This window comes from Lentibacter algarum (assembly GCF_018860975.1).
GTDB lineage: Bacteria > Pseudomonadota > Alphaproteobacteria > Rhodobacterales > Rhodobacteraceae > Lentibacter > Lentibacter algarum_A.
On record NZ_JAHKQI010000010.1, the window covers coordinates 284,415 to 397,944 of the forward strand.

The following is a 113,530-nucleotide window of genomic DNA, read 5'->3' on the forward strand; positions in this document are numbered from 1 at the left end:
AAGGACGTGTTGGAGCTGTTCAAATAAACGGGACAAACGGCACTCCGCAGCCAGTGAGAACCGTCAAAACTGTCAGCAAAGCCATAATGCGCATCGGTTAACCTCATGTGTTTTTTGCCAAACTAGGTCAGCGCTTGTCTGTCTTGCAATCCGGCCAAACCCGAAAGCCGCAGGGTGAGTCTCTGTCACAACAGTTCCCCTCCCCGATCCGCGTTAACCAATCCTTCACCCTTCGTAATCATGGTGAACACGGAATTAACGATAATGATGTTTCGCGCACTCCTCCTCTTTCTGGCAATTGCCAGCACAGCCCACGCCGGCGCTTGGCCGCGCGGCAAAGGCAACGGTTTTGCTATGGTCAGCTTTCAAGTCACTGCATCGGGGCTTGGAGGCCCTGTCAGCTACTATACAGGCAGCTTTGTTGAATATGGGTTAACCGACAAGCTGACCCTCGGAAGCGATGTCGGCCACGGTGTGTCAGGAAGCTCTAAAGCGCTGATATTTATCAGTTATCCCATCGGGGTGATCAACGACAAGCACAGGTTTGCCGCCGAGATCGGCGTTGGCCGCATCGCCGGAAACACGGTGGTTCGACCTGGGTTTAACTACGGTCGCGGGATCAAAAACCGCTTTGGCGAGGGTTGGGTTACGCTGGACACGCTGTTTGAGCATCATCTTGGCGAGGGCCACACCGACGTAAAACTCGACTTCACGTTTGGCCTTAACCACGGCCGCGGTTTTAAGTCGATGTTGCAGTTGCAAGCCGGTAAACAGCGCGGCGATCCGGGATTTTTGCGCCTCGCTCCGTCATTTGCCATGCCCATCGGCCAAAAGATGCACTTTGAGCTCGGTTTTTCCTCATCCCTGCGCGGCCCGAGTGAATACGGCATCAAAGCTGGCGTCTGGCGAAAGTTCTAAAGCAAGGAGCGCCCGCACTCGCAGGCGCTCCCAAGGCTCTACACCGGATTATCAACCCGCATGGTCACCACAACAGTGCCCCGCACCGCCTGCGCCCATTTGACATGCGCCTCGTCGTTGTTTGCCCCCTGCGCTAGCTCGACATATGGCATTTCATAGCGCTTCACGTTTGCCGAATTGCGGATGGCACCCTCAGCAACCACGGCCTCAACCTTGCGCACCCAGCCGCCAAACGGCAACTGAGGCGCCCCCTCGACAACCCAGGTGTCGCTGTTGCTCACCTGCTCATGGGTCTTTACCAGCGGGTTAACCGTCGCCACACCTACCGAGTTATACATATTGTCGCGCCAGTTTACATTTCGCATCCGGCTCAAATCAAACCCCGCAAAGCTGGTATCAACCCTCTCGACACGGTCAATCGAGCCGCCAATCGTGCGAAAAAAGTTGCCCTGAACGTTCATCCCGTTGATGAAATGCCCGCTCCCGTGTGGCTTCACCACAATAAAGCTGAACCACGGGGCAACACTTGAACACAGGAAAATATTGTCTGACAGGTTTAGCTGGCTAAACGAAAACTCCGAGGCAAAATCCGGATCATTGTCATGCTCGTTCGTCCACTCGATGAAGCAGTTGTCGATATAGTTGCCATCAATCGTCGCGCGGCAGTTCGTCCCCGTCAACACAATGCCAGCCAGCCGCAAACCGTTGCTTTCCCCGTCTCCCTGAAAAAAGTGATTGCCCTCAATCATCGAGCCCGACCCGCCCAAAACCGCAAAGTGCCGGAACTTGACCACACGGTTGTTGCGCAGCTTCACGTCATTGCCGTTCGCGTTCAGCGCAATCGAAACCCTGTCCTGACTTGGCGTCTGCCCTTCGTCCGACAAAAACTGGCAGCGGTCAATCTGCATGCCCTGACACCCCTCCCCGGGGCTGGTGATAGCGCGGTCTTTCGGCCCCGTGAAAAAGCAGTTCTCTACCGAGAAAATAAGCCCCGCAGTCGCCAGACAAATACCGCTCGCCTCGCCCTGCAAACGAAACTCGATATCCTTCACAGAAAACCGGTCAAGGTCTTCCATCCCGCTGAAATCCAGAACATACTTGAACCGCCTGAAGGTAAAGTTCTGGGTGCCGTCGGCATCATACAATTTCTTGGAAATGGTGAGCTCCTGTGCCGCAACATTCTTGCCGCGCACATAAACCTCGCGTCCAACACCATTGCCCTCAAGCAGCGCCCCAACAGGTATGTTCGCAACGTTCGTAACCCCCGTCAGCTTGAAGCCATCACTCGGGCTATACGTCGCTTGTGAAGTGAACACATCTGTGTCCCAAGCAGCACCGGTTTTTACGTCAAACTGGCCGTTATGAATGTGCCGCCGCGTCGCATAAGCGCTGCGCCCTGACACCGCCCGCATATCAATCGGCTCGGTGATCGTAATGCGCCGCCCGTCCATATCAAGGCTCTCGTGATCGACATTGTCAAACAGCGCCTGCACCGCTTTCTTGAACGCCAGCTCTTCGTTTCCAAAGGCGTCAATATACATCGGCAGGTTGTAGTCTTTGGTCAGCGCAAAAATGTGGCTGTCCGCCATCTCGACAGTGCCCTCAAAGCGCACACGGCTCTCGAATGTCATACTGTCGCCAAGGAAATATGTGCCCTTTGACACCAGAACAACGCGCCCGTTTGCCGCTGCGTCTGCGGCTTCAAAGGCCGCCAAATCGTCTGTCATACCGTCGCCAACAGCGCCGTAATCGCGCACATCAACCATTGCCAGCATGTCGCGCACAAAAGCACTGGTAATGTCTTCAACCACGATGTCATCAATGCGCACAACACCTCCTGTGGTGCCCGTCATATCAAGGCCGATATGGGCATAAAGCGCGTCAGCCCCCCAGACCATATCAACGCCGCCGCGCCCGCCTGCGCCGATAATCGCTGTAATTTCAACAACCTCTCCGTAGGCCGTCAGGGTTGTCGCTGGCCCTTGCTCCACAAGGCCGCCAACATGGTTGTCACCCGCGCCGCCAGCCCAAGCTGCAATGCGCAGGCTCGGAAGCGGCCCGCTCACGGCCTTCACACGCGCGCGCACTTGAATGTAGCAGCCGGGCAAAAGCGGCGTCTCGCCCATGTAACGCAGCCTTTGTGTGGCATCGGTTTTCACCAGTTCAAGGCAGCCGCCAAAGTCCGCATCGGCGGGCACAAAGGCCGCGTTCGCTTCGTTCTCGTATGTGTCCTGACCGGGTCGGCCGTCTTGGCTTGACCAAACATCAAGCCCGCCCGCAAAGGCTGGCGGCATCAAGAGAACTCCATCGGTGATTGCCTTGTTCATAAGTATCCTTTCCGCGTCGCATTCCGTGCTTGAATGCGATGCTGTTAAAACTCTCGGGGTCTGCGCCCGTACAAGTGAAAGGAAGTATCAACAGGGTGTTAACGCGATCTATGCGCAGCGCGCGTTGCGCGCTTCATTGTTTTGGCGTTCGCTGCCTTTACCACTTTGGGCCAGAGCGTGGTTTTGAAACTGTCTGCACGCATTATGCACTGTGGTATGCACTGCTATATGCACGCAGTGTGCAGGCATATTTGCAGGCCCGGCCGCGTTAACACGACTGAACGGTGGCTTTTTGAAATGTTATGTAAGATTACTGAGTGTTAACAACTCAGCCGCCAGTCAGCGCAGCCTTAACCATTGGGCCGACAGCACCGAAGTCGATCTGGCCGGTGTATTTCGCTTTCAGCGCGCCCATGACTTTGCCCATGTCGCGGATGCTGTCAGCACCCGTCTCGGCGATCGCCTCAGCAACAACTTTTTGCACTTCGGCCTCGCCAAGCTGGCGTGGCAAATACTCTTCGATGATCAAGATCTCGGCACGCTCGCGCTCGGCCAGATCAAGGCGGTTGCCTTCTTCATAGGCGCGCGCGCTTTCCTGCCGTTGCTTGACCATCTTGCCCAGAATTGCGAGCACCTCGTCTTCGCTCACGCTTTCCTCGCGGCCTTCGCCACGCGCGGCAATCTCACGGTCTTTGATCGCAGCATTGATCAGCCGCAAAGTTGAAAGCCGGCTTGCATCTTTGTCTCGCATTGCTTGCTTCAAAGCGCTGTTGATCGTGTCTCGCATGGGTGCTGCCTATTCCATAAAACTTGCGTTAAGTGGCCCTTACTAACGAAACTTGACGCCCCTGACAACAGCGCAGAACCGCCCCTTGACCCGAACTGCACAGGGGCATACTTATCGACAAATTTATCAGCCGGAGCGACTCGTTATGACGCAGGAGACCCCTACGCACCCGACAGCATGTCTAGCCCTCGCAGATGGCTCGGTGTTCTACGGAATAGGCTTCGGTGCCACGGGTCAGCGCGTGGCCGAGCTTTGTTTCAACACCGCGATGACCGGCTATCAGGAGATCATGACCGACCCCTCCTATGCCGGGCAGATCGTGACCTTCACCTTCCCTCATATTGGCAATACCGGCGTCAATGCCGAAGACGATGAAACCGCTGATCCGGTTGCCGATGGTATGGTTGTGAAGTGGGATCCAACCGAGCCAAGCAACTGGCGCGCAACAGAAAAACTCGGATCATGGCTGGCGGCACGGGGTCGTGTTGCGATTGGCGGAATAGACACCCGCCGGCTGACTCGCCTCATTCGTCAGCAAGGCTCGCCGCATGTCGCTTTGGCGCATGATCCCGAGGGCAAGTTTGATATCGAAGCGCTGGTTGCAAAGGCACGGGCATTTGCCGGGCTTGAGGGTATGGATCTCGCCAAAGAGGTGACCTGTGCGCAGTCCTATCGCTGGAACGAAATGCGTTGGGCATGGCCGGAGGGCTACAGCACTCAGGACGCGCCCAAGCACAAGGTCGTCGCGGTCGATTTTGGCGCCAAGCGGAATATTCTGCGCTGTCTGGCCTCAGCGGGTTGCGACGTTACGGTGCTTCCGGCGACGGCCACAGCCGAGGAAATCCTGGCGCATGAACCGGATGGTGTGTTTCTCTCTAACGGCCCCGGAGATCCGGCTGCAACAGGTGAATACGCTGTGCCGATGATCCGCGAAATTCTCGACACCACGGCTTTGCCGGTGTTCGGAATTTGCCTTGGTCACCAAATGCTCGCGCTGGCACTCGGCGGCAAAACCGTCAAGATGAACCACGGTCACCATGGCGCCAACCATCCGGTTAAAGACAAGCAGACCGGCAAGGTTGAGATCACCTCGATGAACCACGGGTTTGCTGTCGATGGGCAGACCTTGCCTGACGGTGTTGTCGAGACGCATGTATCGCTGTTTGACGGGTCCAATTGCGGCATCGCGATGCAAGACCGTCCGGTCTTTTCTGTGCAGCACCACCCCGAAGCAAGCCCCGGCCCGCAAGACAGTTTTTACCTGTTTCAAAAGTTCGCGGCCGACATGGCCGCGCGTTAAGGTTTCCTTTCGGCTCCTTAACACACTGTTAAGGTTCGCTTAACAGCACGTTAACCAAACTTGTCTAACCTCCAAATGGCTCTGGAGTTTGACAACCAATGGTTAGCACTGCCCTAAAAGACACAACCCGCCCCAACAATTTCCCCCGCCACCTCCTCCGCGCGGGCTGTATTTCGGCGAGCCAATTGCTTTATGCACAAGCACAATCTTCCCAGCTTGATTGCCGTTTGAGCGATGTTTTATTAGCTGAAGGCATACTTACCGAAGCACAATTGACCGAGGCATTTGCGCGCTATCTTGAGTTGCCTCTTGTCGACATAGTCCAAGACCCTCCTGAACTGGACTTGGGACAAAACTACGATCCTGCATTGATGCTCCGGCACAGAGTAATCCCTTGGCGAATCGTCAACGGTAGAACCGTGCTGCTTGCCAGTAACTCAGACGACTTTGCTGCATTTGTCACGAGCCTACACTTGCCTCCGGTGCAATTCGAATTGGCACTTGCACTACCAACGCAGATCGAAACTCACATCATACAAAACCACAGGCAATATCTGACTGAACGCGCATCGTCTCGTGTTCCCGAAGATGAAAGCTGCCGAACTTGGGAAAAGCACACCAGTATGCGCCGGCTTGGCATTACTATCGTTGGCTTAGCCGGTCTGCTTACGATGATCGTTCTATTTCCAAAGGAAGTGTTTGCGATCTTTGCACTCTGGGCTACGGCCACGCTTGTTGTCTCCGCGGTCATGCGATTGCTTGCTTTTGCGGCAGAAAAATCAACGGTGCCCGATCAACTTCCGCCCGAATGCCCACCCGATGCTTTGCCGAGAATATCCGTGCTCGTTCCGCTCTTCAAAGAACGAGAAATTGCGAGCGTGTTGCTAAAACGATTATCGCGACTAACTTACCCGAAAGCAAAACTCGAAGTCGTTCTTGCCGTTGAAGAAACTGACAGTATGACGCGTGACGCATTGCGGAAAAGTGAGTTGCCAAACTGGATGAAAATCGTCGTCGTCCCCGAAGGTTCTCCAAAAACCAAACCCCGCGCTATGAACTACGCACTCGATTTTTGCGCCGGAGACATCATCGGAATCTGGGATGCAGAAGATGCCCCGGCGCCCGATCAGCTTGAAACTGTTGCCCGACATTTTGCCAGCGCCCCTGAAAATCTTGTATGTCTGCAAGGAATTCTAGATTACTACAACAGTAGGCAGAACTGGCTAGCTCGTTGTTTTACAATAGAATACGCCGCTTGGTTTCGACTCATTCTTCCCGGTATGTCGCGGCTGGGTTTAGCAATACCACTTGGCGGCACAACGTTGTTTTTCAAACGAAGAGCATTAGAAGAATTGGGCGGATGGGATGCACATAACGTCACCGAAGACGCTGACTTGGGCTTTCGCCTTGCGCGCCACGGGTATCGCACCGACGTCATATCAACCAGAACCGGCGAGGAAGCAAATTGCCGGATTTGGCCTTGGATCCGGCAGCGTTCGAGGTGGTTGAAGGGTTATCTCGTGACGTATTTTGTCCACATGCGACACCCGTTACTTCTCTGGAAGCAGTTGGGAACATGGAAATTTCTCGGCTTTCAAGCACACTTCGTTTCTGCTCTGTCGCAGTTTATCCTTGCTCCTGTGCTCTGGAGTTTTTGGTTGGTCATTTTTGGCCTACCACACCCGCTGGAGCAATTTGTCAGCCATGATATTCTTCTGTTTTTAGGGCTGTCATTTCTGGCGATTGAAGTGTTGAACGCGTTGATCAACGCAACGGCCGTTGCACGACCAGACCTCAAGCATTTGCTGATGTGGGTGCCAACCATGCATTTTTACTATCCCCTAGGCGCAATTGCCGCCTACAAAGCACTGTATGAGCTCGTTCTAAAACCATTCTACTGGGACAAAACCCAGCACGGGATATCTTTGAAGCAAGCTGTCGAGATCAGCGACACCGCACCAACGAAACTAGATAGACGGGTTCCCGGCGTCGAGCTTTAGACGGGTCATAAACGCCTTGGAGATATGCTCTTTCAACGACTCTCTAGCGGCCTCTTCATCACGCTGTTCGATCGCAATGACGATCTGCTCATGTTCTCGAAGAGCCTTACTGCTTCGCCCTTCAGCCGCAAGTGATGTTGTCGCCATCAGCGCCATTGACTGGTGCACAAGGTTAAGTTGTTGCACCAGAAAACGATTGTGGGAGGCAAGGTGAAGCTGCCGGTGAAACCGTCGGTTGGCTTGTGCAAGCAACGTCGGATTATCAACCAAGGCCCTGTCTTCCTCGACCATATCTCGCAGCACACGCATCTCTTCGTCTGTCGCATGGCGCGCCGCTAATTGCGCGGCCAAGCCCTCGAGTTCTGTGCGCACGGCGTAGAGTTCGGCCATCTGATTGTGGTCTAGTGATGCGACAATGAGGCTTCGCCCGTCGCGAGCCAATAGAGACTGCGTTTCGAGACGTTGCAACGCCTCACGGATTGGTGTTCGTGACACGCCAAAGCGCTCGGCAAGCTCGTTTTCAACCAGCCTGTGCCCCGGCTTGTATACGCCTTGATCTATCGCTTCCAGGATCAGTTTATAGGCATCTTTGTTCTGGGTTTTCTGGTCGTTCATCGGGCCCTGCTATATTTATCAACTCAGACTACCCGCATGCCTCGCCAAAGCAAACCACCATCTGTTGCATGGTCACACAAACAATCGTAGCTTCGCCAAATGTTGAAAACTGCTTTCAAATCTGTCGACACTTGGATCTTTGATCTCGACAACACCCTCTATCCACCGCACATGCGGCTTTTCGATCAGATCGAAGTGAAGATGATCGAGTTTGTGATGCGTGAAATCGGCGTTTCCCGCGAAGATGCGAACCATATGCGTCATAACTATTGGGCCCAATACGGCACAACACTCGCCGGGCTGATGCACCACCACGACATTGACCCTGAGCCCTATCTTGCTGAGGTGCATGACATTTCTTTTGAACCACTCAAAAGTGATCCAGAGCTTTCCACGGCGATCAAGAACTTACCTGGACGGAAGATCATATACACCAACGGTTCGGCCCCATATGCCGAAAAAGTTGTTGAATCGCGTGGGCTTGCGGGCCTTTTTGATGACATTTACGGTGTCGAACATGCGAGCTTTCACCCAAAGCCGCAACAATCTGCCTTTGAGCAAGTATTCACCAAAGCCGCGGTATTTCCTGAGACGTCAGCAATGTTTGAAGATGACCCGCGCAACTTATCTGTTCCGCATTCTATGGGCCTAAGGACAGTGCTTGTAGCTCCAAAGCCCATGCTCGCAGAGCACATACATTTCCACACCGATGATTTAACAGGCTTTCTCCGAAACTTGCGTTGATAGGGCATTGACCCAATCGATGCGATGATTTCTCGCAGTATCAGGCTACGATCGCGCCTTGGCTTCCCCTTAAAGGCACCCTATTTTGCCGACAAAGGAGGCCACGAATGCCAACAGAAACAGCCGACATTTTCATCTCCGGTGGCGGTATCGCTGGGATGCTGGCTGCAATCTCGTTTGGCAAACTCGGGTTTTCTGTCATTTGTGCCGACCCCACTGTTCCTGTCACTGATCAAGGCGCAAAGGGAGCTGACACCCGCTCGACAGCGTTCTTGCAACCCGCCCGGGCCCTGCTCATGGAAGCCGGGCTGTGGGAATCGCTCGCACCTTTTGCAGCGCCATTGCAAACCATGCGGATTATTGACGCGGGTGGCGCCGATGCGCAGCCAAGAGTTCAGACAGAGTTTAACGCCGCCGATATCTCTGAAGAACCTTTTGGCTGGAACTTTCCGAACTGGCTTTTGCGTCGCGAATGCCTCGCCGAGATCGGCGCGCGGCCGAACATTGATCTGCGATTGGGCGTTGGCGTGCACGCCGTTCTGACACGCACAGACCACGCGCATATCACCTTGAGCGATGGTTCCCAAATAATGGCCAAGCTGCTTATTGGCGCTGACGGACGCTCTTCAACTGTGCGATCACAACTTGGAATTGGAGTGAAAACAAAGCGTTACGGGCAAAAGGCTTTGGCGTTCACAGTTACGCATCCAACACCTCATCAGAATGTCTCAACCGAAATTCACCGCACCGGCGGACCTTTCACGCTGGTTCCGCTTCCAGATGCCAACGGCTTACCCGCCTCTGCTGTCGTCTGGATGGAGCGTAGCGCTGAGGCCGAGCGCCTAACCGCGTTAAGGCCCGATGCCTTCACTGAAGCCATGAATGCGCGGTCCTGCCTGCTATTTGGCCCTCTCACGCTGACCAGCCCTCGCACACTTTGGCCGATCATCACACAGTATGCTGAACAGATATTTGGCGAGCGCACAGCGCTTATTGCGGAGGCCGCGCATGTTGTTCCGCCCATCGGCGCGCAGGGGTTAAACATGTCGCTCGGAGATCTGAGTTGTCTGCTAGAACTTTCAAAAGCAGCGCCCGATGCGCTTGGAAGTCGTCAGATGCTTGAAAGATATCACCGCGCGCGTCACGGAGAAATTCGTGCACGCCTCGCCGGTATAGACATGCTCAACCGCGCATCAATGGCGCAGGCGCAACCGCTGCGAGACCTGCGCGCATTGGGGCTTAACGCCATTCACGGGCTCACACCTCTGCGCAAATCGCTGATGCAGCTTGGACTCGGCATGAAACGCTAAAGGACTTGATCAAGCACCGTCTTGAGCCGTGTCATCGTTGCGTCAACGTCATACAGCTTGTCGAGGCCAAATAGGCCCAACCGGAAGGTCATGAAACCTTCGGGCTCGTCGCAAGCCAGAGGCACACCCGCAGCGATCTGCATGCCGAGCGCGGCGAACTTTTTGCCGTTCTGCACTTCTGGGTCAGATGTATAGCTAACCACCACGCCGGGGGCACCAAAGCCCTCGGCTGCGACCGAGCTAACGCCTTTTTCTGCCAACATCGCCCGCACGCCGTCCCCCAAGGCCCATTGCGCATCGCGCAGTTTGTCAAACCCGTAGTCGCGAGTTTCGAGCATTGTGTCACGAAAGGCGCGCAAAGCATCAGTTGGCATGGTTGCGTGATAGGCATGCCCGCCGTTTTCATAGGCTTTCATCATGTCGTGCCACTTTTTAAGGTCTATAGCGAAACTGTCCGAGGAGGTTTTCTCAAGCCGCTCAAGCGCGCGCTCTGACATCATCACCAAACCGGCCGAGGGCGAGGCCGACCAGCCTTTTTGGGGTGCCGAAATCAGAACATCAACACCGGTTGCCTTCATATCAACCCAAGCACAGCCCGAAGCGATGCAGTCGAGCACCATGAGCGCACCGACTTCATGCGCTGCTTTCGCCAAGGCTGTTACATAGCCCTCAGGCAAAATGAGTCCAGCCGAGGTTTCTACATGGGGCGCAAAAACAACGTCGGGTTTGGCTTCTCGGATTGCGGTTGTCACCTCTTCAATAGGTGCTGGAGCAAAGGGGGTCTGTAAACCGTTGCCAGTTTGTCGGGCTTTGAAAACATCCACTTTGTCGGCGAAGTTTCCGGCGTCAAAAATCTGGCTCCAGCGGTAGGAGAACCAGCCATTGCGCACGACAAGCGCGTGCGCACCGGCGCCAAACTGGCGAGCAACCGCCTCCATCGCGTAGGTGCCGCCACCTGGCACAAGCGCCACGGCATCGGCTTTGTATACGTCTTTGAGCATACCCGAAATGTCTTTCATCACCGTTTGAAAGGCTGCGCTCATGTGGTTGAGCGAGCGATCGGTGAAGACAACCGAGAATTCGTCAAGTCCGGTTGGATCTATCGTATCAAGCAAAGCCATTTTTCTCTCCCACTAGGTTTGTACCGAGTTAGCCTGACTTGTAGCAAGGATGCAAACCCCTAAAGCGGCCCGGTCAAACGCTCTTCGCTAAGCAAAACATTTGCTTCAACTTCGCCAGCGCCCGGCAATGTCATGATCCGGCGGCGCAATACTCTCTCAAAATCAGAAATGTCTCGGGCGACGACTTTAAGCCGGTAGTCGTAAAGACCTAGAATATGCTCGATGGTTTGAACCTCCGGGATCGCGGAAACTGCTCGCTCGAAGTCTTCAAGACTAACACGCCCTTTCATCGCCAGTTTTACACCCAGGAAAACTGTAACCCCAAAGCCAAGCTTTTCTTTGTCGAGCACAAGCCGGTTTGCACGCAGAACTCCGGCCTGCTTGAGGCGATTGATGCGCCGCCATGTCGCAGGTTGCGACAGTCCGAGTCCCTGCCCGATAACTGTGGCACTCTGCGTAGCATCGCGCATCAATGCACGGATGATATCCCGATCCATGTCGTCCAGATCAATCATACAGGGAGCACCTCATCTTGCTTAATGCGGGCAACATGCATCAGCGCCTCAATATCGGCGATATGCGGCAAGGTCAGGATCTTACTGCGGTAAATTTGCTGATAATGCGCCATGTCGCGTGCAATGATCGAAAGACGCACATCGACCCGCCCCAAGAACGTCTGAATTTCAAGAACCTCGGATACTTCACGCGCCGCGATGATGAAACCGTCAAAGGCATTGTTTTGTGTCTTGTCCAACGTAACCCGTAGGCTCACTTCGACACTATAGCCCAGTTTTGCCCAGTCGATCTGCGCTTCCTGAGCTTTGATAACGCCGCTTGCTTGCATTTTCTCGATCCGACGCCAGCAAACTGCGGCACTGACATTGCTGCGACTCGCAAGCTCTGCAACAGCAACCTCTGGCGCTGCCTGCATCTGGCGAAGAATACGCCTATCCGTGTCATCAAGCATAAATTTTTCCCAATAATCATTATTGACGAATAAATATTGCGGTTGAACCGCATAATCAAGGGGATTTGAAAAGCAAACACCGCCAATCATAGTATTCTCACGACAAGACAAATTGAACACATCAAAAGGAGCGCCAAGATGCGTGTTTACTACGATCGCGATTGCGACATTAACCTGATCAAAGACAAAAAGGTCGCGATTCTCGGCTATGGCTCACAAGGCCACGCCCACGCGCTTAACTTGCGCGATTCTGGCGCAAAGAACCTTGTTGTTGCCCTACGCGAAGGTTCGGCCTCGGCAAAGAAAGCCGAAGGTGAAGGCCTTACAGTTATGGGCATCGCAGAAGCTGCGGCTTGGTGTGATGTGATCATGTTCACCATGCCGGATGAGCTTCAGGCAGAGACATACAAGAAGTATGTTCACGATAACATCAAACCCGGTGCCGCGATCGCATTCGCCCACGGCCTGAACGTGCACTTCGGCCTCATCGAGCCGAAAGAAGGCATAGACGTGATCATGATGGCCCCTAAAGGCCCTGGCCACACCGTGCGCGGTGAATACCAAAAAGGTGGCGGCGTGCCTTGCCTTGTTGCGGTCGACCATGACGCTACAGGCAAAGCGCTCGAAATCGGCTTGAGCTACTGCTCTGCCATCGGCGGCGGCCGCTCAGGCATTATCGAAACAAATTTCCGCGAAGAATGCGAAACCGATCTCTTTGGTGAACAAGCGGTTCTCTGTGGTGGTCTGGTTGAGCTCATCCGCTGTGGTTTCGAAACGCTGGTTGAAGGCGGGTATGCGCCCGAGATGGCTTACTTTGAATGCTTGCACGAAGTGAAGTTGATCGTTGATCTGATCTATGAAGGCGGCATCGCCAATATGGATTACTCGATCTCGAACACGGCTGAATACGGCCAGTATGTCACTGGCCCGCGCATCATCAAGTATGACGAAACCAAAGCGCGCATGAAAGACGTTCTGACCGACATCCAGCAAGGTAAGTTCGTGCGTGACTTTATGCTTGAAAACGCTGTTGGCCAACCAACGCTGAAAGCTTCACGCCGGGCAAACGATGAGCACATGATCGAAGAGACAGGAGCCAAGCTTCGCGGCATGATGCCTTGGATTTCTGCCGGTAAAATGGTCGACAAAGAAAAGAACTGATCGCTCCGAAGCGAAATGTTCCTGAATTGACCCCGGCCTTGCGTCGGGGTCTTTTTGTTCAAAAGACCGAAACAGGAAGCAATCCAATGCCAGAAATCACCCGAACAAGTTGGCTCGCAATCGTTATATTGGGGTTCGTTTGGGGCGGCACATTCCTGATCATGAAACTCGCGCTGGTTGGCATAACTCCCTTCTGGCTTGCGGCAGGTCGGATCAGCTTTGCCGCAATTCTCACGACAGCAATTTGGCTGATACTCGGTCGCAAAATTTGGCTTGATGACGCGCGTTCATGGGGTGGGCTTGCTACCGTTGGCGCTCTCAGCACTGCGGTTCCCTTTATGTTTCTCAGTTGGGGCCAACAGCATGTCACATCTGGATTTGCGGGCGTATCAATGGCGGCTGTCGCACTCATTGTCTTGCCCCTCGCGCACTTCTATGTGCCCAGCGAACAGATGACATTGCGCAAGACACTCGGCTTTCTCGTCGGTTTTGCCGGCATTGTTCTCTTGATTGGCGCGCAGGCCTTTGAGAGCTCGGGAAGTGAGCTTGAAAGCTTGGGGCGCTTCGCCTGCCTTTGTGCCGCGAGCTGCTATGCCCTTAGTTCAGTTGTCATGCGCCGTCTGCCACCAATCGATACCATAGGTCTCGCTGCCGTGCCGCTTGTCTTCGGAACAATCTTTGTCATACCAATCGCGCTCATTGTTGAAGGGCCTCCTCAGATGCCTGACACCCGAACGCTCATGATTGTAGCCTTTCTCGGCCTCGTCCCGACAGCTGCGGCAACTTACCTGAGAGTCTACGTTATCCGCTCGGCGGGGCCAGTTTTCATGAGTTTGACAAACTACCAAGTCCCGATCTGGTCTGTGGTGCTTGGCGCGTTCTTTCTCAGCGAGCCCCTGCCTGCAAGCCTATTGCTTGCGCTCGTTTTGATACTATCGGGCGTGGCACTAAGCCAATATGGCGCACTTCGCAGATTGTTTGGGAACTCCTAAAGCGCGGCCGTCACAGCGTTAACAATCCCATCAACCGACAGGTTCAAAAGCGCCTCATCTTCGCATTCTGCCATCACACGCACCAAAGGCTCGGTTCCGGATTTGCGGATCAATAGCCGTCCTTTGCCGACAAGATCAGCTTCAACCCGAGCGATCTCGGCCAGCACCGCGGCGTCCTCTAACGGGGTTTGCCCGACTTCATAGCGCACGTTCTTAAGCAACTGCGGAACGGGTTCAAATACATGTGCCAACTCGGAAGCGCGCTTACCTGATCTCACCATCTCAGCCAAAAACTGCAGCCCTGCCATAAGCCCATCGCCGGTTGTGGCGTGGTCTGTCATCACAATATGCCCCGATTGCTCGCCGCCAAGGTTAAAACCACCGCCTCGCATCCGTTCGACAACGTAGCGGTCACCGACGCCAGTCCGCTCTAATCCGATACCCCTGCCCTGTAGGAAGCGTTCAAGCCCCAAGTTTGACATCACCGTCGCCACAAGTGCATTGCCCGCCAGCCGCTCTTCCTCGGCCCAACGAGATGCCAAGAGCCCCATGATCTGATCGCCATCAGCGACTGTTCCAGTCTCGTCAATCAAGATAATACGGTCTGCATCTCCGTCGAGGCAGATACCCACATCAGCTCCATGTGCGACAACAGCTTCCGCGGCAACCTGCGGCTTGGTAGACCCACAGTCAGCGTTAATATTATGCCCGTTAGGTGCCACACCAATCGGAACCACTTCAGCTCCAAGCTCCCACAGAACTTCAGGCGCAGCCTTATATGCCGCCCCATTTGCGCAATCGACCACGACCTTGACGCCCTCAAGCCTCATGCCCTGCGGAAAAGTAGACTTCACACGTTCGATATAGCGAAACCGGCCGTCATCAATACGCTTGGCGCGGCCTATGTTTCTCGCCTGCGCAGGTTCTACTCCGCTTGCAACCAAGGCTTCGATTTCCATTTCGGCCTCATCGGAGAGCTTAAAACCGTCAGGCCCGAAGAACTTAATACCGTTGTCGGCGGCGTGGTTGTGGCTCGCAGAAATCATCACACCAAGATCCGCTCGCATTGATGTTGTCAGCAAACCAACTGCAGGCGTCGGAACAGGGCCGAGCAGTAAGACATTCATGCCGGTGCTCGTTAGGCCCGCTGTGAGGGCACTTTCGAACATATAGCCCGATAACCGCGTGTCTTTACCGATGACAACACGGTGCGCCGCCGAGTGATCTTTACGAAAGTACCGCCCTACTGCCGCTCCAATCTTGAGCGCCATTTCAGCGGTCATCGGGTGCGTGTTAGCCGTACCGCGCACACCGTCGGTGCCAAACAGTTTTCTTGTCATTCTACTCTCCTCGTGCAACGGCCTGCCAAAGCCGTATCGCCTGTTTAGTTTCGGCAACATCGTGAACACGCAAGATTTGCACACCTTGTGCAAGCCCCGCAAGGCCGACTGCGACTGAGCCGGAAACCCTGTCTCTTGCCAACGGGGTTTGGCCAATCTTGCCAATAAACCCCTTGCGCGACACACCCAACAGGAGCGCACACCCCAACCCATGAAAGACACTCATGCCGTTCAGGAGCGCCAGGTTGTGCGCTTGCGTTTTGCCAAACCCGATACCAGGATCAAGCACGACGCGAGATCGATCAATGCCGAGGCTTTCCAGCATCGCTAGTTGTGTTTCCAAAAAGTCATAAACGTCGAGAAGGACATCGCGGTAAACAGGGTTTCTCTGCATCGTCATCGGATCGCCTTGCGCATGCATTGCAAACACCGGCACATCATTCTCCGCACAAAGCTGCGCTAGATCAGCGTCAAAAGTGAACCCAGACACATCATTAACCATGTCAGCGCCGTGCTGGATTGCAGCCTTCGCGACCGTGCATTTGCGAGTATCTATCGAAATCGGCGTGGAAAGTTTGCTACGGATTGCTTCGATCACCGGTGCCGTGCGCGCAATTTCGGCTTCGTGGGGCACTTCTGTTGCGCCCGGACGTGTGCTCTCGCCACCAATATCGATGATGTCCGCTCCATCAGCGACCATCCTTTCAGCATAGGCCAAGGCCTGTGCAGCCCCTGAAAAGCGGCCGCCATCGGAGAAGCTGTCAGGCGTTACATTCAATATGCCCATAATGCGGGCTTCATCTAGGCTGAGGGCACCAAGTGGTTGGCGCAGGCTTGTCAGGTTTTGCAAAACATCCGCAGGCAAGCGCTCAACAGGAATATAACTCCCGCGCTTGGTTCGGCTTACCACCTCAGCATGTGTAAACCAACAAGGTCCACCCGCCAATTGCGCGGCGTTATCTGGGCGGAAAGATCCGGTATGAACTAGTGGACGATAATAATAACGGCTCATAAGCATTCTTGACGCATTTCAACCTGCTAACGCAAGTGTCAGATACGATCAGTCTCAACGTCGATGCTGCGAACCGGAAATCCGACCGCGTCTGCCCCGACTTCTGCACCAATCGCAAGAAAGCCAAAGGCGTCCATTTCAGTTGCAAACCAAAGAGCAAGCGCAAGCGCGTCAGTCTCTTCAACGGTCGGGCCTTCAACAGAATCCAACACAATTTTTGAAGGTGCCCAAACGCTGATCTGGTTGTTTTTCATCGCCCAATCAAGTTCGGTTCGTGTTTGGACAACCACGCATCGCTTGTCACGCCCGGCAAGAACCCAAGCATTTTGTTCGAGTGAAAGCAGATCAATCCGGCGCTGCGCTTGTCCAACTGCCGAGTTTGGTGCACTAACATCCGGCGCTCCGACGCAAAGCAACAAAGGAGCTTCTTGCGCGCTCAGTTGATCAAGCCAACCTGTTACAAACTCCGAAGTAATCGCTGCATTTGAAAGATAAACCATCTGCGGATGCACGCGCTCTTCGGTGCCTGCTGACTCAACCACATCCGGCAATGCACGAACAATCTCCACGCCGAGCGCACCTGGGCCCCTATCAAGTTTTTCGATGCGCACAAAAACCCGCTCAGCCTGCGGCTCCCACAGGATACGCTCGGCAATCCGCTCGGCCAGGGTTTCCAAAAGGTTCAATCGCTCTTCCGCAAGCGCATCCGCAATTGCCTCCGTCACCTTGTCATACGACAGTATCCGGTCAACATCATCGTCGACTTGTCCGGCAAGAGGCCGCACTTCTACAACGACATTGAAGCAAATCCGCTGGGTGGTGCCGCGCTCCGCCTGAAATGCACCAATTTCGACATCTACAGTATGATCACGCAAGGAAATGCGGTCGAGAGGCCCATCATGGGATGTTGCGCGAGAGCGCTCGTCAGGGTGCTCGAATGCCTGTCTAATTTCGCTCATCAGCCCACTTTCCTTCGGTTCGCACGTTTGTGCTATACAAGCTCGCGCACAAGCTCACATCTCTTCCTCCGCCACTTTGCAGTTCAAAGGCGGCAAGGAGATGTCTTACAGGCGTGTAGGCTGTTTGTAAAAGTGGTGAAACCCGATCGTCGCTGTGCGCGGGAACTTTCGCGCCCATCTCGGGTTTACAGCCTTCGTGTGGTAGTGTGTTGCACCTTTTGTCAAAGGTCTCTTGGCGCCACTCACCATGATTTTGGCAATCTTTCCCACGCTTTCAAATGACTTCGGCTCAGCGATAACTTCAGCTCTTCCATCACAAGTGTAGCTAAACTGACATGCATGTTTCCGCCCGGTGCCCTGGTTGATGACACCACACACGCTATTGGGGTAGCGTTTGCTCGACACGCGGTTCATGATAACCTCGGCTACCGCAAACTGGCCTTTTACGCTTTCACCACGAGCTTCAAAATAGAGAGCCTCTGCAAGGCAACGCCACTCTTTGCCGCCGCGCGGTTTTGGCTGCTTAGCCAACCAAGCATTTGAGTAAGTTACACCGGAGGCCGATTTACGTGCCTCTTTCGATTTGTTCATCAGACTCGCAAGATGGCTCTGCGGAATCGCCTCAAGTGCGCGATGCTCCTTGTCAAAGAGCTTACGAATACTGGCGTCTGCGGCTGCAGAGTTGCTGATCGACACCCCCAAAAGCAGCGCAACAAGTAACCGTATCATATATCCAGACTCTCCAAGGCTGCCACGAACGATGTGGCCTTCAGTCGGCTGTATTTATGGCGTTAGAGGCTTTTGAGCAAGTTACGCAAACGGCTGCGGGGCCAAACATGTGGCGAATTTACGCCGTTCTATCTGGAAAGATCAGTATCTTGCGGCTGCGTAACAATGCACTACCCTATCTTGTCGAGCAAAGCGAGCTGCGCCGCAGCCAAACGCGCAACAGGAACCCGAAATGGGGAGCAGGAAACATAGTTAAAACCTACATTGCGGCAAAACGCGATCGACTCAGGGTTGCCTCCGTGCTCCCCGCAAATTGACAATGTCAGTTCAGGTTTAGCTTTTCGCCCACGTGAGGCGCCAATTTCTAGAAACTCGCCAACCCCCTCAGTGTCTAGCGTATGAAACGGATCTTCAGGGAAAACACCAAGCCTGACGTATTCCGACATGAAGCGCCCCGCGTCGTCGCGTGAAAGACCGTAGGTCATTTGCGTCAAATCATTGGTGCCGAAACTGAGAAAGGACACATGCGGCGCAATATCAGCCGCCCGCAGCGCGGCGCGCGGGGTCTCAACCATAACGCCAAGGCGGTACTCAAACGCAACTCCGGTTTCTGTGCGAACAGCAGCCGCGACAGCATCTACGCGCGATTGAACCAGCTCGACTTCGCGTTTGGCCGAAACCAGTGGTATCATTATTTCGGGAACAATCGGCTCGCCCTCACGGCTGGCTTCAATTGTCGCTTCAAATATCGCCCGCGCCTGCATGTCATAGATCTCAGGGACAGTCACGCCCAGACGCACGCCGCGCATACCCAGCATCGGGTTGTACTCGCCGAGAGCCTCGACTCGCCGTGTCACGTCAGAAAGCGGCAGATCAAGCGCTTCTGCAAGTTCACGATGGCCAGCTTTGTCGTGCGGCAAGAACTCGTGCAAGGGCGGATCAAGCAAGCGAATGCAGACCGACTTCCCTTGCATGATCTGAAATAGCTCTGTGAAATCGGCGCGCTGCATTGGCAACAGCCTTTCGAGCGCTTCACGGCGATCTTCAGCTCGATCAGCAAAGATCATTTCGCGCATCGGTGTCAGCCTATCAGCCTCAAAGAACATATGTTCAGTGCGGCACAGCCCAATGCCCTCGGCACCAAAATTACGCGCGGTCGCGGCGTCTTTGGGGGTGTCTGCATTGGCTCGTATGTCGATGTCACGCACGTCATCGGCCCAGTCCATCAATTCCCGAAACGAGTCGTCATGAGCGGCTTCCAGCATCTTGGGTTCACCGGCAAGCACTTCACCGGATGTGCCATCAATCGTGATCGTGTCACCCGCGCGAAACACACGTCCGTCAGGTGCGGTAATGCTCTTTTTTCGCATGTTGAACGACAATCCCGACGCGCCAACGACACAAGGCAGGCCAAGCCCCCGCCCGATCACCGCAGCGTGGCTAGTCATACCGCCACGCTCTGTCAACACTGCGGCAGCAGCATGCATACCGCGAACATCCTCTGAGGATGTTTCCCGACGCACCAATACGCAGGCCTCTCCTCGCGCGGCACTGGCTTGCGCTTCGTTGGAGGAAAAGACGATCCTCCCTGTCGCGGCTCCGGGGCTGGCTGCAACAGCGGCAGTCAGACTATCACGCTCAGCTTCCGGATCAACTTGCCGGTGCAGCATTTCATTCAAAGCGCGCGGTTCAATCCGCATCAAAGCTTCTTCGCGAGAAATAATTTTGTCTTTGGCAAGCGAAACAGCAATTCGCACCGCTGCCTGAGCGTTTCGTGTAATTCGCATTCCATCAAGCAAATGCACCTTGCCGTTTTCTAACGCGAATTCGGCCTGCATCTCTTCACGCAACTTTCTACGCATCAAAGCCGTATGGGTTTTCAGCTCGGAAAACGCCTGTGGCGCAAGTTCTTCCAGCGAAGGGCCGCGTTCGTCGGCTTCAAGATAGAGCGACTGTGCGCCTTCTTGCAAAGCGTCGCGCCCCTGGCTTTGAGACAAGTAACGCCCGGTGATTTGTGGTGCACCTGTAAGCGAACTCGCCAGCTGAATCACGCCAGAGCCGCTTTGCCCCTCGCCGTTGCCGACTCCGAACACCATCGCTTGAACAACGAGGCCCAAACCTGCATCGGCTGGTGCGCCCTTGGCCTGCCTTAACAAGCGGGCTGTCGTACCTTCCCAAGCGCGAGCCATCGAGCGTAAAACACCTGTTAGCTGCACTTCAGGATCTTGCGGGAACGGCTCTTCCGCCTCGTCTTCATAGACTCGCAGTGCTTCGGACAAGCCTTCTTGGCCGCTGGCTTCAATGTCCTCGAAAAGGTCAGGATCAAGCCGTGCAACATGCATCGCATAGGCCTGAACAAACCGCAGATACACCTGAGCGGCCGCCCCTTTACCGAGCTTCTCGCTGAGTTCTATATATCGGGCATCGTTCATACCAATGTTCAGAACAGCCCCTGGCCCGCCCCAATCCGGGTCTTCCGAAGACGGGCGCACACACAACAGCGGGGCCTCCCCGAACGGTTCAAGAATTGCCCGCATATCCGGCATTTGACCGGCTGCGATTTCGTGAACAGCATCAAACGAAAGTGCTACGGTTTTGGGCACTGGCAGTTCAAGCCGCAGCAACCGCTGCAAGCATTTTGCCCGACCACCATGTGTATTGGTGGCCAGGTTGCCTGATGCGGTGATCAGCATGATATCTGTTACTTTTTTCTGCACTGCGGCAGATTAAGCTCAACTTTCCGGCGATGGCAAGCTTTCCGTTGATTGCGGCCTGTTCTACTCAGCCTTCGATGTGTGAAAGATCTGCCACAGTTGCACAAACACTCCGAATGCGGCTCAACAAGTTGAGACGGTTGCGCCTCACGATCTCGTTCTCAGCATTTACCTGAACCGCTTCAAAGAAGGCGTCTACAGGCGCACGAAGCCCAGCCATCGCGGCCATCGCGGCACCAAAATCGCTTTGTTCAAGCGCCGGAGCAATCGCTGTGTCAGCGGTGTCGAGCGCCTCGAACAACGTCCGCTCTTCATCGGTTTCGGCAAGCTTGATATCAGCACCAAAACTGTATTCGACACCGTCTTTCTCTTCAGCTTGTGACAAGATGTTATTTGCCCGCTTAAAGCCTTGAATGAGGTTTTCCCCATCATCCGTTGCCAGAAACTCCCCCAAGGCCTCAGCCCGTGCAACAACCTTTGCAAGATCGTCGCTTCCCTCTTTGGCGAGGCAGGCATCAATCACATCGTGGCGAATACCCTCGTCACGCAGGTGCACTTTAAGGCGGTCATGGAAGAACTTCAGCAGATCAACAGAGTTGTCAGGAAGCTCCTCGCCGATCAACTCAGTTACTTTGCCGCCCGCCCGTGTATCAAGCACTGCTCGGTAAGCCGCCTTGAACACACCGTGTTTGGCAATTTCCTGCAATATTTCTTCAAGGGTGTCGATTTCGTCGTCTGCGGCATCACTTTGGTTGAGCGCGATTTTGTGACGCATCAGTTGCGCATCAAGAAAGCGATCAAGCTTGAGCGAAAGCCCGTTTGCCAGCACCAGCCTGATCACGCCCAGCGCCGCGCGACGAAGCGCAAACGGGTCTTTCGAGCCTGTCGGCTTTTCATCTATTGCCCAGAAACCGGTTAGAGTGTCGATCTTGTCGGCCAGAGCAACTGCCACTGACACAGGGTTGCTTGGCACGTCATCAGAAGGCCCGAGCGGAGAATAGTGCTCTTCACACGCAACCGCGACATCGTCAGGCAAGCCGGCGGCCGCAGCATAATAGCGGCCCATAAGGCCTTGGAGTTCCGGAAACTCATAGACCATTTCAGAACTCAAATCCGCCTTGGCGACTTGAGCTGCCTGCTCGGCCAAAGCAGCATCGGCTCCAACCAGCGGTGCGATATCACGCGCCAGCGCAGCAATACGTGCGATACGCGCCGCCTGACTGCCGAGCTTGTTGTGAAATGTTACGCTTTCTAGTTTGTCCGTCCACTCGGACATACCTGCTTTTGCAATCCGCAGATCGTTCTCCCAGAAAAACTTTGCGTCCGACAACCGCGCAAAAAGCACCTTTTGGTTGCCGGCAAGGATCGTAGCGCCCTGATCGGCAGTTTCACGGTTGGCAACTGTCACGAACCGCTCGATACGGCCCGATTTCGCGTTCTTCACCGAGAAAAACTTCTGATGCTCTTTCATCGAGGTTTGCAACACCTCCGGTGGCAATTCCAAGAAGGCTTCGTCGATCTTACCCATCAATACGACTGGCCACTCAACAAGCCCTGCGACCTCGGACAAAAGCCCGCGATCTTCGACCAGTTCAAGCCCGGCGGCGAAAGCCTGATTGCTCGCGTCCTCCCAGATATGGTCAGCCCGTTCGTCAGACGACAACACAACTGAGGCGCGCTTGAGTTTTGCCTCATAATCCTCAAACGAACTGACTGAGAAGCGGCCCGAACTCATGAAACGGTGCCCCTCGGTGTTGTCCGAAACCATGATGCCGTCGATATCCAACGGGACAACAACTGTGCCAGATTCATCTTCCAGTATGCACAAGATCGAGTGCAATGGCCGCACCCAGCGCAGGCTTCCGCTGCCCCAACGCATCGCTTTAGGCCAAGGGAAGTTGCGGATAACGTCCTCAAGCACCTGTGCAACGATCTCGGCGGCTGGGCGTCCGGCTTTTTCTATCAGCGCGAAATAGACAGGGCCCTTTGGTGTTTCACGTTCCTCCAGCGCATCTCGTGATAGACCCGCTCCACGCAAGAATCCTTCAATCGCTTGCTCTGGGGCACCGACTTTAGGCCCTTTTCGTTCTTCCCGCACGGTCGGGCTTTCAGCCAGCAGACCATCAACAGCCAAAGCCAAACGCCGCGGGGTCGAGAAGGCCTTAGCGCCTGCATAGGTCAGGCCCGCTTCGACAAGGCCGTCCGTCATGCGCTTTTGCAAATCTTGTGCCGCACGCGATTGCATCCGCGCGGGAATTTCTTCTGAAAACAGTTCAATCAGTAGATTGGGCATGAGATATTTTCCTTAGTCGGCACAGGCCTAATTGTTACGCTGCGCCATCGTTATTTTGCGGCCTTGGCACCTGCATAGGTCGGGCCCGCATCAACCAAGCCATTGGTGACAAGGCTTTGCAAATCCCTGGCAGCATGCGCTTGTATGCGCGCCGGAATTTCTTCTGAAAAGAGTTCGATTAGCAGATTGGGCATCTTCGAGAGCTTTCTTAAGTCAAGTTTGTGCGGTCAGGGTTTGGGTGGGCAGCCTTCCGGCACCGGGAGGCCGTCAAAGACGACTTTCCCACATTCATTAATCTGGTGCCATGCGAAACCGCGACCATCAGGCATGATAGCCACAACACGGTCAATGCCATACTCGATGTTTCGCTGACCGAGAAAGGCAAACGCTGTGCCGTCATCTATGGCTTCACCAATTTCCACGGCATCGAAACAATCAAACCAGCGTGGAGCAACGAGCGGTTCGGCGCCTTCGTAAGTTTCGTAGGTTTCGGTGATGAGCGCGATACTCTGTTCTGTCTTGAAACAGGCGCGATACCGTATCGGCGAACTGGTTGCATCAATGGCTTCAAAACCGTCATACAGGATCGGCTCGGGCTCACCACTTGCAAGTGAAACGAGTTCAACGTCTGTCTCGCCATTTGCGATCACGTCCTCGTAATAGGCGTACACCTGCAAATAGTAGATCGCGAAGCCCGTGAGCAAAGAAACCATCACTATCCCCAATACAAGTATGCGAGAAACCATCAGCGCCAGTCCCAGTTGATTTCAGGTGCTATCGAGCCCCGCGTTTGCTGCTTAAGCGCGCGGGTCCGGGCCGCCAGTTGCGGGAGAACCCGCTCATGTGTCTCGACGAACATCTTCTGGACGAGCGCGCCAGCAGGTGATGCCAGCAGCGTTTCGATAAGAGCAACTTCTGCGCCCTCGATGTCAACTTTCAGCAGTGCTACAGGGCGAGATGTCTCCAGCAGGAAGGCCGGAAAATCAACGACCTCAACTTCTACAGTCATAGCCTCGCTGGTGCGCGCCTTGCCTGCAACAAGGCTTGATCCGGTGCTATGCCTTTCAGGCGCATCTGCGAAGTTTACGTGCCTGTAGAGCTTCATCACACCACTGGTTTCGGCCGCAGCGGCATTAATAAGTCTGACGTTCTTCAACCCGCCCACCCGTTTTGAGAGCGTTTCAAACGCATGCGGGTCGGGCTCGAAGGCGATGACATCAGCTCCGGTGGCGGCCATCTTTTCGGTAAAGATACCCGCATTTGCACCAAGATCGATTGCAAGGTCACCGGCCTTGAGTGTAGCCAGCGCCGCCTCGAATCCGGCATCGGCCCGAGCGCGCGCACGGGCTTTTTCTCCAGTCAGTTTCCGGATCATAGCGCGGGCCTCAACGCGTAATTTGGCAAGTGCGTGGCTCATGCCACTTGGCCTCCGGCTTCAGTTTGCACGAATGCATCGGCACACATTTTTGACAATGCGCGCACACGGCCAATATAGGCCTGCCGTTCGGTCACCGAGATAACGCCGCGGGCGTCTAGCAAGTTAAACAAGTGCGATGCCTTGATACATTGATCATAAGCCGGATGCACCATGATGATACGTTTGCCGGTTTTGGGGTCATCTGCTTCCTGTGCCAGAATGTTCTGACACTCGGCTTCGGCCTCTTCAAAGTGCCGTAGCAAAACCGATGTATCTGCAACATCAAAGTTCCAACGGCTGTATTCCTGTTCTGTCTGGCGGAAAACATCACCGTATGTCAGTGCAATCGGTGTTTGCGGGTCATTGTATGGCATGTCCATCACATGATCGACGCCCAGAACATACATCGCCAGACGCTCGAGCCCATAGGTGAGTTCGCCGGAAACAGGGTGACAATCATGACCGCCAACTTGCTGAAAGTACGTGAACTGACTGACTTCCATGCCGTCACACCAAACTTCCCAACCAAGGCCCCAGGCGCCAAGCGTCGGGCTTTCCCAATCATCCTCGACAAACCGGATGTCGTGCATGTCCATATCAATGCCGATGGCCTCAAGCGAACCAAGGTAAAGCGCCTGTAAGTCAGGTGGGCTTGGTTTGATCAAGACTTGAAACTGATAGTAATGCTGCAGCCGGTTTGGGTTCTCGCCATAGCGCCCGTCAGTGGGGCGGCGCGAGGGCTGCACATAGGCCGCGGCCCAGGGCACCGAGCCCAACGAGCGCAAAGTCGTCGCCGGGTGAAAGGTGCCCGCCCCGACTTCCATGTCATAGGGTTGCAACACCGCACAGCCTTTCACTGCCCAGTAGGCCTGAAGCCTCAGAATGATCTCCTGAAAGCTTCTCGGTTTGGTTGGTTTATCGGCCATCTCGTCGCCCTATCTGTCGCTCACACCACGTTCGCGCCCTACCTATGCCTCCCAAACGTGCAGGTCAATCAAACCACGGATCAGAGGACGCAATCTCGTGCAAAAAACGAGCATTTCTAGCTGATCACGCGTTATTTGGGTGACCTCAGAATATAATTTGATAAAACGGCTCAAAATGCGCCGATGGTGGTGCTTGAGGCAAGGATGCATATTTAGATGAAACGGCTGGCTTATTCGATTTTCTTGATCGCGGTCTTAACGACCCGCGCGGCTTTTGCTCAAAGCACAACCCAAGACCCTGTATGGATACAGATCGAAGCGCAACCAAGCTTGAGCCGCGCTCAAGAGCGCGCGCGCGCTTTTTCAGCGACCCTGCCAGATGTGAACGGATTTGCGCTCGGAGGCGGTTGGTATGGCGTAGCGCTCGGGCCTTATCTGCCTGACGATGCGCGTGAAGTTCTACGTGTTTATCGCAGCGAGGGACAAATCCCGCGTGACAGCTATATTGCATATTCTTCCAGCTTTCGTCAGCAGTTTTGGCCACTCGGCGCCAACTTGCTGAGCCTTCCAAGTGCCGTGACGCCACAGACAACCGAAGGGCCCGATCAGGAAGCAACCGCGCCAGCCGAGGAAACACAGCAAGCTGCGCAAGAAACCGTTGTGACCACACCCGAACCACAAATCGCCGAACCGGACGAATCCCCGAGCGAGGCGCGTGCATCCGAACGTGAGCTGACCCGCGAAGAGCGCATGAAGTTACAAACTGCCCTGGCATGGGCCGGCTTCTACAATGCCGCTATTGACGGCGCTTATGGCCGAGGTACCCGCAATTCTATGGCGCAATGGCAAGACGCTAACAACCACGTCAAAACCGGCATTTTGACAACCAAGCAACGTGCCGAGCTGCTCAGTCAGTATAACGCTATTCTCGCTGATCTTGGTATGAAACTGGTGCGTAACGACACCGCCGGCATTGAAATGATGATGCCAACTGCTGTGGTCGACTTCAGCAAATACAGCCCACCCTTCGTGCATTTTGACAGCTCTGGTGACATTGACGCACGCGTTTTGATGATCAGCCAGGCAGGTGATCAAGACACGCTATATGGGCTCTACGACATCATGCAAACCCTTGAGATCGTTCCTGATACCGGACCACGAGAGCGCCGTAAAAACAGCTTCACTTTGGTCGGAGAAGGCGCTGACTTCATCTCCTATAGCGAGGCCAGTCTTGAAGACGGCGAGATCAAAGGCTTCACGCTGATCTGGCCTGCAGGTGATGAAGAACGCCGCCGCCGCTTACTGAACGAGATGCGTGCATCCTTCAACCGCACCATCGGCGCCATGAGCCCTGCAGCTGGCAGCGATGAGCAAGACATCGACCTCGTCTCAGGCCTGGAAATCCGCCGACCTAAGCTGGCGCGTTCAGGGTTCTTCATCGACGCCTCGGGGCACATCGCGACAACATCGCAAGCCGTTGCCGCCTGTGGCCGCATCACGGTTGATGACGAATATGAAGCAGAAGTTCTGGCCGAGAAAGACGGCGTGGCAATTCTGCGCCCCAAAGAAGCATTGAGCCCTGCTCTGGTTGCGACACTGCGTGCCTCCGCACCGCGCTTGCAATCAGAAATCGCCGTCTCCGGGTTCTCGTATGAGGGTATCCTTGGTGGGCCAACGCTGACATTCGGGCGCCTCACCGACATCAAAGGCCTAGCAGGCGAACCGGTGCTCAAACGTCTCGCGTTGAACGCCCTTCCTGGCGATGCTGGCGGGCCGGTATTTGATGACGCTGGTGCTGTTTTAGGCATGCTATTGCCCGCACCTGAGGGCGACAAAAAGTTGCCTGAACAGGTTAGCTTCGCAATCGACACCGATACAATCATTTCGGCCGCCGCGGCAGCAGGCCTGACAGCCACATCACAAGACCGAAACACACCAATCGCCGCTGAAGACCTGACCGACGAAGCAATGGCTGTGACTGTTCTGGTTAGCTGCTGGGAGTGAAAAGTGGCCGGCCCGCTCCGCGCGGGCCTTCCTGTATCAACCGCGCCAGAACACCGGCATAAACAGCGCGTAGACCACAAGAAGCTCAAGGCGTCCAATGAGCATCGACGCTATCAAGATCCACTTGGCCGCATCATTCAGCCCCGCATAGTTACCTGACGGACCGATAATCTCGCCCAGTCCCGGGCCAATGTTTGCCAGTGTAGCGGCTGCCCCAGAGACGGACGTCATGAAGTCTAGGCCGGTAAACGACAGCAGTATGGAAATGACCCCGAGTGTAACGATAAAGAACACGAAAAACGCCATAACCGAGCTAAGAACATCCTCCCCGATCGGTCGCCCTCCATATTTCGGGGTGAACACACCGTGCGGCGACTTGATTTTGTTAATTTGCGTGCGCACTGACGCAAACAAAAGCTGAAATCGGAAAATCTTGATCGAGCAGGCTGTCGAACCCGCACAACCGCCGACCAAACCGGTGAAAAAGAACAACGTGATCAAAAACGGCCCCCAGTGCATGTAGTCAACGCTGGAGTATCCTGTGCCGCTGATGATTGACGTGATGTTGAACAAAGCTTCGCGGAATGCTTGCTCCCAATGGTGCGGGAATATCTGCGTCAGCACGATGCTTGTAAGAAGCACTAGAACGGTCAATGTATAGAAAAAGCCGCGGACCTGAACATCAAGAAAAGGGGCGCTCAGGTTTCCGTTGAGCACTTGAACATACCTTACAAACGGCAACGCCGACAAAACCATGAACACACTGGCAGCGTATTCATGGGGCCCCGAAAAGGTTCCGAAACTCGCATCGTAATTTGCCATCCCCCCTGTCGACACCGTTGTGAAAGCATGGGTGATCGCATCAAACCCGTTCATACCCAACACATAGTAAGTCACTACACACGCGATCGTAACCGTAGCGTAGATACCCGAAATCTGAGAAGCAATTTGCGTCGCCCTTGGAAGAATTTTCCCGAAGGTATCAAAGGCCTCGGCCTTGAATATCTGCATGCCACCGACACGAAGCTCTGGCAAAAAAACCATAGCCACAACGATGATACCGATACCGCCGAGCCACTGGAGTATCGCGCGCCACAGCAGTATTCCCTTGGGCAGTTCATCAAGCCCGGTAAGCACCGTCGCGCCGGTCGTTGTCATGCCTGACATCGCCTCAAAGAAGGCGTCAACATAGCTTAGTTGCGAGGCGCCAAACACGAATGGAAAGGCCGCAAACAATGGCAAAGCCAGCCAGACGCTTGTGGTTAGGAGGAAGGTTTGCTGAATGCTTAACCCCTCGCGCACACCGTTCTGACACGAAAGGGCAACAAGGCCGCCCACCAGTATGGTAATCACCGAACTCTCGGCGAATACGGTCCAATGGCCGTTGCCTTCGACAAAATCGAGCACAAGCGGCGCAAGCATCGTTAGCCCGAGTATGGCAACTAGCAGACCGATTACATATCCAACAGGACGCAAATCAAACATTGCGAAGGCTTGGCCTTTGGGGCTTAGCCTGTCAAGGCAGCATGCAGCAAAAAAGGCGCGAACCGAACTGGTCGCGCCTTTTTTTTGTAGATAATTGAAACGCTTATACGAATGAACGGCGCTGAACGACGTGAACTTCGATCTGGTCACGTTTGATGCCAAGAGCTGCAAGTTCGTTGTCTGACTTCGCGTGGAGCATTTCGATTTCGTTGCGCAATGGTTGCGCTTGGGCTTCTGCCACTTTTGTGAGCCATGTCACAATAGACGCGAAAATACCGGGGTGGTTGTTTGCTACGGTTGCTGATGAGAGAACAATTGCCATTGTGCTTTCTTCCTTTGTGTATCTTGTTACGTCCCTTTGAACTCAAGATAGGTCAGCAATGGTGACTTTACCAATGTTAATGCTGCATAGCGGCATTCCTTGAAACGCAGGTCTCTTAATACATGATTTCCATTCAACCAACGTGAAACAACGAAGAAAACAGTTTGGGATCAAGGCTTTCGCTCTCAAACAATGACCCTTCGGTCAGCACGCTGACGGCGTCATGGCTGTGCAGGCTTTCTTGGTGGCTGGCGATGATTCGGAAGTCTCCGACACGGCTATCGCGTTCTAATTGTTGGGCAAAAAGCCTCGCGGCGTCTTCCACAAAGATCGGATTGGCCGCGTTGAGTTCGGCGAAGGCCTGTTCGTCTTCACGCTTCACCATCACTTGCGTTTCTGTCGGAACCGCGACCCGGCACATTTCGATAAGGTCTTCAAACCAAAGACAATTTTCTCCGTCCTTCACCTCTGCTGATATCCGCACAACCGAGCGCTGCGAGTGTGGCGTGGCCAATTGACCGCGGGTTTGGCGGGCGTGTTCGGAGAGTTCGAGCGAGCATGGGCAGGTCGAAGAGTAGACATAGTCGAGATGAATGATTTTGCGGCGTTTTCCGGCTGTTTCGACCAGTTCCAGAGCAATATCATAGTATTGATAGCCCGCCAAACCCGAGCGTAAGCTACTGACTTTCATAGGAAAAGAGAATCGCATCTGGATGCGTGCATCAAAGCTTTCGAGATCGGCTTTGTAGTCGTCCAGAGCCGCCTCAATGACCTCAAAAGAGAAGATTTCCTCGGAATGCCCGTAAAAACTGCGCATGATGCGCGACATGTTAATACCTTTTTTGCCCGCTTCCAGACTCACCGAGCCCGTCACAGATGTCTCAAGGGTGAGGTCGGCGGCGTCACGGGTGCGAAAGCGCACAGGTAAGCGAAAGTTGGATATCCCGACATGTTGAATAACCCTCGGTGCGCCTTTGATCAGGCTGGAAGGGCCGTTCTGCAAGTCGGGCAACGTGGCTTTGTAAGCGTCGTCAATCTCGAACTCATCCGGATAAGCCCTTGCAAGAGCAGGATAATTTGACACTTCTCCGGCAGGCAACAGCCGTGCCACCAGTGGGTCAAGGTCGGCAACCTCCTCAGGCGTGGCTGCAACAGCCCACGCACGCAGCCGCGCAAGCGAAGCCTCGGCTTCGGCACGATCAGGCGCTGGCTGGATGTCATCAATCGGCTTGTTCATGGGCTTGGCCCCTCTTGCTAACTTAGATCAGAATGTAGGCGCAACGCGCTGAAATTGCCAACAAAGAGCGTGAAATATTAACCAAGCGCACGGTATGGTTAACAGCCGTCAGTTGCGAGCCCCTCGCATGTGACTTGCGTGCATACTGCAGTGCATACCACAGTGCATAATGCGTGCTGACAGTTTTGAGACGCATTCCTCAGCTTGATTAGGTTAACAGCAGCGCGCGTTCATGACACAAATTCGCGAGTGTGGTCAGGAAACATCGCCCGCCACCACCCTGACAATTTGTTTCTGCGGTTCGGCCGTTTTCGTGTTAACATCGTTGCAATAAAAGTCACGGGCGCAAAGCCCGGGCGCGACAGAGGCAGTAGTGATGTTTAGTAAGAGCGGTTTTTTCCGACCAGCAAAGTTATGTTTTACACGGTTTGGCAGTGATGCGCAGGCCACAATCCGCTTCGGGCCAAGACCTGTTGCACCCACAGACGCCCCCAGCATGACCCCAATGATCACAATGATCCCTGTGCAGCGCCACAGTTCTCTGACTGTGGGGAGGACGTAAGGTATGGCGCAATACACCTATACGGCCTTTAACTGGTCGCAATATGGCTACAACGCCACCTATAACACCTCTGTTAGCTTGGTGATCGACGATGACGACGCCAACCTTGATGGTGGCACTGACTCCAACGAAACAGCGAGCATTAACGGCGGGGCCTTTGGCGCGACCTCTGGCTCGCCCTATGACATTGACGTGGCGTTCACGGACACCAATGGTGATCCTCATGTTGAGACATTCTACTTTATCAACACAGGCGGGAGCTGGTATTTCATCCCTGGCCCCGGCTCGGCATTTACGGTTGGCGCGACCTTGGGAAGCTACCAGAGCCACACCACAACGCCGACGCCCTATACCACCATCTCCTGTTTTGTGCGCGGAACCCTGATCGAAACAGACCAAGGCCCTACCCCCGTTGAAAACCTGCGCGCAGGAAGTCGCGTTTTGACTGCCAACGGCACATTCAAATCCCTGCGCATTCCGATGAGCCGTAAGGTGTCTGGAGATGAAGTCAGCAGTAATCCGAAACTCGCCCCTGTGAGAATTGTGGCTGGTGCTTTGGGCAATGGCATGCCCAAGCGCGATCTGCTGGTGTCTCGGCAACATCGCATGCTGGTGTCGTCACCGGTGTGCAAACGTATGTTTGGCCAATCTGATGCCCTTGTAGCGGCTGTTAAGCTAACGGCGCTGCACGGTGTGTTTGTTGAACCCGAAGCATGCGCAGTTGAGTATTTTCACCTGCTGTTTGATTGTCATGAAGTCATCATCGCCGAAGGCGCACCAACCGAGAGTTTCTTTATCGGGCCAGAAGCCCTTAAAACAATGAGCCCCGAGGCGCGCTCGGAGATATCGACCATCTTTCCCGAGATTAAGCAGGCCGGATTTATACCCGAGCCTGCCTGCTACATCCCGTCAGGGAAGCTGCAAAAAGCTCTGATCGCGCGTCATCTCTCAAACAAGAAGCCGCTCGTCTCTGCTCATTGAGCAGACATGGGCTTAGCCACTGCGAGCTGTTTGCTCATGGCAAAACGGCGCAGTTTTTCGTTATCGCGGGCAACGCTTTCAGCGTGATCGACTTGCCAGCCTTGGCGCTCAAAAAAACTGCGCGCCATGAGGCTGGCGTGAGTTGTCAGCCTAGGAAAGCCCATGGCGAGAGCGCGGCTTTCTAGCACAGCATAGAGCGCTGACGACACGCCCTTGCCTTGCGCTTCTGGCATCACGAAGGCGAGGTCAAGGTAGCCCTCGGGTGTAAGCCCCATGAAGCCGAGCACCTTTCCGGCGCTTTCGGCGAGCACCACATCCAAGCCCTCAAGGCGCTTGGCGTAAGTTGTGGCATCGGGCTGCTCGGGCGCCCATGCGGCGCGCTCGGCCTCGCCATAGCGCAGGGCGGCCTCACGAACGGAGGTAAAGAACACCGTGGCCAAGGCACCCGTGTCGGCGGGGCCTGCATCTCTGATCCAGAAATCCATCTGTCTATACTGCGTCGAGGGCTTGTTTGATGTCGGCGATGATGTCGTCCACGCTTTCCAGCCCGACCGAGAAACGCACGAGGCCGTCTGTTATACCGAGCATGTCCTTTTGCTCTTGCGGCAGGCGCTGGTGGGTTGTCGTCGCCGGATGTGTGGCGATGGTTTTGGCATCGGCGAAGTTGTTGGAGATTGTCGCAACTTCGAGCGCGTTGAGGAACTTGAAACAAGCCGCCTGCCCGCCTTTGACCTCGATCGTCAGCACCGTGCCGCCAGCTTCGGACTGGGACTTGGCCACAGAATATTGCGGGTGCGCTTTATGCGTCGGGTACACTGCGGCGGTGAGTTTTGCGTGGCCTTGCAGCGTTTCACATATTTTATGTGCGGCAGCCGCCTGAGCGCGCACACGCAGCTCCATCGTCTCTAGCGCTTTAAGGTGAGTCCAAGCGGTGAACGGGCTCATCGCACCGCCTGTGTGTTTGATATAGGTTTCGATGGGGCCACGGATGAGCTCCTTTGAGCCGCAGATAAGCCCGCCGAGCATCCGGCCTTGGCCGTCAACATGTTTGGTGGTTGAAATGATCGCCAGATCGGCACCGCAGGCATGGGCATAGCTGAACACAGGCGTTGCCATTGCGTCATCAACCAGCACCAATGCACCGTGTTTGTGCGCGGTGTCGCAGACATGGCGCAAGTCGATCACCTCAAGTGTCGGGTTTGAGATGCTCTCAAGGAAGACCAGCGTTGTGTCGTCACTTATGGCTGCATCCCATGCCGCGTTGTCGGTGCCGTCAACCAAGGTGATGCCAACGCCAAAGCGGCCGAGGATGTCTTCCAGCACGTAGAGGCAGGAGCCGAAAAGCGCGCGCGAGGCGACCACCTTGTCACCGGCTTTGAGCAGGGCTGTGAGCGCGCCGTTGACTGCCGCCATGCCAGAAGCGCAGGCAAAACCGTCTTCATATCCGAGGTATTGCGAGAGGCGATCTTCAAACATCCGCACTGTCGGGTTGCCGTAGCGCGCATAGATGAACTCGTCATCGCCTGATTTGATAAACCGCTGCTCGGCCTCTTCTGCGGTTGCGTAGACAAAGCCCTGCGTGAGAAACATCGCTTCGCTGACTTCGCCATACTGAGAGCGGCGCGTGCCGCCGTGGACGAGCTGTGTCGCTTTGGTGAACTTCTTTGGCATGGTATCCTCCGCCAATAAAAAAGCCCCGTCGGCCAAGCCGAAGGAGCCCCTTCACCCGACCTTTTAGCAGATTATTTTAAGTGGCCCGCAATCCGGTAACAAATCGCCACTAACGGCTGGATACGACTCTCGCGACGATACGTCAAGCAGCAGATCACCGCAGGGCGAGCCACATGGCTGCGCCTCACAAAAAGAGCCAGCCCCTTGTTGTCAACATCTGGTGGCTATGGTCTTGATGCCCAAGCCAAACACCGCAGGAGTTTTATGTTACACGCGATCCTTTCAAGCAAGGCGGGGCGTCTGCACTCAAGCGAGGATTCAGTGCGCTGGCGCGATATCTTCAAAGGCAGCGAAGATCTGATCACCGCAACGCTCTTTGAGCGGTTGGCCTATCTCTCCGGCCCGACGGCTTGGGCGCTCCTGAGGGCTGCGATGGGCGGGCATGGTGACACGTTTCGCATGGCCGAGCTTGCTGAACTTGAGTTTTGGCCAATGTGGCCACACAAGGCCCGCACAATGGGCGTTGAACCGGACGTTTTTCTGCAGTTTGACCTTGGCGACCCGGCGCAACGCTTTCATGTGATCGTTGAGTCAAAGTTTGCCGGCAACGGACAAAGTAGCGAGCAATGGGCAGTGCAGCTTTCGGCCTATGCTCAGCTTCTGTCTGAAGACCTGACCGCTGCAGATCACGTTGTCTACCTTGCGATTGATGGCATCAGCAAAGGCGAGCAATGGCAAAAAGACATGCTTGAGGCCGTCAAAGCGCACCCGCTTGTCCAGGAAGCCAATGTCGAGAACGTGTCGTTTGAAATGTGCGATTGGAAGGATCTTGCCAAGGCCTGCGCCACAACCAAGCCCGCCACCCCGCAAGAGCGGCGAATTCTTGGCGACATGACTAAGGCCCTTGGGCTATTTGGCTATCACCACGTCATTAGGCCGAAACAACTCGAAGATATGAAACCGCTTGCCACGGTTGAACAGAGCCTTGCAATGCTGTCAAAAAGGAGAGCCTGATGACAAATGATCACAACTGGAAAACCACATTGGCAGACGTGCGGCGCGCTTACCGCCTTATTGCGGCCTACCACACACAAACCCATCACTTACTGCGCGAGATAGAAACGCTGTTTCCCGAACTGGCCTTCGCAAATTGGGAGCCATACGCGACAGCGCGCCCGCCCTCTGCGCGCAAACGCCCTTGGGACGACAAGTGGACATGGGACGGCCTGCCCTATCACAACACGCTGACCTACTTTCTGCCAAACGGCACCAGCCAGAGCCAGCCGCTCAAGGCGGGTGACTGGTTTATTTTGGCTCGGCTTGACAGTGATAGCGCCGTTTTCCACGAAGACAATGTAGCGACCGATGACACCGGCGGCCCTGACCCCTCAAAGCTGATGCGCGTTGAAGAGGCTGTCTCTGACCTGACGCTACATGCCGTCATTGTTAAGGAACAATCGTCAGAGCGCACGGCACAAGATATCTGGCAATGGGAGCAGACCAAAGAAGTAGATGTTTGGGAGACCTGCGAAGAAACAGAAGCGCAAGTATTTTCCAGCACGCGGTTGCTTGAGGATGTCTTTCCCGAAGGTGGAATTGAGGACTTTGTTAAGTCGATACGGGCGGAACTGCGCGAGAAAGGCGTGGCTCTTGAAGAAGATGCACGGCAAGACGACACCCAGCCCGCCTGAAGTGTCGGTAAGCAAAGAGCTTACGTCACAGTCGCGCCTTCAAATCACTAGCTTTTGTCGGTTTCGCCTTCGGTAGAGTATTTAGCAAACAGCTTAGTTTGGCTCATGAAGAAGGCAAACAGGGCGGCTGTGAGGCCGAATGTTTTGAAATTGACCCAGGCTTGCTCGGACAGTGTCCGCCAGATGAGTTCATTGGTGAGCGCCAGGGCAAAGAAAAACACCATCAAGCGGCGGGTGAGGATCATCCAGCCTTCGTCTTGCAGAGGCATCATGCCTTCCATGACATGGCGCAAGTATGACTGCCCACGCAAAAGCCCGACGCCGAGTGCTCCGCCAAAGAAGAGGTAGAGGATGGTTGGTTTCATCTTGATGAACTTGGGATCATTGAGCCACACGGTGAGGCCTCCGAAGACCACCACTAGCAAAAGTGTCATGATCTGCATTTTGGAGAGGTGGCCGGTGAGCTTCCAGAGGATCAATGTGGTGATGATCATCAGCGGCACGAACATCGCGGTGACAAGGATAAAGCCGGAATACTCGGTGCCCGCGATGGTAAACACTTCGCTTTTGAGTTTCACATAGGCGATAAAAAACAGGATGACAGGCCCGATTTCGAGGCCGAACTTCAGCATCGGGTTGATCTCTCGTTTGTCGGCCATGTTTGCTCCTATCCACCCATCTCGACGATCACCGCCCCTGCGGCGATCAGTGTCATCAGGGCTATTCTGCGCGGTCCTACCGTTTCTTTGAGGGCAAGCCAACCGATTAGGGCGGCAAAGACCACGGATGTTTCTCTCAAGATGGCGGCTTCACCGACTTTATCAAGCCGTGTCGCAAGCATAACCGAGCCGAAGCTGGCAAAAGCGATGAACGCCCCGATGACGCCGCGCTGCATGAGCGGGCCGACGGCGGGCTTGTCGCTCATGCGCTGGTAGCGGGCGTAGGCGATGCAGGGAAAGAGCAGGCCGTCGATGAGAAAGAACCACGCGAGAAAGGTGAAAGGGTTTTGCGTGGCGCGGATGCCGTAAGCGTCCCACGTTGTGTAGAGCGCCACGGTGAGGCCTGTGGCAACGGCCAGCCAGAGCGCTATGCTGAGCGTGTCGCGCTCGGAGGTGATGGTGCGCAGATTGTAGGCGGCGAGGCCGTAGATACCAACGAGAAGCGTGGCAACACCGGCCCATTGCGTGGCATTGAAGCGTTCGCCAAAGATGAAGTAGGCGCCGATGACGGTGAACAACGGCCCCGTGCCGCGCACAACGGGGTAAACCACGGTATAGGCGCCTTTGGTGTAGGCCCAGCTTTGCAGCAGTTTATAGCCTGCATGAATAAAGAAGGCGCCTGCAAGGATCGGCCAGAGGTGTGGCTCGGGCCAAGGGACGACGAACAGGGCTACGGGGGCGATGATGATTGCATAGGAGCCGTCAATCGCGCCGCGGGTGAGCCACGGGTCGTAGCGGCCCTTCTGGAGCGCGCCGAAGACCGCGTGCAGGAACGCTGCTGTGAGCGCAAGGAAGAGCGCGAGGGTGTGGCCAGCTTCAGTGCCCTCTAAGGAGATCAGCCAGTCACTCATGTTTCAGAGTGGGGGCCAGCCCCCACACCCCCGGGATATTTTGACCAAGAAAAAGCAATAACATAGGCCTAGGTTTGCTCTATACCGATGAGCGCGTTGGCAAAGTCGTCAGGGTCAAATGCGTCGAGGTCGTCGATTTGCTCGCCAACGCCTATGGCGTGGATGGGCAGGCCGAATTTGTCAGCCAGGGCCACGAGGACGCCACCTTTTGCGGTGCCGTCGAGTTTTGTCATTACGAGGCCCGAGACATCGGCCAGCTCTTGAAAGGTTTTGACTTGTGAGAGCGCGTTTTGGCCAGTCGTGGCGTCGAGCACCAAGAGGGTGTTGTGCGGTGCTGTCGGGTCTTTTTTGCGGATGACGCGGACGATTTTGGAGAGTTCTTCCATCAAGTCGGCGCGGTTTTGCAGGCGGCCTGCGGTGTCGATCATCAGAAGGTCGGCACCGTCGGCCTCGGCTTTTGTCATGGCGTCGAATGCGAGGCTGGCCGGGTCGGAGCCTTCGGGGGCTGTGAGCACGGGCACGCCGGCGCGAGTGCCCCAGACTTGCAACTGCTCGACCGCAGCAGCGCGGAAGGTGTCACCCGCGGCGATAACCACGTTTTTACCTGCAGCTTTGAACTGACTGGCGAGTTTGCCGATGGTTGTGGTTTTACCGGATCCGTTGACGCCGACGACCAGCACCACTTGCGGCTTTTTCGGGTAGAGCGGCATCGGGCGGGCGACTTCGGACATGATGCGGCTGACTTCCTGAGCAAGTATTTGCTTGATCTCGTCAGTCGAGAGCTTGCTGCCCATGCGGCCTTCAGCCATGTTCGAGGTGACGCGCAGCGCCGTGTCCACACCCATGTCAGAGGCGATGAGTAGCTCTTCGAGTTGTTCGAGCATGTCGTCATCAAGCACACGGCGGACAGCCTTGGCTTTGGCTTTGGGCTTTGGTCCAGGCTTTACGTGAGCATCAGGTTCCGTCGTTGGCTTGGCTTCGCGGCGACCAAGCAGGCGGCCCATAAAGCCCGGCTTTGCGGCTTCGGGCTCTGCCTCTCTCGGCGCATCATCCTGATGCACCTGCCGGTCTGCGCTCTTGTCTTCGACGAAGGCTGGCTCTGGCTCTTTTGGGGGCTCGGGGGGGGATTGGGCGCTGGATTCAGGGGCTGGTTCGAGATCAGGCTCGATCTCGGGTTCCGGTTCCGGTTCCGGCTGTTGTTCCGGTTCTGGTTCTGCTTCGGGTTCTGGTTCTGGTTCTGGCTGGGGTTCAACAACAGGTTCGGGTTCCGGCTCTGGTTCCGGTGTGGGCTCGGGCGCTATTTCCGGTGGGGTAAGCTCCACCTCAAGCTCTTCTTCGACACCGCCATCTTCAACGATCGCGTCGAGCCCTTCTTCTAGCTTGGAAGAAGATTTGAACATTTTGTTCTTAAGCTTTTTGAAGAATGACATGCTGGTTCCTGAAAGTTTCACCTTCCAGTTAATACGCGTGGCGCGAATAGAAAAGGCATCAGTTGACATATTGCTGCGCCTCAGGCCATTTCGGCGCATGCGATTGCTGCTTTTCATCTTGTTTGTCTTTGCCGGCTTTCCGGCTTTGGCCGAGCCCCCCGACCGGGCTTGCACCACGACAAAATGGGGGCATCAGGAGTGCATTCGTTGGGAGCATTTTGTCCACGACACTTGCCAGCTGATCGAAGTTGTCACCGAGCGGCACGGGCTTGATCGCGGGTTTTTCACGCGGTTGATCTGGCAGGAAAGCCGGTTTGACCCCTTCGCCAAGAGCCATGCAAACGCGATGGGGATCGCGCAGTTTATCCGCTCGACCGCGACAAAGCGCGGCCTCAAGAACCCTTACAACCCCGCAGATGCTTTGGAACACTCGGCGCAGTATCTGGCGGAGATGACAAAGAAATACGGCAACGTCGGCCTGGCCGCTGTCGGTTACAACGGCGGTGAACGGCGGGCGGAGGGGCTTATTGCGGGCACCGGCGGGCTGGCCAAAGAAACAGTGAACTACGTTAAGATCATCACCGGTGCGAGCGCAGAGACTTGGGTTAAAGAACCACCTGAAGATCTCGACTTAACTCTTTCTAATAAAACCAAATCTCGAGAAGCATGCTATGCTTTGGCAAAGAAGAGAAAGCTGTCACCTCCGCCACAAACCGAGCCAGCTATCAAGCCTTGGGGTGTGCAATTGGCGTTCGGGGTGAGCCGCAGTGCTGCGCAGGCCAAATACAAGGCCCGCACAGCGCGGTGTCGCGGATTGCTCAAGGGAGAGACACCGGATTACTTACATGAGAAAAGTCGCGCAAGCCGATCTAAAGGCTACTATTTTGCGAGAATTGGCCGAAACTCCAGCAAGACAGGATGGCAGTTATGCACAAAGCTCAAAGCGGCGGGCTGTCTCTGCGCGGTGTATCGCAACAAGCTTTAGGCAGCGGGCAAAAAAGCTATCAAGAACAACGCTTGCGCCAGCCAATAAAGCCCCCAGACAACATAGGGCGTATAACGACGCAATTTGTGCTCGCCTGACAAAACGAAAAGTTCTTGGGAGAGCACGAAATCTGAAGCGATAAACAGCAGTGCCGCTGGCAAAACCAGAACCAAACCGCCGGAAAATGGCATCGCCATTGCCATGATCCCCATGAGAACGATGATCGGCACATAGACCATCACCGCCCAACGCAAGGCGCCGGCTTTGGAAAACAAAAGCACCATCATCGCAACACCGAACAACACCAGCGCAGCAACCAGCGGCCAGCCGTCGGATATGCGGTGCAAGTCGGCGCTCGGGTGCATCAGGAAGAGCACCGAATAGGCCAGATGCCCGATAGCGAAGGCCCCGACTCCGGAGAGAAATGACTCATCTCCTTCGCGCGACAAAAAGAAGTCACCAACGGCGCAGGCGACGAGCGCGACCGAGAGCGTCAGAAACCCGACAGTCTGAAACGCGATCACGGCGAGCAACAACACCGACAGGGTTTTGGAGATGGTTTTGAGCCAAGAGTGCCCCGGGCGAGCGCAGATCGCGAGATAGGCGAGCGCACAGAAAGCAGCGGCCATGAACACCAGCGTTATGTCAGGGCCCAGGTCGGTGAGTGTTGCGAACATTAAATTTCTTCCGGAAAGTGCTTCATAACCATGCGTATCGGATTTGGAGCCGCTTGTCCAAGGCCGCAAATCGAGGCGTCGATCATCGCAACCGAGAGCTCTTCCAGCAAGTTTTGGTCCCAGCTGTCGGCCTGCATGAGTTTGACAGCCTTCTCGCAACCGACACGGCAAGGCGTGCATTGTCCGCAGCTTTCGTCTTCAAAGAACCGCAGCATATTGAGGGCGGCGGCGCGGGCGCTGTCTTTGTCGGACAGCACCACAACGGCGGCGGAGCCGATGAAGGTGTCGTGTGGCTGCAGCGTGTCAAAATCAAGCGGGATATCGTTCATGCTGGCAGGCAAAAGCCCCGAAGACGGCCCGCCCGGTTGGTAGGCTTTGAGGGCATGCCCCTCAAGCATTCCGCCAGCGGCTTCGACAACATCGGTGATCGTTGAACCGGCAGGCAAAAGATGCACACCCGGGTTTTGCACACGGCCCGAAACGGAATAGGAGCGCAGCCCCTTGCGGCCATTTTTCTCAACCGAATTAAGGAGTTCCGGCCCGTTCCTGACAATTTTTGAAACCCAGTGAAGCGTCTCGATATTGTGGACAAGTGTCGGCTGACCAAAGAGACCGACCTGCGCCACAAAAGGCGGTCGGTGGCGCGGCTCACCGCGTTTGCCCTCGATGCTTTCGATCATCGCGCTTTCTTCACCGCAGATATAGGCACCAGCTCCGCGACGCAGCTCGATGTAGCCTTTATCCACATGACCTGCGCCTTCCAGAGCTTTGATTTCACGTCGTAATATCTCAAGCACGGCGGGATACTCGTCACGCATATAAATGTAGCACTTCTCTGCCTCCACGGCCCATGCGGCGATCAGCATGCCCTCAAGAAAGGCATGCGGTTCGCGCTCAAGGTGAAAGCGGTCTTTAAAGGTGCCCGGCTCGCCTTCATCGCCGTTAACGGCAAGGTAGCGCGGGCCTGCGTTGGCCCGCACAAAGCCCCATTTGGTGCCTGACGGGAAGCCAGCCCCGCCAAGGCCACGCAGGCCGGCGTCGAGCATCATCTGCTGCACATCTTCCCAGTTGCCGCCTGCCCGCAGTTTTGCCAGTTCGGCGTATCCACCTGCGGCAGCATAGTCGCCAAAGGTTTGATAGTCAGGAACATGCGGGTGCGTGTCATCTGATGCGATCGCGGCGAGTGTCTTTTCCACGGTCGCGTTGTCGATGTGGTTGTGTCCGATCTCAAGCGTTGGAGCGGTGTCGCAGCGGCCCATGCAAGGCGCGCGCAAAACCCGCACCTGCCCCGCATCAAGGCCGCTTTCAAGCGCGGCTTTCAGCTCTTGTGCGCCAGCAAGCTCACATGACAGCGAGTCACAGACACGGATCGTCAGGGCCGGCGGTGCGGCTTCGCCCTCTTTCACCACATCGAAGTGCGCATAGAACGTCGCAACTTCATAGATTTCGGCCATCGAAATGCGCATCTCTTCCGCAAGGGCGCGGATATGTCCGGCTGATAGACAGCCGAACTTGTCTTGGATTTTATGGAGATTCTCGATCAGCATGTCGCGGGCGTGTGGCCCTGCCCCGAGCAGCGCCTTGACCTCGTCCCAAGCCTGGTCGTCTAGCTGGCGGCCTTTGGGCGTGTGCCGGCCCCTGCCTTTGCCTGATTTCCATACGCCTTTGCGATCGTTGGGTGCCATGCGCCGCTCTCCTGAGAATGTCTTGCGCCAACCTAAACCGCCTGCTTTGCCTTGGGGCAACCAAAAACGACATGGGACCTGCGCAAAGCGCATCGGATATGGCTGATGGGGAAAAACTTGAAACCTTTCGCCATGAATTTGCCACAATTTCTGCTATAGTTTGCCTTAGTCCCGTCTGCTCACTGGATAGAAATATGCTGCCGTTCGTCGTTGTTACGCTCTCCAATGCGGGGATGCTTTTTGCTGCTGCCTTCTTCGGAGGCGCTTGGGCATGGGCTGCGCTCGCCTATATCAGCCTGTTCACGGCGTTTATGGATCGGGTCATTCCGAGCCTGTTTCCGGACATGAAAGAAGGCACGGAGTTTCCTTCGGGCGCCTTATTTTCAACACTTTTGGGCTTGCTGCACTTCCCGTTGATGGGCGCGGCATTATACGGCCTTTCCGTGTCGGGCATGGGCTGGCCACAGGTTATGGCGACGCTGATCGCTTACTCGTTGTTTTTTGGTCAGGTGTCACATCCGAATGCACATGAGCTCATTCACCGACGCGAGCGCTATGCACGGCGTTTGGGGCGAATCGTCTATGCGACGATGCTTTACGGGCAACACGCCAGCGCCCATGTTTTGATCCACCATGTGCATGTCGCCACCGAAGATGACCCCTGCACCGCCCGCAAAGGCGAGGGTTTTTACCGCTATTTCTTGCGCGTTTGGGGACGCTCCTTGTTCGACGGGCTGCGTGCCGAGAACGCCATGCGCGCCCGCAAACGGGAAAAACCGGCGCTGATCACCCATCCTTTTCTGCATGACGTCGCAGTTGGCTTGGTGATGCTGGCGCTTGCGGTTTGGATGGGCGGGTTTCTGGGGTTTGTCGCGCTGATGGCGATTGCGCTTTATTCACAACTGCAAATCGCCATTGCCGACTACATCCAGCACTATGGCCTTCGACGCAAACGTCTTGAAAACGGGCGGTTGGAGCCGGTCGGCCCGCAGCACTCGTGGAACACACCGCATTGGTTTTCGTCTGCTTTGATGCTCAATGCCGCACGCCACTCCGACCATCACGTCAACCCGCAGCGGCCCTACCCTGCTCTTGAGCTTGATGAAGCCGTGATGCCAACGTTGCCGCATTCGCTTCCGGTTATGGCGACGATCGCGCTGCTGCCGCCACTTTACCGCAAGGTCATGAAACGCGAGCTTGCCCGCTTGCCAGAGGTTGCGCTTGCGGCTTAAGCTTCGGGCATGCTGCGTATCACTCTTTTCATTCTCGCCTTGCCGACCTGCCTTGCCGCTCAAGAGCGGATGAGTGGTGACGCCTTTGACGCTTTCACCCGTGGGCAGACGTTTACTTACGGCTACAGCGAAGTGCCTTTCGGGGCCGAGGACTATTTGCCTGACCGCCGCGTGCGCTGGTCACTGCTGGATGGAGACTGCAAGGAAGGCTACTGGTATGACACGCCCGAAAAGCTGATTTGCTTTGTCTATGAAGACCGGCCGGATGACGCGCATTGCTGGGCATTTTACGTTGAAGACGGCAAACTTCGGGCGACCTTTGAAAGCGGTGAAGGCTTCGGCACGCTCTATCAGATCGAGCGCAAGTCAGAGCCGTTGCTTTGCACCGGCCCGAAGATCGGCGTTTAGGATCAGCGCAGCTTTGGTGGCTTTTTCGGGTCACTTCCCGGTGCCTGCACCGGTTTTGCCTTTGGCGGCTCAGGAATTTCAAAGCGCATACCGACACGGCTGAACTGCTCTCGCAGGCCGGGGGCGTCATTGTAAAAGGCAACATCCAGCATCAGATCATCAAGACCGGAAAACACCAGCGCCTCGCTTGCCGCCTTAGCCAGTGGTGCTTGTGAGGGCTCGTCGGCGCCGAGCACCGCCAAGAGCAGCCCGCCGTCTTCCTGCCCGCAAAGATAGGCGACCTTGGCCAGCCCCGCGGCACGCACCAGCTTGGCGTCGAGCGTGTGCAGGAGCACTTCGGGCACGTTCGGCGAGACAAGTGTGCCGATGGCCGAGCCACCCTGCTGGGCTTGTTGCTCTTGCGGCGCTTCGTCGAGCGCGGTTTGCATCCAAACCATCGCCTCAAGCGGCAAGACGATCGAGCTTTCAGCAACCCCGAGATTGAGCGCCAGTCCGGCTTCTTGCTCGGTGAGCATTTCGGCCAACACGCGGCAAGACACGGCAGCATAGGGCGCGGCGCCATTGGCAAACTTGGTCAGCCGCTCGTTGCTGTCAAAGCCAAGCACGAAGGAGCCTTCATCGAGGTCGGCAAACTGCGGCTCGATCACGTCGCCTTCCGGCTCATCCTCAAGCAGCAGGAAAATCTCGGTGTCAGCCAGCATCGCGTAATACGCCAGACGTGCATCTTCATCGTCGGGGGCTTTCATCATGATCGCATGGGCGCGGTCGAGAGGGGTTGGTTTGGTCATGTCATTACCTTGGCAACAGCTGCGCGCAGTTCGGGCAACAACTCGGCCTCAAACCACGGATTTTTCTTGAGCCATGAAGTATTGCGCCAAGACGGGTGCGGCAAGGGGAAAGCTGCAGGTGCAATTTCGCGCCAAGATTGCACCGTTTCTGTGACGCCCGTTTTGACGCCGAGATGAAACTTCTGCGCATAGCCGCCGATGATCAGCCGCAAGCGCACTTCGGGCAGGGATTGCATAACATCGCTGTGCCAGGTTTGCTTGCAGACCGGCGGCGGCGGCAAGTCGCTTCCGGCTGCGTTGTAACCGGGGAAGCAGAAGGCCATTGGCACGATCGCCACCTTTGAAGTGTCGTAGAACTGCTCTGGCGTCAGACCGAGCCAGTCGCGCAGGCGCTCGCCGGATGGATCGTCAAACGGCACGCCGCTTTCATGCACGCGCGCGCCCGGGGCCTGCCCGGCAATCAGCAACCGTGCCGTCGGGCGAAACCAAGCCACGGGCCGCGGGCTATGGGCGGTCTGTGTTGCAGCGAACCGCTCAGAGCAGAGCTGACAGGCGCGGATTTTTTCATCGAGCGTTGGCATGACCGGAGGATAGCTTTTTGCCGCGCGGGCGCAATAGTTCGATATTTGTCGAAATAAGACTTGCTCCGCCCTATCATTTCGACAATACTAGAAATATGAAACATGAATCCCCTTCTCACACCCTTGATCTGGCGATTGCCGCCTCAACCTTTGCCGCGCTTGGCAGTGAACAACGCCTGACCGTGCTGCGCAGCCTTGTGCGTGCGGGCCCTGAAGGCCTGACCATCGGCGCACTTGGTGAGCGCACGGGCGTTAGCGGCTCGACACTGACGCACCACATGAAAATCCTGACGCAAGCGGGGCTTGTTACCCAAGTGCGCCAGGGCCGACAGATCATTTGCGCTGCGGTGGCTTACGGCGAGCTGCGCGCGCTTTCACAATTTTTGCTCAACGAATGCTGTGCTGACAGCGATTGCCCTAAGGACCACGACCATGACTGATGTTTCTGCACCAAACGGTAGGTTCAGCCTCGCCAAGATCGACAAGGCCTGGCTGGCGCTTGGCCTTATATTGCTCGGCCTTGCGGTGTTTGCGACCGCGCATTTCCAGCCCGCTGTTGTGTTTACCTTGCAAGCCTTTGGCCGCACGCTGCCTTTCATCGTCTTTGCGGTGTTTGCCGTGGCATATATGAAAGCAACGGGTGCTGAAAACCTGCTCGCCAAGGCCTTTGAGGGCCGCGAGACACATATGATCTTGATGGCTGCGTTGCTTGGCGGGCTGTCGCCTTTCTGCTCCTGTCAGGTCATCCCGTTCATTGCCGCGATGCTGGCGATGGGCGTGCCGCTTTCGGCGGTGATGGCCTTCTGGCTGGCCTCGCCTTTGATGGACCCTGCGATGTTTTCAATCACCGCTGGCGGACTTGGCTTTGACTTTGCGATTGCCAAAACGATTGCTGCTGTTGGCGTTGGTCTGCTCGGCGGTATGGGCACCATGCTGCTCAAAACCTCACCTGTTTTTGCCGACCCGCTGCGCGCAAAACCGCAGATCGGCGGCTGTTGTGGCGTGCAAAAGCCCTTCGCAGGCAAGCCGCACTGGACATTCTGGGACGACAGTGAACGTCGCAAAACCTTCCGCGACACCTTCCTTGAAAACGGCATCTTCCTCGCAAAGTGGCTGCTGCTGGCCTATGTGCTTGAATACATGATGCTGACATTTGTGCCCGCCGAAGCGATCGCATCTGTGCTCGGCGGTGAAGGCATCAAGCCGATCATCCTTGGCGCGTTAGTCGGAGCCCCAGCCTACCTTAACGGTTACGCTGCGGTGCCGCTTGTCTCGGGGCTTATCGAGCAAGGCATGTCACAGGGCGCGGCGATGAGCTTTGTGGTTGCTGGCGGTGTCAGTTGTATCCCTGCTGCTGTCGCAGTTTGGGCGCTGGTCAAGCCACGGGTGTTTGCGGCCTATATCGGCTTTGCCTTTGTCGGCGCGGCACTGGCTGGCTTTGCGTGGCAGGCAATCGCCTAACGCTGAAGGTTGCGACAATTCCGACTGTCAAAAGGTCGCGGGGTGCTGAAAATGGCGCCTCGCGATCTTTACATTCCAGACTCATCATTTAGATAAGCATGAAACAAAAAGCACCAGAGGAGACATGTAATGTATCGCGTTTGGGGATTCCTCGCTGAATATTCATTGTTGCTGATCAGCGGCGCAGTGATCGCGCTTATTTGGGCCAATACCAACCCTGACAGCTACCACCAGTTTACCCATTTCGTGATCTGGGATCATGCTCCTATCGGCCATATGCATGACGGGCACCGCACACTGACGTTGCATTACCTTATCAACGACGTGCTTATGGCGCTGTTCTTTGCCATTGCGGCGAAAGAAGTCTGGGAGGCGGTGATCCTCAAGAACGGCTCACTGCGTGGCAAAAAGGCGGCAACGCCTTTGTTTGCAACGCTTGGCGGCATGATCGGGCCGATCAGTATCTACCTCGGCATCGCCTATTTCCTTGGCAGCGAAACCTATAACGCTGTGGCGAACGGCTGGGCCATTCCGACGGCGACAGACATCGCGTTCAGCTATCTTGTCGGGCGTATCATCTTTGGTGCAGGTCACCCTGCAGTGCGCTTTTTGCTGTTGCTGGCAATCGCCGATGACGCGGCTGGCCTGATCATTCTCGCAGTCTTCTACCCGTCTGGCGACTTGGGCCCTGAGTGGCTGCTTCTGTCATTTGGCGCTGCAATTGTGGTTTTTTACTTGTTCAATCGCCTGCCACGCGTGCTTGACCGCGGACACCAAGACCGTCCGACATCAACTGCCGTGCGCAAGTATCTTGGCGGTTTGCCTTACATCGTTGCAGGCTGCATCAGCTGGTATGGCTTCATGCGCGCGGGGTTGCACCCTGCCCTTGGCCTGCTGCCTGTCGTGCCAGCCATCCCGCATGCCGACCGCGCTTTTGGCCTCTTCTCGGCGGCAGAGAAATACCTCACTGACTTGCTCAACGTGTTGGAACATGCGCTGAAATACCCTGTTGAAGTGGTGTTGTTCTTCTTTGGCCTGGTCAACGCGGGTGTCGAGTTTTCGTCGATCGGTGAAGCCACATGGCTGGTGCTTGCGGGTCTGATCATCGGTAAGCCTGTCGGCGTGTTTCTGTTCGGCTGGTTCGGTGCGGTTGTGCTGCGCTTCGGGATGCCGGAAGGCATGCGCATCGTTGACCTGATCGTTATCGGCTTTGTCGCGGCGATCGGCTTTACGGTTTCGCTGTTTATCGCAGCTGTCGCCTTTGATGCCGGCACCGTGCAAGACGCGGCCAAAATGGGCGCCCTGTTCAGCTTCTTTGCGGCTGTGCTGGCGATCCTGGCAGGCAAGATCCTCAAGGTTGAGAAACAAAACCTGTAGACCGAGACACATAAGAGAAAAACCGCCTCATACCGGGGCGGTTTTTTTGTGTTTTCCTACAGGATGTCTTATTTTTGCCTAAAACAACTGTATGCTATATGGAAACAGTAACCAGTATGGCGCACAAATAAAGAGATCCTTAGGGAAGTTTCCCTAAAAGGATCGTGCCAGAGCAGAAGCGGAGCAAGAATGCTCGAGTTTAACAATGTCAGCAAGTCCTTCTGGACAGGCTCACAACGCAAGGTGATCTTGGAAAAGGCCTCCTTTCGAGTGGAGCTTGGCAATTCGCTTGGCATTCTGGCGCCCAACGGCACGGGAAAGACCACGCTGATCAACATGATGTCGGGGCTGGAGAAGCCCGATGAAGGCACCGTAACGCGCGACTGCAAAATCAGCTTTCCCTTGGGGTTTATGGGCGGCGTTGTCAGCCGTCACTCGGCTGTCGAGAACAGCCGTTACATTGCCCGCCTCTACGGGCTTGATCCGGATTATGTTGAAGCCTTCTGCCGCTGGCTTTGCAACCTCGGTGAGTATTTTGACCAGCCGCTTGGAACCTACAGCCAAGGCATGCGCGCGCGGTTTTCCTTTGCGCTGCTGCTGGCTCTGGACTTTGACATCTACCTGATTGACGAGGGCATGCCCGGCTCAACCGATGTCGAGTTTAACCGCAAAGCAGGCAATATCCTGCGTGACCGGCTTGAAACGACAACGGTTGTTATCGTCAGCCACCAAGCGCAAGTCTTGGAAAAGTTTGCCCGCTCCGCCGCTGTCTTGATTGATGGCAGACTCGAAATGTTCGACACTCTTGAAGAAGCGAAACAGCTCTATGACTACCAAACCCAAGGCTAAAAAGTTTCGCATACGGCGCAGCGCTGACACCGCGCAAGCCCCGCGTGCCACGGCTCCGGCCGCCGAAGCGGATGCGCGCAAAACCACGGCAGCCCCGGCGGCTGCTAAGACAGAACCGGCACAACGCCAGCGGAGCGCCCAAGCCGCGGCCCCAAGCCAGCCAGCACAACAAGCCGCTGCGCGTGCAGGCCAGGTTGAAAGCGCCGGCGAAGTCAAAGCCGAAACCGATATTGATGCGATCCGCCGTGAAGGGCTGACAGGCCGGCAGCTGCGCCTCGCCCGCCGTATGGCGCAAAAGCACGGGCTTGCACCCATTTCTGATTTCGACGCTGTGCGCCAGTTGCGCATGAAAGGCGTTGACCCGTTTCAGCGCTCCAACATGCTGGAACTTGTTGTCGCCGACAAAGCCGCCGCAGCGAAAAAGGGCGGCCTGTTTGACGAGCCGGAAGGTGATCCGAACCCCGGCATGGGCAAGATCCAACTGCCGCAGACCATGAAAGCCGACACGGCTCAGGTGCCCTCTACCGAGGTTTACACCGCCGACCGGCGCGCCGCCGAGATCGGCGCTATTCAACGCGACATTGCCAAGCGCCGCCGCAAACGGCTGGTGCTTTTGCTGGCGCGACTGTCGGCTTTTGTGTTTTTGCCAACCCTACTTGCCGGCTGGTATTACTACGCCATCGCCACGCCGATGTATTCTACCAAGACCGAGTTTCTCATCCAGTCTGCCGAAGGCGGCGGCGGCGGCCCACTTGCGGGGCTTATTCCCGCGCAGCTTGCCAACAGTCAGGAGAGTATCGCTGTGCAGTCTTATCTCACGTCGAAAGACGCGATGATCAGGCTCGACAAAGAGCTCGGCTACAAGGCGCATTTCTCGGGCGATGATGTTGATGCGATCCAACGGCTGGATGCGAACTCGACCAATGAAGCGGCGCATAAAGTCTATAAAAAGAACATCAAGATTGGCTATGACCCGACAGAAGGCGTTGTAAAGATGGAGGTTATTGCAGCTGATCCACAGGTTGCGACAGACTTTTCCAAGGCTTTGATTTCATACGCAGAAGAGCGCGTTGATGCCCTGTCCCAGCAGATCAGGGATGATGCCATGAGCGACGCACGCCGCAACCTCGAGACAGCCAAAGTCGAGCGCCGGACTGCACAAGAGAACCTGATCCGCCTGCAAGTGGTTTACTCCGCAGACCCAACCGAGCAACTCGCCGCCCTGCGTGCCCAGATCACAACTTATGAGCAGCAGTTGCTTGAAAAGCGCCTTGCCTTGCAAGCTCTGCTCGACAACGCCCGCCCCAACCAAGCCAAGGTTGACGGCGCACAGGGTGATGTCAGACGCCTGAGAAATGTGCTGGTCGAGCTCAAAAGCCGGATGACCGTTGCCGGAGACTCAGACCTGTCGCTGGTGCAACAAAGCACCGAGATCGAACTGGCCCGAGCCGACCTTGCAACCGCTGACGCTTTCTTGCAGTCAGCACTGCAAGGCGAAAAGCAAGCTGCGCTCGAAGCCGGACGGCAGGTGCGTTACCTCTCGGTTCCGGTGCGCCCGATCCCGTCTGACGCGCCAAGTTATCCGCGCAAGTTCGAGAACACTGTGCTCGCCTTCCTGATTTTTTCGGGCGTTTACCTGATGGTCTCGCTCACCTCCTCAATCTTGCGCGAGCAAGTGTCAAACTAGGGTTGCAACGCCTGCCCTGCACCGGACAACAACAATAAGAACGAGTTATGACAGTGAACAAACCACTCTCCAAATCGAGCCCAAACACATGGGAGTTTCTCCGCGATGCTATGATCGCTCCAACCGGATTTCGCGAGTATGACGCCCGCTGGAAATACCCCGAGGAAGTGAACTTGCCCGGCATTACAGCGCTCGGCCTTGGCCTTGGCACACAGATGCACGCACGCGGAATCGAACCGGTGATCGCCGTCGGCAATGACTACCGCGACTATTCCCTCAGCATCAAAAACGCTCTGATGCTCGGGCTCATGCAAGCAGGCATTCACGTCAAAGACATCGGCCCGGCTGTGTCGCCGATGGCCTATTTCAGCCAGTTTCACTTGGGCGCACCTGCTGTTGCTATGGTGACGGCGTCACATAACCCCAACGGATGGACCGGCGTGAAAATGGGCTTTGAACGCCCGCTCACCCACGGCCCTGAAGAGATGAACGAATTGCGCGATATTGTGCTTGAAGGCCGCGGCATTGCGCGCGACGGCGGCAAATACGAGTTCGTTGAAGGTGTGCGCGAGGCCTACATCGACGATCTGGTCGGCGATTTCAAAATGAGCCGCAAACTGCGCGTCGTCTGCGCCACGGGCAATGGAAGCGCTTGCGCCTTTGCTCCGGAGGTTTTTGAGCGTATCGGCGTCGAAGTTGTGCCGAGTCACAATGAGCTCGACTACACTTTCCCGCATTACAACCCCAACCCCGAAGCCATGGAAATGCTGCACGACATGTCAGCATCCGTTAAAGACAGCGGCGCTGACTTCGCGCTCGGTTTTGACGGCGACGGTGACCGCTGCGGTGTTGTTGACGACGAATGTGAAGAGATTTTTGCTGACAAAGTCGGTGTCATCATGGCGCGTGATCTGAGCAAGATCTACCCCAACAGCACCTTTGTTGCTGACGTAAAATCAACTGGCCTCTTCGCCTCCGATCCCGAGCTGATCGCCAATGGCGTCACTGCGGACTACTGGAAAACCGGCCACTCCCACATGAAGCGACGCGTCAAGGAACTTGGTGCGCTGGCTGGGTTTGAGAAATCAGGTCACTACTTCCTCGCAGAGCCCATCGGGCGTGGCTATGACTGCGGCCTGCGTGTCGCGGTTGAGGTCTGCAAATTGATGGACCGCAATCCGGATATGAAAATGTCGGATCTGCGCAAGGCCCTGCCAACAACATGGGCCACGCCGACAATGTCCCCCTACGCCGCCGACACCGAGAAATATGACATATTGGAGCGTCTGGTGGCCAAGCTCGTCGCCAAGGGCAACGCCGGTGAAACTCTCGCTGGCCGCGCGATCAAGGAAGTTGTCACCGTCAACGGCGCGCGCGTCATTCTCGACAACGGCTCATGGGGCCTCGTGCGGGCATCCTCCAACACACCAAACCTGGTTGTGGTTTGCGAAAGCTCCGAGAGTGAAGACGAAATGCGCGCTATCTTCGCTGATATTGACGCCGTCATCCGCACCGAACCCGGCGTTGGCGATTACGACCAAACGATCTAGTTTTCCCTTTGCTCAAATACTCAATCACACGCGTGGCGCAGCCACGCGTGGATCGGATTTGCGAAGCAAATTCGAAACCCGTTCAAGCCTGTAGCCCACGCCCTTTAAGCAAAGCGTCAACTCCCGGCATGCGCCCGCGAAATGCCGTATAAAGCTCTGCTGCGTCCTTTGATCCGCCCGTCGAAAGAATGTTTTCCTCAAGGGCCTGCGCCAGTTCAGCATCAAACGCATCGCCCTTTTCCTCAAACGCTGCAAAAGCGTCAGCGTCCATGACTTCTGACCACATGTAGGAATAATAGCCCGAAGAATACCCGTCTCCAGCAAACACATGCGCAAAATGTGGTGTTGCATGGCGCATGGTGATGGCTTCAGGCATGCCCATTTCAGCGAGGATCGCGCCCTGCCGCTGCATCGGGTCTGCCGGAGGCGCACCCTCATGGAATGCCAGATCAACCATCGCTGATGCGACATACTCGACCGTTTGAAAGCCCATATCAAACGTCGCCGCACCCAGCACCTTGTCCAATAGCGCCTTGGGCATCGCCTCACCTGTTTCAACATGGGTCGCGAATTCGGCAAGCACTTCCGGCACATCAAGCCAGTGCTCATACAACTGGCTCGGCAGCTCGACAAAGTCGCGCGCAACAGAGGTGCCTGAAATGCTCTCATAGGTGACATCCGACAGCATCTGGTGCAGCGCATGGCCAAACTCGTGAAACAGCGTGCGCGCGTCGTCATAGCTCAGTAGCGCCGGGCTGGCCTTGGCAAAGTTGCACACATTTATCACCACAGGCGCCTGCACCTCGGGAAACTTCGCTTGCGCGCGCATCGCCGAGCACCAAGCCCCCGAGCGTTTGCTGCCCCGCGCGAAATAGTCACCGATAAACACCGCCACATGTTTGCCGTTGCGTGTTACGTCCCAAGCTCGGCAATCGGCGTGGTAAAGTGGCACTTCGAGCGGTGCAAACTCAAGCCCGAACAGCCGGTTCGCGCAAGCAAAACTGGCCTCGATCATCCGGTCGAGCTGGAAGTATGGTTTAACCTCGGCTTCGTCCAGATCGTGCTCAATCGCGCGGCGTTTATCAGCGTAGTAGCGCCAGTCCCACGGGGCCAGATCACCGTTCACGCCGTCATCGGCCATCATACCCGCCAGCACTTCAGCGTCGGCATTTGCCTGAGCTTTGGCTGGTTCCCAAACATCGTTCAGCAGTTGTCGCACGGCAGCCGGCGTGCCTGCCATTTCGGTTTCAAGCTTGTAGTCGGCAAAACTTTCATAGCCCAACAGCTGCGCGCGCTCGTGCCGCAGTGCAAGTATTTCGGCGCAGATTTCGCGGTTGTCGGTTGCGCCGCCGTTGGCGCCGCGCGCCGCCCAGGCTTCAAAGGCCTTCTGGCGCAAATCGCGCTTAGAAGAAAACTGCAAAAATGGCACGATAAGCGAGCGCGACAGCGTCACAACAGGCCCATTTGCCTCTTTCTCTTCTCCGGCAGCCCGTGCAGTTTCCACGACAAAATCAGGCAGGCCTTCCAGCCCCTCCTCGCCCAACTCCATAAACCAGCTGCGCTCGTCCGCGAGCACGTTTTGCGTAAACTCGGTGCCTAGCTCGGCCAGGCGTGATTTGATCTCGGCCATGCGCTTGTCTTGCTCGCCGGTAAGTGCCGCACCTGCTCGCACAAAGCCACGCCGCGTCAGCATCAGCACGCGTTCTTGCTCGGCGTTCAAATCAAGTTGGTCGCGCGCGGACCAAACAGCTTCAATCCGTGCAAACAGCGCTTTATTGGCTGTCATCCGCGAGAAGTGCTGTGCCAGCTTGGGCGAGAACTCCCGCTGAAGGGCCTCACGCGCGGGGTTACTGTCGGCCCCTGCAACGGTAAAGAACACCGAGAGCACTTTATCAAGCGCTTGTCCCGCGCTCTCCAGCGCCCCGATCACGCTATCAAAACTTGCCGCACCGGTGTCAGCCGTTATCGCGTCAATTTCCGCATCATGCTCCGCCAAAGCAACGTCTAAGGCAGGCGCAAAGTCTGCGTCGGCAATCAGATCAAACGGCGCTATCCCAAACGGCGTTGTCCACTCAGCCAAGAGCATATTTGTCATGTGTTCTCTCCATTTACCCTGCGAGAGCAGGCGTGTTCATAAGTTCTTACAGGCCGCGCAATCATCACGCCGTGCCAGTTTTATCTTTCGGCTTTCCCCATAAAGCCCATCATAAATCAGCATCTCTCCACGGGTGACTTGCCCCGCGCCAGTGATCAGCTTGACCGCCTCAAGCGCCATCATCGAGCCGATCACACCCGGCAACGGCCCAACGACACCTGCTTCAGCACATGACGGTGCCAGCCCGTCAGCCGGCGCCTTTGGGAATATACATTCATAGCAAGGCCCGCCGCGCGCCGGATCAAACACCGACAACTGGCCCTCCCATTGCGCAAGCGCCCCTGAAACAAGCGGTTTGCCCAAGGCTACGGCACTGCGATTAACAAGGTATCGAGTGCTGAAATTGTCGGTGCCGTCGATGATAACATCGTAGTCGCCGAGCAACTCGCCGACATTTTCGCCCGTCAGCCGCCGCGCATAGGGCCGCACCTCAACAAAGGGGTTGAGCGCCCGCATAGCCGCCGCAGCAGACTGCACCTTTGATTGGCCGGTGTTTTCATCTCGGTGAATAATCTGCCGTTGCAGGTTTGTGTGTTCAACCGTGTCGTCGTCGATCACTCCGATCGTGCCGACTCCTGCGGCAGTCAAATACATCAAAACGGGCGAGCCCAGCCCACCAGCTCCAACCACCAAAACTTTGGATTGTTTGAGCTTTTTCTGACCGGCACCGCCCAGTTCCCTCAGGACAATATGGCGCGCGTAGCGTTCTAACTCGGTGTCGTTGAACAAGGGTTTCGGTGTTTGCGTTACTTGCGGCCTCGCTCGGGCCTTGAGCACTTTAAGCCCGAGAACATAGCCCGCAACCAGCGAAGCAAGCCCGCCTGCCACTGTCCAGAGTTGCACGCCGTATTCCAAGTGCCAAAGCCCGAAGCCAAGCAATGCAAACAGCGCCAAAGCGAAAAGCACACAAGCCAAAGCGCGTTGCCAACGCAAGTAGCGGTTTAGCGCCCACAAGATTGCAAGTGTTCCAACAAAGGTAACGCCAAACATCAGCTCGCCCCTGTCGAGCCGAAACCGCCCTCGCCGCGTTCAGTTTCGCTCAGACCAACTGCCAACTCAAACTGTGCTTGCACCACCGGCGCAACGATCATCTGCGCAATCCGCGCACCGTGTTTTACGACAAAACCCTCGCGGCCCGCATTGAGCAAAATCACCCCGAGAGGCCCGCGATAGTCAGCGTCGATCGTGCCAGGGCTGTTCGGCAAGGTTATTCCATGCTTCAAAGCCAGCCCGGAGCGCGGCCGTAGCTGAACTTCATACCCCTGAGGGATTTCAAGCCTCAGGCCGGTTGGCACCAACATCCGCGCGCCCGCTTCCAACCTGATCTCGCCACGATCCGGAAAATTGGCGCGCACATCTGCCCCTGCCGCCCCCGCACTTTCATAAGCTGGCAAGCCCAACGCGCGGTCGGCGTCTTCATCCCAGATGATCTTTACAGTGACCAAAGCCAACCCTTCTTCTCTTTCAAAACATCCCCACCAGAGGCACCCTTAGCTCAGTGCTTCGGCGATCCGGCTTGCAAGCTTGCGTGCAACCAAGTCTTTGCTCATGCGCGGCCAGTCTTCAACGCCAGCGTCTGAGATCAGATGCACAGCATTTTCCGCCCCGCCCATGATACCCGTTTCGGGGCTGACATCATTGGCAACGATCCAGTCACAGCCTTTGCGTTTGCGCTTGGCCGTGGCGTTGCTGATCACATCATCGGTCTCAGCGGCAAAGCCGACAACGAGCCCAGGCCTCCCCGACTTCATCTGACTCACTTGCGCCAGAATATCGGGGTTCTCCGCGAACTCCAGCACAGGCAACTCGCCCTTGTTTTTCTTGATCTTGCTGCTGCTCTCACGTTTCACACGCCAATCCGCGACAGCCGCTGCAAACACGCCAGCATCTACTGGCAACGCGGTCTCGACGGCTGCAAGCATTTCGCCCGCACTTTGCACAGCAATCACCTCAACACCCGCTGGCGGCGGCACATCGGCTGGGCCTGTCACAAAAACCACATCCGCTCCGAGCGCCGCCAATGCAGTAGCAACCGCCGTGCCCTGCGCCCCTGACGAGCGATTGGCAATGTAGCGCACCGGATCAATCGGCTCGTGGGTGGGGCCGGATGTTACCAATATCCGCTTGCCATTGAGCGGCCCGCCAGCCAGTGCCGTTTCAACCGCAGCAACAATCTCTAGAGGTTCGGACATTCGCCCGAAGCCAAATTCCCCACACGCCATATCGCCTTCATTGGGGCCGACAACACGCAACCCATCGCCTTGTAAAACCGCGAGGTTGCGTTGGGTGGCAGCATGTTCCCACATCCGCACATTCATCGCTGGTGCAATCAAAACAGGTGTGTCTGTGGCCATCAAAAGCGTGGTAGCAAGGTCGTCAGCGTGACCGCCTGCCATCTTGGCCATCAAGTCGGCTGTCGCAGGCGCAACAACCACCAGATCTGCGATGCGGGAGAGTTGGATGTGGCCCATCTCCGCCTCATCTGTGAGGTCAAACAGATCAGTATAGGCCTTCTCGCCCGCCAACGCAGACACTGACAGTGGCGTGACGAACTCTGTTGCCGCAGAGGTAAGAACAGGCGTCACCGCCGCCCCACGCTCTTTCAGGCGGCGTATTAGATCAAGGCACTTGAATGCAGCAATTCCGCCGCCAATGATCAGTAAAACTCTTTTGCCGTCTAGCACATGAAGCCTCCGCTGGGGTTTGTGTGTTACAGTTAAGCCAGCGCATGCTCAAACTCAATGCCGTGTGAGCAATCAGCATTCGGAATGAAGGCACGCACAAAACAACATTGGTCGTGCCGGCACCGCCGCGTTACCCTGTTTGCATGACATATGATCTTTACATTGGCGATCGCGCCTTTTCGAGTTGGTCCATGCGTGGCTGGCTTATGCTCGAAAAATTCAACCTGCCCCACCGCTCCCATATGGTCGGGCTTTATAGTGGAACGATGGCCGAAGATATGGCCGAACTTGCGCCTGCTCGGCTTGTTCCGACACTGCGCGATGCATACGGCAATGTGGTTTTCGAAACACTCGCCATGGCCGAAACACTTGCCGAACAAAACCCTGACGCGGGGCTTTGGCCTGCCGATGCAGCAGCCCGTGTCTTTGCCCGTTCGATGACCTCCGAAATGCACGCGGGTTTCAGTGCATTGCGTGGCGACTGCCCGATGCAGTTGTTTCATCAATGGGTCGGCTTTAAGCCTTCCGACGCTGTCGAGGCCGACTTGCGGCGCATAGAACAGCTTGTTGGCATGGCGCGCACGCGTTTTGGCAGTGGTGGGCCTTGGCTCTTTGGGCAGTATTCAGTGGCCGATGCGTTTTACGCTCCTGTCGCCGCGCGGATCGCGGGCTTCGGGCTTGAAGTTGACCAGACCTTGCAGGCTTATGTCACCACCACGCTGTCTGACCGGGCATTTCAGCAATGGCGTGCGCTCGGCATCAGCGAAGTATACGAGCCCTTCCCCTATCCGCTCGCCTTGCAAAAAGCACCTTGGCCCGCGACATAGCTTTGCTCGGTAGCCGCCGAATTTTAACTTATCTGATGGGCTGTTAACCGAATGTAAACCATGACTGCCTAACCGTTAACCATAGCGGGAGGCAGCATGGTTGCACGGACATATACTGTTGCGTTTGAGGGTGTCGAGGCGCGCACTGTCGAAGTGCAATGCGCGGTGACGGCGGGCTTGCCAGCTTTTGCTATCGTCGGCCTGCCAGACAAGGCTGTGTCAGAAGCGCGCGATCGCGTGCGCGCCGCGCTTTCCGCCATGTCGATCGCGTTGCCATCCAAGCGGTTAACCATCAATCTGTCTCCGGCCGATTTGCCCAAAGAGGGCAGCCATTTTGATTTGCCGATCGCGCTGGCGCTGCTTGCCGCGCTTGAAATCCTGCCCAAGGACGCTGTTGAAAGCATCACTTCGCTTGGTGAGCTGTCACTTGACGGGGTGCTGATGCCAGTGATCGGCGCTTTGCCTGCTGCCCTTGCTGCTGCAGAGGCCGAGCGCAGCCTGCTGTGCCCGGAAGCCTCAGGCGCTGAAGCTGCTTGGGTAGATGCTGCGCAGGTGATCGCACCGCAAAACTTACTGCAAGCAATTCAACACCTTACGGGGCAACGGCCGATTGATCCGGCAAAGCCAGGTGAAGTTGTTACCCAAGACAACCCGCGTGACTTTTTGGACGTGAAGGGCCAAGAGCGCGCCAAACGCGCTTTTGAAATCGCCGCGGCGGGGCGGCATCACTTGATGATGGTCGGAACGCCGGGCGCGGGCAAATCTATGTTGGCGGCGCGTATGCCGTCAATTTTGCCGCCGCTTTCGCCCGCCGAGGCGCTCGAAACCTCGATGATTCAGTCGCTCTCCGGGCTCATCGAAGCCGGAGGCATTTCGCGCACACGCCCCTTTCGCGAACCACACCACACAGCGTCAATGGCTGCGATTGTCGGCGGTGGACGCAGCGCCAAGCCTGGTGAAATCAGCCTTGCTCATAACGGTGTTTTGTTCATGGACGAATTCCCCGAGTTTTCCCGTGCAGTGCTTGAAACCCTGCGCCAGCCGATCGAAACCGGAGAGGTTGTAGTGAGCCGCGCCAATGCCCACGTGCGCTACCCCTGCCGATTTTTGCTGATCGCCGCAGCAAACCCTTGTAAATGCGGGTATTTGTTTGATCCGGCCCGTGCTTGCGCCCGCGTTCCACAATGTGGTGAAGACTATTTGGGGCGCATATCCGGCCCGTTGATGGACCGGTTTGACATGCGGCTTGACGTGCCGCCCGTCGCTCTGAGTGATCTTGATCTACCGACTGCTGGTGAAAGTTCCGCAGTGATTGCAGCGCGGGTTGAAACGGCCCGCAACTGCCAGGCCGAGCGGTTTGAAAGCCTCAACAACGTGCATTTGAACGCCGATGCCGAGGGAGAGTTGCTTGACGAAATCGCCGCACCTGATGCCGAGGGCCGAGCGTTTTTGCTCAAAGTCGCAGACAAGTTCGGCCTCACAGCGCGGGGCTATCACAGGGTTTTGAGGCTGGCGCGAACGATCGCTGATCTGGAGGGTGCTACAGATGTGCGAGCGCCGCATGTGGCTGAAGCGGTCAGCTTTCGGGTGACGGCGCTGAAAGAGAGTTGATCCAGATTGCGATAGCCTTCAGGCTCCGCTTGGCTTCAGGGAAGTAGTTGTGAAACATCGGCCAGACATGCGGCATATTGTGCGCGATTGTCTCTGTCACAACCACCCCTTGATTGCGAAGTCGCTCGGCCATGCGCTGGCTGTCATCAAGCAGGATTTCACTGTCACTCGCCGCGATCCAAACAGGACAAGCGCCTGCAAAATCGGCAAAAAGCGGTGAGGCGCGCGGATCTTTTGGATCTGCCGACAGCATATAGAGCCCCTGCAAGTCTTGAATCCGCTCAGCGGGTAGCACCACGTCAGAGCGCTTGTTCTCGATGATCGAAGCGCCCGAGAACGTGACATCAGTGAGCGGTGACAACGCGAAAACGCCGGCGGGTTGTGGCAGCTTCAGGCGGCATATTTCACCCAGCAGAGCGAGCACGATACCCCCTCCTGCGCTGTCTCCTCCAAGGATGATGTCTAGCGGATCTGTTGTCGTTAGCAGAGCTTTATAGGCGCTGATCGCATCCTCAACCGGAGCTGGAAACACGTTTTCCGGCGCGAGGCGGTAATCAACCAAGATGGCGCGGGACCGGGCAAAACCGCAAAGCACTGCGAGCATTTTGTGATGGGTTTTCGCAGAGCCCATCACGTAGGCGCCGCCATGAAAGTAAAGGATAACCTTGCTTGAACGGCTGTTGGGAACGCTCACATTTAGCGCGGGTCGCCCACCGAGGGTTGTGCGCTCGCTTACGGTTCCGGCAGGTTTGCGGAATAAATGTTTAGCCTTGAACTCAAAGGAGCTGCGCAGTTTGTTAACGTCAGATGTGCGCGCGAGATGTGTCTTTTCCGTAAGACGCAACCATTGGTTCATAACCAAAGCGCGCAAACTCAAACTCATGCGCGGCGTGCCTCGATGGCCTCCCAGATTTTCTCTGCGATATTGACGCCATCAAAGCGCTCGAGTTCCTGAATTCCGGTGGGCGAAGTCACGTTGATCTCGGTGAGATAGTCGCCGATCACGTCGATGCCAACAAACACCTGCCCTTTTTCTTTCAGCAGCGGGCCAATGCGGGCGCAAATTTCGAGATCACGCGGCGTAAGGCCGACTTTCTCGGGCCGTCCGCCGACATGCATGTTCGAGCGTGTTTCACCCTTGGCTGGCACACGGTTGATCGCGCCGACTGGCTCTCCGTCAACCAAGATAACCCGCTTATCGCCAGCTGAGACATCTGGCAAAAACTTCTGCATTATCAGAGGCTCGCGGCTGTTCGCGGCAAAAAGCTCATGCAGCGAGGCGAGGTTGCGGTCTTCCGGTGTGAGGCGGAACACGCCCGCGCCGCCATTGCCGTAGAGCGGCTTTAGGATCACGTCGTTGTGCTCGGCTTTGAAAGCTTTCAAATCTTCCAGATCCCGTGCGATCATGGTTGGTGGCGTGAGATCAGGGAAGTCGAGCACCAACAGTTTTTCCGGGTAGTTGCGCACCCAAAACGGATCGTTCACGACCAACGTATCGGGGTGAATGCGGTCAAGCAGGTGAGTTGTGGTGATGTAGAACATGTCAAACGGCGGGTCTTGACGCAGCCAGACCACATCAAACTCCGACAGATCAACCTCGGCCTCGTCGCCAAGTGTGAAATGATTGCCGACTTCGCGCCGCACCGTGAGCGGCCAACCGCGGGCAAGAACGCGCCCTTCACGATAGCTCAACCGCTCAGGCGTATAGTAAAACAACTCATGCCCACGCGCCTGAGCTTCTTCGGCAATGCGAAAGCTACTGTCAGCGTTGATATCTATCGGACCGATCGGGTCCATCTGGAAAGCGATTTTCATGGCACAGCCTCTTATGATGTTGAGACATATGTGGCCTAGTTGCGCGCGTGGTTCAATGGGCACAAGAGCAGATCAGGCCCCAAAAGCGTTTTCGATCACCTCGACTTGGCCTGTCTGGTTCACAAGTGCGACATCTATGCGCATGAGGCTTAGGCGACCCTGCGGCAGTTTACTGAGGTAGTCTTCGGCGCTTTGCGCAATGCGCTGCATCTGGCGCGGGCTGATCCGTTCGGCAGCGCGGGCAAAGTCCTTCGCTTTCTTCACTTCGACAAAAACCGTTTCATCGCCGTGTTGAAGGATCAGATCAATTTCACCAGCTGATCCGCGCCAACGTGCAACAACGAGGTTGTAGCCGCGTGCCTGATAGTCCCGCTCGACGATGCTCTCCGCGGCGAGGCCGGAGCAATATGCAACGGCCCCGCGCTCGGAGCGTCTGGAGGGAGACAAGTTTGGCACGGGTACTGACATTGGGACAGTATCACAGTGAAGTGTTGCTCAAAGATTAACCGCGCTGCAATTGCAGGCCCATCTGGTAGATCACGCGGCGCTTTTGCCCTGTATCCTGTGCCAAGGTATCGGCAGCATCCCGCAGGCTCATGGTCTCCATAAGCTCAGCAAGTTGCTTGGACATTTCTTCCTCGGTGATCGTAACGTCGGCGCCTTTGCCGATCAGAACAACGACTTCGCCTTTGAGGTTCTGAGTCGAAAGATCGTGGCTCAGACTGTCGAGCGTTCCCGAGATCACCTCTTCAAAGCGTTTGGTGAGTTCGCGGCAGATACGGGCTTCGCGCTCTCCGCCCAGCACGTCAGCAGCGTCTTTGATCATCGCTGCAACGCGCTTGGGCGATTCGTAGAAGACCAAGGTGCCCGATGTGCTCGAAAGCGCTCGCAGAGCGTTTTTACGCGCGCCTTTGGTGTTTGGCAGGAAGCCTGCAAAGGTAAACATATCAGTCGGCAACCCGCCCAGCGTGAGGGCTGTGACCACCGCCGAAGGCCCGGGCAATGACGTGACGAGATAGCCCCCTGCGCGGGCGTCTTGCACCAGATGATACCCCGGATCGGCGATCATCGGCGTGCCCGCCTCGGAGGCATAGGCGACAGATCGCCCATCCTCCAAAGCCTTTATTATCTTGGGCCGCGCGCGCTCTCCGTTGTGATCATGGTAGGCTATGATCTGCCGGTTCCCGAGGGGAACCCCATGAATTTCCATTAGTTTTCGCAGAGTTCGCGTGTCTTCAGCGGCCAACACATCGGCACTCGCCAGCACGTCTAACGCGCGCAGGGTAATGTCGCGCGCGGTGCCCAGTGGCGTCGCGACAATGTAGAGGCCGGCCTCTAGTTTCACTTCTTTATGATTCACCACTAGACCCTATAGCCTCGACGTTTATGATCGCCCTCGAACCAATCAACGCCGGATCGGGGCTATTGTTGCCTCACCTTACCAGAGCGTCCCAGGGAGAAGAAGTTACCAATGTTTGCTGTTTTGAAATTTGCCCACAAGCCGTTTGTCCGTCTTGTCATATTGCTCAACATTCTGTGGCTCGCCGCCTGTGAGCCGATTTCGCTGAGCACCGACGGCAACGGTGGTAAAGTGAAGGCCGGAGAGCCTGTTGCTGTGGCTCTGTTGTTGCCACGGGGCAGTGCCATTTCCGGTGACGATCTTATCTCGACTGCGCTTGAAAACGCGGCGCGGCTTGCGGCTGCCGACTTGCAAGGTGTCAAAGTTGATCTGCGGGTTTACGCAACAGCAGGCGACGCTGCGCGCGCGCAATCAGCTGCCAGACAAGCGGTAGCAGATGGTGCCCAGATCATCCTCGGGCCGCTACGTGCCGAAAGCGCTAATGCCGTTGCCGTTGCTGTAGCGCCTGAAGGCATAAACGTGCTGGCTTTCTCCAACAACACCACAATCGCCGGTGGCAACCTGTTCTTGCTCGGCTCCACCTTCCAGAACACCGCCAACCGCCTGACAGCCTACGCAAACCGCAACGGCAAAGGCCGCATTCTGGTTGTTCACAACGACCAGATTGGTGGGCAACTTGGCAAAACCGCAATCTTGCAAGCCATCTCGGCAACCGGTGCGACGCTTGCCGGAACTGTCAGCTATGAGCACAGCCAGCAAGGCGTAACAAGCGCGATACCACGGATCAAAGCCGCCGCGACTGCTGGTGCAGCTAACGCGGTTTTCCTGACAGCAACTTCAGACGGGGCCTTGCCATTTTTCGCGCAGCTATTGCCCGAAGGCGGTGTTTCAAGCGCCACGACACAGTTTATCGGCCTGTCCCGCTGGGACATTCCAGCGCAAACGCTGGCACTTCCGGGCCTACAAGGCGGCTGGTTCGCGCTGCCTGATCCGGCGAAATCGGCGCAGTTTAGCAACCGCTACGCCAGCACCTATGGCAACTCGCCACACCCGCTCGCAGCTTTGGCCTACGACGGTGTTGCAGCTGTCGGAGCTTTGGCAAAATCCGGCAAACGCAACGCTTTGTCTAGCGCGTCGCTCACACAAGGTGCGGGCTTTCAAGGCGCCAACGGTATCTTCCGTCTGCGCCCCGATGGCACAAACCAGCGCGGGCTAGCGATTGCCCAGATCAAGAACAACAGTGTTTCAATCATCGACGCGGCTCCAAGTGCCTTCGGCGGTGCCGGCTTCTGATCGGGTGCCTAGCGCCGCTCTCGCCCAGCCTCCGGAAGGCCTGATTTGTGCAGCCGAGCTGATCTTTGATCAGGCCGCGATGTCACAAAAACTCGCGGTAGCGACCGAAGGCGTGCATGACGATGGCGCCCTACGGGCTGCCGTTGTGCCGCTCCTGCTCGCCGCACGCAAGGAAGGGCTCGCAAAAATTGACACTGCATTTGCCGAGGCTCCGCTTGAGGCGGGCAAGGCGCGCATGTCCTATTGCTGGCTCACTGATTGCCTCGTTGTCAGTGCCTTTGAACTGGTTTGCAGCTGCCTCTACCCTCTCGACAAGCCCAAGCCAAACGAGGCATTGGCTGTGATGGCTGTCGGCGGCTACGGGCGCTTTGAGATGGCTCCGCAGTCAGATGTTGATCTGCTGTTCCTGATGACCCGCAAGATCACCGAACGTGCCGAGTCTGTCATCGAGTCCCTGCTCTATGTGCTGTGGGATTTGCGTTTCAAAGTCGGCCATGCGAGCCGCACCGTGAACGACTGTCTCACTCTGGGCGAGGAAGATTTCACCATTCGCACGGCTTTGCTTGAGCGACGTTTTCTGGCGGGCTCTCCTGCCCCCGCCAAAACCCTATCCAAGCGCCTCAGGACCGAGTTGTTTGAAGGCAGTGAGACCGAGTTCATCGACGCCAAACTCGCCGAGCGCGACATCCGCCATGAAAAGCAGGGCGAGCGCTATGTCGTCGAGCCCAACGTCAAAGAGGGCAAAGGCGGTTTACGCGATCTACAGTCGCTCTACTGGATCGCAAAATACGTGCATCACGTTGACAAGATTGAACAACTTGTAAAGCTCAAGGTGTTTCGCCCCGAAGAATACAAGATGTTCCAGAAGGCTGAAAACTTCCTCTGGGCGGTGCGCTGTCACTTGCACCTGATCACCAAGCGGCCCAATGAACAGCTCACGTTTGACCTTCAAGTCGAAGTTGCCGAGCGCATGGGTTACACCGATAAAACCGGCCGCCGCGCTGTCGAGCATTTCATGCAGGACTACTTCCGCAACGCCACCCTCGTCGGTGATCTGACGCGGATATTTTTGACCAAGCTTGAAGCGATCCACGCCAAGCCTGCCCCGCTTCTCCAGCGTATGTTTTCCCGCAAACCGAAGGTGAAACCCGGCTACGAAGTGGTTCACGGGCGTATGGCCGTTGAAAACGAAGCCGCATTCTTGCAAGACCCGCTCAACTTGTTGCGGGTGTTTGAAGAAGGCCTACGAACCGGCCTGCTCATTCACCCTGACGCCATGCGCCTTGTCACGGCAAACCTCGGCCTGATCGACGACGACTTTCGCAACGACAAAGAAGCGCGGCGCATTTTCCTCGATCTGCTGCTCAAACACGGCAATCCCGAGCGCGCTTTGCGACGGATGAACGAGCTTGGCGTGCTCGGGGCCTTCATCCCCGAGTTTGCGCCGATTGTGGCGATGATGCAGTTCAACATGTACCACTCCTACACTGTTGACGAGCACACCATTCAGGTGATCTCGCATTTCGCCCGCATCGAGCGGCTGGAGCTGGAAGAAGAACTGCCTATTTCCTCGGAAATTCTCCGGGAAGGTGTTGACCGTAAGGTACTAATGGTCGCCATGCTGTGTCATGATATCGGCAAGGGCCGTGATCAGGATCACTCCATACTTGGCGCTCAGATCAGCCGCAAAGTCGCGCCACGACTGGGCCTTTCGAAGGCCGACTGCGACACTGTTGAATGGCTGGTGCGCTATCATTTGTTGATGTCGGACATGGCCCAAAAACGTGACATCGCCGATCCGCGCACAGTGCGTGACTTTGCCAAGGCCGTAGGCAGCGTCAAGCGGCTTGATCTGCTTACACTGCTCACAGTCTGCGACATTCGCGGCGTCGGGCCGAGCACATGGAATAACTGGAAGGCTGTGTTGATCCGCGCGCTCTACCGCCAGACACGGCATGCACTTGAAGAAGGCATGGAAGCTCTGGGCCGCGAGAACCGCGGTGCTGTTGCCAAAAAGCTGTTGCGTCAAGAGCTTTCAGGCTGGGACAAAAAGGATATCAAGCGAGAAACAGCGCGGCATTATCCGCCTTACTGGCAAGGCCTGCACGTAACGGCGCATGTGGTTTTTGCAAATCTTCTCAAAGACTTGAAAGACAGTGACGTGCGGATTGACCTGCACCCTGATGAAGACCGCGACGCAACCCGCGCCTGTTTTGCCATGACCGACCACCCCGGCATTTTCAGCCGCATCTGTGGCGCGCTGGCACTGGTCGGAGCCAACATCGTTGATGCCCGCACCTTCACCTCAAACGACGGCTACGTCACAGCGGCCTTCTGGATACAGGACGCCGAAGGCCACCCATACGAAGCGTCGCGCCTGCCCCGCCTGCGCAAAATGATCGAGCGCACATTGGCCGGCGAAGTGATAACAACCGACGCCATGCAAACCCGCGACAAGCTCAAAAAACGCGAGCGCGCCTTTCGTGTGCCAACATCTATTACCTTCGACAACGAAGGCTCCGAGATCTACACGATCATCGAAGTCGACACCCGCGATAGAGCCGGCCTTTTGCATGACCTCACCCGCACACTCGCAGGGCTCAATGTCTATATCGCCTCTGCGGTTATTGCCACATATGGTGAACAGGCAGTTGACACCTTCTATGTCAAAGACATGTTCGGTCTGAAGTTTCACGCCACCCAAAAGCAGCAACTTCTGGAGAAAAAACTGCGGGAAGCCATAGAACAGGGCACCAAACGGGCCCGCGCCTAGAGCGCTTCAAAATCAAGTTGTGCCTCGACCCAATCTCAAAACGCTTCAGGCTTTTTCTTGGTCCAAATATCCTGGGGGGTTTGGGGGGCTAGCCCCCCGTCAACGTTGCAGGGCATTCCCTGCCTTCCTTGCGCGCGCCCTTTAGGGTATGGCTTGTCAAAACAACACCAGAGCAGCCTAATGAAACCCATTCGCCTAATCGCCAGCATCTTTACTGTCGGCTTCTGGACTTTGATGAGCCGGATCCTGGGTTTTGCACGCGACATCCTGATCTCGGCCTACATCGGCCCCGGCCCGCTTATGGATGCCTACGTCGTCGCCTTTCGTTTGCCCAATCTGTTCCGCCGCTTCTTTGCCGAAGGCGCATTCAACGCCGCATTTGTGCCAATGTTCTCAAAGCGGCTGGAAGCTGACGAAGCGCCAGAGGCTTTCGCCTCCAATGCGCTCAGCTGGCTTAGTTTCGCCGTTCTAACGCTCACGGGGCTGGCCTTGGTGTTCATGCCCGCTCTGGTTTGGCTCACGGCAGAGGGTTTCTCAAACGATGCACGTTTTGACTTGGCCACAGGCTTTGGCCGTATCGTCTTCCCCTATATCTTTTTTATCTCTCTCGCTGCGCTGTTCTCCGGAGTGCTCAACGCCACGGGCCGTTTTGCCGCCGCCGCTGCGGCGCCTGTGTTGCTAAACATCATGCTGGTCGCGGCAATGCTTTTTGCAGCCTATAGCGGCGGCGAAGTCGTTAAGGCGCTGATCTACACCATCCCTTTTGCCGGCCTTGCGCAATTGGCGCTGGTCTGGCTTGCTGCCGAGCGCGCCGGCATGCGCATCCGCCCGCACATCCCCCGCCCTTCAGCCGAAATGGCGCATCTCTTGCGTGTCGCCCTGCCTGCCGCATTGGCGATGGGCGTTGTGCAGATCAACCTCGTTGTTGGCCAGCTTGTCGCCTCGGATTTTGAGAAAGCCGTTAGCTGGCTTTATGCCGCCGACCGCCTCTATCAACTGCCATTGGGTGTGGTCGGTATCGCTGTTGGCATCGTCCTGCTGCCCGATCTGTCGCGCCGCCTCAAGGCCGGAGACGACACTGGCGCCCGCGCCGCCTACTCGCGCGCATCAGAGGTGTCTTTGGCACTCACAATTCCCGCAGCGATTGCCCTGATCGTGATCCCCCTTCCGCTGATCTCGGTGCTTTTTGAGCGTGGGAACTTCACCGCTGACGACGCCGCCTCAACGGCATTGGCCGTGGCGGTCTACGGCCTCGGCTTGCCTGCATTTGTCTTGCAAAAAACGCTACAACCGCTGTTTTTCGCCCGCGAAGACACCAAAAGCCCGTTTCGCTACGCGCTGGTCGCAATGGTGGTGAACCTTGTGCTGGCCTTTGGCCTCAAGCCCTATATCGGCTGGCTTGCCCCTGCGGTTGCGGCCTCGGCTGCAGCTTGGCTCATGGTGGCGCAGCTTGGCTTTGGCGCTCGCAAGTTTGGCACCGTCACCAAGTTTGATGCCCGTTTCAAATCGCGCATCTGGCGGATTATTCTTGCTGCCGCGCTCATGGGGGCCTTGCTGTTCTGGCTCAATCTCGCGCTTTCTCCGATGTTCGACGCGGGTGCGCTGCGCTACCTTGCCTTGGTCATCTTGATCCTTGCAGGGATCATCGGCTACTTCGGCTTGGGGCAACTTCTCGGCGCATTTCGTCTGGCCGAATTCAAGGCAGCAGCGCGGCGTGGCTAAGCCCGCCGGATACGCGCTCTGAGCCGTGCAAAGCCGCCGGGGCTGACAAGAAATGACAGCCCAAAGCCTGTGGCAAAACCTGCAAGTTCGGCGATCCAGGCTGTGCCAGCACCGAACAGCACTCCGAGCACAAGCTGTATGAAAAGCAGCATACCAATGAGCTGAAAGGCTTTGATCTGGCTTTCACCCATCGTTTTAAGCCGCCTCCATAGGATAAAACTGAAGGCTCCGATAAGGCCATACCCCCCCGGCAGCGCACCGATCAGGTAGGATTGATCCCCTGAAACAAGCCCCCAAACCAGCCCACCGGCAACACTTGCGCCAAAGAATATCACCACAACGGCGAGCGCATGGAAGCTGTCGCCAACGAACTTGCCCAGCGCCAGAGTGATCACTGCACCGAAGACCATGCCGATGAAATCACCATGCAAGAAAGGATAGGTCACAAAGCGTGAAAGTTCGGCCAAGGGCCACTCTCCCCGCTCAACCATTAGCGGCACCAGCCTGCCAGGCAGCCCGTAGTCTTGCACCGCAGCAAGCCGCCAGCCGATACCCAGCCTGCCGCCGATGACGCCCTGTTCGGCCAGCGTAAAAACGCCTTCAACAGCGACCATGACGCAAAATAGCGCGATCACCACCGGTGCAACTTTTCCGACTGCGCTGTCTTCGCTCATCTTGGTCTCCCGCGGGCCTCCGCTTGACGTTCTGAAACCTCATGGGTAAGCCAGCCGCAAGCAATTATCCAGACAGCTCTTTGATCGGAGAGACAGCATGAGTGACACGCCGCAAACACCACCAGGCATCCAGGGTTACACACCACGGGTTTTCTCGGGTATCCAGCCATCGGGCGACTTGCATCTTGGCAACTATCTCGGCGCGCTCAAGCGCTTTGCTGACTCACAAAACCAGGGTATCGAAACGGTTTATTGCATGGTTGATCAACATGCGATCACTGTATGGCAAGACCCTGCCGAGCTTAAGCGCTCGACCCGTGAGTTGGCGGCAGGTTTTATTGCCGCGGGCATTGATCCGGACAAGTCGATCCTGTTCAACCAATCGCAAGTTGCCGAGCACTCGCAGCTTGCTTGGGTGTTTAACTGCGTGGCGCGCATGGGCTGGATGCAACGCATGACCCAGTGGAAAGACAAGGCCGGGAAGAACTCGCAAAACGCATCGCTTGGCCTGCTAGCCTACCCCTCGCTGATGGCGGCAGATATTCTGATTTACCACTCCACACATGTGCCTGTGGGCGAAGACCAAAAGCAGCATCTTGAGCTGACGCGTGATATTGCCACCAAGTTCAACAACGACTTCGGCGTTGATTTCTTTCCAATCACCGAGCCAGTGATTGAAGGAGCAGCGACGCGGGTGATGAGCCTGCGCGACGGCTCAAAGAAGATGTCAAAGTCTGACCCGTCAGCTGCCAGCCGTATCAACATGACTGACGACGCCGACACGATTGCCAAGAAGATCCGCAAAGCCAAGTCGGACGCCGACGCCCTGCCCTCGGAAGCCAAAGGCCTTGAGGAGCGTGCCGAGGCGCGCAACCTTGTCAACATCTACGCGGCATTGTCTGATATGACGGTTGACGCGGTTCTGGCAGATGTCGGCGGCAAACAGTTCAGCGAATTCAAGCCCATGCTGGCTGACCTTGCGGTTGATAAGCTCGCGCCTATTTCAGCCGAAATGGCCCGTTTGATGCAGCACCAAGACGAGATCGACGCAACCCTGCGCAAGGGAGCCGCACGCGCTCGTGCTATCGCCGCGCCGATCCTTGCGAAAACTTATGATATCGTCGGGATGATCCGCTAGCACGTTTCCCGCTTTACCCTTTGCATTGGCCAGCCTAATCTTTGGCCAAACGAAAGGGACATATCATGGCTATTGGCACAAATATTCGCACTTGGTTTGAAGGCAAGTGGCATGACGGTGATGTGCCGATCATGCGCGCGGCTGACCACGGCTCATGGGTTGGCACCACGGTGTTTGACGGTGCGCGTATGGTCAACGGGCTGATGCCTGATCTTGACTTGCACTGCGCCCGCGTAAACCGCTCGGCCAAAGCGCTGATGCTCAATCCAACGGTGCAGCCCGACGAGATGGTTTTGCTCATTCGTGAGGGGCTTAAGGCCTATGCCGCCGATGCCGCCGTCTACATCAGGCCGATGTATTGGGGCATTTCCGGTGACGCGAGCGCAATTGTGCCCAGCCAGGAAGAGACCGGCTTTTGTATCTGCCTTGAGCAGATTCCCTTTGCACCGCCCGAAGCCAGCACCACGCTGACAACAACCCGCTTTCGCCGCCCCGTTCTAGAAGACGCCGTGGTCAACGCCAAGGCGGGCTGCCTTTACCCCAACAACGCACGCATGCTGGCCGAGGCGAATGCCAAAGGCTTTGGCAATGCTTTGGTCGCCGATGCCACAGGCAATGTCGCAGAAACAGCCACGGCAAATGTGTTTATGGCCAAGGATGGCGAGGTGTTCACACCCATCGCCAACGGCACGTTCCTGTCAGGCATCACGCGCGCGCGGCATATCTCGAACCTCACGGCTGATGGTTTCAAGGTGCATGAATCTGTGCTGAGCTTTGACGATTTTCATGATGCCGATGAGGTGTTCCTCTCGGGCAATATGAGTAAAGTCACCCCCGTCACCGCCTTTGATGGCACCAACTATCAGGTCGGCCCGATCACCCAGCGCGCCCGCGAGCTTTACTGGGAATGGGCCGCCAAATCCGAAGCCGCTAACGCCTAGTCGGCAAACGCCATTCGGCCATTGCACGCCCTGCGCGCTTACGGCATGCTCTGGTCTGTTACAGCGTTTCGCTTCAGGGAGAAAAAACATGCGTAAGTTTCTTGTTGTTCTTGATGACAGCCGCGAATGCCTCAACGCAATGCGTTTTGCGGCGATGCGCGCAGCCCATACCGGCGGCGGTGTCGAGATTTTGGCAGTCGTTGCGCCCGAAGAGTTCAACCACTGGATCGGTGTTGGCGACATCATGCGTGAGGAGGCCCGTGAGCGCATCGAAGTTCACTTTGAAGTCTTCGCCAAATGGATGCGCGATAAGAAAGGCATCGACCCCGAGCTTGTTATCCGCGAGGGCGAACCGATCAAAGAAATTTTGGCACAAGTGAAGGAAGACGGCGAAATCGGCGTGCTTGTGCTTGGTGCCAGCACCGACAGCAAAGCTGGCCCCGGCCCCTTGGTAACACAACTTACAAAGAATGCCGGTAGCCTCGACATTCCAATCACGATTGTTCCGGGCGACCTCTCGAAAGAGCGCCTCGAAGCGATTACATAACTCACCTAACACTCTCTCGATACAGGACAATTTTTTGATGAGCGACGATAAGAAAAAAGACGACGACAAGAAAAGCAGCGGTGTTGGCCAGAAGCTGTTTGACGCACGCCAGATCCTGATCTGCGAAGCGATCGACCAGAAAATGGCCTCACGGGTTGTCGGCCAATTGCTCGCGCTCGCAACGGAAAGCGACGACGACATCACGCTGTTTCTCAACTCCCAAGGCGGGCATGTCGAGGCCGGCGACAGCATCCATGACGTGATCCGCTTTATCAAACCCCGCGTGCGCATTATCGGCACGGGTTGGGTTGCTTCAGCGGGCACGCATATCTTCCTCGCTGTTCCAAAACAAGACCGCGTTTGTTTGCCAAACACCCGCTTTCTTATCCACCAGCCCTCTGGTGGCGTCGGCGGTAAAGTGACCGACATTGCCATTCAGGCCGAGCAGATCGAGATCATGCGCAAACGTCTCGCTGTGATCATCTCCGAGCAAACCGGCCAGAAGCTTGAGCAGGTGATGAAAGACATCGAACGTGACCACTGGATGGATACCGACGAGGCGATCAAATACGGCATCCTGTCGAAAGTGATCAAGTCTTCTAGCGAGCTCTAAGTTTCGCGCCTTGCTCTTTCGGGAGCGAGGCGCACACCCTATATGAGGATGAGCCATGATCTATTTTCTCATCCTCTTTGCCCTCGCGATCAGCCCTTTTGCGCTGTATGAGTTTCTCAAACGCCGTAGACGCCGCCGTTTGTTGAGCACCGCTCTCACCCCCTCTCAAACCGCCGAGATCGCCCGCGCCGTGCCGCTGACGCGTCAGCTTCCGCCCGCACTGCGTGCAAAACTAGATGGCAAAGTCAGCTTGTTTCTTGATCAGGTCGAGTTTGTCGGCTGCGAAGGGCTAGACGTGACCGAGGGCATGCAGCTTTCAATTGCCGCGCAAGCCTGTTTGCTGATCATCGGCAGCGACATGTGGTATGACAACCTGCGCACCGTGCTGATCTACCCCGGCGCTTTCAAGTCGCGCACCCAGAGGCACAGCGGATATGTCGTGCAGGAACAAGACACAGTTCGTTTGGGCGAAAGCTGGGGGCATGGCCGCATTGTGCTGTCGTGGCAGCACTCGGAACAGGGCGCAGCCGAAGCGCATGACGGGCAGAACGTGGTGTTCCACGAGTTTGCGCATCAGATCGACGATCTTTCAGGCCAGACAAACGGTGTGCCCGTTCTTGCTGACGGCCAGAGTTTTGCCGAGTGGGAAAACGCCATACTCACCGCGTTCACTACGCATGTATCAGAAGTCTCGAAAGGCCATAAAACCGTGCTCGACGCTTACGGCGCCACGGCGCATGAGGAGTTCTTCGCCGTTGCCGTCGAGCTGTTTTTTGAGCGCCCGGCCGCGCTCAAGGCCGATGAGCCGGCGGTCTACAAACAACTTGCCAAGCTCTTTCAGCTTGATCCCGCCGCATGGCCAGATGCGGCAGTTTAGAACAATTCTAAATATTGACTTTCCCACCCCGCAGGCCCATATCTGACAAAAGAGATAGGATAACGCGCCATGTTCATTCAGACGGAATCAACACCGAACCCCGCCACACTGAAGTTTTTGCCCGGTCAGACAGTTCTGCCCACAGGCACAGCCGACTTTCCAAGCCGTGACAGCGCCGATGTCTCGCCGCTGGCCTCGCGGGTCTACGGAGTTGAAGGCGTTTCGGGCGTGTTCCTCGGCACCGACTTTGTGACCGTCACCAAAGAAGACAGTGTCGAGTGGGATCACATCAAACCTTCGGTTCTCGGCGCGATCATGGAGCACTACCAGTCAGGCCAACCCGTGCTTGCAGACGCTGCGCAGCCGCAAGCCGGCCACGCAGAGCACAGCGGCGAAGACGGTGAAATTGTCGGCCAAATCAAAGAATTGCTAGATACCCGCGTGCGCCCGGCTGTGGCGCAAGACGGAGGTGACATCACCTTCTACGGCTTTGAAAAAGGCGTTGTTTATCTGCACATGCAAGGCGCTTGTGCAGGCTGCCCATCGTCAACCATCACCCTCAAGATGGGCATTGAAAACCTGCTGCGTCACTACATTCCCGAGGTGACAGAGGTGCGCCCTGTTGCCGTCTGAGGCAACAGGAATGCCCCCACGCACAACTGAACTTACCCTCGGCTTTGACACGTCAGGCCCGTACTGCGCGGCCGCCTTGTTGGCCGACGGCGAGATTTTATCCAGCATCCATGAGCCGATGAACCGCGGGCAATCCGAGCGGCTTATGGGCCTGATTGAAGAACAACTCGCGGCGCAGGGTAAGGGCTGGCAAGATATCACCCGCATCGGCGTTGGTGTCGGCCCCGGTAACTTTACCGGCATTCGCATCGGCGTGTCGGCGGCGCGCGGGTTGGCGATGTCGCTTGGCGTGCAGGCCGTTGGCGTCAGCACCTTTGAAGCAACTTTGCTGGGTCAGCCAAACACCGTGACTGCGCTCGTCCCTGCTCCGCGCGAACAGGCCTATGTGTATGCGAACGGCAATGTCACATTGACAGCCGACTGGGCCGCCAGCGAAACCGCCCTTCTGCAGCCGGAACCGGCGCAGCTCGCCGAAAACATCGCTCGCATTGCCGCCACATCGGACAACACCCAAGCGCCCGTGCCACTTTACATTCGCCCAGCCGATGCTGCACCTGCCTCTGATCCGCCGCCGGTGATCCTTGATGACGCCTGAGGCGCTGGCAGAGGTGCATGCATCCTGCTTTCCGCTGCGGCCTTGGCGCGCTGCAGAACTCCGCGAGCTGATTGCCAAACCGCAGGTAACCTGCCTGACATCTCCCTGCAAAAACGGCTTTGCTTTGGTGCAAACCGTGGCTGGCGAGGCCGAGATCCTCACTATTGCCGTGCATCCGGTTTCGCAACGCCAAGGTGTTGCAAGCGCGTTGATGCGTCAGCTCCTGTTGCTTCCTGCCGCGCAGGTGTTTCTCGAAGTTGCTGCGGACAACACCGCCGCCCGCGCGCTCTATCATGGCTTTGGTTTTGAGCAAGTCGGCCAGCGTAATGGATATTACCGCCGCAGTGGCGAGCCTGCGGTTGATGCTCTCATTTTAGGCCGTCAAACCCAATAACAGTGCATAATCATTTAAGAATCGGTTGACCATCCCCTCGGAAAGCGGCCTAATTTGCTAATGATCAAATGATCTGCTCGTTTTCGCGCTTGGCCGTTCTGGCACGAGCGCCAATAACCAACTTGGGAGAGACCAAATGACACTAATGCATAAATTCCTTGGTGCTGCTGCCACATTGGCGCTCAGCGCCGGTGCCGCGCTCGCAGAACCAGCCCTGATTTTTGACCTCGGTGGCAAATTCGACAAATCGTTCAACGAAGCGGCCTTTGGCGGCGCGCAGCGTTGGGCAGAAGAGACAGGCGGTAGCTTCCGCGAGATCGAACTGCAATCAGAAGCCCAGCGCGAGCAAGCCCTGCGTCGCTTCGCTGAAGCTGGCAACAACCCCATCGTGATGACAGGCTTTGCCTTTGGCAACGTGCTTTCAGAAGTTGCCCCTGACTATCCTGACACCAAGTTCGCCATCATCGACATGGTCGTTGACCTGCCAAACGTGCGCTCGGTTGTGTTCAACGAGCACGAAGGCTCGTATCTCGTCGGCATGTTGGCGGCAGAAGCTTCAGAATCCGGCACCGTCGGCTTTATCGGCGGCATGGACATCCCGCTTATCCGCAAGTTTGCCTGTGGCTACGCGCAGGGCGTTCTCGCAGCCAACCCAGACGCCAAAATCGTATCGAACATGACAGGCACAACCCCTGCTGCCTGGAATGACCCGGTGAAAGGCTCAGAGCTTACCAAAGCCCAGATCAGCCAAGGCGCTGACGTTGTCTATGCTGCTGCTGGCGGCACCGGTGTTGGCGTTCTGCAAACCGCTGCCGACGAGGGTATCCTCTCGGTGGGTGTGGACAGCAACCAAAACCACCTGCACCCTGGTAAAGTGCTGACATCAATGCTGAAACGCGTCGATAACGCGGTTTATAGCGCGATGACAGACGGTGTTGACATGGAAACAGGCTTCAACGTGATGGGCGTTGCCAATGGCGGCATCGACTACGCGATGGACGAGCACAACGCAGCATTGGTTTCTGACGAGATGAAGGCATCAGTAGACGCAGCAAAAGCCAAAATCGCCTCAGGCGAGCTGGTAGTTCACGACTACATGTCAGACGACAGCTGCCCAGCACTTAAGTTCTGATTGGCGGTCTAAACAACTAGGGGCCGCGCAGTTTTTTTCGCGCGGCCTTTGCTGCTTAAGGGCCATCAAAAGGCTCGGCACACGGGAGAGACAGATGACAGAACCAGCGATCGAGCTGAAAGGCATTTCCAAAGCCTTTGGCCCTGTGCAAGCCAACAAGGACATCTCAATTTCGGTTCAGCCGGGGACGATCCACGGCATCATCGGCGAGAACGGCGCAGGTAAATCAACGCTGATGTCTATCCTCTTCGGGTTTTACAAAGCTGACAGTGGCGAGATCTTTATCAACGGCCGCAAAACCAGCATCCCCGACAGCCAAGCCGCGATCGCCGCTGGCATCGGCATGGTGTTCCAGCACTTCAAACTGGTCGAAAATTTCACGGTGCTTGAGAACGTCATTCTCGGTGCCGAAGACGGACGCCTGCTGCGGCCGTCTCTGGCTAAGGCTCGAAAATCGCTCAAGGAACTGGCAGCCGAGTATGAGCTGAACGTGGACCCTGACGCCGTCATTCAAGACATCGGCGTTGGTATGCAGCAGCGGGTCGAGATACTTAAAGCGCTATACCGTAAAGCCGACATCCTGATCCTGGACGAGCCCACTGGCGTGCTCACCCCCGCTGAAGCAGATCAACTGTTTCGCATTCTCAACCGCCTTCGCGAAGAGGGCAAAACCATCATCCTGATCACCCACAAGCTGCGCGAGATCATGGATATCACCGACACCGTCAGCGTCATGCGCCGCGGCGAGATGACAGCAACCGTCAAGACCAGCGAAACCAGCCCAGAGCACCTAGCCGAACTCATGGTTGGCCGCAAAGTGTTGCTGCGCGTCAACAAAGCGCCAGCCAAGCCCGGTAAGCCAGTGCTTGAGGTGCAAAACCTCTCTGTCACCGACGAAAAAGGGGTCGAGCGGCTCAAGAACGTCTCGCTCACCGTGCACGCAGGCGAAATTCTTGGCATTGCGGGCGTCTCGGGCAACGGGCAGTCCGAACTGCTTGAGGTGCTTGGTGGCATGCAACAGGGCCGTGGAAAAGTATTGGTCAACGGTGCCGAGATAGACCTGACAGGCACGCTCTCTGACGGGCAGTCGCGGCGCGCACGCGGCATCGCCCATGTGCCCGAAGACCGCCAGAGTGAAGGCCTGATCATGGACTTCATGGCATGGGAGAACTGTGTTTTCGGGTATCACCGCGACCCTGACTACCAGAATGGCTTGCTGATGGACCGCACCAAGATTGTCGCCGATGCAGAGGGCAAGATGGAACGCTTTGACGTGCGCCCGCCAAACGTAAAGCTCACGGCAAAAAACTTCTCCGGTGGCAACCAGCAGAAGATCGTTCTGGCGCGTGAAATCGAACGCAATCCTGATCTCCTGCTCGTAGGCCAGCCCACGCGCGGTGTTGATATCGGCGCAATCGAGTTCATTCATCAACAAATCATCGCTCTACGGGATGCTGGCAAGGCGATCTTGCTGGTCAGCGTCGAGCTGGAAGAGATCCTTGCGCTCGCCGACCGCATCGCCGTGATGTTTGACGGCCAGATCATGGGCGAACGCCTGCCCGGCGAAACCGATGAAACCGCACTGGGCCTGCTGATGGCCGGCGTTGCTGACACGACTGACACGAATAATGGGGAAGCCGCCTGATGTTTCGCTTCCCCTTACTGGCCGTAGCATTGTTGTTACCCTCGCTGGCTCGAGCCAGCGATGTTCAGCTGGCTTGCACCTTTGAAAATCTTCCGTCTTTCGTGATATATTACGACAGCAGTACCAGTTCCGAGCATCGCATCTCGGTCAACGATCGCCCCTTTGTTCGTTTGACCGCTGGATCAGGAAGCAACCGCTTTGAAAGTGCTAGCGTTGACGGATACAGTTTCGTTTTCTCACCGAAAAACTCATTTCTGACGGTGCACCATGACAACACTCTTATCGGAACTGAAGCGGGCCAGTGTGTGACCCTTGGCGGCCCTCGAAATGAAACCCCTTTGCAGCTAATCAAAGAAGCGCCCCCAAGCACTGTTTCCGGGTCTGAACCAGAAACTCCGACACAATCGGCGCCCTCAGATACTAAAGGCATAGGCAGTTGGTCGGTCGTCAAATCGGAATCCGGCTTCGACGACAGTTCCAGAGTCGTGTTACGCCAAACATCAACAAACACAATTAGCGGGCGTTTTGGCGGCACGGCCAATCCAAGCCTCCTTGTGCGGTGTCAGGAAAACACGACATCACTGTTCTTGGTGGCTGGCGGACATTTCCTTTCCGATATTCAGAGCTATGGTCGCGTAGATTATCGCGTCGACGACCGGAAGGCAGGGCGTAAGAGCATGAAGACGTCTACAGACAACCAAGCGCTTGGACTTTGGGGCGGAGGGCAATCCATTCCATTCATCAAAGAGATCATGTCGGGGAAGCAACTTCTGGTTCGCCTCACCCCGTATAACGAAAGCCCACTAGAGTTTTCATTTGAAATTGATGGCCTAGATGAAGCGATAGAACCGCTTCGCAAAGCCTGTAACTGGTAAGGTAAACGCATAATGGACAAGATGCCAAAATGGGCTGACGCCTTTCTCGTTCCGCTGTTCAGCCTGGTGCTCGCGGCGGTCTTGTCAGCGATAGTGATTGTTGCCATCGGAGAAGACCCTATCGCAGCTTTCAAGCTCATGGTTGACGGCGCTTTGATGCGTTCGTCCGGTTGGGGCTATACGCTCTATTACGCCACCAACTTCATGTTCACAGGCCTTGCTGTTTCTGTCGCCTTTCATGCGCGGTTGTTTAACATCGGCGGTGAAGGCCAAGCCATGCTCGGCGGACTCGGCGTTGCGATTGCCTGCCTCTACGTGCCTTGGCCGCATTGGACGCTGGCACTCCTCGGCTCGGCCACTCTGGCGGCGGCTTTCGGCGCGGCTTGGGCGTTTATTCCTGCCTACCTACAGGCCAAACGCGGCAGTCATATCGTGATCACCACGATCATGTTCAACTACATCGCATTTTCTCTGTTGGGCTATGCGCTCGTCAATGTGCTGCGCCCGCCAGGAGCGATGGATCCGGCCACCGAGAAGTTTGCAGCTGCAACCCATCTGCCGACATTTCAGGATATGTTTTCGACAGCCGCCACACCTCTGTTTCGCGGTGCCCCTGCCAATGTGACATTCTTCGTCGCGCTCGCGGCCTGTGTGCTGGTTTACTTCCTCATCTGGCGCACACGGCTTGGTTACGAGATCAGACATTTTGGCCAGTCACCTACAGCGGCAAACTATGCTGGCACAAACGGCGTGCGCATTATCATGATCACCATGCTTATCTCTGGTGGACTGGCCGGAATGATGGCGCTTAACACCACACAGGGCGAAGCCGAGAGGCTGATCCTGAACTCGACAGAGAACGCGGGCTTCATCGGCATCGCCGTTGCCCTCATGGGCCGCAATCATCCTTTCGGCGTGTTGCTGGCAGCCCTGCTCTTCGGCTTTCTTTACCAAGGCGGCGCCGAACTTGCACTCTGGACAAAAATCCCCCGCGACCTGATCACTGTTATTCAGGCATTTGTCATCCTGTTCACCGGCGCGCTCGATAACATGGTGCGCATGCCGCTTGAAAAATTCTTCCTGATGCTGCGTAAAAGCTCTGGCAGTAAAGACAAGGAGGCTGTGTGATGGATTTCTTCACGCTGGTTCAAGTGCTCGACAGCACACTGCGCCTCGCGACACCTTTGTTGCTGGCCTGTCTTGCCGGGCTTTACAGTGAACGCGCAGGCATCTTTGACATTGGCCTTGAGGGCAAAATGTTGATCGCTGCCTTCTTTTCGGCAGGGGTTGCCTATACGACGGGCAATGTCTGGGTGGGCATGTGTGCGGGTATCGGCGCTTCGCTCGTGCTTTCGGTGATACATGGCTTCGCCTCGATCACCTTCCGCGGCAATCAGCTGATTTCCGGCGTTGCGATCAACTTTCTCGCGTCCGGGATTACTGTGCTTGTGGCGCAAAGCTGGTTCTCGCAAGGCGGGCGCACACCGTCACTTACCGGTGCGGGCCGCTTTGAGCCGATCGTGCTGCCCGGTGCACTGACCCGCATACGTGACATCGCCGATGCCAACCCCTTCATGCAGATTTACTCCGAGCTGCTGTCAGGTCACACCATTATCGTTTACATCGCCTTGCTGTTTGTGCCGCTAACATGGTGGTTGCTGTTTCGCACCCGCTTCGGCTTGCGTCTTAGGGCTGTGGGCGAAAACCCCGCAGCCGTTGACACCGCCGGCATTTCAGTCGTTTCGCTGCGTTACTCAGCGGTGATAATCTGCGGCGTGCTCTGTGGCATTGCCGGCGCATACCTCGCCACTGGCCTGCAAGCGGGCTTTGTCAAAGAGATGACGGCAGGGCGCGGGTATATCGCCCTCGCCGCGCTCATCTTTGCCAAGTGGCGGCCGTGGAGTGCGCTTGGTGCCTGCCTGCTCTTTGGCTTCTTGCAAGCCGTAGCTGTGCGCTTTCAAAACATCCGCATTGGCGAATTCACAATTCCGGTGCAATTTATGGAAGCCCTACCCTACATCCTGACGGTGGTGATTCTTGCGGGTTTCATCGGCAAAGCTATCCCGCCAAAGGCAGGTGGCGAGCCATATGTGAAAGAACGATAGGGCCAGCTAGGGGAAAACCACAGGCCACCTGAAAATTTGCCCGCAGGTCCCTTGCATTTGCACCAAAGGACGCTTTAGGAGAGACCATGCAAATTTACCTCCCCATCGCTGAAGTTTCGGTCAACGCTTTCTTGCTGCTGGGGCTTGGCGGCATGGTCGGGGTTTTGTCGGGGATGTTTGGCGTAGGCGGCGGCTTTTTGATGACGCCGCTGTTGTTCTTTATCGGCATCCCCCCCGCTGTTGCCGTCGCGACAGGAGCCAACCAGATCGTTGCTTCGTCGTTCTCGGGGCTGCTTGCACATCTAAAACGCAAAACTGTTGATCTCAAATTGGGAACGGTGCTGCTTGTCGGTGGGCTTGTCGGCGCAGCGATCGGCATGGTGGTGTTCAACTACCTCAAAGCTATGGGCCAAGTCGACTTGCTGGTGCGGCTTTGTTATGTTGTTTTCCTCGGTATTATCGGCAGCTTGATGTTCATCGAAAGCCTCAACGCCATTCGCAAATTAGCCAAGGCAGGCGGCGCACCAGCAAAGCGCAAACGTGATCGCGGTGTGCTTTCCAAGCTGCCGTTCAAAGTGCGTTTTCACACTTCAGGGCTCTATATCTCGATCATCCCGCCGCTGATCATCGCGGTGCTGGTCGGTATCCTCACCGCGATCATGGGCGTTGGCGGTGGCTTTATTATGGTTCCGGCGATGATCTATCTGCTCGGCATGCCAACCAAAGTCGTTGTCGGCACGTCCCTGTTTCAGATCATCTTCGTAACCGCCTTCACCACACTGCTCCACGCGACAACCAACTACACAGTTGATATGGCACTTGCGGTTCTGCTGTTGGTTGGTGGCGTTGTCGGTGCTCAAATAGGCACGCGCATCGGCCTTAAAATGAAGGCTGAGCAGCTGCGTATTCTGCTGGCCTTGCTGGTGATTGTTGTCTGCGGAAAGCTGGCGCTTGACCTCTTGCTTGAGCCGGGTGAGCTTTACTCTATCGGCGCGGCAGGCGGTCAATGATGCTGCGGATGTTCCTCCTATTAGCACTCTGCTTTCCCGCCCTTGCGCAAGCCGAAGAAGTCGTGCTTGGCCTCAGCCAGAAGCGCGTGCAAATCACCACCAACTTCGATGGGTCCGAAATCCTGATCTTTGGTGCCGTAAAACGTGACGGCCCTGCTCCGAGCGGCGCACCGCTTGAAGTTATCGTTGCGGTTGAAGGCCCGAGCACCGCGCTGACTGTCCGCCGCAAAGAGCGCCGCTATGGTATCTGGATCAATGTCGACGCCGTTGAAGTTGATGCAGCTCCGGCCTTTTACGCTGTCGCAACTTCTGTGCCGTTTGCCGATGCCATCACCAAAACTGAAGACCTGCGCTATAGTGTTTCGATCCCCCGTGCGGTGCGCTCGGTTGGTGCCCCGATGAACGTCAAGGATGCCCAGGGGTTTGCCAGCGCGGTTATCCGGATCAGGGAAAACAGCGGCCTCTACCAACTGCACGAAAACAGCGTGACGTTGACAGACCAAACCCTGTTTGAAACCCGTGTCGCCCTGCCCGCGAACCTCACCGAAGGCGATTACAAAGCGCGCATTTTCCTGACCCGATCTGGCAAAGTCGTCTCCGAATACGAGACGCTGATTGACGTTCATAAGGTCGGGCTTGAGCGGTTCTTGTTCAACTTGTCGCGTCAACAACCGCTGATCTACGGGCTGTTGTCATTGGCCATCGCGATTGCTGCAGGCTGGCTTGCATCGGCAGCGTTCCGCATCTTCCAGCGCAACTAGATCTCTTCTGATTGCAACTCTAGCGTTGGCGTCGGCACGATCAAATCAGCTGTCGTTAACGGCGCCGACGGCTTTGAAAGCCGGTTGCGCACCACCCAGAACAGCCGCTCTTCAGCGCGGGTGATCGCCACATAGGCAAGCCGCTTCCACAGCGGTTGGCCCGCCTCCATGCGACCCATGCGAGAAGCTGCAAACAAGTCTGGAGCGAAGACCTGCACGTTTTCCCATTGCGAGCCCTGCGCCTTGTGAATTGTCACCGCCGCGCCGTGCAAAAATGCGGCCCCCATGCGCGCAGCGAAGGGGATGAAAGGCTCTTCCTCATCGGGCATTTCGATCTTGACGATCGAGGCAGCAGACACTTGCGGGTCTTGCGCTCCGACGACATGCAACCGCGAGAAACCCGGCTTGCGGCCCGGCCCGAGGTAGATAACCTGCGCGCCTTTGATGAGGCCTCGCGCCTCCAGATCAAGCCGCTTTTTGCGGTGCTTGAGCGGCAGCTCCAAGCCATCACAGATCAGCGGTTCGCCCTCAAGCAGCATATCTTCAGGCGCGCCATAAACACGGCGAAAGGCGTTTATCAGCCGTATGCGCGTTGCATTACGCCAGACCAGCACCGGCGATCGCGCCATCAAGTCAACCTCGACGCGCTGCCCAAGCACGACCCTGTCATCACGCGCCGCGGCTTCTTCAACCATGCGCTCGAAATCACCAAAGCCTAGCTGAGGGTCGGCCAAGGCATGGGCCAAATCAAGGATCGGGTTTGTCGCCTCTTGCCGGTGTATGCGCTCAAGGCTGAGCACGGCTTTCTCGGGCAGCTTCTCAAACACCATCGCACCTGACTGTTTCACCGGCGCAAGCTGTGCCGGATCACCAAACAGGATCAGATTGGGGAAAATTTCCCTAAGGTCTTCATACTGCTTGTCATCCAGCATCGAGGCTTCATCGATCATCCCGACATCAAGCGGGTCTTCACGGCGCTTCCAACCCGTGATGAAATCGGACCCACGCAACCCAGCTGCCGCCATCGCTCCCGGGATCGACTTGTTGCCCTGGTAAAACGCATGCGCGCGATCAAGCGCAATGTCCGTGATCCCTTCGATTTCAGGACGCTCGCCCTGCCCAGTCAGCCACTCGGCGATGCGCTCGTATTCGGGGTCGTAAACCGGGGTGTAGAGAATTCGGTGAATTGTCGTCGCAGGAACGCCACGCATCCGCAACACACTCGCGGCTTTATTGGTCGGTGCCAAAATGGCCAGCGTGCGGCCATCCTTGCGCTTTTTGCCTTCGTAATCGCCCGACACGATATCAACACCGGCTTCTTCCATCGCTTCATAAAGCTGCGCCAGCAGCAGCGTCTTACCGCTGCCAGCTTTGCCCGTAATCGCCAAAACACGCGCCGGCTTGTCGCCAAGCGGCAGCGTCGTGCCATCCTCAAGGTCGATCCCGCTGGAGCGCAACATCTCGGTGACGGTGTCAAAGGCTTCGGCCTGATCTTCAGACAGCTGTGGGGTCAGTGCATTCATGCGCTGACCCTACCGCCTTTATACGCCGGGTTGAACGACGAAATGCCGCTTAAGCCGCCTTGCTTGCGCGCCCGAACTTGCGTTGATACCACCAGTTGACAACATCAGCAGATATCCCGGCTTTGCTAAGCAACTGCGCCTTAGACGCAGCAGTGTATGTCCAAAGGCCGATACTGGTTTTGGTACGCCCTTCACCGGTGCTACCAAGCACTTTAGGGGCCGAGCCGACCATCCGGTAAACTCGCGTCATCGGAGCATCAAACACTGCAATGAAGTGTTCGACACCCTGCCCTTTCATCAGAGCCGACCCCGCCAGCATGAGCGTAGAGGCCACGTCAGTGCCCGAGCCCGCCGCAAGGCAAAAGCGCGTGCATTCCCATGTATGCTCGTCCGAGACTGTTTGACCGTCGAGCAAATGCGAGAAATGCTCGTTGATCATGGTGCGGCCGGTGGTTGGCAGAAACCGCATCGAGCCGCCATGGCGGCCATCAGGGCGCTCCCAGATAACATATAGCGGGCGCAGCGACGGCGCATCATACTGGTCACGTTCTTCACCGTTTTCATCAACCGTAACATCCCACTTCAAGCGCTCCTTAAACTGGAAAGCGCGATCGCAAAACATTGTGTGGCTCAGCAACGGGTAGGCTTGTAGTTCATCTGCATATAGAAATCGTATCATGTTTTCCTCACTTTCTATGTAAGGAAAATTTTAACTAAATACGGTTAATAAGCTCTTAAAACGTTGTTACAAAACAGCGCGTTAGATAACTATCAACCCGTTCTGAAGCGCGCGCGCAACCGCATGAGTCGTGTTTGCTGCGCCAAGCTTATGTCGCGCTGATTCAATGTAAACCCGCAAGGTATGTTCAGATATCGACAGGGTGTCAGCAACCTGCGCGCGGCTATAGCCCATCGCCAGAAATGTCATTGCGTCTACTTCTCTCGGGCTCAAAGCCGCCGTCGCTTCGGGCGCACGGTCCGGTTCAAATTCCAGCGCCTTTTCATTAAAGTAATGCGCCACGAGGATCAGATTACGGCGGTTGTTTTCGATAAACTCGAACCAGGTATCGTCATCACTGTCATGGTTAACCGAGAACAGTGCAAACTGCCCGTTTGGCCCGTGGACAGGAACCGAAAATCCCTGATTGCCGACACCATGGGCCTGCGCATCTTCCAGAAATCCGCGAGCAGCCTTACTTGTCCAATTCAACTTTTTCCAGTCAACCGCGGTAAAGCGTTGAAAGCACCCCAGCACGACAGGGTCAACACGCAGGTAGTCTTGGTCGACATATCGTTGCACCCAAGCGTCATCATAGGTGCCACAACCGTATTGTGTGCCCGAGCCACTAACCCAATGATACACAATGTGGTCGACTTCAAAATAGTCACGGAGTTGTTCGGAAATTAACTGAAGCTGCGGCAGCTCAGTTGTTCGCTCGAGAGCTTTCAAAATCGTGTTGAACGCCGTTGCTGCCCGCCGTCGTTTCAAGCGCTTTCCCCCTTGAACTGCCAGACGCAAGCTCACATGCCGCCATCAAAGCGGTGTCTTCAAGCTGAACAGCCAAGCTCGGTAAGCCGTTAGCCTTGGCAAAGGCCTTCAGGTCATCGAGAACGTCCAGTATCCATTCATTCTTCATGAACTATCGCCTTTGGAGGATTAACAAAAGGTTAATCCAACCGTAGCACGCAAAAAATCTGGGAGACACTCGCGAGAATTCCCTCCCCCAAAATAGCGGGAACCTTGAATTGTAGCCTGCTGATAACTCTAATCAGCGCAAGGGCCACAGACCAAATCACTGATCTGCGGCCCTAACTGCAAAAATATTGATTACTTGCCGGCTTCGATCACGTCTTCAACCGTGCGCAGACCGGTTTTGGGCGCCTGCACCAATACCGCCATATTGCCGGGCTTGTGCTCGTTGCGCAGCATTTTCATATGTGCCGCGGGGATCTCGTCCCATGCGAACACTTCTGACATGCAAGGGTCCAAGCGGCGATCAACCATCAAGCGGTTGGCCGAAGCGGCCTGCTTGAGGTTGGCAAAGTGGCTACCTTGCAGGCGCTTTTGGTGCATCCACATGTAGCGCACATCAAAGGTGCAGTTAAAGCCCGAGGTGCCAGCACAGATCACCACGATGCCGCCCTTTTTAACCACCAAAGTCGACACAGGGAACGTCGCCTCGCCGGGGTGCTCGAACACCATGTCGACGCTCACGCCCTTACCGGTAATGTCCCAGATCGCCTTACCAAACTTGCGCGCTTCTTTTGTCCACGCGACATACTCGGGGCTGTTCACCGTGGGAAGCTGCCCCCAGCAGTTAAAGTCCTTGCGGTTGATCACGCCTTTGGCGCCCTGATCCATCACAAATTCGCGTTTGCTCTCGTCCGAAATCACCCCGATCGCGTTCGCGCCGGCAGTGTTGGCCAGTTGGATAGCATATGAGCCAAGGCCGCCAGATGCGCCCCATACCAGAACATTCTGACCTGGCTTAAGCTCGTGCGGGTGGTGGCCGAACAGCATGCGATAGGCCGTTGCGAGCGTCAGCGTGTAGCAAGCGCTCTCTTCCCAAGTCAGATGCTTGGGGCGTGGCATAAGCTGCTGCGCCTGCACACGGGTGAACTGGCTGAAAGAGCCGTCTCCTGTTTCATAGCCCCAAATACGCTGCGTTGCAGAAAACATCGGGTCGCCACCGTTGCACTCTTCATCGTCGCCGTCGTCTTGGTTGCAGTGGATAACGACCTCGTCACCGACTTTCCATGTCTTCACTTTGTCGCCCACGGCCCAAACGATACCGGCCGCGTCAGAACCGGCAATGTGATAGTCCGCTCCGTGCACATCAAACGGGCTGATCGGCTGGCCAAGGCCCGCCCAAACACCATTGTAGTTAACACCAGCCGCCATAACCAAAACCAGCACTTCGTGACTGTCGATAACCCATGTATCAACGACTTCCTGCTGGAAAGACTGGTCAGGCTCACCGTGGCGTTCACGGCGAATAGCCCATGAATACATCTTTTTCGGAACATATCCGAGGGGTGGCATTTCGCCCACTTCGTAGAGGTCTTTTTCCGGTGCATCGTATGCTGCAAAGCCAGTGTCAGTATCCAAAGCCATCGTCTCAAACTCCATTTCGTTGCTGTTTCAGCATGTGAATTTCGTCGCCATTACGCCGCAGCGCAGAATCTCTTTTCAAGCGAAAGGAATACCAGCCACGCGAAACAATGCAATAGCATTGAGTAACTTTTTGAAACTTTATAACCTCGCGACCGCAGAAAACTAGTCAGCTATCAGGTGCCTAACCGATGCTGCATAGTAAGTCACTAACGAGGCCCCCGCCTCTGTCACAGCAAAACCGGCCCCTGTCTGCTCAACCGCGCCGCGGCTCACAAGGTTTCGCAAGCCGTAGTCGGCGGCATAGTCAAAATCTTCGCGTGGCAGGTGAATATGGGCTTCGGGCATCTTGTCTGACAACACCCGCATCGCTTTTTCAAAGCCTTCTTTGGTAAGCGGCCCCTCGGCGCGCTCGAACACCAACGCCGCCAAAGGCACAGGCAAGACAGGAACCACCTCAGCAATGCGTCGCATCAGCGTTTCTGCAAGTGCCTCGACGTCTGCTTCCTTCTTGCGGCCCTTTTCACGGCGCAGCGAGATAGGCGCTCCGAAGCTCACCGCAGCATAGCCAAATCTGTGGTACCGCCCCCGCATCCACTGCCAAAGCAGCCGCAGCAAGTATCTCAGGATCACCGATATCTTGGCCGGAAACTTGCGTGTGCCTTGTTCGCCTGCTTGAATCAGAACTCTGTCTTCAAGCACACGATCGTAGTTTATCGCCACCGGAATAAACACAACATCGCGCTCTTTGGTATCGTGGCCCTCAGCGATGTATTTCAATATCCCGACTTTGGCCTTACCCAGTTTGCCATCAAGCGACAAGCCGCCTTCCGGAAACACCGCCTGCGTAACGCCGCCGTCGGTTGCCAGCCGCACATATCGCTGCAAAACCTTACGATAAAGTGCGCCCCGCGACTTGCGCCGGATAAAATACGCGCCCATCGACTTGATAAGCCTGCTCAGCGGCCAGACGCGCGCCCACTCGCCAACAGCATAAGACAAAGTGCTTTGCTCGGAGGCCAGATATGTCACCAAAACATAGTCCATATTGCTGCGGTGGTTCATCACAAACACCACAGTTGCCTCACGGTCGATTGTGGCCAGTGTTTCGCGCGCGTGATGACCAAGGCGAACGCGATAGAGCAGTCGGCTGATAAACTTGGTCAGCCTCATAGCCACGCCGTAGTATAGCGTCGCGCTAAATGAGGGCACAATCTCGCGCGCATAGCGACGCGCCCTCTCAAACGCGACGTTCTCCGGCACACCTTCTTTTCTGGCGTGTTCCGCAATCGCGCGCGACACTTCCTCGTCATATGTCAGCCTCTGGATCATGTCGTGCCTGCGGGCCAACTTGAAAGGCTCGATCGGGCGGTCAAGCTTCTCATTGAGCTTGGCAACAGCCTTCTCCATCCGCCGCCGGAAGAACCAACGCACGGAAGGAAACAGGAAATGCGAGGCAAACGTTATCGCTGCAAAAAGCAGAATAACACCCAATAGCCAGAGCGGAACTTCGATCACTTGAAACATAGTTTACATTGGCGAAACAGGCCCGTTCTTGCAAGCGCGATTGCCACGCAGCCTCGCCGACATGCCGCAACGCAGCGAATTGACGCGCCAGATAATTCCAAGTATCAGTCTTTCAACGTAAGATAATTACCGAAACCGATTCACGAGGCCCACCGATGTCGCAACCGCAGAAAACCGCTAAAACTGATCGCCAAGCAGATCGTCCGTGGCTCATTCGCACTTACGCCGGGCACTCAACCGCCGAAGCGTCAAACGCACTTTACCGCTCCAACCTCGAGAAGGGTCAGACAGGCCTCTCGGTGGCCTTCGATCTGCCCACGCAGACAGGCTATGACAGCGATCACACCCTGTCGCGCGGTGAAGTCGGCAAAGTCGGCGTGCCTGTCTGTCACCTCGGCGATATGCGCACGCTGTTCAACAACATCCCGCTTGAGCAGATGAACACCTCGATGACGATCAACGCCACAGCCCCTTGGTTGTTGTCGCTCTACATCGCCGTCGCCGAGGAGCAAGGCGCCGATATATCCAAGCTGCAAGGCACCGTGCAAAACGACCTGATCAAAGAATACCTCAGCCGCGGCACTTACGTTTGCCCGCCCAAGCCGAGCCTCAAGATGATTGGTGATGTCGCCGAATATTGCTACACACATGTGCCCAAGTGGAACCCGATGAACGTTTGTTCCTATCACCTGCAAGAAGCCGGAGCGACGCCCGAACAAGAGCTCTCCTTCGCTCTCGCCACAGCCATTGCCGTGCTTGACGAACTCAAGCCGCGTGTGCCCGCGGAAGACTTCCCCGCGCTTTGCGGCCGCATCTCGTTCTTCGTGAACGCTGGCATCCGCTTTGTCACCGAAATGTGCAAAATGCGTGCCTTCGTTGACCTCTGGGATGAGATCCTGCTTGAGCGTTACGGCGTTGAAAACCCCAAGTTCCGCCGCTTCCGCTACGGCGTGCAAGTCAACTCGCTTGGCCTCACCGAGCAGCAGCCGGAAAACAACGTCTACCGCATTCTGATCGAAATGCTCGCCGTGACGCTTTCCAAAAAAGCCCGCGCCCGCGCTGTGCAACTCCCCGCATGGAACGAAGCCCTCGGCCTCCCGCGCCCATGGGATCAGCAATGGTCAATGCGCATGCAGCAGATCATGGCCTACGAAACCGACTTGCTTGAGTATGACGACTTGTTCGACAACAACCCTGCCGTTGACCGCAAAGTCGAAGCGCTCAAGGAAGGCGCGCGCCACGAGCTTGCCAACCTTGACGGCATGGGCGGTGCTGTCGCGTCGATCGATTATATGAAATCACGGCTTGTCGACAGCAACGCCGCCCGCTTGGGCCGCATCGAGGCGGGCGAAACCGTCGTCGTCGGTGTCAACAAATGGACACAAACCGAGCCATCCCCCTTGATGTCTGAAGACGGCGGCATCATGGTTGTTGACCCAGCGATGGAAGCCGAGCAAGTCAGCCGCCTCAACGCATGGCGCGCCGAGCGCGACACTAAAGCAGTCGAGCAAGCCCTTGCTGCCCTGCGCGCCGATGCGCAAGCCGGCAAGAACATCATGCCCGCCAGCATCAAGGCCGCAAAGGCCGGCGCCACAACCGGTGAATGGGCCGAGCAAATGCGCGCTGTGCACGGCGAATACCGCGGCCCAACCGGCGTGTCCCCCTCGCCCTCAAACAAAACCGAAGGCTTGGAAGAACTGCGCGCTGCCGTTGACACCATGTCCGACAAACTCGGCCGCCGCCTTGCCTTCCTCATTGGCAAACCCGGCCTTGATGGCCACTCAAATGGCGCCGAGCAAATCGCCTTCCGCGCCCGCGACTGCGGCATGGATATCACCTACGATGGCATCCGCCTGACACCAGAAGAGCTGGTCGCCGCCGCCTTGGAGCAAAAGTCCCACGTCGTCGGCCTCTCGATCCTGTCAGGCAGTCACATCCCCCTCGTTGAAGAACTCATGCAGCGCATGGCTGAGGCAGGCCTCTCGCAAACACCCGTTGTGGTCGGCGGCATTATCCCCGACGACGACGCCGAGCGTTTGCTGGCAATGGGCGTTTCCCGTGTCTACACACCCAAAGACTTCGAGCTCAACACCATCATGGCCGATGTCATCACCCTTGCCGAACCAACGCCAGAAGCGGCCGAATAACCCGATCTGTGCACAGCACATTGCACAACATTGCACAGCACATTGCACTGCCTTTCGCTTTGACGCTATCCTAAGCACAACTCAGCGAAAGGCACGCAACATGACAGTCCACATTGGCGCAAACAAAGGCGATATCGCCGAAACCGTCCTCATGCCAGGCGACCCCTACCGCGCCAAATGGGCAGCCGAAACGTTTCTAGAGAAACCTAAACTCGTCAACGAAGTGCGCGGCATGCTCGGCTTCACTGGCACCTACAAAGGCAACCCCGTCACCATTCACGGCTCTGGAATGGGCATGCCTTCCCTGTCAATCTACGCCAATGAGCTGATCCGCGACTTCGGTGCCAAAACCCTGATCCGCATCGGCTCCTGCGGCGGGATGCAACCACATGTCAAAATTCGCGACGTGATCATCGCCATGACAGCTACGTCACTCAACACCCCCTCAATGGGCTTGTTCAAAGAGGTCAACTTCGCCCCCTCCGCCGACTGGACGCTGCTGCACAAAGCCTTCCATGCCGCTGAAGCGATGAAACTCACACCTCATGTTGGCGGAATCTACTCATCCGACGTCTTCTACGACGAGCGCCCCGACCTCACCGAGCAAATGACACGCCACGGCATCCTCGGAGTCGAGATGGAAGCTGCCGAACTCTACACCGTCGCCGCCCGCCTCGGTGCCCGTGCCCTTGCCGTGCTCACGGTCTCGGATCACTTGCAAACCGGCGAAGCCCTGCCCAGCTCCGAGCGCGAACGCAGCTTCGGTGACATGGTTCAAGTCGCTCTCGACGCCGCCTTCCCATCCTAGTTCTTTTTCTTGGCCTAAGTATCCTGGGGGGTTCGGGGGGCTAGCCCCACGACCGGTCGGATTTGCGCAAGCAAATTCGAAACCTCTAGCGCCCATGCCCTCCAAGATAGCCACTCCGCTTCGGGCTTTCCCAACCGTCCAGCGCACGTTCAACAGGGGAAAACATCTCGACCAGCAGCGGATAACATGCCGCCGCATCAGAGGTGTGCTCGCTCGAACAGTCTCCTCCGGGGCAAGCCGACAGCGAACCAAGCAGATCAATCTCGGCAAAAAACTCCAGATAGTCTCCGGGCCGCACAGGCGATGCCTTCATAAAATACTGGCCGGTATTCCGCGTGAACCCCGTGCACATGAACACGTTCAACACGTCATGCACATACGGCTCGGCCTCAGATAGACCTACGCCTAAGTGATCCGCGACAGCCCGCGTCAGGTTGGAATGACAGCAATGATGATACTGCGCGCCACTCAGCAAGTTGCCAGTGTATGGATCACAGCGCGTGCCTATCACATCATGCACCGATCCGCCGTATGCGTCGATGCCATACCAGTCAAGCGTGTCAGCAACGATCGTCGCCATGGGCCGCAGGTTCGGAAACGACGACCACATGCGCTCTCCGGTGCTGATATGCGTGCCATGCAGCGCACGAGTCTTGCCTGAGTAGAACCGCTCGCTCAAATCATGCAGGTTCCACAGGTTAAGATCGCCCACTTGCGGCCCCTCAACCGAGCTGATCCGAAAGAAACTGCCAGCCGGCACTTCAAAGCAGCAGGCCTCCCTTGGCTCCGCAACAACCTCACCCACCTTCACAGCCCCCTTACGGGCCGCTTGGTAAAGCGCCAAGGGCACCTCGGGCAGCGTTTCGTTGGGGTAGCATATCACCGGCTCAATAGCCCGCCTTGCGGCAGCATCCTCGGGTTCACGCATCGCCAGCCTCCTGCGGGTGTTCAAAATACCCTAACCGCGCCTCTTGCGAAACTTCAAGCCTCTGCCAGACAAACGCATGGTCAGCCTCTTCAAGCGGCGCATATTCAGCAGGCGTGAACTTGCCCTCCGTCGCGCGTCCACGCCGCGCTTCAACCGGCCGAAACTGCTCATACCGCGGCAACCCGCTCAACTGCGAGACGCATTCAACAAAACCCTCAGGGTCAGCGCTCACATCTTCATGGCGCACCAGCAAACAGCTTTCAAATCGCGCAGCCAGTGACAAAAACCCTGTCGTCTTGGCGTTACGCAAGGCCAGAATATTGTCAAACCCTGCCCCCGTCAGCGGGTGTCTGTCATATTGCAACTCAGCGCCCCAACGGGCATCGTCTCGCAAAACACCAAAGTTCTGCTCGTCAATCCGTGAGACCCACTCAGCCCTGATAAACTCGGCAAATGGCATCGCCGCGCGCTCGGGCGCGTGCCAGGGCCGCTTGTGCATCGAGCGCAACCAGGGTTCTGGCCCACGAAACAACACCACGGCCAAGGTGCTCGCCGGTGCCGCAACCATCATGGGAAACCCGTGCTTCCAGCCATAGCGAAAGCCGTGCGCTCCGATCCTGTCACCAGCAGAACGCGCGAGTGCGGGGATGTTTTTGATCAGCAGGCTATGCACAAGGTTGGTGCCGGTGTTGCGCTCGCCAAAAACGAAATGCTCGCTCGGCTCGACAACAGCGCGTTGCGCATGAATAACTGGAAAACCGCTATCCTGCATGACGCCCTGCCGCACGACCAGAGAACAAACACCCACCAAGGAAAGTGCCCTCAAGCGCGTTATAGCCGTGATACCCGCCGCCGCCAAAACCCGAGGCCTCGCCCGCTGCATAGAGCCCTTCGATGACATTACCAGCCCCGTCAAGCACCCGCCCATGCACATCCGTATGCAGCCCACCAAGTGACTTACGCGTCAGAACATTGAGCTTCACACCGATCAAGGGGCCGTGTTTGTCGTCAAGTATCCGGTGCGGTTTCGCTGTGCGAATAAGCCTGTCGCCACGATAGGCCCGTGCGCCGCGAATGGCTGTCACCTGTGCATCTTTGCTAAACGGGTTCTCGATCTGCAAATCGCGCGCCTCAACTTGCCTTCGGATCTTGCCCGCATCAAGCGGCACATCGCTCAGCTTGTTCATGCCTGCAACCAGCGCGTCCAGATCATCGGCGACAACAAAATCGGCACCGTTTTTCTTGAACGCTTCAACCGCCCGCGTCGCGCCCTTGCCGAGCCGCTCTTTGAGAACCGCGCTCCACTTACCTGCAGCCAGATCAGGGTTCTGTTCTGATCCCGACAGCGCAAATTCTTTCTCGATAATGCTCTGTGTGAGGATAAACCAGCTGTGTCCATGCCCCGTGCTCAGGATGCGCTTGAGTGTTCCAAGGGTGTCAAACCCGGGCAAATACGGCGCTTCCATGCGCTCGCCAAGCGCGTCAAACCATAGCGACGAAGGCCCCGGCAAAATGCGGATCGCGTGTTTCGGCCAGATCGGGTCCCAGTTCTGAATGCCCTCAACATAATGCCACATCCGGTCTTCGTTGATGGCCCCGGCACCTGCCGTCTTGGCAAGTTCAGCCATCTGCCCGTCAACATAGTTTGGCACGCCCGAGATCAAAAATTCAGGCGCTTGGCCGAGGCGTTTGGTCGGCCACATCTTGCGCACCAAATCGTGGTTGCCGCCAATACCGCCTGAGGTGATCACAACGGCATCCGCCTGATACGCAAAGTCGCCAACAACGTCACGGTTGCTCGCAGCCCCGCGCCGCGCGTCGTCGTCCTTCAGTATATCGCCCGCAACGCCCGTGGCGCGCCCGTCGGCTATATCAAGTGCCGTTACACGATGCCGGTATTTGATCACCAGCTTGCCGCTCCTTACATGCTCGGCCATGAGCGCCGCATAAGGTGCAACGATGCCCTCACCAACACCCCAAGTGATGTGAAACCGCGGCACCGAGTTGCCATGCCCGTGCGCTTGCGCGCCACCGCGTTCAGCCCAGCCAACCACTGGAAACCAGCTATACCCTATCTTGGAGAGCTCTTCGCGCATCCCGCCTGCGGCCCAGTCAACAAAGGCTTCTGCAACTTTGCGAGGGTTTTCATCTTCTGCGCGATCAAACTGCGCCGAGCCGAGCCAGTCATTCATTGCCAGCTCGCGGCTGTCTTTGATACCCATGCGCCGCTGCTCGGGTGTGTCGACCATGAACAGCCCGCCAAGGCTCCAAAACGCCTGCCCACCAAGCGACTGCGGGCCTTCCATATCAAGCAGCAAAACCTGTTTGCCACGCAACACGGCCTCATGCGCCGCCGTCATGCCTGCAAGGCCTGCCCCGACGACAATAATGTCATGCTTCATTCTACGCCCTCGTTTTAAGCCAAGGCTAGAAGGCGGCTTTGATCTTGTCTAGCGACTACGCGGCGACAGGCACTTCTGCATAGTGGTTTTGCGGCGCGTTTTTCGGGGTTTGGGGCGTGTAATAGGCGAAGGCTTGCTCAAGGTCAGCCAAAGCTGCAGCATTTGCCTCTTCGCGGGTGGGTGTCTGCATCGTCATGAGTTTGTTCCTTAACTGGTTTCAAACTCCTCCCGCCGCCCTTTTAACATGACATGCTCGCCTGAACAGCAGACGATTTTGCATAGCTACCAGCGCTGAAATGCATGCCACAAAAAGGGGCACAGCCCGTTACAGACTGTGCCCCTTTCAGATTTCGAAATCTCGTAACTTAAACGACGCGGTCAACCTGCATGCGCTTGATCTCTGCAATCGCTTTCGCTGGGTTCAGACCCTTAGGGCAGGTCTTGGCGCAGTTCATAATCGTGTGGCAACGGTAAAGCTTGAACGGATCTTCAAGGTCGTCCAAGCGCTCGCCAGTTGCCTCGTCGCGGCTGTCCACGATCCAGCGGTAGGCATGCAAAAGCGCTGCAGGGCCGAGGTATTTGTCGGAGTTCCACCAATAGCTCGGGCAAGACGTCGAACAGCAGGCGCACATCACGCACTCATACAGGCCATCAAGCTTCTTGCGGTCGCCGATCGACTGCTTCCACTCTTTTTGCGGGCGGTTGGTCTTGGTTTCAAGCCAAGGCATGATGCTCGCGTGCTGGGCGTAGAAATGCGTAAGGTCGGGGATCAGATCCTTGACCACTTCCATATGCGGCAGCGGATAGATCTTCACGGTGCCGCTCTTCACTTCGTCCATGCCGTAGATGCAGGCCAGCGTGTTGATACCGTCAATGTTCATCGCACAAGAGCCGCAAATGCCCTCGCGGCACGAGCGGCGGAACGTCAGCGTCGGGTCAATCTCGTTTTTGATTTTGATCAGCGCATCGAGGATCATCGGGCCGCAGGTGTCCATATCAAGGAAGTAGGTATCGACACGCGGGTTGGCCCCGTCATCCGGGTTCCAGCGATAAATATCAAACTGGCGCACATTCGTCGCACCTGTCGGCTTGGGCCATGTCTTGCCCGTCGTGATACGCGAGTTCTTGGGCAGGGTCAGCTGAACCATGGTTCGTTTCCTTTCAGTTCTCCAGACATGCGAGTGCCCTTGCCCAATGCGGCAATAAAGCTCTCGGCGGTCTGGCCCAGATGTGGATTCTTGCGGCCAAATTCCTTCACCTCCCCAAGCACGCTGTCAGGCAGCCCCTTGGTGAACGAATGGAAAATGCTATCTTCAGTCTCTTGAGCGACAATCAACCGGCCTTTGCGCGCCACGCAAATATGGGTGATGCCGTTCTCAAAGCACCACTTGGCAAAGCGAATATCGGTAAATTTCTGTGCGCTCTGCATAACCGCAAAAGGCGGCAGGTTGCGTCCCTTGGTGTAAACGGTGCCGGTGCCGACAAAATCAACACAGATCGAGCTCTCGAGCGGCTTGCGCATCTTGTGAAACGTCCGCCGGAAGCCACGTTCCTCAAAGCCTTCAACCATCGTCGAGCCATGCACACCCAGCACAACAGCCTTGTCAGCCGCCGAAGGCAAAACCGACATCATATGGTCAACATAGTCAGGCGCATAGTAAAGATCGTCATCAAGCAGGAAGACGTCATCATCATCCTCCGCTTCAAACACAAACTTGCCGATGTCTTTTAAGTCCTGCTCGGGCAGATAAGGCACAATATTTTTGTAAGCACTCAAAAACGCGGGCACTTCGGTATACTCGTTCAGGCACAAAAACAGCTGCTCAACTTGCGGCGCAATCGCGGCGAGTGTCACCTCGAGGTTGGGCTCACGCGCAGGATAAGTTGCCATATGACCGCGGATCATGCCGGCGCTCCTACAAACTCAGCTGGGCGACAGTCGCCTCAGCTATGCACTTGGTTGCAGCGGGTCGTTGCAACAGGTCAGTGACCAAAGCGATTGTGTCGGCATCAACACCAGCAACCGCATCGCGCGAGAGGCTGAACAACTCACTGCTGTTGGCGGCATCAATCAGGCAGTCTGAATAGGGCGTCACAAGCTTGGCCGGAACTGTGTTCGGTAAATGCGCGGTCAATACCTTTTCAACCGTCGCTTTCGCCGTCACACGGGCCGCATCGTCAACAGCCTCCTGCGCCGTGTCACAGCCTGCGAGCGCCAAAATGCCCACCAGATATGCAGCCCTCAAACGCATCAGAACGTGCGCTCTTTCGGAGCGATTTTCTTGAGGCTGATGCCGCCTTCCTTCTCGGTGGTCAGCGGTTTTTTCACCACATCCCGATGCGTCAGCTTAACCTTGGCGCCGTCAACACGGCTGATCGTGTGAACACGCCAGTTCTCGTCGTCTCGCTTGGCAAAGTCCTCATGCGCATGCGCACCGCGGCTTTCTTTGCGCGCTTCCGCACCGTGAATGGTTGCCAAAGCGTTGGGCATCAGGTTCGCCAGCTCCAGCGTTTCCATCAGGTCGCTGTTCCAGACAAGGCTGCGGTCGGTGACTTTCAGGTCATCCATCTTACCCGCAATTCCGGTCATCGCTTTCACACCCTGCTTCAGTGTTTCAGAGGTGCGGAACACAGCCGCATCGGCCTGCATGGTCTTTTGCATTTCAAGGCGTAGCTCCGCCGTGGCCACATTGCCCTTGGCGTGGCGCAAACCATCAAACCGCTCAAACGCGGCGTCAACACTGGCTTGGTTCATGGTTGGCACAGGTGCGTCGGCATCAACAACCTCGCCTGCGCGGATCGCCGCCGCACGGCCAAACACCACCAAGTCGATCAGCGAGTTTGAGCCAAGGCGGTTTGCCCCGTGCACAGAGGCACAGCCCGCCTCGCCCACAGCCATAAGGCCGGGCACAACTGCGTTCGGGTCTTTCGCCGTCGGGTTCATCACCTCGCCCCAGTAGTTCGTCGGAATGCCGCCCATGTTGTAATGCACGGTCGGAATAACAGGGATAGGTTCTTTGGTGACATCAACGCCAGCAAAGATCTTCGCACTTTCCGAAATGCCTGGAAGACGCTCGGCCAAGGCCTCTTGCGGCAGGTGGCTCAGGTTGAGGTGAATGTGATCACCCTCGGCGCCAACACCGCGGCCCTCGCGAATCTCCATCGTCATCGAGCGGCTCACATAGTCACGCGGAGCAAGGTCTTTATACTGCGGCGCATAGCGCTCCATAAAGCGCTCGCCTTCCGAGTTGGTGAGGTAGCCGCCTTCACCGCGTGCGCCCTCGGTGATCAAACAGCCCGAGCCATAGATACCTGTCGGGTGAAACTGCACAAACTCCATGTCTTGCAAAGCAAGCCCTGCGCGCGCAACCATACCGCCGCCATCGCCCGTGCACGTGTGTGCCGATGTGGCCGAGAAGTAGGCGCGCCCGTAGCCGCCCGTCGCCAACACAACCATCTTGGCGTTGAATACATGCATCGTGCCGTCATCAAGCTTCCAGCAGACAACGCCTTGGCATTGGCCATCGTCGGACATGATCAGATCAATCGCGAAGTACTCAACATAGAACTCGGCGTTGTTCTTGAGCGACTGCCCGTAAAGCGTGTGCAAAATAGCGTGACCTGTGCGGTCGGCGGCAGCACAGGTGCGCTGCACGGCGGGGCCTTCGCCAAACTCGGTTGTGTGGCCGCCGAACGGGCGCTGATAAATCTTGCCCTCTTCGGTGCGTGAAAACGGAACACCATAGTGCTCAAGCTCATACACAGCCTTGGGGGCTTCGCGGGCCAGATACTCCATCGCGTCGGTATCACCAAGCCAGTCAGAGCCCTTAACCGTGTCATACATATGCCACTGCCAGTTGTCCGGCCCCATGTTGCTCAGGCTGGCAGCAATGCCGCCCTGCGCTGCAACAGTGTGTGAGCGCGTCGGGAAAACCTTGGTCACGCAAGCGGTCCGCAGCCCTTGCTCGGCCATGCCCAATGTGGCGCGCAAACCAGCACCACCAGCTCCGACAACTACAACATCATAGTCATGCGTTTCATATTCATAAGCAGCCATGTTCGGTATCCTTAAAAAGCGGCGAGCCGGATGAGGGCAAAAAGACCTACGGCAATAACGGTGTAAGCAAAGCCCTGCGACGCGATGATGAGCAGCTTCTCGGCGGGGCCATGCACATAGTCCTCGATGGCCTCATGTACTTCACGCATCAAATGCAGCATGCCGACAATCAGCGTCAACGTAGTGACGATCAGCGGGAAAGGCTGCGCATAGTAAGCAACGACCTCCTCGAAACTGCCGCCAAAGGCACAGGCGAAAGTGATAACAAACAACGGCAGAAGCACTTGAAGCAAGACCGAGCTGACAAAGTGTTGCCAGTGATGGTGCGTGCCCTCTCGCGCCGAGCCAGAGCCTACTGCGCGTTTGCGGTCGGTGAGATATCTCATGTCTCGCTCCTCAAAGTATAATTGCGACGAGGACTGTCAGCACAGTCGCTCCGATGAGCATCCCGAGGCCCATCTTTTCGGAAACCTCGACATCAAGGCAATATCCAAGATCCCAGATGACATGGCGCAAGCGTCCGAGCATGTGATAAAAAATTGCCCATGTGGCACCAAACATCACCAAGCTACCGAACCAGCTTTGCAAAAAACCGTCGATGGCAGCAAATGAGCTATGTGAAGTGGCCGCTGCCGCCAGCCACCAAACCGGCAAAATCGCGAGCACAAACAAGGCAATCGCCGTGATACGCACCAAGATCGAGGTGCCCGATGTCAGCTGTGGTCGGTAAATTGTCAGATGCGGTGAAAGCGGGCGTTCAATTGGTTTGCTGCTATCAGCCATGAGCATATCCTCTCTTGCGGGTGTGCCGTTTGGTTACGCAAACGGTATACACTGGCACACGTTACCTCTTTGATAACGGTTTTAGAGCCAGAGTCACGCCTATCAAGGCAATTTTTGCGGGAAAAATTGCCGCATATGCCAAGAAAGCCAGTTTGTGATCACGCTCGCATTAACCGTGATCACAAATACCACAATAGCTTACAAAAACCCTCAGTAGAGGCTCTTCAGCACCTCTGTCATCGTGGTGTTGAAGTTAAGATAACCGACCTTCAACTCGCCACGTATCGGAGCGGCCAGCAAATACACCGACATAGGGAAGTCCTGCCCCTTGATGTTGAAGGTGGTCACTTCCTGCACCATCCCGCCACTATCGCGTCGCTGCACGATGGTCTGACAGCTCTCAAACCCGTCGGGGAACAAGCCCTCAAGCTGCGCAATTGGCTTCTCGAGCTTTTCGCTGGCCGTGCCCATGATCTCGGTTGTGATGTCTTTGAAAGCTTGAAAGTCACCCCTCAAAAATTCGGCCTTGGCCGTTTCCAGCAACTCGACTGGCTCAGCTCCGCCCATTTCACAGACAGGCGCTGCAAAGGCGGGGCTACAAAAAACCGCAAGGGCAAAAGGGTATACAAACTTCATGTTCGCTCCTGATGTGTAACGAGGTGCGTTAGCGCGCAGCGAGCTTAAAGGCGCTGCGCGCATATGCTTTTAGCGGCGAAGCGGCAGGCCGTCTTTGTCGCCCAGTGAGCCGGTGATCAAGCGCACAAAATCAATGATCGTCCAGATGCCGAGGCCGCCCAGCGTCAACAGCATCAAGATACCGGTGCCGTGCTTGCCAAGGTAAAACCGGTGAATACCAAGCCCGCCCAAAAAGAAGCAAAGCAGCACCGCGGGAACAAACCCCTTTTCGCTTTCCTGCCCAGCCATCGCACTCGGTTGTTGTTCGTTCATATTTGTCATTATCTGCTCCACTCTAAGTTTAATAACAATTTATAGTTTCACCACACGCCCTAACGAGTCGCGTGCCTGTTCGGTGATCAGTGCATAAAACACTATGATCGTATGCAGCGCGTCTGCCAACAAAACAAGCATGCCTAAGCCTTCTTGCCCGTTAACAAACAGCAATATAGCGATAACGAACAACCCGAAGTCAACACAACCATGGATAATGTTGCCAAGGTAGAAGTGATGCACTCCTACAACGCCGAAAATGCCGCACAGTATAACCGCCAGGCCATAAGATTTTGGTGATTTTTCAACAGTGTTCATCGGGTTCACTCTTTTGGTAATTCAAGCATCATTACAGCATCATTACAGCATCATTACAGCATCATTACAGCGGCATCAAAGCCCAGTAATCGAGATCAAGCAAGACATGCGGAAGGTATTTGCCATCCTCGCCTTTGAGCGTGAAAGCATCTCCTCCGCTCGTCGCCACAAGCCGCAAGCGCACCGCACCAACGCCCGGCGCTGACGTTTCAGCCTTGTCCAGCACCTCCGACCAAGCCTTAACCGTCAGCCCGCTAAAGCAGGGGTTTGCATGCGCGCCGCCGTTCAGCCCGACAATCATCTGCGCGTTCGCAAGGCCATTAAAGCTCAACGCCCGCGCCATCGAGATGATATGACCACCATATATAAGCCGCTGCCCGTCAGGCCGGAATGTCGCGTCAAAATGCACTTTGGCGGTGTTCTGCCAGAGCCGCGTTGCGATCATATGTTCGGCTTCTTCTATGGTCACACCGTCAACATGGTCGATCTGCTCACCAACTTCGTAGTCGCCCCAGCGGTGCGGCTCACCGGCCAGCGAAAAGTCGTAGGTGCTAAAGTCCAAGCCCTCGGGAATGACCAGCTCATCAGCCGGAATGACACCTTTAAGCTCAGGCACAACTGTCTCGGGCGCGGGTGCATCCAAGTCGCGTTTACGCACCATCACCCAGCGCACATACTCGAGCACAACCTCTTCCATCTGGTTCAGCCCGCGCGTGCGCACCCAAACAACACCGGTCTTGCCGTTAGAGTTCTGCTTAAGGCCAATCACCTCACTCACCGAGCGCAAAGTATCGCCGGGGTAAACAGGCCGCAGCCAGCGCCCCTCGGCATAGCCAAGGTTGGCAACCGCGTTGAGCGACACATCAGGTACCGTCTTGCCAAACACCACATGAAACGCCGCCAAGTCATCAATCGGGCTGCCTTCTAGCCCGCTATCAGCCGCGAACATGTCAGACGAGTAAAGCGCATGCCTTGCCGGATAAAGCGCATGATAGAGCGCGCGCTCGCCCTCACCAACAGTGCGCGGCACGGCGTGCTCGATCACTTGACCGATGCTGTAATCTTCAAAGAAATTGCCCGAATTTGTCTTTGCCATAGTCACTGCGCTCCTAGCTTCATATCGGGCGTGTAAGGCGTCTCGACATTCTTGGTCACAGCCTGTCCGCAGCGCATCACACCGCGCGCGCTGTCAAAGGCATAAGTCGGCGAGCCATACAGCTCCCAGCCCTTGCTCAGCGCATCCGAAACCTTGTGGCAAAACGCCGATGTGTCGTCTTCTGTCAGCAGTCGATAAATCAGCATATCAGCCTCCGAAAGGGTTGGGGCCAACAAGCCCGTGCACATAGCCGATCACGCCCACAAGCAACACCGAGATCGCTAGGAACATCGCATCTTTGCCGATACTGCCTCTGGGCTTTGGCGTAAACTCTGGCTCGCTCCGGTTGATCACGATCACCTCAAGCACCGCCCAAGCCAGCAGTCCGCCGAACAGCACAAACGAGGCCACATCAGGATTGACCAGCAAATGCGCGATCGTCCAGATCTTGAAGCCGATCAGCATCGGATGCCGCATTTTGTAAAACACAGCGCCTTTGCTCGGCCCGGGGCTGGTAAAGTAGAGCGCTATCAGCACCAGCAAAACGGTGATGTGCTTCATGAATGACGGCACAATCCAAAGATCAAAGCTCTCGGTCGCGCGATATCCGATCACCATCAACACAACCGAAGCGACGATCACCAAAGCCGAAACACCCTTGGCCTTAGCGCCCATCGCTGCGTGTTTTTCCGGCAGTGCGCGTTTCCAAAAGTGCCCGCCATACCAAAGCACCAAACCTGCGATCAAAATCGTCATTGCCGTCTCCTATTGTTACGTGCCGGAAATGGCCGCAGCCATCGCCAGAATTTTCTGCGCGGTTTCTACATGCAGGTTCTCGACGATCTTACCATCAACAACTGCAACGCCCTGCCCGCTGGCTTCAACCTCTTCAAACGCTGCAATCTGGCGTTTGGCAAGCTCGATCTCGGCCTCACTTGGCGAGAAGGCCGCATTGCACACCTCAACCTGCGCAGGGTGAATAAGCGTTTTGCCGTCAAAGCCCATGTCGCGGCCTTGGTCGCACTCAACCTTCAGGCCCGCGTCGTCCTTAAACTGGTTATACACCCCGTCGATCGCCACAACACCGTAAGCCCGCGCCGCGAGCAGCATCATCTGCAAGCTGGCCTGCATCGGCAAACGGTCAGCGCGGAAACGGCAGTTCAGCTCTTTGGCAAGGTCATTGGTGCCCGCAACAAAGCCCTTCATCTGCGGATGCGCCGCGATTTCTTTGGCGTTCAGCACACCAAGCGGCGTCTCGATCATCGCCCAGATTGCCTTGTCCTGTCCGACAATCGCCGCCAGCGCGTCAACATCGGCTGCCGTGTTCACCTTTGGCAGCAGGAAAGCATCCGCCTCGGCATCCTTCATCGCCGCCGCATCGTCCTTACCCCAGGCACTATCAAGCGCGTTCAGCCGGATGATCTTCGCCCGCGCGCCGTAACCGCCCTCTTTCAGAGCCGCCTTCAAGGTATCGCGCGCCTCAACCTTGGCATCAGGCGTCACAGCGTCTTCCAGATCAAATATGATCGCATCCACATCAAGCCCGCGAGCCTTCTCCAAAGCGCGGTCTTTTGAGCCGGGAATGTAAAGAACCGAGCGGTAAGGGCGTGGCATGTCCATTTTGATCTCCGAGTATGTCAGCAATAAAGTTGCGCAGACCTCGCATTTTTCGGGCGAAAACTTCAAGTGCAAAGTTGCTGCAATGCAGAATGGGCGCCTAAAACTGTAGCCCAAATCTTCAAACTTCCCTCACATTCGTCTTAACGCCCGCTTCGTTAACCAAACCTCAAACCCTGCGCGCAAGGCTAAGAACATTGCACATCCGTTAGGAAGAAAGGTTCTCACCATGCAACTCATAGCCAAAACGGCTCTCGTCATCGCACTCGTAATCGGGGCCCCCGCATTCGCATCCCAGAACTGCGCCCCGCGCGAGCGCATCGTTGAACGCCTCGCCGAAAAATACGGCGAAACGCGGCAATCCGTCGGCCTCGGCGCCAACAATGCGGTGGTTGAAGTCTTTGCCTCGCAAACCAGCGGCACTTGGACAATCACCGTCACAACCGCCGCAGGCCTCACCTGCCTCGTCGCCAGTGGTCAAGCATTTGAAACCTTGGCCGAAGCTCTGCCAGCCAAAGGCAATGACGCCTAAAGCCGCAATATCATGCCGTGCTTTTCATCGGCCTTGAAACCTACAGCTTCATAAAACCCGCGTGCCAGCGTGCCCGAGCACGGCTTCAAAAGCCGCGCGCCCTGCAACCGCCCCGCTTGCCGTCAACTCCCGGTAAAGCCCCTCGGCCTCGGGCCAGTCTTCAATCGTTAAAGTCCGCAAACTCATGTCAGCCCATCCCAGATCAGCTTGCAGCCTGTTGCCGTCAGCAACACATAGGTCAGACCGAAGAACACCCGTTCGCTGATCAGAAAATGCGCTTTGACGCCAAGCCAGGCGCCAAACAGCGCAAACGGGGCCAGCATCAGGTCAACCTTCAGCGTCTCTAACGTGAATATCCCCATAAACGCATAGGGCACGACCTTAACTATGTTGATCGCCCAGAACACCAGCACGGACGTCGCCTGATACTCGGTCTTGCCCGGTTTCTGGGACAGTAAGTAAACCGCCGCCGCTGGCCCGCCCGCATGGCTGATAAAGCTGGTAAAACCGGTCAAAACCCCGAAGAAAGCACCGCCCACGGCTCCCATCGGCCTCTGCGCAATCGGCAACCTGCCGCTGCGCCCAATGATCCGGTAAATCACAAACAAAACGGCAATCGCCCCGATCAGAAGCCGAAGCGTATCAGCATCGGCAACCTTGTAAAACAACGCGCCCAAGACAACACCCGGCACACCGCTGATAATCAACAGCCGCGCGTCCTCCCGACGCCAGCGCTTCCAGTAAGGCCTTAAAGTCGCCGCGTCCATCAGCATCAGCAGCGGTAACATGATACCCAGCGCCAGTCCCGGCTCAACAACCAGAGCCAGAATCGCCGCCGCCGCAAAGGCCGCCCCCGAGCCAAAGCCCGCCTTGGACACCCCCGCAAAGACCACAGCCGCACCGGCAATCAGCAAAAAACCAAGATCCACTGTAAACGCCTCCAAAGTCACGGTTTCTAAACCGAATTAGCGCTATCAGAGGGCCACAAGCAAGATCACTTCTCGCCGCGCCGCACCGCAGCGCTCTTGCTTTCGCCACGCAAAGCGCCTACGCCATGCGCAAATTTAACCTCGATTGGAGATATCCATGGCCCGACCCAAAATTGCCCTCATCGGCTCAGGTATGATCGGCGGCACGCTCGCTCACCTCGCAGCCATCAAAGAACTCGGAGACGTCATCCTGTTTGATATCGCCGACGGCATCCCACAGGGCAAAGCCCTCGACATCGCCGAGAGTGCTCCGGTCGAGCGCATCGACGCTGACTTGTCAGGCACGACCGACTATTCAGGCATCGCTGGCGCAGACGTTTGCATCGTAACCGCCGGTGTTGCGCGCAAACCAGGCATGAGCCGCGACGATCTGCTCGGCATCAACCTCAAAGTGATGAAATCAGTTGGCGAAGGCATCGCAGCCCACGCGCCAGACGCTTTTGTTATCTGCATCACCAACCCGCTCGACGCGATGGTCTGGGCGCTTCAGCAATTCTCCGGTCTGCCCGCCAACAAGGTTTGCGGCATGGCTGGTGTGCTTGACTCAGCGCGCTTCCGTCACTTCCTCTCGGAAGAGTTCAACGTTTCCAAGCGCGACGTAACAGCCTTCGTTCTTGGCGGTCACGGCGACACGATGGTGCCACTTGAGCGCTACTCGACAGTTGCAGGTATCCCGCTCCCTGACCTCGTGAAAATGGGCTGGACCACTCAAGACAAACTTGACGCGATCATCCAGCGCACCCGCGACGGCGGTGCCGAAATCGTTGGCCTGCTGAAAACCGGCTCAGCCTATTACGCGCCAGCCTCCTCAGCGATCGAGATGGCCGAAGCCTACCTCAAAGACCAAAAGCGCCTGCTGCCTTGCGCGGCAAATGTTGACGGTGCCTATGGCCTCGACAACTTCTATGTCGGCGTGCCAACCGTGATCGGCGCTGGCGGCGTTGAGCGGATCGTCGAAATCAAGCTCAACAAAGACGAGCAGGCGATGTTTGACAAATCAGTCGACGCTGTCAAAGGCCTCGTCAAAGCTTGCAAAGAGATCGACCCTTCACTGGCATAAGCCTCTGATATATTTACAAAAAGGCGCTCCTCGGGGCGCCTTTTTTTCGTTACGTGAGGCTGTCAAGCAGCTCGAAGTCTGCCGCGTAAAACTTGCGGATCGTCACTTGCATCGCCACGCTTACACCGACAGCCTCGCCGGTGCTTTGCAGTTTATGCGTAAGTTCAGGCCCCTCAACTCCGCTTAGCTCTTGCAGCCAGTCAGTCACCGCCTCAAGCCCGTCTTCGAGGCGGAAAAGTTTCATGCCATCACCAACAAACTCGGCCTGCGGGCGGATGTGATTGTCAAGAAAGTAAGGGTTGTCTTCATACAAGCGAAACGCCCTCTCAGCCCAGCGCTCGAAGCTCGGCATCTCGCGTTTGCCCCTGCGCTCGACTTGCCCGCGACGGTAGCGATACTCGCTCACCAGCCGCGCCGTCGGGTCACGTAGCACCGCAAAGCTCGCATCCAGAAAGCCGTTCTTGAACAACGGTTCAAACAACGCCGCATGCATGTGTTGCGGTGGGCAATGCATGCCCTCGATCGCACTGTTGTGCCGCAGCGCAACCCGGCCTGCGGCGCTCAGCCAGTCTTCAAGAGAAGAGCCTCCGGTTTTGGGGATATGCGCAAAGAAAACAAGCTTTTGGCCAAGCCGAACCAATGGCATCAAACCGCCCTGCTCTGTAAACTCGGCTTCGTCATTTCCGCCCTCCACGATTTCAAAACTGCCTTCAGGCGCTGCTCACTGCAAGCCTAAATGCCCGGCACCTCCCACAAACAGGTGATTCCCTTTTGTCCGAGGCATAGTTCGTCAACTCTCTGTATTTGTGATCACACAATTCAGCCTGTGATCACAAATCGCTCAAAATTGCCCGTTTCTACAAAAAACTGATCAAAACACCTTAGGTTTTCCGAAACCTTGTGCGACTACTTCTAGCAACCGAAGCAAATAAACGGGAAAACTTCATGAATATCCATGAGTATCAAGCGAAGGCCCTCCTTCGCTCCTACGGCGCCCCAGTTTCTGATGGTCGCGTTGTCCTCAAAGCCGAAGACGCGAAAACCGCCGCTGGCGAAATGGACGGGCCTCTTTGGGTCGTCAAAGCGCAAATTCACGCAGGCGGGCGTGGCAAAGGCAAGTTCAAGGAAGCCGACGCAGGCGAAGCAGGCGGCGTGCGCCTCACCAAGTCAGTTGCAGAAGCCGCCGAAGAAGCCAAGCGCATGTTGGGCCGCACACTTGTGACGCACCAGACAGGCCCGGCTGGCAAGCAAGTCAACCGCATCTACATCGAAGACGGCTCAGGCATCGAAACCGAGCTTTACCTCGCGCTGCTGGTTGATCGTCAGACATCCCGCGTGTCCTTCGTCTGCTCGACAGAGGGCGGCATGGACATCGAAGAAGTTGCAGCCAGCACCCCTGAGAAGATCCTGAGTTTCTCGGTTGATCCGGCCACAGGCTATCAGGCCTTCCACGGTCGCCGCATCGCCTTCTCGCTCGGCCTCAAAGGCGCACAAGTAAAGCAATGCGTTGCGCTCATGTCGCTCCTTTACAAAGCTTTCCTTGAGAAAGACATGGAGATGCTCGAGATCAACCCGCTGATCGTCACCGACAAGGGCGACCTTAAAGTGCTCGACGCCAAAGTCAGCTTTGACGGCAACGCGATCTACCGCCACGCCGACATAGCCGAGCTGCGCGACGTCACCGAAGAAGACCCGAAAGAACTTGAGGCTTCTAAGTATGACCTCAACTATATCGCGCTCGACGGTGAGATCGGCTGCATGGTTAACGGCGCGGGCCTTGCCATGGCAACGATGGACATCATCAAGCTCTACGGTGCCGAGCCAGCCAACTTCCTTGACGTGGGCGGCGGCGCGACCAAAGAGAAGGTGACAGAAGCGTTCAAGATCATCACCTCCGATCCGCAGGTCAAAGGCATCCTCGTCAACATCTTCGGCGGCATCATGCGCTGCGATGTGATCGCCGAGGGCGTCGTTGCCGCGGTGAAAGAAGTCGGCCTCAAGGTTCCGCTGGTTGTCCGCTTGGAGGGCACCAACGTGGAAGAAGGCAAAGCCATCATCAACAACTCCGACGTTGACGTGATCGCCGCTGACGACCTCAAAGACGGCGCCCAGAAAATCGTGAAAGCGGTTAAAGGGTAAGAGGCGTTCGGGTGATGGAAACCAAGAAACTCAAAACCAACGGTTCAGACATGAGCTTGATATGGTTCGGCCTTATCGTCTGCGTCTTTGGCGCAGGGCTGGCTCTCAATGTCATTGGGCTTCGCGGCTCTGGCAGCAGTGACCGCGAGGCGCTGCAAATTGTAGGTTTGATCTTTCTGAGCATCGGAGCAATCATGGTGCTCGGAGGGCTGGCTTTGCTGAGGCGGCCTAAAGGCATGTTGCTTCAGCCGACGGGTTTTAGCGATAAGCGTATGTTCGCCAACGAAATCCCTTGGTCGGCGGTTCAATCCGTTCAATACGGGGTGTCCGCTAATGGCCGTTGGGAGACAGTAGCTATCAAGGTTTCCCCTGAGGCTTACGCTGCGGCCAAGCTCAGGTTTACCGCCAAAGCTATCTCATCTTCGCCCGAAGCCGGCATTGGCTATTTGGTAAAGAAACTCGAACTTCCGAAGGAGGAATTCGTCAAAGAGTTCCTCGAATACGCCAATGCTGCCCTCGAAGCTGATCATGCATCAGCCACTTCAGGGGCCAAATGAATAGCCAGCGGGCCGCGCAGGCCCGCATCACAAATTGAGGTGGCGTTGCCACCCGACAAGATAACAAGGAGACTACCACGATGGCAGTCCTAGTAGACGAAAACACCAAAGTGATTTGCCAAGGCCTCACCGGCTCGCAGGGCACATTCCACTCAGAACAAGCTATCGCTTACGGCACCAAGATGGTCGGCGGCGTGACACCGGGCAAAGGCGGCACCACGCATCTTGACTTGCCGGTTTACAACTCTGTCCATGAGGCGATGCACGTCACCGAAGCGAATGCGAGCGTCATCTACGTGCCGCCCCCCTTCGCAGCTGACAGTATCCTTGAAGCGATCGACGCCGAAATGCCGCTGATCATCTGCATCACCGAGGGCATCCCCGTGCTTGACATGATGCGCGTCCAGCGCGCGCTCGAAGGCAGCTCAAGCCGCCTCATCGGCCCGAACTGCCCCGGTGTTATCACGCCGGATGCCTGCAAAATCGGCATCATGCCCGGCCATATTCACAAGCGCGGCACTTGCGGCGTTGTCAGCCGCTCCGGCACACTAACCTACGAAGCGGTCAAGCAAACAACTGACTTGGGCCTCGGCCAGTCAACAGCTGTCGGCATCGGCGGTGACCCGATCAAAGGCACCGAGCACATCGACGTGCTCGACATGTTCCTCGATGACGACGAGACACACTCAATGATCATGATCGGCGAAATCGGCGGTTCAGCCGAAGAAGAAGCAGCCGAGTTCCTGGCCGACCAAAAGAAGAAAGGCCGTTGGAAACCAACAGCCGGCTTCATCGCGGGTCGCACGGCCCCTCCCGGACGTCGCATGGGCCACGCTGGCGCCATCGTCGCTGGCGGCAAAGGCGGCGCGGAAGACAAGATCGAAGCCATGCGCTCTGCAGGCATCATCGTCGCCGACAGCCCCGCCACACTTGGCGAAGCCGTGATTGAAGCGATTGGTTAAGCATAGTTGCGGCGGCTCATTTAGCCGCCGCGATCCTTCCGGCCTGAGCGGGCCTTAAACGCCTCAAAACATTAGCTCGAGCGCATAGGTGTTCCCAATGACTGACCAACCCACAAACGACCAGCAGCACGCGTCTTCCTTTATGCAGGGGCATAATGCCGCGTATCTGGAGCAACTATACGGCCAGTATGCCGCTGACCCTGCTTCGGTTGACGACGCATGGCGCGCCTTTTTCGCTGATTTGGGCGATGCCGAGCTTGACGTGAAAGCCGAAGCGACTGGCCCGTCTTGGGCGCGCAACGACTGGCCGCCAATGCCTGCCGATGACCTCACTCAAGCGCTCACCGGCGAGTGGGTTGAAAGCGAGAGCAAAGCCGCCACCGACAAGATCAAGAAAGGCGCCGCAAGCGCTGGCGTTGACGCCACAAACGAGGCCGTTCGCCAAGCCGTGCTCGACAGCATCCGCGCGTTGATGATCATCCGCGCCTACCGCATCCGCGGGCACTTGGTTGCCGATCTCGACCCCCTCGGAATGCGCGATGCAACGCCCCACCCCGAGCTTGAGCCAAAGTCATACGGCTTTACCGAAGCCGACATGGACAGGCCAATATTCATCGACAAAGTGCTTGGCCTCGACTTTGCCACCATGCGTCAAATCATCGATATCGTGAAGCGCACCTATACCGGCACGTTTGCGCTGCAATACATGCATATCAGCAACCCCGAAGAAGCGGGCTGGCTGAAAGAGCGCATCGAAGGCTACGACAAAGAGATCACCTTCACCCGCGAAGGCCGCAAAGCTATTTTGAACAAGATGGTCGAGGCCGAGGGTTTCGAGAAATTCCTGCACGTTAAGTATATGGGCACCAAGCGCTTTGGCCTTGATGGTGGCGAAAGCCTCATTCCGGCGATGGAGCAGATCATCAAACGCGGCGGTGCTCTGGGCGTCAAAGAGATCATCATCGGCATGCCGCACCGTGGGCGTCTTTCTGTGCTGGCGAACGTCATGCACAAACCCTACCGCGCGATCTTCAACGAGTTCCAGGGGGGCAGCTTCAAGCCCGAAGATGTCGATGGTTCGGGCGATGTGAAGTATCACCTAGGTGCCAGTTCCGACCGTGAGTTTGACGGCAACTCGGTGCACCTTTCGCTCACTGCCAACCCCTCACACCTTGAGGCTGTGAACCCTGTTGTGCTCGGCAAAGTCCGCGCCAAGCAAGACCAGTTCGGTGATGCAGAGCGCAAGTCTGTTATGGGCATCCTGCTGCACGGTGATGCCGCCTTTGCCGGACAAGGCGTGGTTGCCGAGGGCTTCGGCCTGTCGGGCCTCAAGGGGCACAAAACCGGCGGCACCATGCATATCGTGGTGAACAACCAGATCGGCTTTACCACCGCACCGCACTTCAGCCGGTCCTCGCCCTACCCGACCGATATCGCGCTGATGGTCGAAGCGCCGATCTTCCACGTCAACGGCGACGACCCGGAGGCAGTGGTGCACGCCGCCCGCGTCGCAACAGAGTTCCGCCAGAAGTTCGGCAAAGACGTGGTGCTTGATATCTTCTGCTACCGCCGGTTTGGTCACAACGAGGGCGACGAGCCCATGTTCACTAACCCGATCATGTATAAAAAGATCAAGACCCACAAAACCACACTCTCGCTTTACACCGAGACTTTGGTCAAAGACGGGCTCATCCCCGAGGGCGAGATCGAAGACATGAAAGCTGGATTTCAGGCGCATCTGTCTGAAGAGTTTGAAGCCGGCAAAGACTACAAGCCAAACAAAGCCGACTGGCTTGATGGCAAGTGGTCACACCTTGATAAGCGCAAGGAAGACTACCAGCGCGGCGAAACCGCGATCAAACCCGAAACCTTTGCAGAAATCGGCAAAGCACTGTCTTCAGTGCCAGAGGGCGTGCCAGTGCACAAAACCGTTGGCCGCCTGTTTGACGCCAAAGCCAAGATGTTTGAAAGCGGCGAGGGCTTTGACTGGGCCACAGGCGAGGCATTGGCCTACGGCTCCTTGCTGACCGAGGGCTACCCAGTGCGCCTCTCGGGCCAGGACGCAACCCGCGGCACTTTCTCACAGCGCCACTCGGGCATTGTCGATCAAAACACCGAAGAGCGCTACTACCCGCTCAACAACATCCGTGCCGGTCAGGCGCAGTATGAGGTGATCGACAGCATGCTTTCGGAGTATGCCGTGCTCGGCTTTGAGTATGGTTACTCGCTCGCCGAACCTAACGCGCTGACACTCTGGGAGGCCCAGTTTGGTGACTTCGCCAATGGCGCCCAGATCATGTTCGACCAGTTCATCTCGTCGGGCGAAAGCAAATGGCTGCGCATGTCGGGCCTGACTGTCCTGCTGCCACACGGCTACGAAGGCCAAGGCCCCGAGCACTCCTCGGCCCGCCTCGAGCGCTTCCTGCAGCAATGTGGTCAAGACAACTGGATCGTTGCCAACTGCACAACACCGGCCAACTACTTTCACATCCTGCGCCGGCAGATTCACCGCACCTTCCGCAAGCCGCTGATCTTGATGACACCGAAATCGCTCCTGCGGCACAAACTCGCGGTCAGCAAAGCCGAAGAGTTCACCACCGGCTCAAGCTTCCACCGCGTGTTGTGGGATGACGCACAGCAAGGCAACTCCGACACCAAGCTTGTCGCCGACAGCAAGATCAAACGCGTCGTTATGTGCTCGGGCAAAGTCTACTACGACCTGCTCGAAGAGCGTGACGCCCGCGGCATAAACGACATCTACCTGATGCGCATCGAGCAGTTCTATCCCTTCCCCGCACAATCCGCGGTCAGCGAGCTTTCACGCTTTAAGAACGCCGATGTCGTCTGGTGTCAGGAAGAGCCAAAGAACCAAGGCGCATGGACATTCATCGAGCCAAACATCGAGTGGGTCTTGGGCCGCATCAAAGCCAAAACCGCCCGCCCGATCTACGCAGGTCGTTCCGCAAGCGCGTCACCCGCAACCGGCCTCGCCTCAGCACACAAAGCACAACAAGCCGCCCTCCTCGACGAGGCGCTCACACTTAAGAAGGGGAAATAACCCATGACAGAAGTTCGCGTTCCAACACTTGGCGAAAGCGTCACCGAAGCAACCGTTGCCACATGGTTCAAAAATCCGGGCGATGCTGTCGCCCAGGACGAAATGCTCTGTGAGCTAGAGACAGACAAAGTCACCGTCGAAGTGCCCGCCCCCGCCGCAGGCACGCTTGGCGAAATCGTCGCCGCAGAGGGCGAAACTGTCGGTGTAGACGCCCTGCTCGCAACCATCAACGCAGGCGAAGGCGCAGCCCCCGCGCCGGCCGCAGCCCCCAAAGCTGCCGCCGAAAGCGCAGGCTCAGAAGCCGGAGCCGCTGTTGACGTGATGGTGCCCTCGCTTGGCGAAAGTGTCACCGAAGCAACTGTTGCAACATGGTTCAAAGCCGTCGGTGACACTGTCGCGCAAGACGAAATGCTTTGTGAACTCGAAACCGATAAAGTCAGCGTCGAAGTGCCAGCACCCGCCGCAGGCACGCTCACCGAGATCATCGCAGCCGAAGGCGCAACAGTTGACGCCGCCGCCAAACTCGCGGTGATCACATCAGGTTCAGGCGCGGCAGTAGCCGCACCAGCCGCCGCCGCTCCGGCCCCTACCGCCGCCGCAGCAGCAGGCGCCAAAAACGCGCCCTCGGCTGAAAAACTGATGGCCGAAAAAGGCCTCAGCGCCGATCAAGTGCAAGGCACAGGCCGCGATGGCCGCATCATGAAGGAAGACGTGATGAATGCTGGCTCAGGAGCAGCCCCCGCCGCTCCGGCACCAGCCGCCCCCGCAGCACAAGCCCCGCGCGCACCCGTCTCGGCCGACGATGCATCCCGCGAAGAACGCGTGAAAATGACACGTCTGCGTCAGACCATCGCCCGCCGCCTCAAAGAGGCGCAAAACACCGCTGCCATGCTGACGACATATAACGAAGTCGACATGACCG

General features: G+C 56.5%; 113 protein-coding genes and 1 riboswitch (2 of these 114 only partly in view). Of the genes, 49 read left to right on the plus strand and 64 right to left on the minus strand.

Translation table 11 applies throughout. The annotated features are described in order from the left end of the window. A protein-coding gene (locus KO498_RS16675; RefSeq protein ID WP_215961049.1) for an NYN domain-containing protein crosses the window boundary here: on the minus strand, positions 1–36 show its beginning. Its footprint begins 555 nt before the window's first position; 36 of the gene's 591 nt are visible here — the first part of the coding sequence; its start codon is at positions 34–36; its stop codon lies off the left edge, out of view. 228 nt (positions 37–264) lie between these two features. On the opposite strand from KO498_RS16675, the gene KO498_RS16680 reads away from it, so the two are divergent. Further along, positions 265–918, plus strand: coding sequence for a hypothetical protein (locus tag KO498_RS16680; protein WP_215961050.1), 654 nt, complete (start codon positions 265–267; stop codon positions 916–918). A 38-nt stretch (positions 919–956) separates the two neighbouring features. Here KO498_RS16680 and KO498_RS16685 read toward each other — a convergent pair whose 3' ends face one another. Both KO498_RS16685 and KO498_RS16690 read right to left on the minus strand, forming a co-directional pair. Beyond that, positions 957–3,245 carry a glycosyl hydrolase family 28-related protein gene (locus KO498_RS16685; protein WP_215961051.1) on the minus strand — a complete coding sequence of 763 codons (2,289 nt, stop codon included), beginning with the start codon at positions 3,243–3,245 and terminating at the stop codon, positions 957–959. A 328-nt stretch (positions 3,246–3,573) separates the two neighbouring features. Further along, on the minus strand, positions 3,574–4,032 hold the full coding sequence (locus KO498_RS16690) for a GatB/YqeY domain-containing protein (RefSeq protein ID WP_215961052.1): 459 nt from the start codon (positions 4,030–4,032) through the stop codon (positions 3,574–3,576). A gap of 145 nt (positions 4,033–4,177) precedes the next feature. Between KO498_RS16690 and carA the strand changes: the two genes are divergently transcribed. Further along, a complete protein-coding gene (gene carA / locus KO498_RS16695; protein ID WP_215961053.1) occupies positions 4,178–5,332 on the plus strand; it encodes a glutamine-hydrolyzing carbamoyl-phosphate synthase small subunit in 1,155 nt (384 codons plus the stop codon). Positions 5,333–5,517: 185 nt separating this feature from the next. After that, complete coding sequence (locus tag KO498_RS16700) at positions 5,518–7,332, plus strand: glycosyltransferase family 2 protein (protein ID WP_252731514.1); 1,815 nt, start codon at positions 5,518–5,520, stop codon at positions 7,330–7,332. Here KO498_RS16700 and KO498_RS16705 read toward each other — a convergent pair. After that, positions 7,300–7,947: a GntR family transcriptional regulator gene (locus KO498_RS16705; protein WP_215961055.1), complete on the minus strand. Its 648-nt coding sequence runs from the start codon at positions 7,945–7,947 to the stop codon at positions 7,300–7,302. The two genes, KO498_RS16700 and KO498_RS16705, sit on opposite strands and share 33 nt — an antisense overlap. A 99-nt stretch (positions 7,948–8,046) precedes the next feature. Here KO498_RS16705 and KO498_RS16710 point away from each other — a divergent pair, with 99 nt between their 5' ends. Then, positions 8,047–8,691: a pyrimidine 5'-nucleotidase gene (locus KO498_RS16710; RefSeq protein ID WP_215961056.1), complete on the plus strand. Its 645-nt coding sequence runs from the start codon at positions 8,047–8,049 to the stop codon at positions 8,689–8,691. Positions 8,692–8,798: 107 nt separating this feature from the next. Continuing rightward, complete coding sequence (locus KO498_RS16715; protein WP_215961057.1) at positions 8,799–10,001, plus strand: UbiH/UbiF family hydroxylase; 1,203 nt, start codon at positions 8,799–8,801, stop codon at positions 9,999–10,001. Here KO498_RS16715 and KO498_RS16720 read toward each other — a convergent pair. The 3 genes from KO498_RS16720 to KO498_RS16730 are packed head-to-tail and all read right to left on the minus strand — an operon-like array spanning position 9,998 to position 12,089. After that, positions 9,998–11,122, minus strand: coding sequence for an aminotransferase class V-fold PLP-dependent enzyme (locus KO498_RS16720; protein WP_215961058.1), 1,125 nt, complete (start codon positions 11,120–11,122; stop codon positions 9,998–10,000). The two genes, KO498_RS16715 and KO498_RS16720, sit on opposite strands and share 4 nt — an antisense overlap. A gap of 59 nt (positions 11,123–11,181) precedes the next feature. Next, positions 11,182–11,637, minus strand: a complete 456-nt coding sequence (locus KO498_RS16725; RefSeq protein WP_215961059.1) for an Lrp/AsnC family transcriptional regulator — start codon at positions 11,635–11,637, stop codon at positions 11,182–11,184. Then, on the minus strand, positions 11,634–12,089 hold the full coding sequence (locus tag KO498_RS16730; protein ID WP_215961319.1) for an Lrp/AsnC family transcriptional regulator: 456 nt from the start codon (positions 12,087–12,089) through the stop codon (positions 11,634–11,636). Before KO498_RS16730 ends, KO498_RS16725 begins: the two co-directional genes overlap by 4 nt. Before the next feature lie 111 nt (positions 12,090–12,200). Here KO498_RS16730 and ilvC point away from each other — a divergent pair, with 111 nt between their 5' ends. Together ilvC and KO498_RS16740 are read left to right on the plus strand one after the other, a co-directional pair. After that, positions 12,201–13,250, plus strand: coding sequence for a ketol-acid reductoisomerase (ilvC, locus tag KO498_RS16735; RefSeq protein WP_354667683.1), 1,050 nt, complete (start codon positions 12,201–12,203; stop codon positions 13,248–13,250). Between the two features lie 86 nt (positions 13,251–13,336). Further along, positions 13,337–14,242, plus strand: coding sequence for a DMT family transporter (locus KO498_RS16740; protein ID WP_215961061.1), 906 nt, complete (start codon positions 13,337–13,339; stop codon positions 14,240–14,242). Here KO498_RS16740 and glmM read toward each other — a convergent pair. The 10 genes from glmM to KO498_RS16790 form a co-directional block, all read right to left on the minus strand. Further along, complete coding sequence (glmM, locus tag KO498_RS16745; RefSeq protein ID WP_215961062.1) at positions 14,239–15,582, minus strand: phosphoglucosamine mutase; 1,344 nt, start codon at positions 15,580–15,582, stop codon at positions 14,239–14,241. The genes KO498_RS16740 and glmM overlap by 4 nt on opposite strands. A 1-nt stretch (position 15,583) precedes the next feature. Then, on the minus strand, positions 15,584–16,594 hold the full coding sequence (folP, locus tag KO498_RS16750; RefSeq protein WP_215961063.1) for a dihydropteroate synthase: 1,011 nt from the start codon (positions 16,592–16,594) through the stop codon (positions 15,584–15,586). Positions 16,595–16,632: 38 nt separating this feature from the next. Next, entirely contained in the window at positions 16,633–17,556 is a 924-nt protein-coding gene (locus KO498_RS16755; protein ID WP_215961320.1) for a dihydroneopterin aldolase, read from the minus strand. Positions 17,557–17,658: 102 nt separating this feature from the next. Next, positions 17,659–18,282, minus strand: a complete 624-nt coding sequence (locus KO498_RS16760; RefSeq protein ID WP_215961064.1) for a cell wall hydrolase — start codon at positions 18,280–18,282, stop codon at positions 17,659–17,661. Between the two features lie 170 nt (positions 18,283–18,452). After that, a complete protein-coding gene (ppdK, locus tag KO498_RS16765; RefSeq protein WP_215961065.1) occupies positions 18,453–20,975 on the minus strand; it encodes a pyruvate, phosphate dikinase in 2,523 nt (840 codons plus the stop codon). A gap of 88 nt (positions 20,976–21,063) precedes the next feature. Beyond that, a complete protein-coding gene (glyS, locus tag KO498_RS16770) occupies positions 21,064–23,289 on the minus strand; it encodes a glycine--tRNA ligase subunit beta (RefSeq protein ID WP_215961066.1) in 2,226 nt (741 codons plus the stop codon). Between the two features lie 50 nt (positions 23,290–23,339). Beyond that, entirely contained in the window at positions 23,340–23,483 is a 144-nt protein-coding gene (locus tag KO498_RS16775) for a glycine--tRNA ligase subunit beta (RefSeq protein ID WP_215961067.1), read from the minus strand. 33 nt (positions 23,484–23,516) lie between these two features. After that, positions 23,517–24,002: a DUF6446 family protein gene (locus KO498_RS16780; RefSeq protein ID WP_252731515.1), complete on the minus strand. Its 486-nt coding sequence runs from the start codon at positions 24,000–24,002 to the stop codon at positions 23,517–23,519. A gap of 32 nt (positions 24,003–24,034) precedes the next feature. After that, on the minus strand, positions 24,035–24,706 hold the full coding sequence (locus KO498_RS16785) for an FkbM family methyltransferase (RefSeq protein ID WP_215961069.1): 672 nt from the start codon (positions 24,704–24,706) through the stop codon (positions 24,035–24,037). Further along, on the minus strand, positions 24,703–25,632 hold the full coding sequence (locus KO498_RS16790) for a glycine--tRNA ligase subunit alpha (protein ID WP_215961070.1): 930 nt from the start codon (positions 25,630–25,632) through the stop codon (positions 24,703–24,705). The genes KO498_RS16785 and KO498_RS16790 overlap by 4 nt, the downstream gene beginning before the upstream one ends. Positions 25,633–25,848: 216 nt before the next feature. On the opposite strand from KO498_RS16790, the gene KO498_RS16795 reads away from it, so the two are divergent. Continuing rightward, the gene (locus KO498_RS16795; RefSeq protein WP_215961071.1) at positions 25,849–27,636 is read left to right on the plus strand and encodes a serine protease; all 1,788 of its coding nucleotides are present in this window, start codon (positions 25,849–25,851) and stop codon (positions 27,634–27,636) included. Between the two features lie 36 nt (positions 27,637–27,672). Here the strand turns inward: KO498_RS16795 and KO498_RS16800 are convergent, their stop codons facing one another. From KO498_RS16800 to folE2, 3 genes are all read right to left on the minus strand, one after another. Beyond that, positions 27,673–29,121 (minus strand): TrkH family potassium uptake protein, encoded by a 1,449-nt coding sequence (locus tag KO498_RS16800; protein WP_215961072.1) that lies wholly within the window; start codon positions 29,119–29,121, stop codon positions 27,673–27,675. A gap of 103 nt (positions 29,122–29,224) precedes the next feature. Next, positions 29,225–29,443: a hypothetical protein gene (locus KO498_RS16805; protein WP_215961073.1), complete on the minus strand. Its 219-nt coding sequence runs from the start codon at positions 29,441–29,443 to the stop codon at positions 29,225–29,227. 133 nt (positions 29,444–29,576) lie between these two features. Beyond that, a complete protein-coding gene (gene folE2, locus KO498_RS16810; RefSeq protein WP_215961074.1) occupies positions 29,577–30,680 on the minus strand; it encodes a GTP cyclohydrolase FolE2 in 1,104 nt (367 codons plus the stop codon). Positions 30,681–31,245: 565 nt separating this feature from the next. Here folE2 and KO498_RS16815 point away from each other — a divergent pair. Continuing rightward, the gene (locus KO498_RS16815) at positions 31,246–32,223 is read left to right on the plus strand and encodes a Hint domain-containing protein (protein ID WP_215961075.1); all 978 of its coding nucleotides are present in this window, start codon (positions 31,246–31,248) and stop codon (positions 32,221–32,223) included. Here the strand turns inward: KO498_RS16815 and KO498_RS16820 are convergent. Then, complete coding sequence (locus KO498_RS16820; RefSeq protein WP_215961076.1) at positions 32,217–32,708, minus strand: GNAT family N-acetyltransferase; 492 nt, start codon at positions 32,706–32,708, stop codon at positions 32,217–32,219. The genes KO498_RS16815 and KO498_RS16820 overlap by 7 nt on opposite strands. A gap of 4 nt (positions 32,709–32,712) precedes the next feature. Beyond that, entirely contained in the window at positions 32,713–33,894 is a 1,182-nt protein-coding gene (locus KO498_RS16825) for an aminotransferase class I/II-fold pyridoxal phosphate-dependent enzyme (protein ID WP_215961077.1), read from the minus strand. Between the two features lie 43 nt (positions 33,895–33,937). Further along, a riboswitch (SAM riboswitch) is annotated at positions 33,938–34,014 on the minus strand. 144 nt (positions 34,015–34,158) lie between these two features. Between KO498_RS16825 and KO498_RS16830 the strand changes: the two genes are divergently transcribed. Together KO498_RS16830 and KO498_RS16835 are read left to right on the plus strand one after the other, a co-directional pair. Continuing rightward, entirely contained in the window at positions 34,159–34,908 is a 750-nt protein-coding gene (locus tag KO498_RS16830) for a hypothetical protein (RefSeq protein WP_215961078.1), read from the plus strand. Then, positions 34,908–35,585: a hypothetical protein gene (locus KO498_RS16835; protein WP_215961079.1), complete on the plus strand. Its 678-nt coding sequence runs from the start codon at positions 34,908–34,910 to the stop codon at positions 35,583–35,585. Before KO498_RS16830 ends, KO498_RS16835 begins: the two co-directional genes overlap by 1 nt. A 47-nt stretch (positions 35,586–35,632) precedes the next feature. Here KO498_RS16835 and KO498_RS16840 read toward each other — a convergent pair whose 3' ends face one another. The 3 genes from KO498_RS16840 to ftsY form a co-directional block, all read right to left on the minus strand. Continuing rightward, positions 35,633–36,244 (minus strand): inner membrane-spanning protein YciB, encoded by a 612-nt coding sequence (locus tag KO498_RS16840; RefSeq protein ID WP_215961080.1) that lies wholly within the window; start codon positions 36,242–36,244, stop codon positions 35,633–35,635. Between the two features lie 8 nt (positions 36,245–36,252). Beyond that, positions 36,253–37,155, minus strand: coding sequence for a DMT family transporter (locus tag KO498_RS16845; protein ID WP_215961081.1), 903 nt, complete (start codon positions 37,153–37,155; stop codon positions 36,253–36,255). 68 nt (positions 37,156–37,223) lie between these two features. After that, entirely contained in the window at positions 37,224–38,585 is a 1,362-nt protein-coding gene (gene ftsY, locus KO498_RS16850; protein ID WP_215961321.1) for a signal recognition particle-docking protein FtsY, read from the minus strand. A gap of 97 nt (positions 38,586–38,682) precedes the next feature. Here ftsY and KO498_RS16855 point away from each other — a divergent pair, with 97 nt between their 5' ends. Continuing rightward, the gene (locus tag KO498_RS16855) at positions 38,683–39,570 is read left to right on the plus strand and encodes a lytic transglycosylase domain-containing protein (RefSeq protein WP_215961082.1); all 888 of its coding nucleotides are present in this window, start codon (positions 38,683–38,685) and stop codon (positions 39,568–39,570) included. Here the strand turns inward: KO498_RS16855 and KO498_RS16860 are convergent. Together KO498_RS16860 and KO498_RS16865 are read right to left on the minus strand one after the other, a co-directional pair. Continuing rightward, a complete protein-coding gene (locus KO498_RS16860) occupies positions 39,567–40,247 on the minus strand; it encodes a lysoplasmalogenase (protein ID WP_215961083.1) in 681 nt (226 codons plus the stop codon). The two genes, KO498_RS16855 and KO498_RS16860, sit on opposite strands and share 4 nt — an antisense overlap. After that, positions 40,247–41,932 (minus strand): NAD(P)H-dependent oxidoreductase subunit E, encoded by a 1,686-nt coding sequence (locus KO498_RS16865; protein WP_215961084.1) that lies wholly within the window; start codon positions 41,930–41,932, stop codon positions 40,247–40,249. The genes KO498_RS16860 and KO498_RS16865 overlap by 1 nt, the downstream gene beginning before the upstream one ends. Positions 41,933–42,126: 194 nt before the next feature. Between KO498_RS16865 and KO498_RS16870 the strand changes: the two genes are divergently transcribed. Then, the gene (locus KO498_RS16870) at positions 42,127–43,164 is read left to right on the plus strand and encodes an alkane 1-monooxygenase (RefSeq protein WP_215961085.1); all 1,038 of its coding nucleotides are present in this window, start codon (positions 42,127–42,129) and stop codon (positions 43,162–43,164) included. Positions 43,165–43,173: 9 nt separating this feature from the next. Then, positions 43,174–43,572: a hypothetical protein gene (locus tag KO498_RS16875; RefSeq protein WP_215961086.1), complete on the plus strand. Its 399-nt coding sequence runs from the start codon at positions 43,174–43,176 to the stop codon at positions 43,570–43,572. A gap of 2 nt (positions 43,573–43,574) precedes the next feature. Here the strand turns inward: KO498_RS16875 and KO498_RS16880 are convergent, their stop codons facing one another. Further along, positions 43,575–44,360 carry an SseB family protein gene (locus KO498_RS16880; RefSeq protein WP_215961087.1) on the minus strand — a complete coding sequence of 262 codons (786 nt, stop codon included), beginning with the start codon at positions 44,358–44,360 and terminating at the stop codon, positions 43,575–43,577. Beyond that, on the minus strand, positions 44,357–44,941 hold the full coding sequence (locus KO498_RS16885) for a uracil-DNA glycosylase family protein (protein ID WP_215961088.1): 585 nt from the start codon (positions 44,939–44,941) through the stop codon (positions 44,357–44,359). Before KO498_RS16885 ends, KO498_RS16880 begins: the two co-directional genes overlap by 4 nt. 95 nt (positions 44,942–45,036) lie before the next feature. Here KO498_RS16885 and KO498_RS16890 point away from each other — a divergent pair, with 95 nt between their 5' ends. The 6 genes from KO498_RS16890 (at position 45,037) to KO498_RS16915 (ending at position 51,865) form a co-directional block, all read left to right on the plus strand. Further along, positions 45,037–45,381 carry an ArsR/SmtB family transcription factor gene (locus tag KO498_RS16890; RefSeq protein WP_215961089.1) on the plus strand — a complete coding sequence of 115 codons (345 nt, stop codon included), beginning with the start codon at positions 45,037–45,039 and terminating at the stop codon, positions 45,379–45,381. Next, complete coding sequence (locus tag KO498_RS16895; protein WP_215961090.1) at positions 45,374–46,402, plus strand: permease; 1,029 nt, start codon at positions 45,374–45,376, stop codon at positions 46,400–46,402. Before KO498_RS16890 ends, KO498_RS16895 begins: the two co-directional genes overlap by 8 nt. Before the next feature lie 129 nt (positions 46,403–46,531). Continuing rightward, positions 46,532–47,779 carry a Na+/H+ antiporter NhaA gene (locus KO498_RS16900; protein ID WP_215961091.1) on the plus strand — a complete coding sequence of 416 codons (1,248 nt, stop codon included), beginning with the start codon at positions 46,532–46,534 and terminating at the stop codon, positions 47,777–47,779. 189 nt (positions 47,780–47,968) lie between these two features. Then, positions 47,969–48,628: an ABC transporter ATP-binding protein gene (locus KO498_RS16905; protein WP_215961092.1), complete on the plus strand. Its 660-nt coding sequence runs from the start codon at positions 47,969–47,971 to the stop codon at positions 48,626–48,628. Next, positions 48,606–50,315: a capsule biosynthesis protein gene (locus KO498_RS16910; protein WP_215961093.1), complete on the plus strand. Its 1,710-nt coding sequence runs from the start codon at positions 48,606–48,608 to the stop codon at positions 50,313–50,315. Before KO498_RS16905 ends, KO498_RS16910 begins: the two co-directional genes overlap by 23 nt. A 53-nt stretch (positions 50,316–50,368) precedes the next feature. Beyond that, on the plus strand, positions 50,369–51,865 hold the full coding sequence (locus KO498_RS16915) for a phosphomannomutase/phosphoglucomutase (RefSeq protein WP_215961322.1): 1,497 nt from the start codon (positions 50,369–50,371) through the stop codon (positions 51,863–51,865). Between the two features lie 82 nt (positions 51,866–51,947). Here the strand turns inward: KO498_RS16915 and KO498_RS16920 are convergent, their stop codons facing one another. Genes KO498_RS16920 through coaBC form a run of 4 tightly spaced genes read right to left on the minus strand, consistent with a single transcriptional unit; the run spans position 51,948 to position 56,704 of the window. Then, positions 51,948–53,960 (minus strand): M3 family metallopeptidase, encoded by a 2,013-nt coding sequence (locus KO498_RS16920; protein ID WP_215961094.1) that lies wholly within the window; start codon positions 53,958–53,960, stop codon positions 51,948–51,950. Positions 53,961–53,996: 36 nt separating this feature from the next. Next, the gene (locus KO498_RS16925; RefSeq protein WP_215961095.1) at positions 53,997–55,010 is read right to left on the minus strand and encodes a HesA/MoeB/ThiF family protein; all 1,014 of its coding nucleotides are present in this window, start codon (positions 55,008–55,010) and stop codon (positions 53,997–53,999) included. After that, positions 55,010–55,465: a dUTP diphosphatase gene (gene dut, locus KO498_RS16930; protein ID WP_215961323.1), complete on the minus strand. Its 456-nt coding sequence runs from the start codon at positions 55,463–55,465 to the stop codon at positions 55,010–55,012. Before dut ends, KO498_RS16925 begins: the two co-directional genes overlap by 1 nt. Positions 55,466–55,510: 45 nt before the next feature. Further along, a complete protein-coding gene (gene coaBC, locus KO498_RS16935; protein WP_215961096.1) occupies positions 55,511–56,704 on the minus strand; it encodes a bifunctional phosphopantothenoylcysteine decarboxylase/phosphopantothenate--cysteine ligase CoaBC in 1,194 nt (397 codons plus the stop codon). A gap of 143 nt (positions 56,705–56,847) precedes the next feature. On the opposite strand from coaBC, the gene KO498_RS16940 reads away from it, so the two are divergent. Continuing rightward, positions 56,848–57,531 (plus strand): glutathione S-transferase, encoded by a 684-nt coding sequence (locus tag KO498_RS16940; RefSeq protein WP_215961097.1) that lies wholly within the window; start codon positions 56,848–56,850, stop codon positions 57,529–57,531. Positions 57,532–57,627: 96 nt separating this feature from the next. Further along, positions 57,628–59,142: a YifB family Mg chelatase-like AAA ATPase gene (locus KO498_RS16945; RefSeq protein WP_215961098.1), complete on the plus strand. Its 1,515-nt coding sequence runs from the start codon at positions 57,628–57,630 to the stop codon at positions 59,140–59,142. Here the strand turns inward: KO498_RS16945 and KO498_RS16950 are convergent. The 4 genes from KO498_RS16950 to rsmI all read right to left on the minus strand — a co-directional run bounded on the left by KO498_RS16950 (position 59,108) and on the right by rsmI (position 62,317). Then, on the minus strand, positions 59,108–60,025 hold the full coding sequence (locus KO498_RS16950; RefSeq protein ID WP_215961099.1) for an alpha/beta hydrolase: 918 nt from the start codon (positions 60,023–60,025) through the stop codon (positions 59,108–59,110). The genes KO498_RS16945 and KO498_RS16950 overlap by 35 nt on opposite strands. Beyond that, a complete protein-coding gene (gene gshB, locus KO498_RS16955; RefSeq protein WP_215961100.1) occupies positions 60,022–60,957 on the minus strand; it encodes a glutathione synthase in 936 nt (311 codons plus the stop codon). Before gshB ends, KO498_RS16950 begins: the two co-directional genes overlap by 4 nt. Positions 60,958–61,029: 72 nt before the next feature. Next, on the minus strand, positions 61,030–61,425 hold the full coding sequence (locus tag KO498_RS16960; protein WP_215961101.1) for a YraN family protein: 396 nt from the start codon (positions 61,423–61,425) through the stop codon (positions 61,030–61,032). Between the two features lie 34 nt (positions 61,426–61,459). Continuing rightward, on the minus strand, positions 61,460–62,317 hold the full coding sequence (rsmI, locus tag KO498_RS16965) for a 16S rRNA (cytidine(1402)-2'-O)-methyltransferase (protein WP_215961102.1): 858 nt from the start codon (positions 62,315–62,317) through the stop codon (positions 61,460–61,462). A gap of 111 nt (positions 62,318–62,428) precedes the next feature. Here rsmI and KO498_RS16970 point away from each other — a divergent pair, with 111 nt between their 5' ends. The 3 genes from KO498_RS16970 to murJ all read left to right on the plus strand — a co-directional run bounded on the left by KO498_RS16970 (position 62,429) and on the right by murJ (position 68,105). Continuing rightward, positions 62,429–63,610: a penicillin-binding protein activator gene (locus KO498_RS16970; protein WP_215961103.1), complete on the plus strand. Its 1,182-nt coding sequence runs from the start codon at positions 62,429–62,431 to the stop codon at positions 63,608–63,610. Further along, the gene (locus KO498_RS16975; RefSeq protein ID WP_436835949.1) at positions 63,597–66,383 is read left to right on the plus strand and encodes a [protein-PII] uridylyltransferase; all 2,787 of its coding nucleotides are present in this window, start codon (positions 63,597–63,599) and stop codon (positions 66,381–66,383) included. Before KO498_RS16970 ends, KO498_RS16975 begins: the two co-directional genes overlap by 14 nt. Before the next feature lie 180 nt (positions 66,384–66,563). Continuing rightward, positions 66,564–68,105 (plus strand): murein biosynthesis integral membrane protein MurJ, encoded by a 1,542-nt coding sequence (gene murJ, locus KO498_RS16980; RefSeq protein WP_215961104.1) that lies wholly within the window; start codon positions 66,564–66,566, stop codon positions 68,103–68,105. On the opposite strand, the gene KO498_RS16985 is transcribed toward murJ, so the two are convergent. Next, on the minus strand, positions 68,102–68,779 hold the full coding sequence (locus tag KO498_RS16985) for a rhomboid family intramembrane serine protease (RefSeq protein WP_215961105.1): 678 nt from the start codon (positions 68,777–68,779) through the stop codon (positions 68,102–68,104). The genes murJ and KO498_RS16985 overlap by 4 nt on opposite strands. Before the next feature lie 97 nt (positions 68,780–68,876). Between KO498_RS16985 and trpS the strand changes: the two genes are divergently transcribed. The 15 genes from trpS (at position 68,877) to KO498_RS17060 (ending at position 82,045) form a co-directional block, all read left to right on the plus strand. Further along, positions 68,877–69,917 (plus strand): tryptophan--tRNA ligase, encoded by a 1,041-nt coding sequence (trpS, locus tag KO498_RS16990; RefSeq protein WP_215961106.1) that lies wholly within the window; start codon positions 68,877–68,879, stop codon positions 69,915–69,917. A 65-nt stretch (positions 69,918–69,982) separates the two neighbouring features. Continuing rightward, the gene (locus KO498_RS16995) at positions 69,983–70,858 is read left to right on the plus strand and encodes a branched-chain amino acid aminotransferase (RefSeq protein ID WP_215961107.1); all 876 of its coding nucleotides are present in this window, start codon (positions 69,983–69,985) and stop codon (positions 70,856–70,858) included. 88 nt (positions 70,859–70,946) lie between these two features. Further along, positions 70,947–71,405: a universal stress protein gene (locus KO498_RS17000; protein ID WP_215961108.1), complete on the plus strand. Its 459-nt coding sequence runs from the start codon at positions 70,947–70,949 to the stop codon at positions 71,403–71,405. A gap of 37 nt (positions 71,406–71,442) precedes the next feature. After that, the gene (locus tag KO498_RS17005) at positions 71,443–72,018 is read left to right on the plus strand and encodes an ATP-dependent Clp protease proteolytic subunit (protein ID WP_215961109.1); all 576 of its coding nucleotides are present in this window, start codon (positions 71,443–71,445) and stop codon (positions 72,016–72,018) included. Positions 72,019–72,073: 55 nt separating this feature from the next. Next, positions 72,074–72,895 carry a zinc-dependent peptidase gene (locus tag KO498_RS17010; protein WP_215961110.1) on the plus strand — a complete coding sequence of 274 codons (822 nt, stop codon included), beginning with the start codon at positions 72,074–72,076 and terminating at the stop codon, positions 72,893–72,895. Between the two features lie 69 nt (positions 72,896–72,964). Beyond that, positions 72,965–73,528 (plus strand): NifU family protein, encoded by a 564-nt coding sequence (locus KO498_RS17015; protein WP_215961111.1) that lies wholly within the window; start codon positions 72,965–72,967, stop codon positions 73,526–73,528. A 10-nt stretch (positions 73,529–73,538) separates the two neighbouring features. After that, positions 73,539–74,123, plus strand: coding sequence for a tRNA (adenosine(37)-N6)-threonylcarbamoyltransferase complex dimerization subunit type 1 TsaB (gene tsaB / locus KO498_RS17020; RefSeq protein WP_215961112.1), 585 nt, complete (start codon positions 73,539–73,541; stop codon positions 74,121–74,123). Further along, a complete protein-coding gene (locus tag KO498_RS17025; RefSeq protein WP_215961113.1) occupies positions 74,113–74,517 on the plus strand; it encodes a GNAT family N-acetyltransferase in 405 nt (134 codons plus the stop codon). The genes tsaB and KO498_RS17025 overlap by 11 nt, the downstream gene beginning before the upstream one ends. Before the next feature lie 136 nt (positions 74,518–74,653). Further along, entirely contained in the window at positions 74,654–75,649 is a 996-nt protein-coding gene (locus KO498_RS17030; protein ID WP_215961114.1) for a BMP family lipoprotein, read from the plus strand. 94 nt (positions 75,650–75,743) lie between these two features. Further along, the gene (locus KO498_RS17035) at positions 75,744–77,294 is read left to right on the plus strand and encodes an ABC transporter ATP-binding protein (protein WP_215961115.1); all 1,551 of its coding nucleotides are present in this window, start codon (positions 75,744–75,746) and stop codon (positions 77,292–77,294) included. After that, entirely contained in the window at positions 77,294–78,169 is an 876-nt protein-coding gene (locus KO498_RS17040; RefSeq protein WP_215961116.1) for a type VI secretion system-associated protein TagO, read from the plus strand. The genes KO498_RS17035 and KO498_RS17040 overlap by 1 nt, the downstream gene beginning before the upstream one ends. Positions 78,170–78,181: 12 nt before the next feature. Then, positions 78,182–79,297: an ABC transporter permease gene (locus KO498_RS17045; protein ID WP_215961117.1), complete on the plus strand. Its 1,116-nt coding sequence runs from the start codon at positions 78,182–78,184 to the stop codon at positions 79,295–79,297. Next, complete coding sequence (locus KO498_RS17050) at positions 79,297–80,274, plus strand: ABC transporter permease (RefSeq protein ID WP_215961118.1); 978 nt, start codon at positions 79,297–79,299, stop codon at positions 80,272–80,274. The genes KO498_RS17045 and KO498_RS17050 overlap by 1 nt, the downstream gene beginning before the upstream one ends. 86 nt (positions 80,275–80,360) lie before the next feature. Then, positions 80,361–81,284 (plus strand): sulfite exporter TauE/SafE family protein, encoded by a 924-nt coding sequence (locus KO498_RS17055; RefSeq protein WP_215961119.1) that lies wholly within the window; start codon positions 80,361–80,363, stop codon positions 81,282–81,284. After that, complete coding sequence (locus tag KO498_RS17060; protein ID WP_215961325.1) at positions 81,284–82,045, plus strand: TIGR02186 family protein; 762 nt, start codon at positions 81,284–81,286, stop codon at positions 82,043–82,045. Before KO498_RS17055 ends, KO498_RS17060 begins: the two co-directional genes overlap by 1 nt. On the opposite strand, the gene KO498_RS17065 is transcribed toward KO498_RS17060, so the two are convergent. From KO498_RS17065 to KO498_RS17090, 6 genes are all read right to left on the minus strand, one after another. After that, a complete protein-coding gene (locus KO498_RS17065) occupies positions 82,042–83,568 on the minus strand; it encodes an ATP-dependent DNA helicase (RefSeq protein ID WP_215961120.1) in 1,527 nt (508 codons plus the stop codon). The genes KO498_RS17060 and KO498_RS17065 overlap by 4 nt on opposite strands. A 49-nt stretch (positions 83,569–83,617) precedes the next feature. Then, the gene (locus KO498_RS17070) at positions 83,618–84,247 is read right to left on the minus strand and encodes an acyl-homoserine-lactone synthase (protein ID WP_215961121.1); all 630 of its coding nucleotides are present in this window, start codon (positions 84,245–84,247) and stop codon (positions 83,618–83,620) included. A gap of 81 nt (positions 84,248–84,328) precedes the next feature. Continuing rightward, complete coding sequence (locus KO498_RS17075) at positions 84,329–85,021, minus strand: helix-turn-helix transcriptional regulator (RefSeq protein ID WP_354667685.1); 693 nt, start codon at positions 85,019–85,021, stop codon at positions 84,329–84,331. Continuing rightward, on the minus strand, positions 84,993–85,205 hold the full coding sequence (locus KO498_RS17080) for a hypothetical protein (RefSeq protein WP_215961123.1): 213 nt from the start codon (positions 85,203–85,205) through the stop codon (positions 84,993–84,995). Before KO498_RS17080 ends, KO498_RS17075 begins: the two co-directional genes overlap by 29 nt. Positions 85,206–85,396: 191 nt before the next feature. Continuing rightward, positions 85,397–86,683, minus strand: a complete 1,287-nt coding sequence (gene ccrA, locus KO498_RS17085) for a crotonyl-CoA carboxylase/reductase (RefSeq protein WP_215961326.1) — start codon at positions 86,681–86,683, stop codon at positions 85,397–85,399. A 162-nt stretch (positions 86,684–86,845) separates the two neighbouring features. Next, a complete protein-coding gene (locus KO498_RS17090) occupies positions 86,846–88,207 on the minus strand; it encodes a 1-acyl-sn-glycerol-3-phosphate acyltransferase (protein ID WP_215961124.1) in 1,362 nt (453 codons plus the stop codon). 155 nt (positions 88,208–88,362) lie between these two features. Here KO498_RS17090 and KO498_RS17095 point away from each other — a divergent pair, with 155 nt between their 5' ends. Both KO498_RS17095 and deoD read left to right on the plus strand, forming a co-directional pair. Continuing rightward, a complete protein-coding gene (locus KO498_RS17095) occupies positions 88,363–90,354 on the plus strand; it encodes a protein meaA (RefSeq protein WP_215961125.1) in 1,992 nt (663 codons plus the stop codon). A gap of 100 nt (positions 90,355–90,454) precedes the next feature. Next, a complete protein-coding gene (gene deoD / locus KO498_RS17100; protein WP_215961126.1) occupies positions 90,455–91,162 on the plus strand; it encodes a purine-nucleoside phosphorylase in 708 nt (235 codons plus the stop codon). 85 nt (positions 91,163–91,247) lie between these two features. Here deoD and KO498_RS17105 read toward each other — a convergent pair whose 3' ends face one another. From KO498_RS17105 to KO498_RS17185, 17 genes are all read right to left on the minus strand, one after another. Beyond that, positions 91,248–92,090 carry an urea carboxylase-associated family protein gene (locus KO498_RS17105; RefSeq protein WP_215961127.1) on the minus strand — a complete coding sequence of 281 codons (843 nt, stop codon included), beginning with the start codon at positions 92,088–92,090 and terminating at the stop codon, positions 91,248–91,250. Continuing rightward, positions 92,083–92,862 carry a hypothetical protein gene (locus tag KO498_RS17110; RefSeq protein WP_215961128.1) on the minus strand — a complete coding sequence of 260 codons (780 nt, stop codon included), beginning with the start codon at positions 92,860–92,862 and terminating at the stop codon, positions 92,083–92,085. Before KO498_RS17110 ends, KO498_RS17105 begins: the two co-directional genes overlap by 8 nt. Beyond that, positions 92,852–94,492 (minus strand): FAD-binding dehydrogenase, encoded by a 1,641-nt coding sequence (locus tag KO498_RS17115; protein WP_215961129.1) that lies wholly within the window; start codon positions 94,490–94,492, stop codon positions 92,852–92,854. Before KO498_RS17115 ends, KO498_RS17110 begins: the two co-directional genes overlap by 11 nt. A gap of 55 nt (positions 94,493–94,547) precedes the next feature. Further along, a complete protein-coding gene (locus tag KO498_RS17120) occupies positions 94,548–94,688 on the minus strand; it encodes a hypothetical protein (protein ID WP_215961130.1) in 141 nt (46 codons plus the stop codon). Between the two features lie 169 nt (positions 94,689–94,857). After that, positions 94,858–95,640 carry a succinate dehydrogenase iron-sulfur subunit gene (locus KO498_RS17125; protein WP_215961131.1) on the minus strand — a complete coding sequence of 261 codons (783 nt, stop codon included), beginning with the start codon at positions 95,638–95,640 and terminating at the stop codon, positions 94,858–94,860. Beyond that, a complete protein-coding gene (locus KO498_RS17130; RefSeq protein WP_215961132.1) occupies positions 95,628–96,398 on the minus strand; it encodes a hypothetical protein in 771 nt (256 codons plus the stop codon). Before KO498_RS17130 ends, KO498_RS17125 begins: the two co-directional genes overlap by 13 nt. 10 nt (positions 96,399–96,408) lie before the next feature. Next, positions 96,409–96,744, minus strand: coding sequence for a hypothetical protein (locus tag KO498_RS17135; RefSeq protein WP_215961133.1), 336 nt, complete (start codon positions 96,742–96,744; stop codon positions 96,409–96,411). After that, positions 96,744–98,549 carry a succinate dehydrogenase flavoprotein subunit gene (gene sdhA / locus KO498_RS17140; RefSeq protein WP_215961134.1) on the minus strand — a complete coding sequence of 602 codons (1,806 nt, stop codon included), beginning with the start codon at positions 98,547–98,549 and terminating at the stop codon, positions 96,744–96,746. The genes KO498_RS17135 and sdhA overlap by 1 nt, the downstream gene beginning before the upstream one ends. 11 nt (positions 98,550–98,560) lie before the next feature. Continuing rightward, a complete protein-coding gene (gene sdhD / locus KO498_RS17145) occupies positions 98,561–98,935 on the minus strand; it encodes a succinate dehydrogenase, hydrophobic membrane anchor protein (RefSeq protein ID WP_215961135.1) in 375 nt (124 codons plus the stop codon). Positions 98,936–98,945: 10 nt separating this feature from the next. Continuing rightward, complete coding sequence (gene sdhC / locus KO498_RS17150) at positions 98,946–99,332, minus strand: succinate dehydrogenase, cytochrome b556 subunit (protein ID WP_215961136.1); 387 nt, start codon at positions 99,330–99,332, stop codon at positions 98,946–98,948. A 210-nt stretch (positions 99,333–99,542) separates the two neighbouring features. Further along, positions 99,543–99,968, minus strand: coding sequence for a hypothetical protein (locus KO498_RS17155; protein ID WP_215961137.1), 426 nt, complete (start codon positions 99,966–99,968; stop codon positions 99,543–99,545). Between the two features lie 69 nt (positions 99,969–100,037). Next, positions 100,038–100,289, minus strand: coding sequence for an NINE protein (locus KO498_RS17160; protein WP_252731517.1), 252 nt, complete (start codon positions 100,287–100,289; stop codon positions 100,038–100,040). Positions 100,290–100,319: 30 nt separating this feature from the next. Next, complete coding sequence (locus tag KO498_RS17165; protein WP_215961138.1) at positions 100,320–100,598, minus strand: NINE protein; 279 nt, start codon at positions 100,596–100,598, stop codon at positions 100,320–100,322. Positions 100,599–100,662: 64 nt separating this feature from the next. Further along, entirely contained in the window at positions 100,663–101,694 is a 1,032-nt protein-coding gene (locus tag KO498_RS17170; RefSeq protein WP_215961139.1) for a MaoC family dehydratase, read from the minus strand. A gap of 2 nt (positions 101,695–101,696) precedes the next feature. Beyond that, a complete protein-coding gene (locus tag KO498_RS17175) occupies positions 101,697–101,900 on the minus strand; it encodes a DUF1737 domain-containing protein (protein WP_215961140.1) in 204 nt (67 codons plus the stop codon). A 1-nt stretch (position 101,901) separates the two neighbouring features. Continuing rightward, positions 101,902–102,450 (minus strand): NnrU family protein, encoded by a 549-nt coding sequence (locus tag KO498_RS17180; RefSeq protein WP_215961141.1) that lies wholly within the window; start codon positions 102,448–102,450, stop codon positions 101,902–101,904. A gap of 15 nt (positions 102,451–102,465) precedes the next feature. After that, a complete protein-coding gene (locus KO498_RS17185; RefSeq protein ID WP_215961142.1) occupies positions 102,466–103,314 on the minus strand; it encodes an HpcH/HpaI aldolase/citrate lyase family protein in 849 nt (282 codons plus the stop codon). A gap of 226 nt (positions 103,315–103,540) precedes the next feature. Between KO498_RS17185 and KO498_RS17190 the strand changes: the two genes are divergently transcribed. Continuing rightward, positions 103,541–103,843, plus strand: a complete 303-nt coding sequence (locus KO498_RS17190; protein ID WP_215961143.1) for a hypothetical protein — start codon at positions 103,541–103,543, stop codon at positions 103,841–103,843. Between the two features lie 48 nt (positions 103,844–103,891). Here KO498_RS17190 and KO498_RS17195 read toward each other — a convergent pair whose 3' ends face one another. Then, the gene (locus KO498_RS17195; RefSeq protein ID WP_215961144.1) at positions 103,892–104,029 is read right to left on the minus strand and encodes a hypothetical protein; all 138 of its coding nucleotides are present in this window, start codon (positions 104,027–104,029) and stop codon (positions 103,892–103,894) included. Beyond that, positions 104,026–104,772: a sulfite exporter TauE/SafE family protein gene (locus KO498_RS17200; protein ID WP_354667677.1), complete on the minus strand. Its 747-nt coding sequence runs from the start codon at positions 104,770–104,772 to the stop codon at positions 104,026–104,028. The genes KO498_RS17195 and KO498_RS17200 overlap by 4 nt, the downstream gene beginning before the upstream one ends. Before the next feature lie 157 nt (positions 104,773–104,929). Between KO498_RS17200 and mdh the strand changes: the two genes are divergently transcribed. Further along, entirely contained in the window at positions 104,930–105,892 is a 963-nt protein-coding gene (mdh, locus tag KO498_RS17205) for a malate dehydrogenase (RefSeq protein ID WP_215961146.1), read from the plus strand. A gap of 49 nt (positions 105,893–105,941) precedes the next feature. Here the strand turns inward: mdh and KO498_RS17210 are convergent, their stop codons facing one another. Then, positions 105,942–106,586, minus strand: a complete 645-nt coding sequence (locus KO498_RS17210) for a sulfotransferase family 2 domain-containing protein (RefSeq protein ID WP_215961147.1) — start codon at positions 106,584–106,586, stop codon at positions 105,942–105,944. 251 nt (positions 106,587–106,837) lie between these two features. Here KO498_RS17210 and sucC point away from each other — a divergent pair, with 251 nt between their 5' ends. The 5 genes from sucC to odhB form a co-directional block, all read left to right on the plus strand. Continuing rightward, on the plus strand, positions 106,838–108,031 hold the full coding sequence (gene sucC / locus KO498_RS17215) for an ADP-forming succinate--CoA ligase subunit beta (RefSeq protein ID WP_215961148.1): 1,194 nt from the start codon (positions 106,838–106,840) through the stop codon (positions 108,029–108,031). Positions 108,032–108,045: 14 nt separating this feature from the next. After that, positions 108,046–108,588 (plus strand): hypothetical protein, encoded by a 543-nt coding sequence (locus KO498_RS17220; protein ID WP_215961149.1) that lies wholly within the window; start codon positions 108,046–108,048, stop codon positions 108,586–108,588. 80 nt (positions 108,589–108,668) lie between these two features. Beyond that, the gene (sucD, locus tag KO498_RS17225; protein WP_215961150.1) at positions 108,669–109,550 is read left to right on the plus strand and encodes a succinate--CoA ligase subunit alpha; all 882 of its coding nucleotides are present in this window, start codon (positions 108,669–108,671) and stop codon (positions 109,548–109,550) included. 97 nt (positions 109,551–109,647) lie between these two features. Continuing rightward, positions 109,648–112,608 carry a 2-oxoglutarate dehydrogenase E1 component gene (locus KO498_RS17230; RefSeq protein WP_215961151.1) on the plus strand — a complete coding sequence of 987 codons (2,961 nt, stop codon included), beginning with the start codon at positions 109,648–109,650 and terminating at the stop codon, positions 112,606–112,608. 3 nt (positions 112,609–112,611) lie between these two features. After that, positions 112,612–113,530, plus strand: the 5' portion of a protein-coding gene (odhB, locus tag KO498_RS17235) for a 2-oxoglutarate dehydrogenase complex dihydrolipoyllysine-residue succinyltransferase (protein WP_215961152.1). Its footprint extends 584 nt past the window's final position; 919 of the gene's 1,503 nt are visible here — the first part of the coding sequence; it begins with the start codon at positions 112,612–112,614; the stop codon falls past the right edge of the window.

Coding starts and splice junctions, on each gene's coding strand:
- KO498_RS16780 (WP_252731515.1), bottom strand. CDS start 24,002: ATGGTTTCTTTGCTCACGGGCTTCGCGATCTACTATTTGCAGGTGTAC.
- KO498_RS16800 (WP_215961072.1), bottom strand. CDS start 29,121: ATGTTTGATTTGCGTCCTGTTGGATATGTAATCGGTCTGCTAGTTGCC.
- KO498_RS17220 (WP_215961149.1), top strand. CDS start 108,046: ATGGAAACCAAGAAACTCAAAACCAACGGTTCAGACATGAGCTTGATA.
- KO498_RS16820 (WP_215961076.1), bottom strand. CDS start 32,708: ATGGATTTCTGGATCAGAGATGCAGGCCCCGCCGACACGGGTGCCTTG.
- KO498_RS17155 (WP_215961137.1), bottom strand. CDS start 99,968: ATGAAGTTTGTATACCCTTTTGCCCTTGCGGTTTTTTGTAGCCCCGCC.
- KO498_RS16885 (WP_215961088.1), bottom strand. CDS start 44,941: ATGCCAACGCTCGATGAAAAAATCCGCGCCTGTCAGCTCTGCTCTGAG.
- ppdK (WP_215961065.1), bottom strand. CDS start 20,975: ATGCTGATCACCGCATCAGGCAACCTGGCCACCAATACACATGGTGGT.
- glmM (WP_215961062.1), bottom strand. CDS start 15,582: ATGACAAGAAAACTGTTTGGCACCGACGGTGTGCGCGGTACGGCTAAC.
- KO498_RS17090 (WP_215961124.1), bottom strand. CDS start 88,207: ATGTTTCAAGTGATCGAAGTTCCGCTCTGGCTATTGGGTGTTATTCTG.
- KO498_RS16995 (WP_215961107.1), top strand. CDS start 69,983: ATGGCTATTGGCACAAATATTCGCACTTGGTTTGAAGGCAAGTGGCAT.
- KO498_RS17160 (WP_252731517.1), bottom strand. CDS start 100,289: ATGACAAATATGAACGAACAACAACCGAGTGCGATGGCTGGGCAGGAA.
- KO498_RS17170 (WP_215961139.1), bottom strand. CDS start 101,694: ATGGCAAAGACAAATTCGGGCAATTTCTTTGAAGATTACAGCATCGGT.
- sdhC (WP_215961136.1), bottom strand. CDS start 99,332: ATGGCTGATAGCAGCAAACCAATTGAACGCCCGCTTTCACCGCATCTG.
- KO498_RS16805 (WP_215961073.1), bottom strand. CDS start 29,443: ATGGCAATTGTTCTCTCATCAGCAACCGTAGCAAACAACCACCCCGGT.
- KO498_RS17060 (WP_215961325.1), top strand. CDS start 81,284: ATGCTGCGGATGTTCCTCCTATTAGCACTCTGCTTTCCCGCCCTTGCG.
- trpS (WP_215961106.1), top strand. CDS start 68,877: ATGAGTGACACGCCGCAAACACCACCAGGCATCCAGGGTTACACACCA.
- murJ (WP_215961104.1), top strand. CDS start 66,564: ATGAAACCCATTCGCCTAATCGCCAGCATCTTTACTGTCGGCTTCTGG.
- KO498_RS16825 (WP_215961077.1), bottom strand. CDS start 33,894: ATGCCAAAGAAGTTCACCAAAGCGACACAGCTCGTCCACGGCGGCACG.
- sucC (WP_215961148.1), top strand. CDS start 106,838: ATGAATATCCATGAGTATCAAGCGAAGGCCCTCCTTCGCTCCTACGGC.
- KO498_RS17230 (WP_215961151.1), top strand. CDS start 109,648: ATGACTGACCAACCCACAAACGACCAGCAGCACGCGTCTTCCTTTATG.
- KO498_RS17130 (WP_215961132.1), bottom strand. CDS start 96,398: ATGATCCGCGGTCATATGGCAACTTATCCTGCGCGTGAGCCCAACCTC.
- KO498_RS16845 (WP_215961081.1), bottom strand. CDS start 37,155: ATGAGTGACTGGCTGATCTCCTTAGAGGGCACTGAAGCTGGCCACACC.
- KO498_RS16960 (WP_215961101.1), bottom strand. CDS start 61,425: ATGTCAGTACCCGTGCCAAACTTGTCTCCCTCCAGACGCTCCGAGCGC.
- KO498_RS17065 (WP_215961120.1), bottom strand. CDS start 83,568: ATGAATGCACTGACCCCACAGCTGTCTGAAGATCAGGCCGAAGCCTTT.
- KO498_RS16760 (WP_215961064.1), bottom strand. CDS start 18,282: ATGATACGGTTACTTGTTGCGCTGCTTTTGGGGGTGTCGATCAGCAAC.
- KO498_RS17105 (WP_215961127.1), bottom strand. CDS start 92,090: ATGCGTGAACCCGAGGATGCTGCCGCAAGGCGGGCTATTGAGCCGGTG.
- KO498_RS17000 (WP_215961108.1), top strand. CDS start 70,947: ATGCGTAAGTTTCTTGTTGTTCTTGATGACAGCCGCGAATGCCTCAAC.
- KO498_RS16785 (WP_215961069.1), bottom strand. CDS start 24,706: ATGAGCCACGCACTTGCCAAATTACGCGTTGAGGCCCGCGCTATGATC.
- KO498_RS16730 (WP_215961319.1), bottom strand. CDS start 12,089: ATGCTTGATGACACGGATAGGCGTATTCTTCGCCAGATGCAGGCAGCG.
- KO498_RS16905 (WP_215961092.1), top strand. CDS start 47,969: ATGCTCGAGTTTAACAATGTCAGCAAGTCCTTCTGGACAGGCTCACAA.
- ccrA (WP_215961326.1), bottom strand. CDS start 86,683: ATGGCTTTGGATACTGACACTGGCTTTGCAGCATACGATGCACCGGAA.
- KO498_RS17030 (WP_215961114.1), top strand. CDS start 74,654: ATGACACTAATGCATAAATTCCTTGGTGCTGCTGCCACATTGGCGCTC.
- KO498_RS16795 (WP_215961071.1), top strand. CDS start 25,849: ATGAAACGGCTGGCTTATTCGATTTTCTTGATCGCGGTCTTAACGACC.
- KO498_RS17195 (WP_215961144.1), bottom strand. CDS start 104,029: ATGAGTTTGCGGACTTTAACGATTGAAGACTGGCCCGAGGCCGAGGGG.
- KO498_RS16815 (WP_215961075.1), top strand. CDS start 31,246: ATGGCGCAATACACCTATACGGCCTTTAACTGGTCGCAATATGGCTAC.
- KO498_RS17120 (WP_215961130.1), bottom strand. CDS start 94,688: ATGACGATGCAGACACCCACCCGCGAAGAGGCAAATGCTGCAGCTTTG.
- KO498_RS17125 (WP_215961131.1), bottom strand. CDS start 95,640: ATGGTTCAGCTGACCCTGCCCAAGAACTCGCGTATCACGACGGGCAAG.
- KO498_RS16685 (WP_215961051.1), bottom strand. CDS start 3,245: ATGAACAAGGCAATCACCGATGGAGTTCTCTTGATGCCGCCAGCCTTT.
- mdh (WP_215961146.1), top strand. CDS start 104,930: ATGGCCCGACCCAAAATTGCCCTCATCGGCTCAGGTATGATCGGCGGC.
- KO498_RS17185 (WP_215961142.1), bottom strand. CDS start 103,314: ATGGACATGCCACGCCCTTACCGCTCGGTTCTTTACATTCCCGGCTCA.
- KO498_RS16775 (WP_215961067.1), bottom strand. CDS start 23,483: ATGCCCAATCTGCTAATCGAACTCTTTTCAGAAGAAATTCCGGCGCGC.
- tsaB (WP_215961112.1), top strand. CDS start 73,539: ATGCCCCCACGCACAACTGAACTTACCCTCGGCTTTGACACGTCAGGC.
- KO498_RS17005 (WP_215961109.1), top strand. CDS start 71,443: ATGAGCGACGATAAGAAAAAAGACGACGACAAGAAAAGCAGCGGTGTT.
- KO498_RS17180 (WP_215961141.1), bottom strand. CDS start 102,450: ATGACGATTTTGATCGCAGGTTTGGTGCTTTGGTATGGCGGGCACTTT.
- gshB (WP_215961100.1), bottom strand. CDS start 60,957: ATGAAAATCGCTTTCCAGATGGACCCGATCGGTCCGATAGATATCAAC.
- KO498_RS16680 (WP_215961050.1), top strand. CDS start 265: ATGATGTTTCGCGCACTCCTCCTCTTTCTGGCAATTGCCAGCACAGCC.
- sdhA (WP_215961134.1), bottom strand. CDS start 98,549: ATGGCTGCTTATGAATATGAAACGCATGACTATGATGTTGTAGTTGTC.
- KO498_RS16720 (WP_215961058.1), bottom strand. CDS start 11,122: ATGGCTTTGCTTGATACGATAGATCCAACCGGACTTGACGAATTCTCG.
- KO498_RS17135 (WP_215961133.1), bottom strand. CDS start 96,744: ATGCGTTTGAGGGCTGCATATCTGGTGGGCATTTTGGCGCTCGCAGGC.
- KO498_RS17110 (WP_215961128.1), bottom strand. CDS start 92,862: ATGCAGGATAGCGGTTTTCCAGTTATTCATGCGCAACGCGCTGTTGTC.
- KO498_RS16875 (WP_215961086.1), top strand. CDS start 43,174: ATGCTGCGTATCACTCTTTTCATTCTCGCCTTGCCGACCTGCCTTGCC.
- sdhD (WP_215961135.1), bottom strand. CDS start 98,935: ATGAGATATCTCACCGACCGCAAACGCGCAGTAGGCTCTGGCTCGGCG.
- KO498_RS16945 (WP_215961098.1), top strand. CDS start 57,628: ATGGTTGCACGGACATATACTGTTGCGTTTGAGGGTGTCGAGGCGCGC.
- KO498_RS17070 (WP_215961121.1), bottom strand. CDS start 84,247: ATGATACGATTTCTATATGCAGATGAACTACAAGCCTACCCGTTGCTG.
- KO498_RS16950 (WP_215961099.1), bottom strand. CDS start 60,025: ATGAGTTTGAGTTTGCGCGCTTTGGTTATGAACCAATGGTTGCGTCTT.
- KO498_RS16970 (WP_215961103.1), top strand. CDS start 62,429: ATGTTTGCTGTTTTGAAATTTGCCCACAAGCCGTTTGTCCGTCTTGTC.
- KO498_RS17010 (WP_215961110.1), top strand. CDS start 72,074: ATGATCTATTTTCTCATCCTCTTTGCCCTCGCGATCAGCCCTTTTGCG.
- KO498_RS16740 (WP_215961061.1), top strand. CDS start 13,337: ATGCCAGAAATCACCCGAACAAGTTGGCTCGCAATCGTTATATTGGGG.
- folP (WP_215961063.1), bottom strand. CDS start 16,594: ATGAGCCGTTATTATTATCGTCCACTAGTTCATACCGGATCTTTCCGC.
- KO498_RS17095 (WP_215961125.1), top strand. CDS start 88,363: ATGTCGCAACCGCAGAAAACCGCTAAAACTGATCGCCAAGCAGATCGT.
- glyS (WP_215961066.1), bottom strand. CDS start 23,289: ATGCCCAATCTACTGATTGAACTGTTTTCAGAAGAAATTCCCGCGCGG.
- KO498_RS17015 (WP_215961111.1), top strand. CDS start 72,965: ATGTTCATTCAGACGGAATCAACACCGAACCCCGCCACACTGAAGTTT.
- KO498_RS17035 (WP_215961115.1), top strand. CDS start 75,744: ATGACAGAACCAGCGATCGAGCTGAAAGGCATTTCCAAAGCCTTTGGC.
- KO498_RS16870 (WP_215961085.1), top strand. CDS start 42,127: ATGCTGCCGTTCGTCGTTGTTACGCTCTCCAATGCGGGGATGCTTTTT.
- ftsY (WP_215961321.1), bottom strand. CDS start 38,585: ATGTCATTCTTCAAAAAGCTTAAGAACAAAATGTTCAAATCTTCTTCC.
- KO498_RS16895 (WP_215961090.1), top strand. CDS start 45,374: ATGACTGATGTTTCTGCACCAAACGGTAGGTTCAGCCTCGCCAAGATC.
- KO498_RS17050 (WP_215961118.1), top strand. CDS start 79,297: ATGGATTTCTTCACGCTGGTTCAAGTGCTCGACAGCACACTGCGCCTC.
- KO498_RS17165 (WP_215961138.1), bottom strand. CDS start 100,598: ATGAACACTGTTGAAAAATCACCAAAATCTTATGGCCTGGCGGTTATA.
- KO498_RS16725 (WP_215961059.1), bottom strand. CDS start 11,637: ATGATTGATCTGGACGACATGGATCGGGATATCATCCGTGCATTGATG.
- KO498_RS17045 (WP_215961117.1), top strand. CDS start 78,182: ATGGACAAGATGCCAAAATGGGCTGACGCCTTTCTCGTTCCGCTGTTC.
- KO498_RS16940 (WP_215961097.1), top strand. CDS start 56,848: ATGACATATGATCTTTACATTGGCGATCGCGCCTTTTCGAGTTGGTCC.
- KO498_RS17115 (WP_215961129.1), bottom strand. CDS start 94,492: ATGAAGCATGACATTATTGTCGTCGGGGCAGGCCTTGCAGGCATGACG.
- KO498_RS16715 (WP_215961057.1), top strand. CDS start 8,799: ATGCCAACAGAAACAGCCGACATTTTCATCTCCGGTGGCGGTATCGCT.
- KO498_RS16705 (WP_215961055.1), bottom strand. CDS start 7,947: ATGAACGACCAGAAAACCCAGAACAAAGATGCCTATAAACTGATCCTG.
- KO498_RS16900 (WP_215961091.1), top strand. CDS start 46,532: ATGTATCGCGTTTGGGGATTCCTCGCTGAATATTCATTGTTGCTGATC.
- deoD (WP_215961126.1), top strand. CDS start 90,455: ATGACAGTCCACATTGGCGCAAACAAAGGCGATATCGCCGAAACCGTC.
- KO498_RS16910 (WP_215961093.1), top strand. CDS start 48,606: ATGACTACCAAACCCAAGGCTAAAAAGTTTCGCATACGGCGCAGCGCT.
- carA (WP_215961053.1), top strand. CDS start 4,178: ATGACGCAGGAGACCCCTACGCACCCGACAGCATGTCTAGCCCTCGCA.
- KO498_RS16985 (WP_215961105.1), bottom strand. CDS start 68,779: ATGAGCGAAGACAGCGCAGTCGGAAAAGTTGCACCGGTGGTGATCGCG.
- KO498_RS17080 (WP_215961123.1), bottom strand. CDS start 85,205: ATGAAGAATGAATGGATACTGGACGTTCTCGATGACCTGAAGGCCTTT.
- KO498_RS16830 (WP_215961078.1), top strand. CDS start 34,159: ATGTTACACGCGATCCTTTCAAGCAAGGCGGGGCGTCTGCACTCAAGC.
- KO498_RS16710 (WP_215961056.1), top strand. CDS start 8,047: ATGTTGAAAACTGCTTTCAAATCTGTCGACACTTGGATCTTTGATCTC.
- KO498_RS17175 (WP_215961140.1), bottom strand. CDS start 101,900: ATGCTGATTTATCGACTGCTGACAGAAGACGACACATCGGCGTTTTGC.
- KO498_RS16690 (WP_215961052.1), bottom strand. CDS start 4,032: ATGCGAGACACGATCAACAGCGCTTTGAAGCAAGCAATGCGAGACAAA.
- KO498_RS16890 (WP_215961089.1), top strand. CDS start 45,037: ATGAAACATGAATCCCCTTCTCACACCCTTGATCTGGCGATTGCCGCC.
- KO498_RS17055 (WP_215961119.1), top strand. CDS start 80,361: ATGCAAATTTACCTCCCCATCGCTGAAGTTTCGGTCAACGCTTTCTTG.
- KO498_RS16860 (WP_215961083.1), bottom strand. CDS start 40,247: ATGTTCGCAACACTCACCGACCTGGGCCCTGACATAACGCTGGTGTTC.
- folE2 (WP_215961074.1), bottom strand. CDS start 30,680: ATGAACAAGCCGATTGATGACATCCAGCCAGCGCCTGATCGTGCCGAA.
- KO498_RS17190 (WP_215961143.1), top strand. CDS start 103,541: ATGCAACTCATAGCCAAAACGGCTCTCGTCATCGCACTCGTAATCGGG.
- KO498_RS16855 (WP_215961082.1), top strand. CDS start 38,683: ATGCGATTGCTGCTTTTCATCTTGTTTGTCTTTGCCGGCTTTCCGGCT.
- KO498_RS16790 (WP_215961070.1), bottom strand. CDS start 25,632: ATGGCCGATAAACCAACCAAACCGAGAAGCTTTCAGGAGATCATTCTG.
- KO498_RS16835 (WP_215961079.1), top strand. CDS start 34,908: ATGACAAATGATCACAACTGGAAAACCACATTGGCAGACGTGCGGCGC.
- KO498_RS17040 (WP_215961116.1), top strand. CDS start 77,294: ATGTTTCGCTTCCCCTTACTGGCCGTAGCATTGTTGTTACCCTCGCTG.
- KO498_RS17025 (WP_215961113.1), top strand. CDS start 74,113: ATGACGCCTGAGGCGCTGGCAGAGGTGCATGCATCCTGCTTTCCGCTG.
- KO498_RS16840 (WP_215961080.1), bottom strand. CDS start 36,244: ATGGCCGACAAACGAGAGATCAACCCGATGCTGAAGTTCGGCCTCGAA.
- KO498_RS16880 (WP_215961087.1), bottom strand. CDS start 44,360: ATGACCAAACCAACCCCTCTCGACCGCGCCCATGCGATCATGATGAAA.
- KO498_RS16865 (WP_215961084.1), bottom strand. CDS start 41,932: ATGGCACCCAACGATCGCAAAGGCGTATGGAAATCAGGCAAAGGCAGG.
- KO498_RS16920 (WP_215961094.1), bottom strand. CDS start 53,960: ATGACAAATATGCTCTTGGCTGAGTGGACAACGCCGTTTGGGATAGCG.
- KO498_RS16925 (WP_215961095.1), bottom strand. CDS start 55,010: ATGTTTGGCGTTACCTTTGTTGGAACACTTGCAATCTTGTGGGCGCTA.
- sucD (WP_215961150.1), top strand. CDS start 108,669: ATGGCAGTCCTAGTAGACGAAAACACCAAAGTGATTTGCCAAGGCCTC.